Genomic DNA, 100210 nt, shown 5'->3' with positions numbered 1-100210 from the left:
GTGCCCCCGCCGCGTGACCTGCGGCGGGGGCACCGTCGTGCTGACGACCGGTCAGGGCTGTGCGGTGAGCGTGAAGCTCTGCGCGGACGAGCCGTCGCAGGTGCGCTGGGTGAGCTGCACGCTGTTCGTCGCGGCGCTCGCGGCGGTCAGGCACTTGCCGCTGTGCCGGGCGGTGAAGTGGTAGCGCCCGGTGCTCTCCTTGACGGGCAGCCACTGCTGGTTCTGCCCACCGCCGTAACTCCACAGTTGCAGCGGCGCGTTGTCGGCGGTCGAGACGTTGGTGACGTCGATGACCTGTTGCGGGTTGCCGCGGATCCCGGCCTGCCGGTAGCCGCTGTCGGTCGAGCGGAACTGGAACTGCTGTGCCTGTGTGCCGTTGCAGGCGTACTGCTGGATCGCGGTCCCGTTCGCCGTCGCGGCCGAACGCGCGTCCACACAGGTGCCGTTGCCGGCGTTGGTCAGCGAGTACCAGGCGGTCTCGGAGATCGAGTCCGTCGGCGGGGTCGTGTTGTCCGCCCCGCCCAGCCACTTCAGCCCGTCCAGCAGGAATCGGTTCTGGGTCTCACTCGCGAACGTCGACGACAGCCGCGTGTTCGTCGTGTAGTTCATCGCGTTGTGGCCGAAGTTCGCGTACAGCATCTTGTACTTCGTGTTGGTCCACAGGATCGGGTAGTAGCCGCTGTACCAGGTCTGGTTGGGATCCGTGCCCAGCGGGAAACTGCTGGGGTCGACGGAGGCCAGGATCTTGATGTCGGGGTTCTGCCGCAGGTCGTTGGACCAGCTGTACCACTCGCTGACCGCCGAGGTGAACGTGGCCGGCAGGTTCTTGGTGGCGGGTTGCGTACGGTCCTCGACCTTCAGGACCGCGGTCGTCGGACCCCAGGTGTTCGACCGGAAGTTGCCGCTGCCGAGGAACTGGTTGTGATACCAGGGCCACTCCGCCGCATCGGTCGTGAAGGCCGACACATGGAAACCCATCCAGGCCCCGCCGCCCCGCATGTAGGCCTCGAAGCCGCTCCGCTGGGCCGACGTCTGCGGCAGGTCGTCCAGGAACAGGACGACCTGGTAGGCGTTGACGCCGCCGTTGCTGAGCAGGTCCCAGTTGGTGCTGGCCGTGTAGGTGAAGCCGTTCGCCGCGGCCTGCCGCGGGAACCAGTCGTTGGCCTCCTTGTCGAAGTCGATGTGCGCCGCGTCCCAGGTGCCGCTGTAGAGCGCCAGCACCTTGAACGGCGCCGCCGCCGAGCTCGCCCGGGCGGCGGGCGGTGCGGCCAGGGTGAGCAGCGTGGCCAGCAGCAGGAAGACCCGCAGGGCCGCGCGCGCCGTACCGGATCGGTTCGTGTACATCGGCTGATCCATCCTCTCCGCGCGGATCACGGGTAGCTGACGAGGTTGGCGACGTTGGTGGCGGAGTTGGACGGGCCGCCCCGGTCGTTGACGACGTGCCGGATCGTGCCCGTGCCGCCGAGCGAGACCGTCACCATGTCCCTGAACTTCACGTTCGCGGTGTTCGGTGCCTCGATGGCGTGCTCGGCGGCGACACCGGGGTTGACGTTGAAGTAGCAGTAGCTGCCGAAGCCGTACACCTGATGGCTGGTCACGGAGTTCGCCACCTTGTAGGCCGCGTAGCCCTGTGTCGAACCGTTCATCCAGGCAGCCTGGTTGGGCGGGTCGTAGGGCATCTCGTTCTGGTAGAAGTACGTGCGGCCGCCGTTGCCGTTCCAGAGGGTCTGGTACTTCTGGTAGTGCTCGACGAACAGGCCGTACATCGTCACGTCGTCACCGTTGACGACGAGTCCGGTGTCGGCGGTGTTGCTGGTCCAGCCCACACCGTTGCCATGGTCGGCGCGCCACAGCCACAGATGGTCGCCGATGACGTCGTCGCTGTTGATCGTCAGGCTGGTGGTGGCCCTGCCGACGCCCGCGCCGCCGATGCGGAAGAACACGTCGTGCAGCGAGCTGGGGTCGGCGCTGTGGTCGGCGGCCGAACCGCTCGGCCCCATCTCCATGAGCTGCGCGGAGTTGGTGGTCCCGGCGTCGATGAGCAGGCCGGCGAGCTGGACGCCGTCCACGTCGGCGACGGTCATCGCGGTGATCCCGTTGTCGGGGATGAGCGTGGCGAGACCCAGGCCCAGGACGACGGTGTCGGCCCTGGTGACCTTCAGTGTCTGGTCGAGGTGGTAGACCCCGGGCGTCACCAGGAGGTTCTTGCCCTGGGCGAGCGCGTCGTTCATCTGCGCCGCCGTCGCACCGGGCTTGACGACGAAGAAGTCCGAGAGGGGCAGGGAAGCGCCCGCGGGAGTGCCGGCGCTCCACGTGGTGCCGCTGGTGTTGGTCCGCACGGCGGGTACGAACACCTTCCAGGCGCCCGCCGAGTCGACGTAGAGGAAGGGCTTCTCACGGGTGACCGGCGCCTGGGCCACCGTGGTGTACGGCGGGCTCGGGAAGCTGTTCGCCGGAGCGTTCTTGGAGCCCACGAAGACCATGTTCCAGTTGGAACCGGTCCAGCTGCCCCACTCGGTGTTGCGCGACAGCCACTGCTGCTGCGAACCCGAGTTGACCTGACCGTCGATCTTCGTGTCGGCCATGTAGCCGCCGCTGGACCAACCACCGTCGTCCAGGGCGAGGTTGCCGCGCAGGTGCATGCGCCGGTACGGAGCCGCCTGCGACACGGCCCAGCGGTCCGAACCGTTGGTCGGGGTCACGGACAGGTTCTCCGCCGACCGCCAGAAGTTCTGGGTGGCGTTGCCCTGGAACCAGTCGGCCTCGGCGTGCACCGAGCCGCGGATGGTGACGTCGTCGGGGGAGAGGCCGAGGCCCGCGACCTGCGTGTAGAAGCCGACGTTGGCGTTGGCGTCGTAGGTGCCCGGCTTGAACAGGAAGGCCTTGCGGGCGGTGCCGAACTGGTTGGTCTCCTGCTGGGAGAAGGCCGCGTTGAGACTGCTCTGGATCGTCGCGGCGGGCGTCGACGGATCGAAGACGGTGACGTTCGGGCCGAGGTCCGGGGTCCCGGGCGGCGGCGTCGCGTCGACGGGGTTGACGCGGAAGGACTGGGCGGCCGTGCCGTTGCACGTGTACTGCTGGAGCTGCACGCTGTCCGCGGTCGAGGCGCTCGGCACGTCGAGGCACTTGCCGCTGTTGCGGTTGACGAAGTGGTACGCGCCGTCGGCCTGCGCCACGGCCTGCCACTGCTGGTTGGTGCCGCCGCTGTACGTCCACAGCTGCACCAGGGCGCTGTCCGCCGTCGACACGTCGGTGACGTCCCAGGCCTTGGTGGCGTCGGCCCGGTTGTCGACCTGCGCGTATCCGCCGGACGTGGCCGCGAACTGCCACTGCTGGGCCTGGCTGCTGTTGCACGCGTACTGCTGGACCGCGGTGCCGTTCGCCGTCGCGGCGGCTCGGGCGTCGACGCACTTGCCGCTGCCCGCGTTGACGACGGTGGCCCAGCCGGTGGGCAGCGCGGCGGCCTGGGCGGCCGCCCAGGCCTGCGGAACCGCGTCGGCCTGCGCGGCGAACGCCACGCCGGACGCCGTGCTCGCCACGAGGGCGAACGCGGTCAGTGCTTTGGGTATCCGATGTCTGCCGGACTGTCCTGGGAATCGGGACATGGGGATTCTCCTGCGCTGGTGGGGGGTTGGGGGAAGGTCAGCCGGTGTACTGCGCGAAGACGCGCGTGAAGTCCCAGTTCTGCTGGCCCACTCCGGAGCAGGAGTCGGCCACGCCTCCCGTGCAGGGGCGGTCACGGTTGACCGACCAGAACGTCAGCCGTGCCAGGTGGTGCTGTTGCGCGTAACCGAGGATGGTCCGGAAGTCGGCCACGGTGACCGTCTCGTTCTGGTCGGTGATGCCGTTCATGGAGGAGATGCCCATGCCCCGGTACGCCTGGTCGTCGCTGTAGCCGTAGGCGTTCTTCAGCGCCGTCTTGAGGCCCTCCGCGGCCCGCAGGGTGAGCGTGCCCATGTTCTGGCCCGCGCCGCCGAAGTCGAACGGCATGATCGTCCAGCTGTCCACGCTCAGGCCGGACGCCGCGGCGCGGTTGATCAGGCTCGTGTCGGGGCCGTTCGTCCCGGTGCCTATGGTGACGTACACCTTGATGCCCGGGTTGTTGGCCTTGACCGTCTTGAGCGCGTCCACGGTGCGCTGCTGCACCGTCGGGTTGCTGTACGCGTCGGCCTCGATGTCGATGTCGATCGCCTTGAGCGCGTAGGCGTTGATGACCTTCTGGTACGCGGTCGCCAGCTCCCCGGCGCTCGAACAGGAACTCTCCAGCTTGTTGCCGCTGTAGCCGCCGAACGACGGGATGATGTCACCGCCGTTCGCCCGCACGGTGTTGACCGTCTGCTGGTCGACACCGCCGGTCAGCGGACGGCCGCCGTCCCACTGCGGGTTGCAGTAGCCGTTGCTGAGCACGAAGGCGAGCGTGAACCATTTGACGCCGGTGGCGTTCATGACGGTGGTGGGGCTCGGCGGGGCGCCCCAGCCGTTGTAGAGGTACGGGGCGACGGCCATCGGCCCGGTCGGTGTCGGGTTGCCGCCGGTGGGGGCGGTCCACTTCTGGTTGGCGGCGCCGGTGCAGGTCCAGATCTGGATGGGGGTGGCGTTCGCCGAGGTGTTGCCGGTGACGTCGGCGCACTTGTCGGCCTGTGGGTTGACGAGGTCGCGGGCGGCGGAGACCGTCCACTTCTGGTTGGCGCCGCCGGAGCAGTCCCACAGCTGGAGCTTGGCCCCGTTCGCGGTCGAATTGCCGGTGACGTCGAGGCACTTGCCGAGGGCCCGGATCGTGCCGTCGGTACCGACCGTCCACTGTTGGGCGGCGGTGCCGTTGCAGTCGTAGAGCTGTACGGCCGTGCCGTTGGCGGAGCTCGCGCCGGCCACGTCGAGGCACTTGCCGGCGAGGCCGGTGATCGTGCCCGTGGCGGCGGAGGCGGGGACGGCGCTCAGGGCACCCGCCGAGAGGGCGAGCAGTGCGGTCGTGAGGGTTCCGCGCAACACGGCGGAACGCGCGAGGGAAGGTCTGGTCATCAGGGGGATCACAGCCTTTCGTCCGAGGCTGATGGTGGGGGAGTGTTCACGTACATGAACGGTGAGTGCATTCATGGAACCGTGGCGATCGGGAACCTAAAGGTCTGCACCAAAGTCGTCAAGAGATGAAGCAAAGGAGGCCGTGAATTGGGTTGCTTTCACGAGGAGTTGAAGGCGCGAAGGGTGGCGAAGGGGTGGCGTCCCTGTTCAGCGTCTTGCCGTGGCCTCCGCCACCTGCTCTACTCCCGGTGATCCGGAACATGCGTTCGTCACTCGACCGCACACGCGATCCGCACGGCACGGCACAGCACAAGAGCGAGGATGGGAACGGCGTGGAAGCAGTGGCTGGGCAGGAGGACGTACGGGGTGCTCTGCCCCAGGGGCTCGGTACGGCCATTCGTGAAACCGCCGACGAGATCGCCGCGCTGTTGCGCCGGGGCGCCGACATGGAGCGTGCGGTACCCGGCTCGGAGTGGAACGTCGGGGAAGCGGCGGCGCATCTGGCGCAGGCCAACGAACTGATGGCCGAGATCGCCGCCGGACGCCCGCGCGGTCACGGGGACGGCACGCCGGGGAGCCTCGCCGCGGCCAACGAGCGCGCGCTCGCCGAGTTCGACGAGCGCGCGGCCGGTCCGCTCGCCGCGATGATCGTGGCCCAGGCCGACGCCTACCTGAAGGCGCTGGAAGAAGGTGCCACGGACGAGACCGTCGTCACCCCGCTGGGCACGATGAGCCGGGGCGTTCTCGGGTCCTACCTCCTCACCCACATGCTCGGCCACGGTTACGACCTCGCCCGCGCGCTGGGGCGCCCCCACATGATCGACCGCGCCCGGGTCGAGCTGACGCTGCCGTTCATGACCATGGTCATGCCCCGGGTGACCGACCCCGTCCGCACGTCCGGACTGACGGCCCGCTATGCCGTCCGGCTGTGGGGCGGTGCCCGGTTCGGCGTGACGTTGTCCGGCGGCGAGGTGTCCGTCACCTCGCAGCTGCCGCCCCGCCCGGACTGCACCATCTTCATCGAGCCGGTCACCTTCCTGCTGATGGCACTCGGTCGCTGTGACCAGGTGAGCGCCATCGCCCGGGGCCGGATCCTCGTCTGGGGCCGCAAGCCGTGGCTGGCGCCGCGCTTTCCGGGGCTGTTCACGGCGCCCTGAGCGGACGAGGCCGCGTGGAACCGGGGCCCTGCCGTGCCGCGGCCGGCCGGGCAATGGAACAGCGGTCCGTTGTTCCCTTTCACCGGTGCGCCACAGGATTCGGGCCTGGCCGTCCTGCAAGGAAGGCGCGACGACGGTCAGTGAGTGAGGGCCGCCCCCCGTCGGCCGCGGACGGCCGGGGAGCCCTGTCGACCGCGGTGTCGTCGACGTGCATGCGTGCGTATACGTGTCGACAACCGGGTCACGAGCGTGATCACGCGTTCAGTCAGGAACAGGGGCAGGGCATGCTCATACCCATACCCATAGCCACACCCAGACCCAGCACCCTCCCGCCGGCCGGAACCACCTGCAGCCCGGACACGCCCCCCTTCGCCGTCCCGAGCCGAGCGGGCGGCGTCGCCACCGGGGGCGGAGCGACGGCCGGCAACACCGACTCGACCTGAGGGGCCCGACGTCGGCGCCGTGCGAGCCGCCGGCCGCCCGACGGATGCCGTGCGAGCCGCCGGCCGCCCGACGGACGCCGTGCGGCAGGATGGGGCCATGAGCGTCGTGAAGATCAACGTACTGACCGTTCCGGGCGAGCAGCGGGAAACGCTGGAGAAGCGCTTCGCCTCCCGCGCGCACACCGTGGAGAGCTCCGACGGGTTCGAGTGGTTCGAACTCCTGCGCCCCGTCGAGGGCACCGACAGCTACCTCGTCTACACGCGGTGGCGGGACGAGGAGTCCTTCCAGGCCTGGATGGAGGGGCCGATGAAGGCGGCCCACCAGGGTGGTGCCGCGGAGAGCGGCGAGCGCCCCAAGCCGGCCGCGAGCGGGTCCACGCTGTGGTCCTTCGAGGTCGTACAGCAGGCCGCGCCGAAGACGGACTAGAACAGGCCGCGCTCGCCGCGGGCCGCGCTTCCCGCGGCGGCGCGGTTGTCAGTGGTGATCGATAGGGTCGGCGCACCTGATCAGCTGAGGAGCGCCGACCATGAGACCTCCGGCCGAACTGGACAGCGTCCAGTGGCACGCCCTGACGCATGCCTACGGTCCCGCCGAGGACGTACCCGATCTGATCAGGGCGCTGTACGACGAGGACGAGGAGACGGTCTGCGGGGCCGTCTACGAGCTCTACGGCAACATCCACCACCAGGGCACGATCTACCCGGCCTCGGCGCCCGCCGTCCCCTTCCTCGCGCACGCCGTCCGGCATGCCCCGGGCAAGCGCGACGAGTTGCTGATGCTGCTCGCCGTCCTCGCCGACCACGACCCCGACGACGTCGACTCGCCGCACTGGCCGGGTAGTTCGGTCGCCGCGGTGTGCGCCGAGCTCTGCCGGGTGCTCCCGGAGCTGCTGCCGTGCCTCGATGACGACGAGCGCGTGGTGCGCCGGGCGGCCCTCCGGGTGGTCGCGGCCGTGGCCGAGTTCCTCCCGGCCGAGCTCCGGACCCTCGCCCTGGCCCGGGTCGACGAGGTCTACGCCACCGATCCGGTCGCGGCGGTGCGGGCGGACGCCGTGGTCGTCCTGGCCCGGTTCGGCCAAGAGCCCCTGCCACTGGACAGTCCGCTGGCCGAAGTCAGACTGGCGGCCGCCGTGCTCGCCGCCGAGGCGTCCGGGCCGCCGTACCCGGCCGAGCTGGTGGAGATCCTCGCCGACGACGGCGCCGACCCCGACCCCGGAGACGACAACTTCCCCTGGGCGGGCACCGCCACCCCCGACGTCCACCTCACCCACCTGCTCACCCAGGATCCGGACGCCGCTCTCACGGTGGCCGCCCGCTGGATCGCGGCGGGCGACCTGGGCTCGCGCGGATCCTGGCTGGCCCAGGAGATCGCCGAGACCTGGCGCGACCGGGAGCCCGAGGTCCTGGATCTCCTGTTCGCCGCACTGCCCGAGCAGAGGGGCGCCCGCGGCGTCGCCCACATCCTCCGCACCATCGGCACCTGGATCGAACACCTGCCGGAGCCGGGCGCCGATCTGCGGGACACGCTGTACCGCTACGCCGTCACCGACGGGGAGAGCGCCGAGCCCGCGCTCCTCGCCCTGGTGCGCTCCCGCGACCCTCGCTCCCTGGAGCTGGCGTCGCGCCGCCCCGATGCCCGGACGCTCAGAGCGGCGGCCTGGTCCTTCCCGGAAGCGGCCGACCGGCTGATACCCGTGATCCGCCGTGAGTTGGCGGCGGGCGCGACCGGGAACGACGGCATCGCCCTGGTCGAGGCCCTGGCACCGTTCGGTACAGCCGCCCGCCAGGCCGAGGCCGAACTGGTCGACTGCCTGCGGACCCGCAGCGCGGCCGTCGTCGCCGCCCGCCGGCTCGGGCTCAACGGCGTACTGACACCGCAGATCGCCGCCCTGCTGGAGGAGTCGGTGGGCAGTACCGACCCCGCCCTCCGCGGCGCGGCGGCGGTGGCCCACTATCGGCTGACCGGCGACGCCGGCCCGGCGCTGCGTATCTTCGAGGACCTGCTCTCGGCCAAGGGCCCGACACACTGGCACCTGAGCGGTCTCCAGCCGCTCGGCGGCGCCGCCGCTCCGCTGCTGCCGCGCATCGAGCCCCTGCTGACGGCCCGCTACGACTGGACTCGGCTGGCGGCCGCCGAGGCGCACCACAGCATCACCGGATCGCCGGACCGCGCCGTGCCCGTCCTCGTCGAGCTGGTCGGTCCCAGCCCGGTCGGCCTCGGGGCACTGAAGGCGCTGGCCGCCATCGGCCAGGTCCCCGAGGAACTCCGTCCCGCCCTGCGTTCCTTCGCCTTCTCCCCGCTGCGCCTGCTCGCCGAACGGATCCTCCAGGAACCCGGCCGACACCCGGACGAGGAACTCCGCGCGCTGGCCTGGCGGTTGCTCGGCGCGCGGCAGTGAGCCCGTCAAGTCGTACAGGGAGCCCCGATCGCCCAGGTGGTGTCCTGTTCGGGCAGGTCACCGGTCTGTGCGTCGCCGGGCGCCGGGTCGGCCGCGCGGGTGGGGTTCCGGCCCGTGGTGGGCACGGAACCCCATGGTGCGATCGCGCAGGTCAGTAGGTGTGCAGGGTCAGCCCGTAGCGGTTGAGGATCTCGTTGATCGGCTGGAACCACGTCTCGCCGCCGCTGGAGCAGTTGCCCCATCCGCCGGAAGTGACCCCCTGTGCCTGGTCGCCGCTGATGAACGAGCCGCCGGAGTCGCCGGGTTCGGCGCAGACGCTCGTCTTCGTCATCTGGTGCACCGCGCCCTGGCTGTAGTTGACGGTCTCGTTCTTGGCCAGCACCGTGCCGCAGTGCCAGTGCGAGGTCGACCCCGAACGGCAGATGGAGGCGCCCACAGGGGCTTCGGCCGAGCCGCGCACCAGTTGGTCGGGCACCGTGCCCCAGCCGAGCACGACGGGCACCGTCCACCAGCCGCTGCCCACGCTGACCCAGGCGTAGTCGTTGTCGGGGAACGAGGAACCCTGGAACGAGCCGATGTAGGACCCGTCCCAGCCGCTGACGCCCGCGCCGGGCCGACCGCAGTGGCCGGCGGTGACGAAGCCGCCGTAGACCGAGAAGCCGATGGAACAGCGGACGTTGCCCGTGTAGTAGGGGTCGCCGCCGACCGTGCCCGCGGCGAAGGTACCGGGGGCTGTGGCGGAGGACTCGACAGTGACCGGACCGGCGTTGCGGGCCTGCGACAGGAAGCGCTGGACATCGTTGTCAGCGCGCTTGTCGCGGACCACGGTCACCACGACCGTGTTCGCCACCGGATCGACATGCCAACTGCTCACGCCCGAAGGGGCGGGGAGCCGGTCGATTCGGGCCTTCGCGGCGTCCAACTGCCGAGCGCTGCGCTCGACGGTACGGACGCGGGCCCCCGCGGCGAGGATCTCCTTGCGAGCGGCCCGCGATGCGTCCGAGGTGACGGCCACGGTCAGCCGACCGCTGGCGGCGTCGAACCAGGAGCCTCCGTACGCGTCACCCGCCGTGCGGCGCACCTCGGACTGGAGCCCGGCGGCGGTCCGCTCGGCCGTCAGCCGCGCCTGCGCCTGGTCCTCGGACAGCCCGAACTGCTGCTGCATGGCGTCGAGCAGCCCGGCGGAGGCGTAAGGGGAGGTGGCCCGGGAGTCCGCCGTGGGGGTGGCGGCCGAGGCGGGGAGCGTGCCGGCTCCGCCGAGACCCGCCAGCGTCAGGAGTGCGGCCAGCCCGATGTGCTTGAACCTCGTGCGTCTCATGGGAGTTGCCCTTCGTCGTTCCAGTGAGTGGGGGTGGAACAGCCGATGCTTGAGAGCGCTCTCATCTGTGGCGCGGCAGAGCCTAGTCCGCTCTGCAAGTCAGGTCCATGCCAATGCGGGGCGGATTTCTCCGGTGTGCTGAGGGCCGCGGACCGCGCTGCGGGTCCGGGCTGCGAGCCGCGCCACGGATCCGCGCTGCGGACCGCGCTACGGATCTCTACTGCGGGGCGGACTGTGGACCCGTCCCGCGGGCCGGGCCGGGCCGGGCCGGGCCGGGCCGGGCCGCGCTCGGCTCGGCGGCCGCTCGGGCTCACCCGCCGGGTGTGTCGCCGACGCGTCGTGCGCCGTCACTCCAGAACGGACGCGCCAAGGCGGTGCGGTTCACCGCCCTGGGCGCCATCTCCCGCACCCTCGACGGGCGGCCCGGGGACGTACTGCGCCGAGTGCCGGACGCCCCGGAGGGCGCGAGCGCCTGCACACCGCCGCTCGCGGTCGACGCTGCCAGGGAGCTGATCGGTTCCGTCTCCTCGCCGGAGGGAGGGGGTGTAGGCCGGCGCCAGATGTCCGGTGACCCCGAGGGCCGGCAGGTCGCGGTGTTGGTGGCGGTGGCGGCGGTGGCGGTGGCGGCGGCCGTGGCCGCGGCGGTGGCGGTGGTGGTGGTGGCGGCGGTGGTGGTGGTGATGATGGGTGCCGACCCACCGGAAGGCCGAGGAGCTGAAGATCGCCTCGCGTTCGACCATCGCGAGCAGCGTCCACTCTGGATGCCGCCGCCTCGGAGCGCGGCGACGAAGAGACAGGATGGCTCTCGACTATCGATTGAATTCGATTGATAGTCGATATATCCACCCACTGCGTGGAGGCGCTCGGGGGAGGGCTCGCCGTGGCCGGGGGCCCGGGGACGACTCGTAAAGCGAAGGTCGGCGATGACTCGTAAATTGGAGGAGTGGACATCCCGGCACCGGAGAACACGGAGGGGGTCACGGAAGAGGTCGATTACCGCGCCCTGTTCACCGCCACGCCGAGCCCGTACCTGGTGCTCACGCCGGAACTGGTGATCGTCGGCGTCAACGAGGCGTACTGCCGGGCGACCCTGCGCACCCGCGACGACCTGATCGGCCAGTACCTGTTCGACGCCTTCCCGGCCAACCCGGACGACCCGGAGGCGGACGGCGTGCGGAACCTGTCGGTCTCGCTGGAGCGCGTGCTGGCCACGAGGCAGCCGGACGCGATGGCGGCGCAACGCTACGACATCCCCCTCGTGTCCCGGCCCGGGCAGTTCGAGGAACGTTGGTGGTCACCGGTCAACACGCCCGTGTTCGGACCGGACGAGAGCCTGTCGTGGATCATCCACCGGGTGGAGGACGTGACCGACTTCGTGCGGGCCCGACGCCGGCGCGGCCGACAGACGACCGGCTTCTCCAGCGAGCGGGAGGCCATGGAGGCCGAACTGTACGTCCGCGCCAAGGAGCTGCAACGGCTCAACGAGGAGCTGCGCCGCGCCCATGCCCGTGAGCGGCAGGTGGCCATCACCTTGCAGGAGGCGATGCTCCACTCCCCGGACCTGACCCGGCACCGGGACGTCGCGGTGCGCTACCTGCCCGCCATCGGCTCGCTGAACGTGTGCGGGGACTGGTACGACACCGTCGATCTGGCCAACGGCCGGTTCACCGTCGCGGTCGGTGACGTGGTCGGTCACGGCCTGGAGGCCGCCACCGTCATGGGCATGCTCCGCAGCGCACTCTCCGCGGCCAGCCGCGCGGTCGCCGGGCCCGCACAGGCCCTGGAGGTGCTCGGGCTGTACGCCCGCTCCGTGGAGGGAGCACTGGCCGCCACGGCGGTGACGGCGCTGGTCGACACCCGGTCCCGCCTGATCATCTACTCCAGCGCCGGGCATCCCCCGCCGGTGCTCATGCAGCCGGACGGCTCCTGCGGGCTGCTCGACCAGGCCACCGACCCGCCGCTCGGCGCCCGCCCCGAACACGTTCCGCGCCCCCAGGCGGGCACCGCCTACCGCCCCGGGGCCACCCTCGTCATGTATACGGACGGTCTCATCGAGCGCCATGACGAGGACATCGACACCGGTCTGACCCGCCTGACCGACACGCTCACCCAGCACTGCGCGGGGCTGGACCCGGAACAGCTCGCGGACACCCTGCTGGCCCACCTGGGGGTCAGCCACGGGGCGCGCGACGACATCGCCCTTGTGGTCGTAGGCCTTTGACCGGTGGGAGCAGGTCCGGGCGCAGGGCGGACGGCAGGCCCGGGCGTAAGGGGTACGGCAGGCCCGGGCGCAAGGCGGACGGCAAGTCCGGGCGTAAGGGGGACGGCAACTCCGGGCGCAAGGCGGACGGCAACTTCGGTGCGCACGTCCGACGGAACCGGTACGACAGGTAGGTGAGTCCGTGTGGGCGGGTCGGACGGGCAAGTCCTCCCGGGTGAGGCTGAATTCGCCTGCCCGAAAGGATGAATGACCCGGATGGCACGGCGTGTCGCGGATGTCGGCCCAGCACCCTTCGACTCCAGGGACCGTGAGGCGGACCGGACGGCAGGGGGCGGATGTGGCAGGGCGGCAGCGGCTGACGTCGTGGGGGGACCGGGCACGCTACCTGTTCGACAGCACACTGGCCCGCAGCACAGGCGCGCTGCTGGGCTGGCTGACCGTGTGCTGTCTGGCGATCGTCGTGCCCGTCAGCGCCCTGCTGGTGTGGACGGACCCCGACGCCCCGCGGTCCTTGTCGGGCCGGCTCACCGTCGTGTGGCGCACCAGCGCGGAGACTCTGCGGCTGGGCGGGGTGACGGGCGCGCCGCTGCGCATGTTGTTGTCCGTACTGCTCGGCGCGATCGCACTGTTGTGCGTGTCGACCCTGGTGGGTGTGATCACCACCGGCCTCGGGGACCGGCTCACGGAGCTGCGGCGGGGGCGTTCGACGGTGCTGGAGCGGGACCACGCCGTCGTGCTCGGCTGGTCGGACCAGGTGTTCACGGTGGTCTGTGAACTGATCGCCGCCCGGGCCGGCCGGGGGCGGGGCGTGGTCGCCGTGCTCGCCGACCGCGACACGGCCGAGATGGAAGAGGCGCTCAGGGCCTCGCTGAGCGTCACCGGCAGGGCCCGGCTGGTCTGCCGTACGGGAGCCCCGACGGACCCCCGGGCCCTCGCGCTGGTCGCGCCGACGACGGCCGGCTCGGTGCTGGTGCTGCCCACCGACGACGCCGACGCGGACCTCCAGGTCCTGCGGGTGCTGCTGGCGCTGCGGACGCTGGTCGCCCCCCACGCGGCGCCGACGGTGGTGGCCGCGGTGCGCGACGCGCGCTATCTGCCCACCGCGCGGCTGGCGGCCGGGCCCCGGGGCACGGTCCTGGAGACCGATCTGACCACGGCGCGACTGCTCGTGCAGGCGGCTCGGCGACCCGGGCTGCCTGCGGCGCTGCGCGACCTCCTGGACTTCGCCGGGGCCGAGTTCCATGTGCGCGACGCGGCGGACCTGGCCGGGCTGACCTTCAAGGAGGTCGTGCTGCGCTTCGAGGAGTCCTGCGTCGTCGGTCTGCTGTCGGCCGACGGCCTGCCCCTGCTCACTCCGGGGGCGGAGACCGTCCTCGGCCCCACGGACCGGCTGGTCGTCGTGGCCCACGACGACACGGTCCCCCCGCCCGTCGACTGCCGCAAGCACGTCGACCCCGCGGTCGTCACCGCCCCCGGACCACGGCCCGACCGCCCGTCACGGATGCTGCTGCTGGGCTGGAACCGCCGTGCGCCGATGGTCGTCGAGACCCTGCGCAGGAGCGTCCGGCCCGGATCCGTCCTCGACGTGCTGCCCGGTGCCGGTGCCGGTGCCGGTGCCGGTTGCGCGCCGACGCCGTCCGTCGGCCTCCCGGACCCCGGGCCGCTCGACGTCGTGTGGCACGCCGGCGACCCGGTGCGCCCCGAGGCGCTGCGCGCCCTCGACCTGTTCGGGTACGACAGCGTCATCGTGCTGGGGCCGGACGCGGGCGCCGGTCCCGAGCTGCCCGACGACCGGGCCCTGCTCACCCTGTTGGTGCTGCGGTCGCTGGAGGAGGAGGCGGGCCGCCCGCTGCCGGTGCTGGCCGAACTGTGCGACCACCGCAGCCGGGCTCTGGCCCCCTTGGGTCCGGCGGCCGACGCGGTGGTACGGGGAGAGCTCACCGGTCTGCTGATGGCGCAGATCTCCCACCATCCCGCGTTGGCCGCGGTGTTCGAAGAGATCTTCGTCGCCCGGGGCGGAGCGCTCGCCCTGCGTCCGGCCGCCGACTACGTGCTGCCCGGCAGTGAGACGTCCTTCGCGACGGTCGTGGCGGCGGCGCTGGAGCGTGGCCAGTGCGCGATCGGCTACCGCGCGCACGGTCCGGACACCGCGCGCCGTGGCGACGGCTTCCGGCTCTGTCCCCGTAAGGCCGAACGGCGCGTGTGGAGCGCCGAGGACGAGGTACTCGTCCTGACCCCGACCCCCGACGGGCGTGACGTCCCGGGCGGACAGGACAGCGGGCTGCCCGGGATGCGCCGGGAGCACGAGGGCGGCGGCTCGCCGACCGGTGTGCCGCTGGGCTGACCCGGGCGCGATCGCCCCCGGGCACACGGCGTGGCGGCCGACGGACGGGAGGATTGCCACCGCGGGCGGCTCCCTCCGGCCGGAGGGGACGGCGGGACTGCCCCCTTGGACCCTTCGCCCGGCTGGTACGCTGCGCGACGGCGTTCGGGGCCCTTGCTGATCACCGTCTTCACTGGTCGTCGCCTACGGGGCCACCTACCGGCACCGGCACCGATTCCGCCGCACGGCGACCCATGAGAGCGTGGTGACATGGACGCCAAGTCCGAGAAGCGCGGCCTCGGCACCCGGCCCGGACCGGTCCCGTTCGCCCCGGGCTCCATCCTCTGGGACACGGTCGGCGACGTGAGGACCCTGCTCTCCCTGCCCGCCGCGCTGGTCCTCCAGGTCGCCCATCCCGCGGTCGGAGCCGGCGTGGACGACCACTCGGTGTTCCGTACCGACCCCTGGGGCCGGGCCCGGCGCTCCCTGGAGTCCCTGCAACTGTGGGTCTACGGCGGTGAGGGCGCGGTCGAGGAGGGCCGCAGACTTCGCCGGCTGCACAGCACCATCAGCGGTACCGACACCCGCGGCCGCGCCTACCACGCGCTGACGCCCACCCACTACGCCTGGGTGCACGCCACCGCCTATCCGATCATGCTGCGGGCCGCGCGGTATCTGTCCGGTCCGCTCGACGAGCGCGACGAGCGCCGCCTCTACGACGAGTTGCTCCAGCTCGGCGACATCCTCGGCATCAACCGCCGGGACATGCCGCGAACCCCTGAGGCCTACTGGCCCTACTTCGAGACCGTGGTCCGTGAGGAGCTGGAGAAGACGGTCGTCGTGACGGAGCTTCTCGATCCGCGCCGGCCGATCCCGCTCCCGTCCGGCGCGCCCGCGCTGCTGCGCGGGCTCTGGCCGGTGCTCCGCCCGGCCCTGGCACGGCTGAATGTCTTCGTGACGATCGGCTTGCTCCCGCCCGCCGTCCGCGAACAGCTCGGCCTGGCCTGGACGTCCCGGAACGAACGCGTGCTGCGGCGATTCTGCGCCGTCGTACGTACCGTCGTCCCGCTGCTGCCGGAGCGTCTGCGTTATCTGCCCGTCGCACGCGCGGCCCGCCGCGCCGCGGCCCGTTGACCGAGCGACGCCCACGAGAACGCCGGACAGCAGCGCCGGCGGGACGTGAGGTCTGCCGGAATCCGCCGGCCGGCCTTGCCCGGCCACCGCTCACGGCGTGGCCGGTGGGTGCTCCCGGCCGAAGATCGCGCGGTGCCCGCGCGCCGTGTCCCACGTACTCACGGACCCGGTGGACCAGGCCGTCGACGGTCCGGCTCCGCGAAGACATGCCGCGAACCTGGGCGAGGCCGTGGTGGCGCGCCGCACCCCCCGTCGTCGTCGCCCCGTTCGTCGAGAAGGCGCGCGACCGCTCAGGCCCAGGTGGGCCGGCGCCCGGCGACGGCCCGCCCCGGACGTCGAGTCCGGGGCGGGCCCTGGCGGCACGGCCGGGTGCGTCGGCCGGGATCCGAACCTCGGGCCGGCGATCAGGCTTCGGCGCCGTCCTCCGGAGCCAGCAGGACGGCCGCGCGGCTCGCGTGCGCGACGGCGTCGCTGATCCGCGGGTTGAACAACGCCTCGACGGATCCGCGGTGATGAGGGCTCAGGACGATCAGGTCGGCGCCGAACTCCACCGCCGCCTCCGAGATGGTCGCGGCGATCTGGGTGGTCAGTCCGTTGGCGAGAGCCGCCTCGGCCTTGACTCCCTTGTCGCGCAGGACGGCCAGGGCCTCGTCGATGATGGCCTTCGCCTCGGCGTCGTCCTCGAGCGGGACGACGGCGGCAAGAGTCGCGGCGGAGGCCACGACGTGCAGGACCCGGACCTCGGCGTCCGTCAGCCGGGCCAGGTCGCCGGCCAGGCGTACCGCGGAGAGCCGGGCGGGGCTGGGATCGACGGCGACCAGGATGCGCTGGAACATGGACTCTTCTTTCCCGTTCTGGAGAAACACGCAGGAGCTTCACGGTGATCAGTGACGCCGGAGAACCGGTGTCGCGGAGATCAACGTCCGGCGCGGCCCCGGCCTTCCCGATATCCGCCCTTGATCGTCGCGTCCGCCCACACCTCGCTCGTCCCGTCCCGAGATCATCCGGTGGGCGTCGGGGCCTACGGTGCTGCCATGGAGATGAGGCCGGTCAGCCGGCCGGGCCGCGCAGCCAGGCGCCGACAATGCTGAGCGTGCCCGCCCCGGAGTCGGACTCCACGTCCCGCGCCAGGTCGGCCACGGTGACCGCCCTGAGGGCCTCGCGGCGCGCGGTCTCGGCGGTGGCCATGGCGCGCGAGATCGCGCAAGGCGTGGTGCACGCCCCGGCCGGAGTGGCCAGCGGACCGCGTTGGCGTATCTCCGTGCACACGAAGGCGGGGCTCGGGCCGTCCACGGCGTCCACCACGTCCAGGACGGTGATCCGGTCGGGTGAACGGGTGAGCGCGTAGCCGCCCGACTTGCCCTGCGTCGAATGGATCAGTCCGGCGCGGGAGAGGGCCTGGAGCTGCTTGGCGAGGTAGGTGGGGGAGACGTCGTGCAGTTCGGCCAGCCGGGCGGCCGGTACCGGCTCACGCACCGACGTCAGGACGACACAGCAGTGCAGCGCCCACTCGACTCCGCCCGACATCTTCACGCCCCTCACCTTACCCAGCCGCTTGACTCGGACACTTTCTATCCGAGTATTATTCCGGATAGAAAGTGTCCGAGTTTGAGCTCGGCGCGCGCCAGCCGGGCAGGTTGGGCGAACATACGGTGTAAACGGGATGAAAGGAACAGTTATGAAGATCGCGGTTGTCGGCGGTACGGGACTGATCGGCTCGCAGGTGGTCGGCCGTCTGAAGGAGCAGGGGCACGAGACGACGGCGCTCTCGCTGTCGACGGGGGTGGACCTCCTCACCGGCGCGGGGCTGGACGAGGCGCTCGCCGGTGCGGAGGTCGTCGTCAACCTGACGAACTCGCCCACGTTCGACGCGGCTTCGCTCGCGTTCTTCCAGACCTCGATGGACAACCTGCTGGCGGCGAGCCGCGCGGCGAACGTCGGGCACGTGGTCATCCTGTCCATCGTCGGCGTGGACGAGGTGCCCGAGCTGGACTACTACCGGGCGAAGACCCTCCAGGAGGACCTGCTCAAGGCCAGTGGCCTGCCGTACTCCGTCGTACGGGCCACCCAGTTCATGGAGTTCATGGACGCGACCATGTCCTGGACCACCGAAGGGAACACCGTCCGGCTGCCGCGCACTCTCCTGCAGCCGATCGCCGCCGCCGACGTCGCGGCCGCCGTCGCGGACGTCGCCGCGGGCGCCCCCCTCAACGGGACCCTGAACGTGGGCGGCCCCGACGTCTTCCCCCTCGAAGAGCTGGGGCGTATCACCATCGAGGCCAAGGGCGACGAGCGCCAGGTCGTCGTCGACGACGCCGCCGGGATGTTCGCCGTGCCCAAGGGCGATGTCCTGACCACGCCCGAGGGCGCCCGCATCGCTTCCACGCACTACCGTGACTGGCTCGCCTCCTGAGCCGACCGGACACCGGACCGGTAGGCGGACCTCGCAGGTCGGCGGGCCACCGGCTCCTGTCCGGTGGCCCGCCGCCCCTGTCGGAGCCTCGCTCCACGGGCACCCTGGCCCCTCTGCCCGTCGTCATACGTACGGGCCGGGGCCGGGGCGGAGCCACGAGGACCTGGGCGCCGCCCGGCGTCAGACGGTGCTCGCGTACAGCTCCCGCAACGGCTGCGCCGAGTCCGTGCCGGAGTGGCCGAACGGCGCGTCGAAGCTCCAGACCATGAAGAGCAGGAAGACCACCAGGGCGCTGAACGCGGTGGCCAGCATCAGCTCGCGGGCGGAGCGCCGGATCTGGAGGGCGTAGAGCAGTCCGAGCGTGACGATCGCACCGGCGATCAGGCCGAACCAGACCACGCCGGGCAGGGTGGTGCCGGCGCTGTCGAGGCGCTGGTGGCGCGCGTCGTCTGCGGTGGCGACCTGGTCGAGCAGCGGCTGGTAGGCCTGGGCCTGTAGTTCGTCGGAGGGCGTGTGATGGGCGATGTCGCTGCGGATCTTGGCCAGCAGCTCGCCACCGGTGCCGTCGAGCGCCTCGTCGTCCTCCATGGCCGGCCACTCGGTGGTGACGGCATGCCGGGCGTAGGCGTCGATGTGCTCCTGGACCTGGGTGTGGAAGGCGGCCGGGTAGACGTCCAGGCGCTGGTCGATCTCGTACAGCGCCTGGGCCTCGCGCTGGACGGTCCCCTCCGCGGCGCCGCGCGCCTCCCAGACGCCCGCGATCGCCAGGCCCAGGACGATGGCGTAGACGACGCCGACCATCATCACCATGTACTCCAGGACGTCCGGAGTCTGTGAGGTGTCCTCGTCGTCGGCGACGCGGCGATGGCGCATCACGGTGGCGGCGATGACGAAGGCGCAGACCAGCGCGCAGGCCAGGGTGTAGATCAGCCATTCCGGCACAGCAGGACTCCAGGACGAACGGACGAACGGACGAACGAGCGGACGGACGAGATGCGAGGCGACCCGGGGACGGGTCAGCGGCTGCTGCGGCGCCGGGAGCCCGGGCGCAGCGCGGCGGCGGCCAGGATGGCCGGGGTGGTGACCACGAGCGTGGTCATCGTGGTGGACAGGTCGGCTGCGGCCGGACGTGCGGAGCGGCCGCCGTAGTGGAAGCGGGGCACCCAGCTGAAGGCGGCGGTCCGCGGTACGGCGCGTGGTGCGCGGGAGGGGGGTGCGCCGGCCTCCCGCTCCGGTCCGGACGCGGGTACCGGTTGTTCGGTGGGCGTGGGGAACGGGGCCGCCGACGGACCTGGAGCCGGTCTGCCCCGCACACCGGAAGGTGCCGTCGGAGGCGGAGCGTGCCTGGCCGGGGCGGGAGGCGCCGGGGACACGGCGGGCGGCTGCCGCGCTGGGGGTGTCTCCGGCGCGGAGGCGTCGGGCTCGGCCCAGTCGTCGGCCGCGCACACCACCAGGTGTGCCGTGGCGGGGCCGGCCTCGACGGCGACGGCCGCTCCGGCCGGACACGGCAGGGGGCAGAACGCGGCAGCGGCGCCCAGGCCGACTGTGATCCAGCCGCTCACCAGTGGTGTTCCTCTCTGCAGGCGGTCCGCTGACGGTTTCGCTGACGGTCCGCGCGCCTCGGTCTGAGGCACGGCCGGGCGGACGCCGGCGCAGGCCTTGCGGCAGTGCGCGGCGCCGGGAGTAACGATCATGCTCGCCTCGGGGTCACGGCCGCGTGTGATCTTCCGCGGGACAGCCGGTGAACGCGTCGTCCGGAGGGGGGCGAAGGGGCAGGGGCGAAGGGCAGCGGTGAAGAGCAGCGGTGAAGGAGCAGAGGAGGTGAAGGAGCAGGCGCGTTGCGACCTCCCGGCATAGGTTGGCCCCCGTGTATGCCACGCGAATCTCACGCCTCGTCGGGGCCGCTCCGCTGACCGTCTACCGCGCACTGGTCGATCCCGGCTCCTTCGCGGCCTGGCGGGTGCCCGACGGCATGACGGCGCACCTGCACGAGTTCGACGCGTGCGAAGGGGGCGCGTTCCGTGTGTCGCTCACCTACGACGGAGCGCAGGGCGCGGGCAAGTCGGGCGCGCACACGGACACCTATCACGGTCGTTTCGTACGGCTGGTCCCCGGCGAACTGGTCGTGGAGGTGATGGAGTTCGAGACCGCCGAGGACGCGCTGCGCGGCGAGATGACCATGACGACGACGCTCACCGCCACGGACGGCGGAACCGAGGTGACGATCCTGCACGAGGGAATCCCGGACGCCGTGCCGCGCGTGGACAACGAGACGGGGACGCGTATGGCCCTGGACCACCTCGCCCGGCTGGTCGAGGGCGCGCAGGGTGACGGCCGTGACGGGCGGCACTGAGACACGGCGGCACCGTTCACGCACGCACGCACGCACGGACGCGGCCGGGTGCAACCGTCACCGGCTCCTGGAACGGGACGGTCCCACGAGGAGGACGCGTTCGATGGACTCGTAGCGCTCGCGTTCCCGTGCGGCCGCGGCTCTGCCGGACAGGAGGGTACCGAGCAGACCGCAGAGGAAGCCCACGGGCACGGACACCAGAGCCGTGGTCGTGAAGGGGAACCAGTTGAAGTCGACCTCCGGGAAGGCCGATCGGGGCGATCCCGAGACGAGGTTGGTGCCGGTCATGAGGACGAGGACGCTGAGGGTGCCGCCGATGAGTGTGCACATCAGGCCGGCGCGCGTGTAGCGCCGCCAGAAGAGGCTGTAGACGAGCGCGGGGGCGATGGCCGAGGCGCCCAGGCAGAAGGAGAGGGTGGCGAGCGGCTGAAGGCTGCGGTGCTGCGCGGTCACGGCGAGCAGGATCACCGGTATGCCCACGGCCAGGGCGGCCAGGCGGGCCAGGGCCGTCTCGCGCAGGGGCGACATGCCCGGGCGGGCGGCGACGTCGTGGGCCAGGGAGTTGGCGCAGGCCAGCGTCATGCTGGCCACGGAGGCCAGCAGCGTCAGGAAGATCGCCGTGGTGACGGTGGCGAACAACAGGCTCTCCGCGCGGGAGAGGTCCAACCCGAACGCGGCTCGCGAGCCGAGCAGGTAGGCGGTGTTCCCGCGAGGATCCGCGGTGACGATGCCGGTCCGGCCGATGAGGGCCGTGGCGCCGACGCCGATGACGGTGATGACGGCGATGAAGAGGGCGACCGTCGAGACCGCCCAGGACATCGCCCGGCGTACCTGGCGCGCGTTGCCCGCGGTGTACATCCGCATGGTCACGTGCGGCAGACAGGCGCCGCCCAGCACGATGGCGCACTGGGTGCTGACCATGTCGAGACCGCGGTGCGGGCCGTCCGCGAACTGCAGGCCGTAGCGCAGGAAGCCGTCGCCGGTCCCGCTGCGCCGGGCGGCGGCCCGGAACAGGTTCTGGGGACTCCAGCCGAAGGTGTGCAGGATCAGCCCGGAGATGATCAGTCCGGACCCGAGGAGGATGACCGTCTTGAGGATCTGGATCAGGGCCGTGCCCCGCATCCCCCCGATGGCGGCGTAACCGATCATCAGGGTTCCCGCCCCGACGATGCAGCCCGTCCGCATCGCGCCGTCGGAGAAGCCGAGGACGAACGCCAGCAACTGGCCCACGCCGGCGAGCTGTACGACCATCATCGGCACCAGCGCGGCGAGGGTGACCGCGCACGCGGTGATGCGTACCGCGCGGCCGGGCAGCCGGCGGCCGAGCACGTCGCCCATCGTGAACCGGCCGGTGTGATGCAGGGGTTCGGCCAGCAGGAACATCAGGAGCAGCAGGGACAGCAGGGTGCTCAGGGCCAGTACGACACCGTCGTAGCCGCACAGGGCGATGACCCCGCCGATGGTGAGTACGGTGGCGGCGGAGATGTAGTCACCGGCGATGGCCAGGCCGTTGCGCAGCGGGGACAGGTACCGGTATCCGGTGTAGAACTCGTCGAGGTCGTCGCGGTCGGGGCCGGTGAGCACGCACAGCAGGAGCGTGAGGCTCACGACACTGCAGAACGCCACGAGGGACCAGGACTGCGCGGAGCCGTCGAAGTCCGTCACGGCTGCGGCTCCCCGTCGGCGCGGTAGGTCTGCCGGTGCACCCGGCGGGCCAGGGGGTCCACGTACCGGCGTGCGGTGTACTCGTAGAGGATCACGGCCAGCCAGGTGACGGGGAGTTGCACCAGGGCCAGCAGAAGACCGACGGGAAGACCGCCGGGGGCGGGGCGGGTCATGATCGAGGGGGCTTCGACGGTGAGGGTGAGGAAGGCGGCGAAGTAGCCGAGCGCGGCGAACGTGGCGACGCGCCGCTGCCAGCGGCACGCGCGGCGCAGGAGCCGGAAGTCGCGGTGCCGGCTGGTCCACGAGCGGGGCCGGACCGCCGACGGGTCGCCGTCCTGCGCGCCGTGCGAGTCCGGGGCCGAGGCCGGCACGGCGTGTCGTCCGGGCCGGTGCTGAGCCGGGTGTAACTCCGAGCTGTCGAAGGACATCCGAAGGTCTCCTGGTGGGTCGTGGGCCCCACGAGACGCGGACCGCGAGAACGTGGGGGAGCGGTTCGGGTCTCCGCACGCTATGCGGGTGTCGGACCGTGCGCGCGGACTTCCGTCGAACTCCCTGGTGGGGACCGCTCAGGCGTTCTGACCTCGGATGTTGTGCGTGTGATGGGTGTGGCGGGGGCGTACGACAGAGCTCTGCGGGCCCCGGAGGAGTCGAACGGGTTCGCGCGGGCGGCGCGGCACCGGAGTGTGCCGCGCCGCGCCGTGCCGTCGGCCTCAGGGTGCCGGGACCTCGTCCACGAAGGCCGTTCCCGCCCCGCGGTAGGCGTTCACCTTGGCCGTCACCTGGGCCGGGCTGAGCACCTGGTCCTTGACGTGGAGGACGTAGTCGACCTGCTCGTCGTAGGCACGCGGTGTCGTCGAGGTCTGGCCGGCGAGGTCGATCAGCCACTGGTTGAAGTTGATCGACATGGGGCGCTCGGGCAGGTACTGGGCGTCGTGGGTGCCGAACAGCTGTCCGTCGATGTAGTACTTGATGGCGGTGCCGTCGATGGTGAGGACCAGGTCGTGCCACCCGGCATAGCTCTGGCGGCTCTCGGTGTGCTGGTTGACCGCCTGCCAGGGGTCGGGGTTGTACGTCTCCCAGGAGGTGGTGTAGAGGATGTCGCCGGCCTCGCCCCAGCCGCCGTTGGGCAGGTACTCGAAGTCGTACTCGGCGTAGTCGTCCGCCATCGGGGCCTTGAGATCGTTGATGGTGAAGAAGGTCTGCACGAGGTGGTCGCCGTCGGGTCCGGACCGGGGAGCGTCGGCGAACTTCACCCGGGCCGCGTAGGTGCCGTTCTTGAACTTGGTGCTCCTGGAGACGACTTCGGTCTGGACGGTGGATCCGGCGGTGCCCGCGGTGGAGGTCTGCAGGGTCATCACCGAGTTGCCGGCGGCGCTGGAGAAGGTGACCTTGGACGGGTCCCAGGTGGCACCGGGCACCCCCGGACCGCCGGAGTTGGAACGGACGTTCCAGCCGTGGGAGGAGAGTGCGGGGTCGGTGTACGAGCTGTAGTCGAAGTCGTCGAACAGGGTCGCGCCGCCACCGGGCGGGTCGGTCGGGTCCGTCGGGTCGGTCGGATCCGTGGGGTCGTTGCCCTCCGGGGCAGTGCCCCAGACCGTGGCTCCGGCGAGCTGCGCGGTGACCTTCGTCCAGTCGGCGTACGCGGTGGTGGACGCGTTGAAGGAGTAGTCGTCCGCCTGATTCAGGGGCTGCCAGTTCGCCTGGTAGAAGCGCAGTTGCAGGTCGCCCGTGTCGGTGCCCGGGGCCAGGGTTCCGGCCGACGAGGTGAAACCGATCTCCAGGTAGCGGTCCGCGGTCCCGGTGGGACGGCTCAGGGTGCCGAACGTGCCGGTGACGTTGGCGCATCCCTTGACCGCCCAGGAACAGGCGAAGCGGTACGAGGTGCTCGGCGAGTCGGCCTTGAAGTAGTAGCGGATCCTGACCTGGCTCAACTGGACGGTGGTCGAACCGGTGTTGCGGACCTTGAACCAAGGTTCGCTCTGGTCCGCGGTGGCTCCGGTGGCGCTGGTGCGGTACTGGACCGCGACGGCGTCACCGGCGGCGGACGCGGTCACCGGGACGGCGGCCAGGGCGGAACCGGCCAGGAGCGCCGACAGAGCCAGGGCCGCACGGCGGCGGCCGACGAGAGGACGGGTGCTCATCAGGATTCCTTTCGGGTGGGGGGCTCCCGATCGGCATGGGAGGAGTGGGCGAGTGCGCTGCGCGACAGATCCTCGGCGGCGGTGGGCGGACTGCACGGACGGCGTGTTCATGTCCGGGAGGCTGGGGGCGGACACGCTTTACCAGTCGACCCACTGCCGGTTTACCAGTTGGTGTTGGACGAAGGTGGCATAGACCAATCGAGACGTCAAGGCCCGCTGCATGCAAGGGAATTGCCCGATCACGCCGCGACCTGACCGCTGTCAGGACCGTCGCCCGACCGGTTAAATGTGCTTTACCAGCAGACCAGTTAGGGTCAGGCGCGTACCAGCGTCTCGTCCCGCCGACGAACGAGAGCCCGCATGGAGATCGACTCCGCCGCCACACGCGCGGTACTCAAACGCGAGAGGGTTCGTGAGGCGATCCTCGAACTCATCGAAGAGCGCAGCCCCGGCGACGCCATCCCCTCCGAGCGGGCCCTCTGCGCCCGACTCGGCGTGTCCCGCCCCACCCTGCGGGCCGGGATCGACCAACTCGTCGTGGCCGGACTTCTCGTACGGGAGCACGGCCGGGGCATGTTCGTCGCCGCCGAGAAGATCACCCAGGAACTGGTGTCGGACCGGCGCAGCTTCAGCCTCCCGCCGGCCGCCGGCACCTGGACCAGCCGGCTCCTCGAACTGAGCACGCTGCCCGCCGGCGCCCGCGTCGGCCGCAAGCTGTGCCTCTCACCGGCTGCCCCGATCCGCTACGTGGCCCGGCTGCGCCTCGTCGACGGCGCCCCCATGGCCATCGAGTACCTGCACGTGCCCGCGGACCTGGTGACGGATCTGACCAGCGCCGAACTGGAGAACGGTGATCTGTACGAGCACCTGCGCGAGCGGCACTCCGTCCAGGTCAGTGAGGCCGTCCAGTCGATCGAGCCCACCGTGGTGACCCGTGCCGAGGCGGACCTCCTGGCAGTGCCCGAGCTGTCACCGGCTCTCCTCTTCGAGCGGCTCACCTACGACACCGCGAACCGGCCGGTGGAGTATGTCCACTCGCTCTATCGCGGTGACCGCTATCGCATCATGTCCCGGCTGACGCTCGGCCCGCGCACCGGACCCCGCCCGGCACCGCAGGACGGCCACCACCCCGGTATCCCGCCAGGTGATCTGATGCCGGGTGAACCAGTAACGTTCTCCACCCGGGGCGTGGTGCAGGGCGACGCCTGACGCGCCGACCGGCCGCTCGTGACGCGACGAAGAGGGCGATCCCGTCCGGGACGGGGCGCTCGTGGCGCGACGAAGAGAGCGCCCTCGCCCGATGGTGGCCGAGCGGTTCGTGGAGAATCCGGCCCCCGCCGCATCCGAACGCGTAGTTCGCGCGGAAGTCCCCCCGTGATGACGGTTACTTCACCGGACGGGCTCGACGCCTGCCTTCGGTGTCCTCACGGAAGGCGAGTGATGGGAGAGGAAGAGGGGCTCTCGACGCTGGTCGGCTCCGGTGCGGTCGTACACACACGGGCCGAGCGGGAGTTGGCCGTCTCGCACTGGCTCGCGTGTGCCGCGGACGATCTGCGGACGGCCCAGGAGCAGTGGGAGGACCAGGGCCTCGCCCTGTTGCGCTGCGGAGGACTCTTCGCCGCCGTGCGCATCCCGGCGGCGATCGTCCTCGCGGCCGCCGGCACGGACGACCGTGACGGCGTCGACGCGTTCCTGGCCGACGCGCTGCACGGCGGTCCCGTCTTCGTCGACACCGTCAGCGGCTGCTACTACTGCCTGGTGCCGGCGAGCGCCCGACACGGTTGGACGAGCGTCGACGCGGCCTGCCTCGGCCGCGAGTCCTACCTCGGCGTGCCGAACCCCCGCCTCGACGGCTCCAGCCCCGGCGCCCGCTCCTATTGGTGCGTGCCCATGGACGGCCCCGGCGACCTGTGCGTGGTGTCCTCCGTACAGAAGCTCGTGCTCCTCGGGCGGCATCGAAGGATTCGGGGAGACCGGATGATCCAGGGTGAGGCGGGGCACGGGTCACCCGTGGCGAGTGAGGCCGCCGACGCCGACGACGGCTAGAGAACCGACGAGCGCTCGACCGCTCAGCCTTCACGACTCATGCTCAACGGTTCAGGCTCGACGGACGGCGGTGAGGCGGGAGTGGAGCGGGGTGAGGCGGCGACGCGACATCTGACGGTGCGACGGACGGGAGGAGCCGCGGGTCAGCCGTTCCCGGGGCATTCGGTCGCCGCGTGGCCGACGCGGCCCGTGTGCCCGAAGCGGGGCACGCTCGCCTGCGTACCCTGTCCCCGTGTCAGCCTCCCGCCTGCGGCGCGTCGCCGTTCTCGTGCTCGAAGGGGCGAAGCCGCTCGATGTGGGCATCCCCGCGCAGGTGTTCACCACGCGCGCGAGCATGCCGTACGAGGTGCGGCTGTGCGGCGCGGAACCCGGCCTCGTGACCGGCGGCGACGGCCTCTCGTACCACGTCGCCCACGGCCTCGACACGCTCGCCTGGGCCGACCTCGTCTTCCTCCCCGGCTACCGGTTCCCGGACCGCGACGATCCGCCGCGGACCGTCATCGACGCGCTGATCGCCGCCCACGACCGGGGCGCACGGCTCGCCGCCATCTCGACGGGCGCCTTCGCGCTGGCCGCGACGGGCCTGCTCGACGGAAGGCGCGCCACGACGCACTGGCACTACACCCGGGCGCTGGCGGCGAAGCATCCGCTCGTCCGGGTCGACGAGAACGTGCTGTTCGTCGACGAGGGCAGCGTGCTGACGTCGGCGGGCGCCGCCTCAGGCATCGACCTGTGCCTGCACATCCTGCGCGGCGACCTCGGGGTGGCCGCGTCGAACCACGCGGCCAGGCGCCTGGTCGCGGCCCCCTACCGCAGCGGCGGTCAGGCGCAGTACGTGCCGCGCAGCGTGCCCGAACCGCTCGGCGAGCGGTTCGCCGCCACCCGTGAGTGGGCGCTGCACCGGCTCGACGAACCCCTCACCCTCGACGTCCTGGCCCGGCAGGCGGCGGTCTCGCCCCGCACGTTCTCGCGGCGCTTCGTCGAGGAGACGGGGTACACGCCGATGCAGTGGGTCATGCGCGCCCGCATCGACATGGCACGCGAACTGCTCGAACGTTCGGAGCGCGGTGTGGAGCAGATCGCCGCGGACGTCGGTCTCGGCACCGGCGCGAATCTGCGGCTGCACTTCCACCGCATCCTCGGCACCACACCGAGCGAGTACCGGCGCACCTTCGCCCAGGGCGAGTAGCCCCGCCCACCCCCTGACGCGCGCGCCTTCCGGGCCTGGCGCCCTGGCGCGATCCTTTTGAACCATGGCGATCTCGCCACTGTCCCCGACCAGTGCCGCGAGCGAGCCTGGTGGCGAACGGAAGGGACACCATTCATGACTCGCATCGCCATCAACGGATTCGGCCGCATCGGACGCAACGTGCTGCGCGCGCTGCTCGAACGCGACAGCTCTCTGGAGATCGTCGCCGTCAACGACCTCACGGAACCCGCCACCCTCGCGCGGCTGCTCGCCTACGACTCCACGGCCGGCCGGCTCGGCCGCCCGGTGACCGCCGACGGGGACGCCCTGGTCGTGGACGGCCGTCGTATCAGGGTGCTCGCCGAGCGTGAACCCGCCCAGCTGCCGTGGGCCGAACTCGGTGTCGACCTCGTCCTCGAGGCGACCGGCCGCTTCACGTCGGCGAAGGCGGCCCGCGCCCACCTCGACGCGGGCGCCAAGAGGGTCCTCGTCAGCGCCCCGTCGGACGGCGCCGACGTCACACTGGCCTTCGGGGTCAACACCGACACCTACGACCCGGCCCTGCACACGATCGTCTCGAACGCCTCGTGCACGACCAACGCGCTCGCGCCGCTGGCCGCGGTGCTCGACGAGCTCGCCGGGATCGAGCACGGCTTCATGACCACGGTGCACGCCTACACGCAGGAGCAGAACCTCCAGGACGGCCCGCACCGCGACCCCCGCCGCGCCCGGGCCGCCGCCGTCAACATCGTGCCGACCACGACGGGCGCCGCCAAGGCCATCGGCCTGGTGCTGCCGAACCTGGAGGGCAAGCTGTCGGGCGACTCGATCCGGGTTCCGGTTCCGGTGGGCTCGATCGTCGAGCTGAACACCACCGTCGCCCGGGACGTGACGCGCGAGGACGTCCTGGCGGCCTACCGGGCCGCGGCGGAGGGGCCGCTGGCCGGCATCCTGGAGTACTCCGATTTCCCGCTCGTGTCCTCCGACATCACGGGCAACCCGGCCTCGTCGATCTTCGATTCGGCCCTCACCCGGGTCGACGGCCGGCACGTGAAGGTGGTCGCCTGGTACGACAACGAGTGGGGCTTCTCGAACCGCGTGATCGACACGCTCGAACTCCTCGCCGCCGGCTGACCTGTCGACCTGCTCCGTCCCGCGGCCGCCCGGCCGCCACACCTCGGGAACGACGCGTCGGCTTCTCCTGGGATGTCGTCGGCCGGTCGGGGGATCGGGTGCCAGGCACGGGCAGGAGGGGGTGGACGCCCCGGACGACCAGTCGCGTGACCACCACCTGGGCACAGGCGATCCGGCAGGCCCCGGACCCCCGCGACGGCTGACTTCCGCCGCCGATGATCCCTGGGGCGTGTTTCGAAAGTCCCGTCCGGCCCGCGACGCCTGGCACGGCGCCTCGCCGCGTTGTCGGGTCGTCCACGTACGCCCGGTACGCGGACGACCCTCCGCCTTGTGATGCACCGCACCGAACGCCGCGGGCCACCGCCCTTCGGGCGGACGACGCCACGTTCGAAACACGCCCTAGTCGCACCGCGCGACCGTGAAGGTGTGTGTCCCCGCGCCCAGACCGAAGACCGTCACCTTGTCCTCCTCGGCACGCACCGTACGCTCCAGCGCATGCCGTCCGTTCCACAGCGGACGCCCGCCGCCGCGGACGGTCATCCGGCGACTGTCCCCGGCGAGCACGAGGCTGCCCCGTGTGCCCCGAGGCGCCGTGACGGTGACCTCGAACGTCGTCCGGGTCTGCTCCCAGGCGACCCGCAAGGGCCCGTGCGGGGTGGGCAGTTGTCCCTGCGCCCAGGCGACGTTCCCGGTGTGGGGCCGGACTTCCCACGTGGTGTAGCCCGGCGCCGTCGGTCTGGCGCCGAGGAGCTGGTGCGTCAGCGCGGGCAGCACGCCGGTGGACCAGCCGTGGGCCATGCTCGTGTAGGCGCCCTCGTAGAGTGATCCGTCGGGGCCTATGCCTTCCCAGTGGGTGATGCCGGGGTCGTGGCTGTCCATCCACCCGTAGGTGCGGCGGATCTGGTCGAGGGCCGAGTCGGCCCGGCCGGTCTCGAACCGGGCCACGATCTCCGGGTACGAGGTGAAGGCGTACACGCGCTGTGCGGCACCGCCGAAGAGGGTGTCGTTGTCCATGAACGCGTTGCCGTACGGCCTTCGTGTGGTGGCGTCGAGGTGGGCCAGCGCCGAGGCGGCGCGTTCGGCGTCGGCGACTTTCGCGGTGATGGCGAGGGAGTTGCCGTCCTGCGCGTGCCGCACCGGCCCGGTGCCCGAGTCGAGATAGGCGCCGGCGTCCGCGTCCCACAGGTGGGTGTTGATCGCGTCACCGACCTCGGCGGCCCGCCGCGTCCAGCGTTCGGCGTCGGCGTCGTGCCCCAGCCAACGGGCCAGGCGCGCCCCGTCGTTGAGGGCCTGTACGTAGTTCGCGTTGTAGTAGGTGATCCGACCGGTACGGTTCAGGAAGGCGTAGTCCCCGTATCCGCCCGTGCCGTTGAGTCCCTTGCTGAGCAGGCCGGCCTCGTCCGTGACGCTCGGGTACCAGACGTCCAGGACCTTCTGCAGGTTCGGGTGGTAGCGCTCGGCGTAGCCGCGGTCCCCGGTGTACAGGACGTAGTCCCAGCTGCACGTCACCCACCACAGCGGATAGTCGAACAGAGGCAGGGTGTAGTCGCCGATGGAGGCCGGGGGGATCCAGCCGTCGGCCCGCTGGTGCTCGGCCAGGTCGGCGAGGACGTTGCGCGCGGCGACGGCGGCCTCGTCGTGGGTCAGGTACAGGGTTCGTGCGGACACCGCCAGGTCACCGACGTAGGGATCGCGGTCGCGCTTGGGTCCGTCGTGCAGGACCAGCTTGCCCTCGAGAGAGCCGCTCCACGCGTTGCGCGGATCCACGTCGTCCTGGCGGAACGTGTCGGTGACCAGTTCGTTGGTGTACGACGCGCCGTACCAATAGCGGTTGAGGTCGTCGTCGGAGCACAGGAACCAGCCGCGATAGGTGGCGGGCGTGCCCAGATAGGCGCTGAAGTCCAGGCTGACGGAGTCGATCTCGACCGTTCCCCAGGGCTGTGCCGCCGGGGCGTCCGATGCCAGGGCGTCAAGGGTGATCTTGAGGTAGCGGAAGCCGTGCAGCCCGTCCGCGTAGACCTTGGTCCCGGTCTGGAAGCCCTTGTGGTCGCTCCAGTCCGCGCCGTCGGCGGGCACGGCGAACTGATCGGTTCCCTGAGCCGGTACCCCGGACTGGTCGGAACGCGTGAAGTCGCTGCGGTCGGTGAGGAACTCCTTCGTCTCGGAGAAGGCGATCCGCACCCCGGGGGAGTCGTCGGACGCGGAGGTGAACCGGATGCGCGGCCACCCCACGACGACCTTGCCGAAGTCCACCGTGACACTGGGCACTTCGGCCGTCGTGACGGCTTCCGGCCACACCTCGTTGATGCGGCTGAAGGCCCCTCGCGGGGTGTCCTGCACCCCTGTCACGGTGATGCGGACCCTGGTGGTCGACACCGGGGTCGGGAATGGGACGGCCCGCTGGATGACATCGTTGCCAGAGATGGTGGCGGCCGACTGCCAACCGCCGTCGCGCCAGACGTCGACGGTGAAGTCGGTCGGTACGCCGTCGCTGTTCGAGACGAGGGTGATGCCGGAGAGTTCTCGGGCGGCGGGCAACGTGATGGTGAGCGTGTCGGGAAACGCGCCCAGCGTGTCGTCGTTCCAGAAGGTGTCCGGGTCGCCGTCGACGGCGTTGGCGGCGTCGTAGGTGCGTGGCTGTCCGTCGTTGCCGTTGTTGCCCGCGTGCGCCGACGAGGCTTCGGCCACCGTCCCCTCGGGCCAGCGGGGCGCCGGTACCGGCTGCGGACGACGCAGGACGGTCCGGGCTCCGCCGGGCTCGAGCAGCGCCTCCGGCCGGCTCACGTCACCACGGGAGGCGAGCACGCGCAGCGGCCGCACGGTGCGGGAGGCGGGGGCCTGCACGTAGTGCTGCCAGCCGGTCCCGGGGCGAGGCGCGACGCCCCCGCCGCCGGGTCCGCCGCCCGTCGACGCCGCGTCCGCCTGCGGAAGCCCGGTCGCGGACAGGACCGCGGCACCGGCCGCGGCGGCGAGGACCGTACGCCGGCGGGGGCCCGGCCGCGAGACGTTCTCGGGTGTGCCGCTGATCGTCATGATGCCCCTCACTTCTCAGTGATCAATTGATTGAAACGATTCAAGCCGAGTGAGCGAGGTGACGCTATCTCACGACACGCTTTCCGTACAGGCTTTGCGCGGTGACGGGTGATCGGGGAGTGACCCGCCGCCGTGCGGCCGACGGCGGGTCGATGCCCCACGAAGACGGTGCGTGGTCACACGGTGGAGGTCGACACCTGCCACCCGTCCCCGGTCGCACGGCCCGACGTGGTCGCCGATCTGATCCTCCAGGCCGCCACGGCCACCGCCCGGCGGCCACCATCACGGCCGGCTCCGACCGCCCGGCACTGGCCGGCACCGGTCCCGCGCGGCGCATCGCCGAGGTGGTGGCCGGCCTCGCCGGAGCCGCCCAGGCCACCGGCTCCGGCGACCCTCGTCCTCGGCCGCCGGCTGTGTCGCCGCCCGCAGCGGCCCCGCTGAGCTGTCGCGGGGCGCGGACGGGGGCGGGGCCGCCGCCACCGCGGCGAGTCCGCAGGATGGGCGAGTCCGCAGGATGATGGAGGGCGGGGGACGACACCGTCCCGGCCCGGGGCTCCGTCACGCCCGACGGTACGGAGCCCTCCCGGTTCGGAGTCCTCCCGGTTCGGCAGTCCGCCCGCCCGTCGGTGCGGAGCCGTCCCGGTTCGGGAGCCGGACCGCCCCCACGGCAGGAGCTGTCCCGGCTCGGTAGTCCGCCCGCCGGAGCTGTGTCCGAGGCAGGAGGTCGCGCCCATGCTGTTCCGGCAGCTGGAGTACTTCGTGGCGGTGGCTCGGGAGAAGCACTTCGCTCGAGCGGCGGAGGCCTGCTACGTGTCCCAGCCGGCCCTGTCGGCGGCCATCGCCAAGCTGGAGCGGGAGCTGAACGTGACCCTGATCAACCGCGGCCACACCTACCAGAGCCTGACCCCTGAGGGCGAGCGGCTGGTGGTGTGGGCCAAGCGGATCCTGGCCGAGCACGACGCCTTCAAGGCCGAGGCGGCCGCGGTCCAGTCGGGCGTCACCGGCACGCTGCGGCTCGGGGCCGGGCCCACCGCGTCGACCACCGCGGCCCTGCCCGTGGCCGCCTTCTGCGCGCTGCACCCGCTGGCCAGAGTGCAGATCTGCTCCCGGCTGCCGACGGTGGAGCTGGCCCGGCAGCTGCGGGAATTCGAACTGGACGCCGCGATCGCCCCTTTCCCGCCAGGGGAGCGGGAGGGACTGGAGACAGTGCCGCTGTACGAGGAGCGCTACCTGCTGCTCGCCACAGCCGACCGGCTGACTTCCGACGCCGACACGATGACGTGGGCGGAGGCGGCACAGCTGCCGCTCGCGCTGCTGCCGCAGGGTATGCAGATCCGGCAGGTCATCGACGGCGCGTTCGCCGCCGGCGGTGTGGTGCCGCACGCCCAGGTGGAAGCGGACTCCGTCGCCTCCCTCTACGCGCACGTGGGCGCCGGAGGGTGGGCGAGCATCGTGCCGCACACCTGGCTGCGCGCGATGCCGGTGATCGGCAGGATGAGAGCGGTACGGCTGGTCGAGCCGGAGGCGAGCGCGCAGATGCTGGTGGGGATCAGTGCGGTGGCTCCCGGATCGCCCGTCGCCCGGGCGTTCGTGGAGGTGGCGACGGGCCTGTCGCTGGACGAGTTCTTCGACCAGCCGCTGACCACCGAGCACCGCATCGGCTGACGACGCCCGCGCCGAAGGACGTGTCTCACGTGTCAGCCGTGTCTGACGTATCAGCCAGGTCTGACGTATCGGACGTGCACGACGCGTGTCGGACGTGCTCGACGTCTTCCGGCGCCGCGAGAAGGGCGGCGTGCCGCGTCGCGCGTGCACGACGCGTGTCGGACGGGCTCGACGTGCTCGACGTGCTCGACGTCTTCCGGCGCCGCGAGAAGGCCGGCGTGCCGCGTCGCGTCCCTTGATAGCCGCCGTTTATCGGCTGGTCGCCGACAAGCCTTGGACAGGGTGACGGCAGCTGCTCAACAGTGGGCGAGAAGGGTTTAAAACAGAACAAACATCCCAAAAGGAATCCGTCGTGACCACTGTTTCCCCACCGCGCAACCCGATCACCGCCCTGTCCCGCCGTGCCCGTCCGGCGGCTGCCCGGACCGAACGCCCGGACCGCGGCCGTGCCGGTGGTCCGCGAGGTGCGGCAGTCGGCGCGAGCGGCATAGGGCGAGCCGTCGTCGCGGTGCTCGTCGGCTGTATCGCGCTGATCTCGGCCCGGGAACTCGAGACCGCGGGCAGCGGACTCGTCCGGTGGTCCGACTACGCGGTTCTCACGCCTTCGGACGCCGCCTCCCTGCTGCGGATGTGGCACGCCCCGCTCGTGGCCGCCCTCGCCGTGCCGGCGGTGGGGTTCTCCTGCTGTGCCGGCTATGTGGTGTGCCGGGTTCGTACGCACCGGGACAGGCATCTGAGGCGACTGGGGATCGCCCGGGACCGGCTGGCACTGCTGACCACGGCGGGCGAACAGGTGGGCAGCACCCCGGACGTGACGCGGACCGCCGAGGAACTGGCGGAGGCCGCCGTTCCGCGGTTCGCCGACTTCGTCACGGTCGACCTCTTCGACGCCGTTCTGGGCGGCGAGGAACCACCCGCCGGGCCGTTCGCGGATGTGGTCACGCTGCGACGCGCCGCCCAGCGGCCCGTAGCGCCGGGTCCGGCTCCCGAGGAGGCTCGGCAGACGCGGGACGGTGAAGCCGAAGAAGCCTCGGAGTGGCGCGACCGCGATGCCGAAGAGGCCTCGCATGCGCGCGATCGCGACGCCGACGGGGCATCGACGCCCCGTGATCGGGACGCTGAAGGGGCTTCGGCGCCCCGTGATCGCGACGCTGGAGGGGCTTCGGCGCCCCGTGATCGCGACGTTGAAGGGGCTTCGGGGACTCGCGGTCGCGACGACCGGCCTCGGGTGACACTGCCGGCTCGGTGGCTGGAGACGACCCGGCCCGGCGGGACCCGGTACCTGGACGACGCCGACACGCGGGCCCGGCTGACACGGGACCGGAGCGGCCCCGTGCCGTCGGACCGGTCCCGCACCGGCGCGTCGTACGCTCACGGCGGCCGGGCGGCGATCCTGGCACCGCTGCGCGCCCACGGGGCCACACTCGGAGTGGTGACCTTCCTGCGGGACCAGCGCCGCGCGCCGTACGACGGCGACGATCTCGTGGTCGCCGGCGCGTTCGCGAAGCGGGCCGCGGTCTCCCTCGACAACGCCCGGCGCCACAAGCGGGAGCACGAAGCCGCGCTGCGGCTGCGCGGCGACCTGCGCCCCGGACGGCTGCCCGAACTGTCGGCCGTGGAGGTGGCGAGCCGCCGTCGCCACGGGGGCTCCCGGGCAGACGCCGGCGGTGACTGGGTCGACGTGATCCCGCTCTCCGGGGCCCGGGTGGCGCTGGTCGCCGGCGAGGTGGTCGGCAACGGCCTGCACATCTCCGCGGCCATGACCCGGCTGCGCACCGCCGTCCGCACCCTGTCCCACATCGACCTGCCCCCCGACGAACTCCTCACCCACCTCGACGACGTGGTCGTCGCGACGCTCTCCACCGAGAGCGAAAGCGGGGCGCCGACCGAAGCCGGCGGCACCGCGGGCGAGGCGAGCGCCACCTGCCTGTACGCCGTCTACGATCCGGCCGCCGGCCGCCTGACGCTGGCCAGCGCCGGTCACCAGCCGCCCGTCATGGTGCTGCCCGACGGCAGCGCGCAGGTCGTCGAGCTGCCCGTCGGGCCTGCACTGGGCGGGGGACACCTCCCCTTCGAGGCCACGGAGACGGATGTTCCGCAGGGGAGCCTGCTGGCCCTCTGCACCGACGGTCTCGTCCGGTCCCGGCCGCGCGGTCTCGACATCGGACGGCAGGAGCTGCTGACGGCCCTGGCCGGTCCGGCCGGCGAGGAGCTGACCGTCGACGAGTACTGCGAATCCGTCCTGGACACCCTGAGCGACGGCCGGCCCGAGGCCGACGCGGCCCTGCTCGTCGCCCGTACCCACGTCCTGGACACGGATCACGTGGCCGTATGGGATCTCCCCCTGGAGTCCGCGGCCGTGGCCGACGCCCGTGCGAGCGTGTCGGGCCGACTGGCCGCCTGGGGACTGAAGGAGGCGATCTTCACCACCGAGCTGGTCGTCAGCGAACTGGTGACCAACGCGATCCGCTACGCGACTCCGCCTGTCCGGCTTCAGCTCATCCGGGAGCGCGACAGCCTGATCTGCGAGGTCTCGGACGGCAGTTCCACCTCCCCCCACGCGCGACGCGCGAGGATCATGGACGAAGGCGGCCGAGGCCTGCTGATCGTCGCCCAGCTCGTCGAGCGCTGGGGCACCCGCCACGGCCGCGGCGGCAAGACGATCTGGGCGCAGCAGGCAGTGGAGAGCGACCCGGGACCCGCCGTGGCCGCGTGACGCCCCCTCAGCCGGAACGCGGCCCGCCGGTACGCCCCGCCGCCCCGACCCCGTCAGCCGAGGGCGAGCGGCAGCCGGGCGGCCGGCTCGCCGAGTGCGGCCCGCTCCCCGCCGGTCGGTGCTCGGCGGCCGGTGCCGACCAGCAGCGCGTCCTCGCCGGAGAACGACAGGGGGAAGCCGGACCCGACGATCTCCTCCAGCATCGCCCGGGAACGGGACAGGCCTTCGGTGGGCGGTCCCGCGACCCCCCGGGAGGTGGGCGACCAGGTCGAGATGGTGCAGCGTCCACTCCAGGACGTACGCGCAGAGGTAGTCGGCGGTGGTGAGCACCTGGTCCTGGGTGCCGACCCGAACGCCGGGGTCGGCGAGTCCGGCGGCGCGCCCGGCGGCGGAGCCGACGTCGTCGAGAGGGAACCGGAGCGGCCACGGCTCCTCGTAGGCGGCGGCGAGGCGGACGATCAGCGCGTCCAGCGGGTCGTCGCCGGTAGGGGTCTCGACGATGTCCCAGTAGGTCACCGCGTCCCGGGTCGGCTGCGCGCGTCGACGGGTGTGACGAGGGTGATCAGGACGTCCTGCGGGTCGATGACCAGGTGGCAGACGAGGTCCCGGACGAGCCAGCCGGTGCAGCCGGACGGCCGCTCGAAGGCGCTGTCCGGGAGTTCGGCGACCGCCGTGCGCAAGGCCGTCCAGGAGCGGGAGAACAGATCCACCGCGGCGAACCAACAGTGCGCCGCGCCGCGAGGGTTCGGCTTCGCCGTCTGCGCCGACGGGGGCCGGTGCCGAGGGAGGCGCCTTTTCGACCGTGTCCCACGGTCGGGAGCTGTCAAAGACCGTGTCCGATGGTCGGGAGCTGTCAAAGCCCAACCGTGGAGTGCGGGTTGGCGGCCGGACCCTCGGTGCTCAGCAGTACGACCACCGAGGCCGGGCCGAGCCCCAGTTCCGCCCGCCGCGCCTCGGCGGCTGGGCCCGTGAGTGCCGCGTGCAGACCTGCGAGTGCGGCGGCACCGCAGGGACCCGCGGAGACACCCAGAGCGGCCAGGCGGGCGGCCGCGCGGGAGCCGTCGGCGTCGGAGACGGCGATCGCGGCGTCCAGCCCGGCGTGCAGGTAGGGCCAGGCGATGCTGGACGGAGTGCCGCAGTTCAGCCCGGCCATGACGGTGTCCCCGGTGGTCACGCTGACGGGTTCGCCGAGGAGGAAGCTCTCGAGGACGCAGGCCGCGGCGTCCGGTTCCACCGACAGCAGTGCCGGAGCCCGGCCGGACGGTCTGCTGCGGTAGTGGGTGACCACGGCCTGGGCCAGCGACCCCACACCCACCGGTATGGAGACGAGGTCCGGCCCCTCGGCGATTCCCGCGTCCGCCAGTTGCTCGTCGATCTCGGCGCAGAGGGTGGAGTAGCCCTCGACGATCCACCCCGGGATCCGCTCGTAGCCCGCCCAGGCGGTGTCCTGGATCAGGACCGCGTCCGGCCCGGCGGCCGCCTCGGCCGCACGGCGTACGGCCTCGTCGTAGGGCCCCGCGACCTCGGTGACCTCGGTCTGCTCGGCGACGATGGCCGCCACGGCCTGCGGATGCACACCCCGCGGTACGAACACGTGGGCGCGCTGCCCCGCCAGCCGTGCCATGCGGGCCACCGCGCGACCGTGGTTGCCGTCGGTGGCGGTCACCAGGGTGACGGGGCCCGGCACTTCGCCGTTCACGGCCCGTTCGGCCAGGGCGCGGCGCACCGCCCAGGACGCGCCCAGCGCCTTGAACGCGGGCAGTCCCAGACGGTACGACTCGTCCTTGACGAAGACTCGGCCGACCTCCAACTCCGCTGCCAGCGACGGAAGTTCTGTCAACGGGGTGGGAGAGTAGTCGGTCAGCGAGCAGTGGAAGGCACGTACTTCGACAGGTGCGGATTCACACCGCCATGTACGGGCGTGCGGCCGGACGGACCATGGCGGCGCGAGGGGCGGGGAGTTGGTCTCGAACACACGACCAGGGTCCGACGCTCTCCTGCGATCGGTCCAGCGGACGATTCCAGTCCGTACTCATCCAAAGCGCCCTGCCCGACCGCCTCTCGTCGTCCGTACCGTCACAGCTGGACCGGAAGGTGGCGGGGGCCGCGCAGCATGGCGTTCTGCCGGTAGGGGGGCGGGTCCTGGACCAGCTGTGCCGTGCCGAGGTGGGGGATCAGCGCGCCGAGCGCGGCCTCGGCTTCGATGCGGGCGAGTGGCGCGCCGAAGCACAGGTGGATACCGCTGCCGAAGCCGACGTGCTGGTTGTCCGGGCGGGTGGGGTCGAACCGGTCGGGTTCGCTGAACCGCATGGGGTCGCGGCTGCCCGAGGCCAGCGCCAGGATGACGGACGTGCCGCCGGGGATCGTGGTGCCGGCGACGTCGATGTCGACGAGGGGAACCCGCTCGCGCATGTGGACCGGGGGCTCGTAGCGCAGCAGTTCCTCCACCGCTCGCGGCAGCAGGCCTGGGTCTTCGCGCAGACGGCCCAGCTGGTCGGGCTGGCGCAGCAGGGTGAGGACGCCGTTGGTGATCAGATTGACCGTGGTCTCGTGTCCGGCGATGAACAGCAGGATGGTGTTCGCCGCCAGGTCCTCCTCGCTGAGCCGTACGTCCGGGTCCGGTTCGTTGACGAGGTCGGAGAGCATGTCGCCGGTGGGTCGGCCGCGGCGCTCTTCGGCGAGTTGGAGCAGGTACTGGCCCATCTCCTGCCGCGCCTGGCCGGCCGCCTGGTCCCGTTCGGTGGTGTCGCCTTCGGGCCCGATGTCGGCGGACGCGACGAGGGTGTCGGTCCAGTCCTGGAAGAGCTGCTCGTCCTCGTGCGGGATGCCGAGCACGCGGCAGATCACCGTCACGGGCAGTGGGTAGGCGAAGTCGTCGACGACGTCGATCTGCCTGCCCTCCTGGAACACTTCCGCCAGTTCCTTGGTCAGCTGGATGATCTCGCCGCGCATGGAGTCGACCCGGTCCGGACTGTGCGGCGGGCCGAACGGCCGCATGGTCGAGGTGCGCAGCCGGTGGTGCTCGGGGTCGTCGAGCCGCAGGAACGGCGGTTGTTGTGTCACCTCGTACGGGGCGGGAGCGGTGCGCGAACGCGGATCGGCACTCATCCGGGGGTCGTGCAGCAACGCGACGATCTCGTGGTACGTGCCGATCAGGTAGCTGCCGTCCGCCTGCCTCACCGCGGGCCCCGCCTCGCGGAGTTCGGCGTACAGCGGATAGGGGTCGGGGCGGTTGGCGTAGTCGGTGATCCGGGCCAGCAGGGTGTCGGAGGCCATGGTGGCTCCTCGTGGTGGGGCGGGACGTGGGTCAGCCGGGCTGCACCAGCGTCAGCCGGCGATCCGGCAGGTAACCGGTGAGCGCCACGGTGGGGCCGTGCGACAGCCCCTTCGGATCCGGTACGTCGGACGGAATCGGGATGACGGCCGCGAGAGCGCGGTCCGCCGCGCCGGGCGGGGGCGGGAACGGCGCAGCCGTCTCGATCAGGTGCGTGTAGTACTCGAGCGACTTGGCCATGTCGACGGTGACCGCGGCGGTGACCCGCCCCTGGTAGCCGTAGACCATCGCCAGACGGCGTTCCTCGAGCGATCCCTGGGCGATGACCACGTGGTCGGAGTAGGTCGGCACGCCCACCGACTTGATGTTGAACCCGAACTGGCTCGACCAGAACGTCGGAAGGGTGAGGTGCGGGCGCCGAAGGGGTCCCGGATTGACCATGTTGTGCGCCGCCACCTCCGCCTGCGTGACCGCGTTGCCCCAGTGCTCCAGCGACAGCATCTGGTACCCGAACAGCGGGTGCGGGAACCGGGAGACGTCACCGGCCACGAAGACGTCGTCGGTGACGATCCCGTACATGTTGAAGGCCCGGCACCCGGCGTCACAGGCGATTCCGCGCGGGTCGGCCGCCAGCCCGGACTTCGCCAGCCACTCGACGTTGCGCACCGCCCCCAACGCCACGACGCACACGTCCGCGTCGACACGGCTGCCGTCGGACAGGTCAGCACCGATGAACCGGCCGTTCCCGTCGCCGCGCAGCGCGACGACCGTCACCCCGCAGCGCAGGTCCACGCCGTGGTTGCGCTGCATGGCGGCGGCGAGTTTCGACAGGGTTCCGCCGAGCGCGCCCACCAGGGGCGCGGGGCCGCGTTCGGCGACCGTGACGTCAAGTCCCCGTTCCCGGCAGGCCGAGGCGATCTCCGAGCCGGTGAAGCCGCCGCCGATCACGAGCACCCGGCTCGGTCCGGCGGCCAGTCGCTCGGCCAGCCCCGCGGCCTCGTCGCGGGTACGCAGGGTGAACACCCCGTCCAGGGCGGCTTCCTCCGAGTGGGGCCAGGGCCGCGCCCGGGTCCCGGTGGCGATCAGCAGCCGGTCGAACGGCAGCGCGTCACCGTCGTCCAGCAGCACCCGCTTCTCGAGCGTGTCCAGGCCGACGGCGCGTACCCCCAGCCGCCAGTCGGCGTCCGGGTCCCGGCGCATGGGCAGCGCGGTCGAGTCCGCCGGTACCTTGCCGAGCAGCACCTGCTTGGACAGCGGCGGCCGGTCGTAGGGCGGATGGGGCTCGTCGCCCACGACGGTCAGTGAGCCGCGGAAACCCTCCTCGCGGAGCGTCTCCGCGGCCCGCAGCCCGGCCAGCGAGGCGCCGACGACGACGATGCGGCCGTCCAGCAGATCAGCGGGCACGCGCGGTCACCCCCTCGCCGACCAGGATGGCCTGGACCGGGCACGCGGCCACGGCCTGATGTACGCGCTCGGTCTGGTCGTCCGGGACGGCCGGGGCATACAGCAACCCCTCTTGGCCGTGCAGCTCGAACACCTCTGGCGCGAGGAAGACGCACTGCGCATAGCCCTGGCAGCGCGTGAGATCCACAACGACCTGCATGGCCAGTCACTCCCTGAGTCGTACCGGCGTTCCCCTTTCCTTTCTACGCCGGTGCGGCACCTGCCGCTCGTTCACGCCCGTGGCGCGACGGGCTGTGACCGCGTGCACGGTCGCACGCGGTACAGCTGATCAGCGCGGAGCGCACCACCGGGTCGGAGCACGGCGGTGAAGAACCCGGTCAGCGTCGTGCCGAGATCGCCCCTGGTGAGGCGGGGATGCCGGTGGCCGGGCAGCGCCGGGCTGCGCCGGGTGGCCGGGCTGCGCCGCGAGGAGGTGGCGTACCCCGCCGTGATCAGCACGGACTACCACCCGCGCCTGGAGCAGGGCCGGGTCCCGGCCTCGGACGCGGTGCTGAGCGCGGTCCCGGATACGCGCCATGTACGCCAACTGGGAGACCGTGGCGCGCAATTGCGTGGCCGCCCCGCGGATGGACGCGGCCGAGTCTCCCGACGACCGCCGGCTGATGGCGCTGGTCGGAGAACTCCGGGCCCAGGACGCGGAGTTCCGTGGCTGGTGAGCCTCGCGCCAGGTCGCCGCCTTCAGGGTCGGCACGAAGACCTTCCGCCGTCCGGTGGCCGGTGAACCGACTCGGGACCGGCAGATGCCGATCTGCGCGGACGACCCTCACCAGACCTTGATGCCCATGACCGCCGAACCGGGCAGCCCGTCCCACCAGGCGCTCCGGTTCCTGGCCGGTCGGCCTGGGGGCGACCACGCCGGCGCCGAGCACCGACCGCGGCGTGCCGCAGAGGCCTCGCGGCAGCGTCCCGGCCGGTAGGCCGCCTCGGGCGCGGGTGGTCGGGCGGCCGGCAGGTGCTCGCCGAAGAAGTCCGCGAGCCTGGTCACCGCGGGGGCCACGTACTCCTCCTGCCCGGTCGGGATCGACCTCCTCGCGGATCGACAGATATTCGATTCTCCGCAGTTGCCCGGACTGCTGTCAGGCCACCGGTACCGCCGGGGCGAGCACGAGATCGGCGTCGCCGCCCCTGACGGTGTCGCGGACACCGGCGGTCGCCTCGTGCGGCACGCCGAGGGAGACCGCGCTGACCTCGGACAGGCGCGCGAACTGCGCAGGGGTGAGCCGGACGTCCAGGGCGCCCAGATAGTCGTCGAGCTGGGTGAGACTGCGCGGGCCGATGATCGGGGTGACGGAGGTCGACGTCTGAGCCCCACGCTCACGGAGCCAGGCGACCGACACCTGGGCGGGCGTCGCGCCGGTCTCCTCGGCGATCGCCAGGACGGCGTCCACGACGGTGGTCTTCTGGTCGGTGCTCTCCGTGTGCACGAGCGTCTTCAGATCGGACAGCCGTCCGTCGGTGCCGCGGCGGTACTTGCCGGTCAGCAGGCCGCCGCCGAGCGGTGACCACAGCGTGGCGCCGAGCCCGAGGCTCTCGGCCATCGGCAGCAGCTCGCGGTCGCCGGTCCTCTCGACGAGGCTGTACTCGATCTGGATCCCGGCGACGGGTGCCCAGTTCTTGAGGTCCGCGAGGGTCGCGGCCCGTGAGACACGCCAGGCGGGGAAGTTCGACAGGCCGACGTGGAGGACCTTGCCGGACCGCACCAGATCGTCGAGCCCGCGCAGGATCTCCTCCATCGGCGTGAGGTCGTCGGGGAAGTGGACCCAGTACAGGTCGACGTAGTTGGTGCCGAGGCGCTTCAGGCTCGCCTCCAGCGAGGCGACCATGTTCTTTCGGCTGTTGCCGGTGCTGGAGATGCCGGGCTGCGGGCCGGCCCCGTTGGTGAACTTGGTGGCAAGCACGAAGTGGTCCCGGTCGGCGGCGACGAACTTGCCCACCAGCTCCTCGGACTCGCCGAACTGGTAGCCGTCGGCGGTGTCGAGGAAGTTTCCGCCGGCCTCGGCGAACCTGTCGAACATCCGGCGTGACTCGTCCGGATCGGCGCCGGCGCCCCAGCCGGTGCCGAAGTTCCCGGCGCCGAGCGCGTACTCGGAGACGCGCAGTCCTGTCCGTCGTCCGAAGGTGGTGTAGCGCATGGGATCTCCTTGGTGCTGATCATGCATCGATGGTGGCGGGGAGGGCGGTGGGGGTCGGCGCGTCCCGACGGGGCGGGTGAACCGCATGCGGCCGGGTGGCGCGACGCCTGGAGCACATAAGTAAGACGTTCGGTCTACTTAGGGTTCCACGGTAGCGGGCGTTCCGCCTTATGTAAAACGATCGGTATCCTAAAGCTGTGACCGAACCCAACCCCGTACGTCGACGTCGTGGGCGTGGTGCCCGGGAGCGGATCCTCGCGGCGGCGACCGAGCTGTTCACGGCGCAGGGGATCAACGCGACCGGCATGGACCAGCTCTCGACTGTCGCCGGCGTGTCGAAACGCACCCTCTACGTGCACTTCCCCAGCAAGGACGAGCTGGTCCAGGCCTACCTCCAGTCACTGGAGGACGACCTCCTGCCCGCGCCCGCGTCCCCTGACCGACCGGCGCCGGGCCCTCGCGAGCAACTCCTCGCGATCTTCGACGGGCAGCCGCCGGACCCCAGCGCTCCGCTTCGGGGATGCCCGTTCCTGAACGTCAGTGTCGAAATGCCCGACCCCGGCCACCCCGCCCACCGGCTGGCCGCGGAGCACAAGAGGGAGTTCGCCCGCCGCCTCACGGCCATCGCACGGCAGGCCGGGATCCCCGACCCGGAAACCCTCGGTGAGCAGCTCGCGCTGCTCTTCGACGGCGCGGCGGCGCGAGCTACGGCACTCAACAGCACGCACACCGGCCCGTGCGCACGCTCCATCGCGGAGACGCTGATCGACGCAGCCTTCGCCCGAGGCGGGCCCGTCGCTTCCCCATGAGTCCGACGCCCCGGACAGCGCACCTGGCGACCGGACAGCTTCGGCTCGAGGTTGGATCAGCCCGGTGTCGCGGGGTGCGGCACGCGCGTCCGCGGCGTTGTCGTCGGTGCCGACGCTCCACGTCGACGCCCGCCTCCGTCCTGCGGCCACCCCGCGCCACACCCCGCTCGGGCCGGCCCATCAGCTCCGTCGGCCACGACCGACCTGATCCGAACCAAAGGCCCTAGGTCAGTGGGTGGGCCGACGCGAAGGATCCGTTGTGGTGGACGAGTGCCGTGGCCTCTTCCACGAGGGCGCCCGAGTCGACCTCGCCGACGACCAGGAGGTGGTCGCCGACGGTCTGACGGAGTGTGACGCGGGCCGAGAGCCAGGCCGTCACGCCGTCGAGTACCGGCAGACCGTCCTGCTGCGGCCGCCACGCGACACCGGCGAAACGGTCGACCCCGCTGCGGGCGAACCGGCCGGCCAGTCCGGCGTTGGGAGTGCCGAGGACATGGACGGCGAAGCGGTTCGAGCGGCGTGCGGCGGGGGTGCTGGACGCTTCGAGGCCGATGCAGAACGACACCAGAGCCGGCCGCAGGGAGACGGAGGTGAAGGAGGTCGCGGTGAAGCCGACGGGGCCCGGAAAGGTGATCACCGTGACCCCCGCCGCGTGACGGCGCAGGGTGTCGCGGATGATGCCCGCACCGTCGGGGGACGGGCGAGACGGTGCCGGATTCCGCTGGAGGGGCGCGGTCATACCCTTTCCTTTCCATAGCTTCTCGACAGCTGCGAGCGGTGGAACCGGCTCACCAGGCACTCGACTCCACCGCCACGGCGGGTACCAGCGCGGTGCGCAGCGCTTCCAGGAACGTCACGACCTCGGCCGCCACCGAGCGGTGTTGCAGGTCGTTGAGGACGTCGTGGTGCGCGTCGCGGACCACCGCCAGCCGGGAGCGGGAGAGTGACTTCGCGGTGCGGGCCAGAGCGTCGTGGTCCGCGAGCGGGTCCGCCTCGCCGACCAGGATCAGGGTCGGGACGGTGATGTCGCCGTGGTGGGCCAGGTCGAGCAGCTCACCCGGCACCGCGACGTCGAGCGAACCGCGCTCGGCCCGGGAGTCGTCGGTCAGGACACCGCGGTGGGCCGGGCAGGAGGTGCGGATGTCGAGCTCGTCGTCCCACGAGCCGCCGGTGCCGGCGGACCGCCCCGGAAGCCCCGCGAGCACGACCGCCTCCGGCTGCCGGACACTCGACGACCGTCCGACAAGCGCCGCGACGGCTGCGGCGCCGGTGTCGGCGCCGATGAACACCACGGGTCCCACGGTTCCGTCCCCGGTCGCGGTGCCCTCCACGGCGGCGGTGAGCCGGTCCCCGAACCCGGCCAACGAGCCGGTCACGTCGTCGGCGTCGATCCGCGGCCCGTCGACGACCCGGACCCGGTAGGCGTCGGCGGCCAACCGCTTCCCGAATCGGGCATAGGTGGCCTGGCTCTCTCCCCGTCCCGGTACCACGACGACCGTGCCTCGGGTACGGAGCCCCACGGGGCCGAAGTGGTCGGTGTACTCGGTCATGTCACGCTCCTGCGGGTTCGAGTTCGGGTTCGGGTTCGGGTCCGGGCTCGGTGGCGGGCTGCCAGCCCAGGGCGGGCGCCACCTCGGTCGCGATGAGCTCCAGGGCCCGGATCGCGGCGTCGTGGTCGGGGACGGCGGGATTGAACTGCGTGATGAGATCGGTCGCCACGGGCAGGACCTTCTCCCGGCCGAGCGCCGCGACCACGTCGTCGGGATGGCCGTGGAACGAGTGGAAGCGGCGCAGCGCCTCGTCCACGTCCAGGCCCTTCGGGAAGGCGCCGTTCTTCGCCATCCGGTGCGCCGCCGCGAGGACGTCGTCGCCGATCTGCCGGAGCGCCGTGCGCGTGTCCTTGGCCGGGAACACGAACCGGGACAGCCCGATCCGTGGGCGGCGCGGCGCGTCCCAGGAGGCGAGGAACGCGTCCGCCCAAGGGCGTTGGACCTCGTCGGTCGCGGCGTCGTAACCGTACGCCGCACGGTTGAGCAGCAGGTTCGAGCCGCGGGCGGCGGCGTGCTGTGCGCCGGCCGCGCTGAAGACACCCTGCCAGATCCGGTCGGTGAAGTCGCCGGCCGTCGGCTGGATGCGGAACCCCGGCGCCCGTACCTCTTCGTCGGCCAGGGCCTGGCGCAGCATCGCGAGATGCTCGCTGGTCAGCTCGCGTTTACGGGAGACGTCCTGGCCGAACGCCGCGTACTCCACCTCGCTCGCGCCGCTGCCCACCCCGATCTCGACGCGGCCGCCGCTGAGGGTGTCGACGACGGCGATGTCCTCGGCGAGGCGGACCGGGTCCTCCAGCGGGAGGATCGTGATGGCGGTGCCGAGCCGGATCCGGGTGGTCCGCGCGGCGGCATGGGCGAGGAACGTCCACGGGGAGGAGAGGCCGCCCCCGCCGAGGGAGACATGGTGCTGGGCCACCCAGCCGGTGTCGAAGCCGAGTTCGTCGGCGACGACGAAGAGTTCCTGGGCATTGCGGTACGTCCGGGCCAGGTCGGGGCCCCGGCCCTGGACGTGGGTGAGGAAGCCGAGTCGGAAGCCTGGGGTCGGTGCAGTGGTCATGAGGTGACTGCCTTTCAGGGCCTTTCAGGGGTTCTCACAGTCCGTCCGTGCCCGCCGCGACGAGGGCGTCCCGTCCAAGCGACCGGCGCCGCCGTGGGGATCGACGTGTCCGTCGGGCCCGGCCCTCAGTCGCTCACGAGCTGGGGCCGGCGGGTGTGACGGTTGGCCGGGACCGGCAGACCGAGGTTGCCGCGCAGGGTGTCGGCCTCGTACTCGGTGCGGAACAGCCCCCGCCGCTGGAGGATCGGCACGACACCGTCGACGAAGAGCTCCAGGTCGTCGTTGTTGCGGAAGGCGAGATTGATGCCGTCGAAGGTGCCGGCGTCGAACCACTCCTCGATGGTGTCGGCGACGGTCTTCGGCGACCCGACGAAGGGTGAACGGCGGAACTCACTTACAGATTCAGCTACTTGACGCAAGGTCAGTCCTTCGGCCTTGGCGCGCTCGATGAGCTTGGCCGCGCCGGTCCGGCCGCCCTTCTCGGCCAGGTGCGCGACATCCGGGAACGGGGCGTCCAGGTCATGCGCGCTGAAGTCGTACGCGCCGAAGGAACGGCCGAGGAGCGCGAGGTTGCGGTCGAAGTCGTTGTCCTCCTCGAAGATCTCCCGCTCGCGCCGCCCGGCCGCCTCGTCGGTGGCCGCGACGACCGGGCCGCCGTGGATGAAGATCTTGATGTGCTCGGGGTCGCGACCGTAGGCCGCGGTGCGCTTCTTGATGTCGGTGTAGTACTCCCGCGCTTGCTGAAGTGAGCCGCCCGGCGCGTAGATGCCCTCGGCGACCTGCGCGGCGAGGTCACGGCCCTCCTCGGAGACCCCCGCCTGGAAGATCACCGGCTGGCCCTGCGCCGAGCGGGAGAGGTTGAGCGGACCGGCGACCTTGAAGTGTGGCCCCTCGTGGTGGAGTTCGTGCAGTTTGGCCGGGTCGAGGAACACATCCCGCGCCACGTCCGCCGGGAACGCGTCGTCCTCGTAGGAGTCCCACAGCCCGCGGGCGACCTGGACGAACTCCAGCGCGCGGCCGTAGCGCGTGGTGTAGTCGAGATGTTCGTCGAGCCCGAAGTTCCTGGACGTGCCGGTGTCGAAGCTCGTGACCACGTTCCAGCCGGCGCGGCCGGCGCTGATGTGGTCCAGGGAGGCGAAGCGCCGGGCGAGGTTGAACGGCGAGTTGTACGTCGAACTCGCCGTGCCGACCAGGCCGATGTGCCGCGTGTGGGTGGCGACGGCCGACAGCAGCGTGAGCGGCTCCAGCCGGTTGAGATAGTGCGCGGGGTAGGTTGCGTTGATGAACTGGCTGTCGACGATGAACAGGGCGTCGAAGAGCGCGTGTTCGGCGGCCTGGGCCTGCGCGATGTAGTAGTTGATGTCGATGCTGGCGTTCTTCGCGACGCGCGGGTCCTTCCACAGGCCGTGCTGGCCGGGGCCGCCGACACCGTAGGGGTGCAGCGCGAGGTGGATCCTGCGGGACATGGGCGTTCCTTTCGAGGGGCTCGAGGGGCTCGAGGGGCTAGGGGCTTGAGGGTTTCGGGGGGGCGGAGTGTCTCGGGATGTCTCGGAGGGGTGTGGTGTGCTCAGGCGTCCAACAGCGCGCGCAGCGCCTCGCGTTCGGACCGGTGGACCGAAGCGCCGCGCAAGGTGGGTGCGGAGCTGACGAGCAGTCGGGTGTAGGCGTGCCGGGGCCGGGTGATGACGTCGCGGGCGGCGCCGACCTCGACGAGTTCGCCCTGGTGGAGCACCGCGATGCGATCGGCGATCCCGGCGACGGAACCGAGGTCGTGCGAGATGAAGACGAGGGCCACACCGGCGGCGCGGAGTTCCTTGAGGATCTGGAGGATCTGGACCCGGTTGGCCGAGTCCAGGGCGCTGACCGGCTCGTCGAGGATGACCAGTCGCGGCTCGGTGACCAGCGCCCGGGCCACCGCGACCCGCTGCCGCTGACCGCCGGACAGCTCCCCGGGCAGCCGGTCGAACAGTTCCTCGGCGAGGTGCACGCGGGTGAGGAACGCGCGGGCCCGCTCGGCGGCCTCCTCGCGCGGGACGTCCTGGACGAGCAACGGCTCGGTCAGGGACTCCGTCACGGTGAGGTCCGGGTCGAGGCTGCGCAGCGGGTCCTGGAAGACGTACTGCACCACGCCGCGGCGGCGCAGGGCGCGCCACTGCCGCCGGCCGTGGTCGCTGACATCCTCGTCGCCGATGACGATCCGGCCCGCCGAGGCCCGCACCAGGCCCAGCACGGTACGGGCGAAGGTGGACTTGCCCGACCCGGTCTCGCCGATGATCCCGACCGTCTCGCCGGGCGCGACGCTCAGCGAGACGCCGTGCAGGGCGCGGCGGCGCCGCCGGCGAGGGCCGTAGTGCACATCCAGTCCGGTGACGTCCAGGACGTTGCTCGCGGGAGTGGTGGCGTCCTGGGAGAACTCGGTGGTCACGATGCGTCCTCCTCCGGCGTGCGGAATTTCTCCAGGCCGTACTGCTCGTGCTCGGCGATGAGCAGCCGGGTGTACTCGTGCCGCGGGTGATGGAGCACCTGCCGCGTCGGACCGTGCTCCACGACCTCGCCCCGGCGCATGACGAGGACCTCGTCGCAGAGCTGGGCGACGACGGCCAGGTCGTGGGAGACGACCACGAGGGCCAGTCCGGCCCGCTCGCGCAGTTCGGCGAGCAGGTCGAGGATCTCGGCCTGGACGGTCACGTCGAGCGCCGTCGTCGCCTCGTCGGCGATGAGGATCTTCGGATCGGCGGCGATCGCCGCCGCGATCAGCACGCGCTGGAGCATGCCGCCCGACAGTTCATGGGTGTACTGGCGGTAGACCAGTTCCGGGTCGCGCAGTTGCACGGCCTGGAGCAACTCGACGGCGCGGTGGCGGGCCGCGCGCCGCTTCAGCCCCTTCTTGACCCGGATGACTTCGGCGAGTTGCGGGCCCACGCGGATCGAGGGGTTGAGGTAGGAGGCCGGGTCCTGGAAGACCGCGCTGATCGTGGCGCCCCGCAGAGCCGTCCACTGCTGGGGTGTCAGGGTCGCGATGTCGGTGCCCATGATCTCGATCGATCCGCCGGTGACCTCGAAGTGCGACGGCAGGATGCCCAGGGCGGCCCGGCAGGTGAGGGTCTTGCCGCTGCCGGACTCACCGACGATGCCGACCGTCCTGCCGGGGGTGAGTTCGAAGCTGACGCCATGGACGATCTCCCGGCCGCCGGCCTGATCGCTGACGCGTACCCCGCGTAGGGACAGCACCGGTGAGGCGGTCGGGGAGGCCGCAGGGGGTGCGCCGGTGGTCGCGGGCGTGGGTGCCGCGGCGGTCGTGTCGGTGGCGGTCCCGGCGGCGGTCGTGTCGGTGGTGTCGCGGGTCGTGTCGGGCGCGGCGTTCTTGGACAGCGTCGTCATCACGCACCTCCGGCGGTCACGGTGTCGGACTGGTCGAGGCGGTTGGCACGGGCCTTGCGGTTGTTGACGAAGGCTCGGCCCGCTTCACCGGAGACATCGCGGATCGCGTCGGCGAGCAGGTTGGCGGCCCAGACGGTGATCATGATCAGTAGCGCGGGGGCGAGTGGCGCCCACGGCTGGTAGCCGAGGTAACCCAGGTCGGACGCCAGCAGGCCGCCCCAGGTGGGAGCGGGCGGCTGGACCCCGATGCCGAGGAACGTCAGGCTCGAGACGATGATGAAGCCGGTGCCGATGGTCTGGGCGAGAGCCACCGCGATCGGCGGGAGCACCTTGACCCAGACGTGACGGCGTACGACCCGGCCGACGGAGGCTCCGGAGATCAGCGCGGCCTCGACGTAGGGCGAGCGGGCGACCGCCAACGTGGCGGCGCGGGCCACCCGGTAGAAGAGCGGGGAGACCAACGCGCCGGTGACGAGCATGGCTTGGGTGATGCCGTTGCCGAGCAGCGCGATCACGGCGACGGCGAACAGCAGGAAAGGCAGGGCGACCAGGGTGTCGGCCAGACGCAGGGTGACCCACTCGAAGGTCCGGCCAAGGTAGACCGACAGGATGCCGGGGATCGCGCCGACGACCAGCGCCGTCAGGGCCACTTCGAGCGAGCCGAGCACGCTGACGCGCGATCCGTCGAGCAGTCGGCTCAGGACGTCCCGGCCGAGGTAGTCCGTGCCCAGCCAGTGCGCGCTCGATGCCGCCGCGAGCGTGTTGTCGCTGGTGGCCAAGGGGTTGTGCGGGGCGAGCAAGGGACCGAACAGCGCCAGTACGGCGATCACGGCGAGGACCGTGACGGCGACCCGGCCGGACACAAGGGTGAGAACGCGACGCACCATGGTCATACCCCCCGCTGTGATGCCGGCGTCACCCGGGCCAGCACCAGGTTGACGATCAGGTTGAAGAGGACGACCAGGACGATCGACACCACGAGCACTCCCTGCACGGCCGGAACGTCACCGGCCTGCGCGGACTCGTTGGCGAATCTGCCGAAGCCCTGGAGGCCGAAGACCCACTCCGTCACGACGGAGGCGCCGACCAGTGCGGGGAACTTCAGGCCGAGGGTGGCGAGCGCCGGCCCGAGGCCGTTGCGCAGGACGTGCACGAGGAACACCCGACGAGGGCTCAGCCCACGTACCACGGCGCCCGTCACGTAGTTCTCGCGGTAGGCCGCGACCAGACTGCTGCGCAGCTGGCGGGCGACATCGGCGACGACGTCGAAGCTCAGCGCGATCGCCGGCAGTGTGATGTGCGCGAGCCACGGCCCGAACCCCTGCCCCGCCGGGAGGTAACCGGCAGAGGGGAACAGATGGAGTCCGACGGCGAGGACGGCGACCAGCAGGATGCCGACGACGAAGGCCGGCATCACCGAGATCACGGTGACGAAGCCGGTGATCGCCCGGTCGATCCAGGTGGTGCGCCGCACCGCCGCCACCGTGCCCAGGACGAAGCCGAGGAGTACGCCGATGAGCAGCGCGAACGTGGCGACGGACAGGCTCACGCCGAGGCCGAGGCCGATGAGGGTGGAGATGTCGGCGCCGTTGGTCCAGCTGGCTCCGAGCTGACCGTGCAGGACGTCGGTGAACCAGTCCCCGTACTGGACCAGGAAGGGCCTGTCGAGCCCCCATTGGGCCTCGACCCGGTGGACCGCTTCGGGAGTCGCCTCCTCGCCCAGCTGGATCCGCGCCGGACTCAGTCCGCTCAGCGACCGCAGCGCGAACGTCACGAACGTCGCGACCAGGAAGACCGGCACGAAGATCGTGATCGACCGGGCGAGGGTGACCAGCACGCGACTCAGCGTGTGCCGCGCCCTGGTCACGGCGACCCCGCGACGGCGGGCGGGCATGGCCCGTACCGCGGTTGTCGTCATGGGATTGCCCCCTCTCTGTGTGGTGGGCGGATGTCAGTTGCCGCCGGAGATGGTCACGCCGGTCCAGTCGATGTGGGCCGGGTTCTTCGGCAGGCCGGAGATCGTCCTGCTCTTGGCGATCAGGTTGGGCTGGGAGTACGTGAAGATCAGCGCCTTGCTCTCCAGGCCGGCCCGGGTCGCGGCCTGGAGCACCTGCGGGTAGTCGGGCGCGTCCAGCGGGGTCCGGCGGACCTTGGCGATGGCCGCCTCGAAACCGGCCGGCTCGTAGGGGGAGCCGAGGTTCAGCGGGCCGTGCGGACCGAAATGGGCGGTGAGGGTCTGTGCCGCGGAGTCACGGCCCGTGGTCCCGTAGAGAGAGAACGTCAGGTCCTTCGCGAAGAACGGTGTGGCCCAGTTCTTGTCGATCTTGATGGTGACCGTGATGCCGACCGCGGCCAGCTGCGACTGGACGATCTCGGCCTGTGGGTCCTCCGCCGGGATGACCAGGTCGAGCTTGATGGCTCCGGCCCGGTAGCCCGCCTCGGCGAGGAGCCTCTTCGACTTCGCCGGGTCGTAGGCGTAGGCGTTCTCCGACTTCGGGTCGAAGGCCACGTACCCCTTGGGGAAGGGCTGGTCGGTCACCTCGCCGTAGCCGAAGGTCAGTTTGTCGACGAATTCCTGACGGTTGATCGCGTGGCGGACGGCGTCGACGACCTTGTCGTCGTCGAACGGTGCCTTGTTGACGTTGAGGCTGATGTTGGAGGCGTTGAAGCCCGGCTGCACGAAGACGTCCAGACGGGCCTTCTTGGCGGCGGCGGCCTGACTCGGTTCGAGGTCGGCGAAGTTGTAGACGCCGGTCTGGAGTCCGGAGACGACCGTGGAGGCGTCGGGGGCGGAGGTCAGCTCGACGTTGTCGATGTGGATGTTCTTCGCGTCCCAGTAATCCGGGTTCTTCCTCAGGACCGCCTTGGTGCCCGGGATCAGCTGCGTGACGATGAACGGGCCGGCTCCGACCGGGTTCTGATCCAGCTTCTCGGGGTTCTTCGCCGCCTTGGGGCTGGCGATCTGCAGCACTCGCTCACCAAGCAACTGGGGTATCTGATAGTCGACTTGGGTGAGGTGCAGGACCGCGTCCAAGCCGTTGGCGTCCACCGACCCGATGGAGGTCAGGTCTCCGAAGAGCGCGGAGTTCTTCTGCTTCTGGGCCCGCTCGATGGCCGCCTTGACGGCGGCCGCGTCGACCGGCTCGCCGTCGCTGAACTTCAGGCCGGGGCGCAGGTGGAAGGTGATCTCGTCGCCCTTCGCGTTGTACTTCCAGCTCTCGGCGAGATCGGGGACGGCCTTTCCGCTCTCGTCGGTCCGGGTCAACGATGCGTATGCCAGCGCGAGTTCACGGAACTGGGCGCCGCTTCCGCCGACCACCGGATCCCAGTGGGTCGGGAAGTACGAAGAGGTCCACTTCAGCGTGGCGTTGCCACTGGTGGCGGCGGTGTCACCGCCGCAGGCGCTGAGGGCCGGGGTGAGGAGGGCGGCGCAGACGGCTGCGAGGGCTGTGGCCCGACGGCCGCCGGCGCGCCGCGATGACAGCAGGTCCGGTCCGGGGCGACGGGCGCTGGTGCTGAGTTGAGAGGGCATCTCGATCTTCCTGTGGTGAGCTCCGCCCCGAGCCGGCGCAGCGGCGCAAGGCGAGGGAGCGCGACGTGGACACGAGGCGAGGGAGTGCGGCGGTGGCGCGAGAAAGGGGGCAGAGGTGAGGCGCGAGAAGGGGGGCAGGGCTGAGGTGTCGGGTGGCGGAGCCGTGGGTACCGACGCTTCTCCGGCAGGCCTGTCCGGGTCCGAGTCGAGGGTGTGCGTGAGTGGGCAGCCGACCCCGGCCCCTGCTGCCCGGCCCCTCCAGGGGTGCGCGGCGCTCAGGGCAAGGAGAGTCGGCGGGTTCGCCGGGGAGGACCGGGGAGGTGAGGACGAGTACGACGGGGCACCAGGAGAAGCGCTGGGGACCGGACGCGGCTCGGGCCGGGCGGCGCGTGCTGCGGAGCAGCGGTCAGGCGCCTGCGGGCCGGGAGCGGCGGGAGGTCAGCGACAGAGTGCGCTGCTGGTGCGCCGCAGGTCCACGTAGCGGCACACCACGCCGGGGTGCGTCGTGAGCATGCTGCACATCCTGGGCGCTGTCGTCACCGGCTGTCAATGGACACCTAATGGTGTCTCATTCGGCGGGACGGTGTCTGACCGCAGATCAGAGGCCTTACGGGGTGCGGGAGGCGGCTCAGCGGGCGACTGCGGGGTGTGTGGCGGCCTCGTCGGGATGCAGCCAGAGAGGGCCGTTGCCGGTGTCCAGCCGCACGGCTTGCGGGGGCGGCCACGTGCCGTCCGTCAGCAGCCGCCGCTCCGGATCGGTCAGGCTCCGGTAGCGCTCCAGTGCCTCTGCCGGGTGGAGCGGCGCGGGGGGTGGCAGCGGCCCGGGGCAGAGCTCCTCGACCGCGGCGACGTACTCCTGGAAGGGGCGCCAGCCGGGCACCGCGCGATGCCCCGAAGCGGTGCGGACGAGCAGGGTCGGCAGCGCGTACCGGTGCCCGCCGTCGGCGGTCTCCTTGGCGGTGCCGGGGTGCGGCGACCCACCGCTCGCACGGAACACCTCGGCGACCGGTCGGCGGGCCTCGTCACGATCGGCGCGCACCTGCTCCAGCACGGCCCGGGACGCGGCGTCGGAGGCCAGCCGTCCCGGGTCGAGGCCCGGCGTTCCCCGTACCGCGGACAGCGCCAGCGCGATGGTGTCCGCCGGTTCACCGACGACGAACACGGTCTCCCGCAGCCTCCGCAACACCCGCTCGGTCACGTCACCGCCCTGGAGTTCGGCGGCCTTGGCGACCAGCGAGGAGGGCCAGGAACCGGCCGGCATACGGCTGAGCCGCGCTGCCCGAGGGGCCCGGCTGTGCGAGCTGATCTCCTCGACGTAGCGCGCGTACCAGGCGGTCTCCGCCGCCGGGTCGGGCGCCGGGTCGTCGTCGTGGTCGAAGAGGATGGCGTAGGCCCGGCGCCAGCGGACCCGGCCCGACAGCGCGGCGCGCAGTGCGCGGAAGACGGGCTCCGACCCCCAGGCCCAGGGGCACAACGGGTCGGTGTACTCCACCACTTCGACCACCGGCCGCGGTCGCGGCACACCGGTCACGCGGCGTCCGTCCGGGCCGGCCCTTCGACGGTCACCCCGGGGAGCAGCGCTGCCAGGGTCACCCCGCCCAGAACCGCCGCCGCACCCGCCTCGACCTCGCGCCACACGCCCGGCAGTCCCGCCGCGGGACCGGGATAGTCCAGTCCGGCCAGTGACTCGCCGCGCAGCGTGATCAACTCACCGTCGACGGCGCGCGCGACGTCCAACAGGGTGATCTCCCCGGCGGGTCTGCCGAGCCAGTATCCGCCCTCGCAGCCGCGCTGACTGCGTACCAGGCCCGCTCTGCGCAACTCGCCGACCACGGACTTCAGGAAACGGAACGGGATCTCCTGCGAGGAGGCGATCGCCTCACACGTGAGTGGGCGGGCAGGCTCCCGGGCGAGCTCCAGCAGTGCCCGCATGGCGTAGTCCGCCTTCGCGGAAATATGCATGAGCACATCATGCCCGAGAACTCCGCCGCGACCAGGTTCCGAGCGGCCGGCAGCCTACATTGCGGGAACATTGCCGCAGGTGAAGGCCAAAGGACACCGCTTGACATCCTTTTCGCCCCGGCTCTAGCGTCCCCGCCATGAGCGAGCCGTTGACGACCGCCGGTGAAGGCTTCCACCCCCATCTCCCCGACGCCCCGGGCCACCTGGCTGCCCCTCTGCGCAGCCGACTGCACCATGTTCGCGCCGACGCCCTGGACGGCGACACCGCCCAGACCGGCGGCATGCGCAGGTTCGCGGCCATCAGCGGAAAGAACGTCGGTTCCGAGAAACTGTGGATGGGCCAGACCCACGTGGCCCCGTCGACCGCTTCCTCCGACCATCACCACGGCGAGTCCGAGACGGCCATCTACGTGGTGAGCGGCCACCCCGAGTTCGTCTTCCTGGACGACACGGGGGCGGAGCCGGAGGAAGTACGCCTGCGTACGTCCCCCGGCGACTACATCTTCGTACCGCCCTTCGTGCCGCATCGGGAGGAGAACCCCGACCCCGACGCCGAGGCCGTGGTCGTCATCGCCCGCAGCACGCAGGAGGCGATCGTGGTCAACCTTCCCCAGCTGTACGCCCTTTCGGCCGACGAGGCCTGAGAGCCCGGACCGGACGGCAGCCGACGGGTCAGATGGTGTGGTGCAGCCAGCGCTGAAGGGTGGCGTTGATGCTGCCGGGCAGCGCGCTGAGTTGGTCGATGGCCTCCCGGTCGTCCGGCAGGGGCGGGATGCCGGCCGTGGTCAGGGCCGCCTGGAGTTCAAGCCGCCGTAGGTCGCGCGGATCGAGGGTGATGGCGAGGCGCTGGGCCGGGTCGGGTGCGGGCAGGAGATAGTCCGCTTCTCCCTCCCGCCGACCGGCCCGGTCCCACTTCGGGAGCGCGGTGTCGTCGACGGCGTAGGGGTCGACGTAGGCGCGGGACGATCCGTGTTCGTAAGCAGTGGCGGTCACGCAGATCTCCTTCTCGTGGGTGCCGGTTCTGCTGGACAGGAGTCGCCGGGCGCCCGGTCCGGTTGCGGTGGGCGCGGTACATCACGCCAATGGCGTCATCGGCACTTCATCGGCTGGTGTGCTCAGCAGTCAGGCGACCGGTGAGTACGGACGCCGGCAGACTAGAAGCCGAAGTCGCTCAGCCCGGGGTGGTCCTCCGGGCGGGGGCCGAGCGGCCAGTGGTACTTGCGGTCGGAATCCTTGATCGGGACATCGTTGATGCTGGCGTGGCGTACGGCCATCAGACCGTCGTCCCTGAACTCCCAGTTCTCGTTGCCGTACGACCGGTACCAGTGGCCGCCGTCGTCGTGCCATTCATAGGCGAAGCGCACCGCGATGCGGTTGCCCTCGAACGCCCACAACTCCTTGATGAGCCGGTAGTCCAGTTCCCGATTCCACTTACGGGTCAGGAAGGCGACGATCTCGTCGCGGCCGGTGGCCCACTCGCTTCGGTTCCGCCAGCGTGAGTCCTCGGTGTAGGCGAGGGACACCTTGTGCGGATCGCGGGAGTTCCAGCCGTCCTCGGCTCGGCGGACCTTCTCGACAGCGGACTCGCGAGTGAAGGGCGGCAGGGGAGGGTTGGTCATGGCTGCTCCTGACGACTGGGCCGTGGTGCTGCGCCGCGCGTACGCCGAGTGAAAGGACACGAGAGCGTCACACCTCGGCCGACGGACCTGGCCCCGCTGAGATGAAACCGGTGTTATTCCAGGGTATGACCGACCACCGACGACCGCCCATCCGTTCGGCGGGGCGGGTGTACCCGTCGATACGCAAGGGCCCGACCATTCCATGGAACCTCTCCCACCCGGTGCGGGCCGGTCGGTGGGCCCGCACCGCGCCGGCGCCCGGGTGGTCAGCCCTGGTGGAGGGTGTTTCTGCCGGGGCCGCCGGAAAGCTTGTCCCTGCCGGGGCCGCCGTAAAGGGTGTCGTTGCCGCTGTTGCCGTAGAGCGTGTCGTTCCCGCTGTTGCCGTACAGGACGTCGTTGCCCTTGCCGCCGTAAAGCGAGTCGTCTGCGGGGCCGCCGTAAAGGGTGTCGTTGCCGTCGTCTCCGGTCAGGTCCTGGTGGTCCGAGCCGCCGTGGATGACGTCGTTGCCCTTGCCGCCCTGCGCGATGATGTAGTCGCCGTTGGCGTAGACGGTGTCGTTGCCGTCGCCACCGACGACGAGTGCCAACTTGCCCACGGAGATGGTGTCGTCGCCCGGGCCGCCGTTGATGTCGTTGCCGTCGAGCCCGAGGTTGTCGGTCACCTTGTCGTTGCCGGTGCCCAGGTCGATCCTGTTGTAGCTGTAGACCTGGCGGGTGGTGTTCTTGGAGATGACGGTGTCGTTGCCGTTGCCGAGGTCCATCTGGAGCGCGGCGTACGGGTCCTGGCTGTCCACCAGGGCGACCGTGCAGGAGACCTTGGTGCGGTCGGTGTCGACCGGGTGGACGCAGCCGCTTCCCGCGCTGACCGGGAGGACGTCGTCGATCACATAGACGATCCCGGTCCTGTCACTGGTGTACGACTCGGTGATGGCCACCTTGTTGGTCTGGCCGACGGCGGCCGTGTAAGTCAGCTGCCAGCCGTATTCATTGACAGCGGCGGTGGCCGGCAGCGCCGCGGCGCCGGCCGTGCCTGCCAGGGCGATCGGGACGGTCAGTCCTGTACCGAGGACCAGTGCCAGGGCCGAAGCGGCGCGTAAGCCGCGGCGGTTGATGAACTGAGAGGGCATTGCAGGGCCTCCATGAGGCGGGTCGCGGTTCGTTTGACGACACACAGGTGACCCGCGGTGCTTGGATTTGGTTGCCCTGTCGGTGAGCACGGGTGTCGGGATCAGCGATGCCTGGAGCCGCCGCGTGCCGTCCCGAGTTCGACCCCGCGAGGCCTGCGCGCGGCCCCGCCCGGCCCCGCGCGCCCTCCTCGGCAGGCGCGCCCTGGTCGGACAGAGGCGCAGCACTCAGGCAAGCGGCAGGTGCATGATCCTCAGGTCCAGCCGGCGACCGAACTTCACTCCGACTTCCGGCACCGTGCCGGCGTGCTGGAATCCGAACCGCTCGTGCAGGCGGATGGACGCGGTGTTGCCGGCCTCGATGCCCGCGATCATGACGTGATGACCGGCCTCGCGCGCCGAGGCGACAAGTGCGGTCATCAATGCCGTGCCGACACCGAGCCCGTGCCGCCCCTCGCGGGTGTAGACCGAGTTCTCCACGGTGTGGCGGTACCCGTCCAGTTCCCGCCACGGGCCGTAGACGGCGAAACCGGCGACCTCGCCCGCCACGTCGGCCACGAACGCCGATCCGCGCGCCAGGTGAGGGGCGAACCAGGCGGCCCCCTCGGTGAGGGTCTGCTGGGTCTGCGTCCACAGGGCCGTCGAGTGTTCGATCGCGTGGTTGCGAATGGAGAGGACGGCCTCCAGGTCGCCGGAACACGCCGGCCGTACCGTCACCGTCCTGTTCTCGTATATTGGATTCATGCCCAACATAGTAGATCCCCTGGTGGGGCAGATCGCCGCCCGCGTCCGCACCGAGCGGGAACGCCGTCGCTGGACCCTGGCGCAGCTCGCGGACGCCTCCGGCGTCTCCCCGGCCATGATCAGCCGGATCGAGCGCGGAGAGAGCAGCCCCACCGCCGTCGTGCTGGGCAAGCTGTCCGCGGCTTTCCAGCTCAGCGTCTCCTCGCTGCTGGCCCTCGCCGAGGGGGCGCACGACGGCACCGGGGACGAGACCGGTGCCGAGGGCGGCCTTCGTGCCGAGGGCGATGCCCTTGCCGAGGGCGACATCCTTGCCGCGCACGGAACCGCGGTCGTGCGCCGCCTCGCCGACGCGGCCGAGTGGCGCGATCCGGCCACCGGCTATCGACGCCGCCAGATCACCGGGCCGCGCTTTCCCGTGGAGATCGCCGAGGTCCGCCTGCCCGCCGGCGCCCGGGTGCCGTATCCGGCCGCGGCCTTCGCGTTCCTCCGGCAGGTCGTCTGGGTGCTCGACGGGCACCTGACCTTCCACGAGGGGGAGACGGTGCACGAACTCGCCGCGGGCGACACGATCGAGCTGGGCCGGCCCGCCCCCTGCACCTTCGCCAACGACAGCGACGCCGAGTGCCGTTACGCCGTCGTCCTGACCCGGGCGCCGCGGCCGTGACCCGTGCGACGCACCGGGGCGGTACCTTCCTCCTCGCCGCTGTCGCGGGTACGGCGATAGCGAACAACTACGCCCTCCAGCCCGCGCTCACCGACGTCGCCGCGCAGCTCGACGTGCCGCTCTCCGTGATCGGCCTCGTGCCGACCGCCGCTCTCATCGGCTGCATGAGCGGCTTCGCCCTGCTGCTTCCGCTGGCGGACCGTCTGGCCCCCCATCGCCTCATCGCCGGCCAGCTCACCGCTCTGGCCGCCGCCCTCGTCCTGGCCGCGTCGGCCCGCAGCGCGGGCGTGCTGCTCGTCGCCTATCTGTTCATCGGGGCGACGGCCAGTGTCGCGGCGCAGGCCGGCAACATCGCCGGCCGCGACGCCCCGCCCGAACGCCGCGCCACCGCCGTGGCCACCGTGGCCGCCGGGATGTCGGCCGGCATCCTGCTGAGCCGGCTGGCCGGAGGCACTCTCGCCGACGCTCTCGGGTGGCGGCGGATGCTGCTCGTCTTCGCCGCCCTCGTCCTGATCGACGCGCTCGCGGTCGCGCTGCTGCTGCCCGTGCGACGGCGACCGTCACGCCCCGGCGGCTATCTCGCCGTACTCGGCTCGCTCCCGCGCCTGCTTCGGCAGCACCCGAGTCTGGGCCGCGCGGTGGTCGTCGGTGGGCTGTGGTATTTCGCCTTCAACCTCGTCTGGGTCGCCCTCACCCTCGCCCTGGGCCGGCCTCCCCACCTGCTCAGCCCCACCGCCATCGGCCTGTACGGCCTGGCGGGACTCCTCGGCTTCGCCGCTCTGCCGGTCACCGGCAGGCTCAGCGACCGTTACACCCCCGGCACCGTGATCACTGCCGGCATGCTGGCCGCCGCGGCCGGAACCGCGCTGCTCGCCACGGGCCTTGACGCCCCGCCGGTCACGGCGCTCGGACTGGCCCTCTTCGACGCCGGCTGCTTCGCCGCCCAGGCCGCCAACCAGAGCCGGGTCATCGCCATCGCCCCCGACCGCAGCGGCAGCCTCAGCAGCGTGTACCTGGTGCTGTACTTCGTCGTCGGCGCCATCGGCACCGCGCTCGCCGCACCCCTGCTCGAAGCCGTCGGCTGGCGGGGCGCGTCCCTCACTGCCCTCGCGGCGCTACTCGCGGCCGCTCTCATCGGACGCGCCGGCACCCTTGCCGATGGATTCGGCGGATTCGGCGGATTCGGCGGTCCAGGTGATGGCCGGGGGCACGACCCGCGCGCACAGGGGGTTGCCGCACGCGTCCGTCAGGCCGAGGCGTCCGAGCAGTAGACCGCTGCGCGCCGCGGCGTCGAGCACCTCGGCGGGGACGGCGTCGAGCAGGAGCTTGGCGCGGCGGAACATCGCGAAGGCACCCTGTTCGTCGACGGTGCCCCAGGACAGGTAGATGAACCGACCGCCCGGGCGACCCTGCACGTAGGGGCCCTTCACATCGGTACCGGTCGGCGCGGCGGCCGTCGTGCACTCCAGGGTCCAGGTCGCGGACGCGGCGTCGCCGGGATGCGGGTCGAGGAGTCCGTCCCGGCGGTCCCGGCGTTGCACGGCGACGTGGACGTTCCGGTAGCGGTCGGTGCCGTCGGTGGGCGCGTCGGGCGGGCAGGTGAGACCTGGGAGGTCGACGGCGTCGATGCGGATACGCATGACGGCCATCATCCCTGCCCACCGCACCGCCGCACCGCCGTACACCTGAGCGTCGTACGAGCCGCCCCCAAGCCCCCACAGGGCCCCCGGCCCCCCCACCCCTCTTCCGGGAAGCCGCGCGCCATCCATTTACACGACTGTCATGCACCTGTAGTTTCCGCTGCAACAAATTTCAGGAACTTGCCGGTTCTTCTTGCAGCGTCAGGGGAAGCCATGAGACCCGCACCCACGAGCCCCGGAAGAGCGAAACCGCCACGTCCACTGCGCCGACTCCTCGCGGTCTGCGTGGCGGTGGCCGGACTGGCGGCACTGCTGACGGGCGGCCCCGTCCCCGACCCCGTCGCGCTGAGGACCGCGGCCGACACGGCGGCGAACACGGCCACTGTCTTCTACTACACGAAGACCAAGAACTGGTCCGCCACCTACCTTCACTACGCCCCCGACGGCGGCTCCTGGACCACGGTTCCCGGCATGGCGATGGACGCCGCGTGCACGGACTGGGTGAGGAAGACCGTCGACCTCGGTACGGCCACCGGCCTCCAGGCCACCTTCAACAACGGCTCCGGCACCTGGGACAACAACGCCGGCGGCAACTACGCGCTCGGCACGGGAACGATCACCGTCAAGGACGGCGTCGTCGCCCACAGCGACCCGTGCGCCGACCCGGGCACGGGCGACGGAAACCGGGCCACCGTCTACTACTCGACCGCGACCACCGGCTGGACCACGGCGAACATCCACTACGCGCCCGCCGGAGGAGCCTGGACGGCGGTCCCCGGCGTCGGCATGGAAGCCGCCTGCGCCGGCTGGTGGAAGAAGACCCTGGACATCGGCACGGCCACCTCCCTGAAGGCGGCGTTCAACAACGGCAACGGCGTGTGGGACAACAACAACAGCGCCGACTACACCATCCCGGCCGGCACTGCCACGGTCGAGGACAGGACCGTCACCACGGACGCGGTCGACCCGTGCTCCGCCGAGGAGCCGGACACCGAGGCCCCCGGCGCGCCCACCCGGGTCACGGCGACGGCCACCGGCACGTCCGTGGTGGTGACCTGGGACGCGGCGAGCGACAACAAGGGTGTGGTCAAGTACCAGGTCACGCGCACCGGAGGCACCAGGGGCACGATCGTCAGCGACGTCGGCGCCACGGTCTTCTCCGACACCGGACTCGACGAGAAGACCGCCTACACGTACACGGTGAAGGCGGTCGACGCGGCCGGCAACACCTCCCCGGCGTCGGCCCCGGCCACCGCCACCACGGGGGAGCGGGCGCCCGAACCGGCACCGGGGACCCCGCTCGGCACCGATCCGCGCAAGGACCCCATCTACTTCGTCCTCACCGCGCGGTTCTACGACGGAGACAGCGCGAACGACAGAGGCGGCAGCCAGCATGTGAAGTCCGGCAACGCCGCCGACAACGACCCCATGTTCCGGGGGGATTTCAAAGGCCTGGTCGACAAGCTCGACTACATCAAGGCCCTCGGCTTCTCGGCGGTCTGGATCACCCCGGTGGTCCTGAACCGGTCGGACTACGACTACCACGGCTACCACGGCTACGACTTCTACAAGGTCGATCCGCGTCTGGAGTCCGCGGGCGCCTCTTACCAGGACCTCATCAACGCGGCCCACGCCAAGGGGATGAAGATCTATCAGGACGTGGTCTACAACCACAGCTCCCGCTGGGGCGCCAAGGGTCTGTTCACCCCGACCGTGTACGGCGTCCGTGACAGCCAGTGGAGCTGGTACTACGACGAGAAGAGCGAGGGGTTCGAGTACGACGGTCTGACCGTCGAACCGAAGTCCGGGAAGGCGTACTACAACGGCGACCTGTGGTCCACCGCCGAACCGGCAGGCAACACCTGCCTCAACTGGGGCAAGCCCACCGGTGGCCGCAGCGCCGAGGGCTACACGCTCTACAACTGCCAGTGGCCCAGCCCCACTTCGGGCATGTTCCCGAAGGCGTACTACCACCGGTGCTGGATCGGCAACTGGGAGGGCGAGGACTCCCGCTCCTGTTGGCTGCACGAGGACCTGGCCGACTTCGACACCGAGTCGACGCCGGTGCAGAACTATCTGATCGGCGCCTACGACAAGTACATCGACATGGGAGTCGACGGCTTCCGCGTCGACACGGCCGTCCACATTCCGCGCGTCACCTGGAACCGGCGGTTCCTGCCGGCCGTCCAGGAGCGGGTCACGCAGAAGTTCGGCGCGGACGCCGCCCGCAACTTCCTCGTCTTCGGCGAGGTGGGCGCCTTCGTCAACGACAAGTGGAACCGCGGGTCGGTGAACCACTCGGCGCAGTTCTACACCTGGAAGGAACGCAAGGAGTACAGCGCCGACGACGAGGCGGCGGCTCTGGAGCAGTACACGTACGAGGAGCAACTGGGCACCGGCAGCCAGCCGACCTCGACCAACGCCTTCCTCGACGGCAACGCGTACCACACGCCGGACCACAGCAGGTTCTCCGGCATGAACATCATCGACATGCGTATGCACATGAACTTCGGTGACGCGCAGAACGCCTACAACAACGGCAAGGACTCCGACGACAGCGTCAACGACGCCACGTACAACGTCGTCTACGTCGACAGCCACGACTACGGCCCGAACAAGTCGAGCACCCGCTACAGCGGCGGCACCGACGCCTGGGCCGAGAACATGGCACTGATGTGGACCTTCCGCGGTATCCCGACCCTCTACTACGGCTCGGAGATCGAGTTTCAGAAGGGCAGGCAGATCGACTGCGGCCCGACCTGCCCGCTGGCCTCCACCGGACGTGCCTACTACGGCGACCATCTGACCGGGAGTGTCACGGTCTCGGACTTCGGCAAGGTCGACTCCGCGAGCGGCGTAGTCGCCACCACCCTCTCCCAGCCGCTGGTCAAGCACCTTCAGCGGCTCAACCAGATACGCCGGGCGGTGCCGGCCCTCCAGGCGGGCCAGTACTCCACCGACGGCATCAGCGGGGCCATGGCCTTCAAGCGCCGCTACACCAGCGGCAGTACGGACAGCTTCGCCCTCGTCACCGTGACCGGTGGCGCGACGTACACAGGCATTCCCAACGGCACCTACCGTGACGCCGTCACCGGCGACGTCAGGACCGTCACCGGCGGCTCCCTGTCCGTGGCTGCCCCGGGGCAGGGCAACCTGCGTGTGTACGTGCTGAACGGCCCCGGCAAGATCGGGACGGACGGCCCCTACCTGAAGTGACACCGGGGAAGGGTCCGGTTCTGTCACCCGGCCGTCCTGCGGATCACCCGGCGGTGATCCGCAGGAAGGCCGGCACCGCCTCCAGGAGGCAGGAGGCAGGAGACCGGAGGTAGGAGACCGGAGCGAGGAGGTGTCCGGGGCGCCGCCGGCCCGCGGTGGTGCGGCGTCTGTGACGCGGTGGAGCGGCTGAATCGGTGCATTGCCCGTGTGGTGGTCGTCGCCCAGGCTGCTCCCGAGGGCGACCACGGTCGTTTCACGGGAGGGGCTGGGTTTCGTGCTGCGTGTCCACTTCACCCCCGAAGACCTCGCCCGGGTCCGGGTGGCGAGCGCGCCCGACCCGCTCTGGGAGATCACCTGTAGCCTGCACCGGCTGCAGACCACGCGGGGGCGCTGGGCGTTCGCCGAGTGGTATCGCGAGACGCGGGCCACCCTCACCGGCACACCCCTCGGGGACGCGGTGCGCCGGCTGCTCGTCCCCGTCCTGCCCCGGGCCCCCTACCTCCCGGACTTCCTGACGCCGTTCGAAGCCGCCGACGGGCTGGAGCGGGGCTTCGCGGCGATCATCGACACCCCGCCCACCCGGGTGGCCCACGAGATGAGGATGCTGGACGAACTCAGCGGCGCCCCCGCCTGGGCGCCCCGGCTGGTGGAACGCACGACCCGTGAGGAACTCGTCAAACTCCTGCGCGCCTACCACGAGGCGGTCGTCGCACCTCACCACGACCGCATCTGTGCCGCGATCGCCGGAGAGCGCGCCCTGTGCGCCCGCGAGAACCTCGACGCCGGCGTCGACGGTCTGCTCGCCGGACTGTCCCCCGCCATGCGCTGGCAGCCGCCCGTTCTCAACGTCGACTACGTCGTGGACCGTGACCTGTATCTGAACGGACGTGGGCTGCGTCTGGTGCCGTCCTACTTCTGCTGGCACCAGCCGATCTCCCTCGCGGACGACACCCTGCAACCGGTGCTGATCTATCCCGTGCACGGCACCCGGCTCCCGAGCTCGGCGGATCCCTCCGACCGTCCCCTCGCCGCCCTGCTGGGCCGCACCCGCGCCGCCGCGCTGCGTTCGCTCGCCCTCGGCGCGACCAGCTCGGAACTGGCCCGCTCCCTGGGCGTGTCGCCCGCCACCGTCGCCCACCACACCGCCGTGCTGCGCGAGGCGGGTCTGATCATCAGCAACCGCCGTCACAACACCGTGCTCCACACACTGACCCCGCTCGGAGCGGCGATGCTCCGGCGGAGGCCGGCGATCGAGCGCGCCGAGCCGGTGGGCCGCGTCGAGTTCTAGTCAGGTGTCACGGGGTCGCAGCCGCCAACAAGAGGCCTGCTACGTCTCATGTGTCCCGCCTGTCCTCCGAGCACCAGCGGAGTAACCGCCTCCGGCCCTCGACCCGCGCCTTTCGAGACCCGTCGAAGGTCGTGGTTCGGCTCCGCCGGCTCTGCGAGCGTGTGCGGCGAACGCACCGCCGGGTGGGGCAGTCCGCCTCAGCCGTGACGACCGAAGCAGGGGGAACCATGAAGAGTGCCATCGCCGCGGGCATGCTCGCGCTCGTCTCCGCCGCGACCTGTCTCGTGCTCGCGCCCGCCGCCTCCGCGGCGCCGGCCGCCTGTGTGACGAGCACGCTCACCACCGGATCCAACGAGGGTGTGGGCACCCAGGTCAGGAAGTCGTCCACCAGCAGCTGCGGCGACCTCAACCTGACCTACAGCGACGACAAGACGCAGTACGGCAACGACGGCTACGCCGGCCGCCTCTACCACACCTCCAGCAGCAGCTGGGTCACCTGCACCGCGGGCTATGTCTGGGCCTTCGACGGCAGCCACAGCGTCAACGACTCGAAGTACTGGCTGTGCACCGACGTCTCCGACAACACCCTGTTCACGGTGGCGAGCGCCGCGAACGGCGGCGACACCGTCCGCATCACGCACTGACCCCGAACCCGGCCCGCGGGGGTGCCGTGCCGACCTGCGGCGGCACCCCCGCCGGTCATCGCGAGAGAGGAACGATCCGGATGAGCCGGACCCGGTTCCTGGTACGCGCGGCGGTCGTGGCCGCCGTCCTGCTCGTCACCGCGTGCTCGGCCGACCCCGGCCGCGCGCCCGGCACCTCGGCCAGGGCCGTGGCCCCCGCCCGCCTCGGCCACGCCCTGCCGGACGATCCCGTGCGCATGGTCCTGCCGGCCACGGGTGCCGAGACCCGGTGGACGCAGGGCCTGGACGTGTTCGGTCAGCAGGTGACGCGGGCTGCGGCAGCCACCTGCGCCGACAAGAGCGGGATCGGGCTCCCCCAGGAGCGGGTGCCGGTCGCGTTCATCCGGTTCTTCGAACTCCCCGACCTGGACTTCATCGCCCGGCACGGGATGAGCACCAGTGCCGAAGTCCCGACCCTCGCGAGTCCCTCGGGCGCCGTCCGAGCCGGTAGCGCGACGGAGGTGAGCCGCTGCCGTGCCGCAGGCACGACGGCCTCGGCCGCCCTGCGCGACCTCTATGTCCCCCTCCAGCAGCAGTGGTTCGCAGAAGTCGTCTCCCTGCGCGGCGATCCCGCCGTGCTCCACGTCCTGCGCGGCCTGCCGGACTGCCTGGCCGAGCAGGGTGTCCCGGCTCGCGACGAGCAGGGTTTCATGGCCGTGGCCGACGGCCGCCAGCAGCGTGCGGCACCTGCCGATCTCCCTGCCACCGAGGCCGAGTTGGGGGACACGTACGCGACCTGCATGCGGCCCGTCGAAGCCGTCCGCGAACCCGCCCGGCTGCGCCTGCGCGCCCGGTTCCTCGCCGACCACGCCGATGAGATCCACGAGTTGCGCAAGGCCCTCGTCCCGGCCCTGCGCACCGCCGAGCGGCGCTACGGCGTGCCCCTGGTGTTCCCCGAACCCTGACGAAGCCGGCCGCGCACGGTCCGCCGCGCATGGTCCGCCGTGCGAAGGCCGTCCGTGCGAAGGCCGTCCGTGCGACGGCGTCCGCACGAAGGCCGCCCTGCGCAGCCCGCCTCGTGCCGGCCGTCCGACGGCCCCTCGACATGGGGAGCCCTGAACTGCCCCGTCATGTGAGTCGTGTCCAAACCATTGACGCGCAGGCGCTTCGATTCTACGGTCCCGTTCGAAGTTACGAGCGCAATCCGAAATCTCGAACCACGTTCCTCTGGGGCAAGTTCTTTGGAACGTCTCGAACAGTTGGGGCAGGGCATGGGACGACCTGACCTGAATCGCAGGCAACTCCTCGGCGGACTCGGCGGATTGTTCGTCGCGGGCGGCTTCGGCTTCGGCTTCGCCGCGCTGGGCACCGGCGCCGACGCGCTCGCCGCCGGCTCACGGACCCGCGTGCGGTACTGGAACCTTTTCAGCGGCGGCGACGGCTACAACATGACAAGGCGTACGCCATGCCCGCCGTAGTCATCTGCACCCTGTGGTGGACCGTCGGCTTCAGTTTCCTGCTCTACCTGGCCGCTCTCCAGGCCATCCCGGGCCACCTCTACGAGGCGGCCGAACGGGACGGCGCGAACGCCTGGCACTCCCGCTCTCCCGCCCCTCCCTCGCGGCGGTCGGCGTCTTCACCTTCATCGCGTCCTGGAACAACTTCCTGTGGCCGTACATGGTGACCAACAACCCCGACCTGACGACCATGCCCAACGGCATCGCGACCGTGATGAACTCCTACGGCATCCAGCGGGCCCAGCTGATGGCCGGCGGCCTCATGGCGGGCCTGCCGCTGATCGTCGTCTTCGTCTTCTTCCAGCGCCAGATCGTGGCGGGTGTCGCGCACCGGCCCCGCCGGTCAGTAACTCCACCTGAGGAGCTACACAGTTGAAGCGTCTCAGACTCGCGACGGTACTCGCCGCGGCCCTCCTCGCCCTCCTTCCCGCGACCGCGCGGGCCGCCGACCATCCCGACCCGCAGCCGATCACCGGCCGGCAGATCATCCACGACCCCACCGTCAGCCGCCCGAACTCCGTTCAGAACGTGGCCTATTCGACCGGCGGGATCATCGGCGCCCGCCTGTCGAGGGACAGGAAGCACTGGGACGACTCACGCAACGCCTTCGCCGCACCGCCCGACTGGTGGTACGAGTACGACGGCACAGGCGACCCCTGGGCCCCCGACATCTCCCACCGGGCCGGCCTCTACTGGCTCTATTACGCCGTCTCCTCCTGGGGCACCAACCACTCCGCGATCGGCGTGGCCACCTCCCGCTCCGGCCTGCCCGGCACCTGGAAGGACCACGGCAAGGCCTTCACCTCGGAGACGACCGACCCCTGGAACGCCATCGACCCGGCGGTCGTCCGGGCCGACGGCAGGCTCTGGATGGTGTTCGGCTCGTACTGGACCGGCATCCGCATGGTCGAACTGGACCCGGCCACGGGCAAGTCCGCGCCCGGCGCGGCCGTCCACCACCTGGCGACCCGCCCGGACGCCCCCTACGCGGTCGAAGGCCCGTACCTCCTGCGGCACGGCGACCACTGCTACCTCTTCGCCTCGTACGACGCGTGCTGCGCCGGCGTGAACTCCACGTACAGGATCAGGGTCGGCAGGTCCACGAACGTCACCGGCCCGTACGCCGACAGCGCGGGCACCCCGCTGCTGGCGGGTCACGGACGCTACGTCGGTACCGGAGGCGAGTCGGTCTTCAGGGACGAGGGCCGGGACGTCCTCGCCTACCACTACTACGACGCGGAGGACTCGGGCACCCCGAAGCTGGGCCTGAACACCCTGCACTGGACGACGGACGGCTGGCCGATCGTCCGCTAGCGGCGCCGGGCCGCGCCGGCGGCCGTCGCCCCGCGCAACCGCCAACGAAGCCGAACCACCCCATGAAAGGCGACCATGCACACCGCCCGCTTCACCCTCGACCCCGCCTTCACCGTCGGTGAGGTCAACCCCCGGCTCTTCGGATCCTTCGTCGAACACCTCGGCCGCTGTGTCTACACCGGCATCTTCGAACCGGACCACCCCACCGCCGACGACGCCGGAATCCGCACCGACGTCCTGGACCTGGTCCGTGAACTCGGCGTCACCGCCGTCCGCTATCCCGGCGGCAACTTCGTCTCCGGCTACAAGTGGGAGGACTCCGTCGGCCCCGCCGAGGACCGCCCCCGCCGCCTCGATCTGGCCTGGCACTCCACCGAGACCAACCGGTTCGGCCTCTCCGAGTACATCGCCTTCCTGCGGAAGATCGGTCCGCAGGCGGAGCCCATGATGGCCGTCAACCTCGGCACCCGCGGTGTCGCCGAGGCCCTCGAACTCCTGGAGTACGCCAACCACCCCACCGGTACCGCCCTTTCGGATCTGCGGGCCGCGCACGGTGACAAGGACCCCTTCGGCATCCGGCTGTGGTGCCTCGGCAACGAGATGGACGGCCCCTGGCAGACCGGCCACAAGACCGCCGAGGAGTACGGCCGTGTCGCCGCCGAGACCGCCCGCGCCATGCGCCAGATCGACCCGGGCGTCGAACTCGTCGCCTGTGGCTCCTCGGGGCAGTCCATGCCCACCTTCGCGGACTGGGAGGCGAAGGTGCTGGCGGAGACGTACGACCTCGTCGACCACGTCTCCCTGCACGCCTACTACGAGCCGGTCGACGGTGACGTGGACTCCTTCCTCGCCTCCGCCGTCGACATGGAGTCCTTCATCGAGAACGTGGTGGCGACCTGTGACCACGTCGGAGCGAAGCTCAAGTCCAAGAAGAGGATCAACCTTTCCTTCGACGAGTGGAACGTCTGGTACCTCTCCCGCTGGCAGGAGCGGGCCACGACGTTCGCGCAGGACGACTGGCCCGAGGCGCCGAGGCTGCTGGAGGACAACTACAGCGTCACCGACGCCGTCGTCTTCGGCTCACTGCTCATCGCCCTGCTCCGGCACGCCGACCGCGTCACCGTCGCCTGCCTCGCCCAGCTCGTCAACGTCATCGCCCCGATCCTGACCGAGCCGGGCGGCCCGGCCTGGCGCCAGACGACGTTCTTCCCCTTCGCGCAGGCCTCGCGGCACGGCCGCGGACGGGTCCTCGACGTCCGCGTCGACTCACCGACGTACGAGACGAAGAAGTACGGCGAGGCCGACCTGCTGCACGCCACGGCGGTCCGCGCCGACGACGGCGCGGTCACCGTCTTCGCCGTCAACCGCAGCAGTACCGACGCGCTTGCGCTCGAAGTCGTCCTGAGCGGCATCGACCTGAGCACGGTGGAGGAGCACAGCGCCCTCGCGGACGCCGACCCCGACGCCCGCAACACCCTCGGCGATCCGGAGCGGGTCACCCCGCACCCGGTCCGGGGCACGGCTCTCACGGACGGCACCCTGACCGCCGTACTGGAGCCGCTGTCCTGGAACGTGATCCGGCTGACCTGACCTGACCTGACCTGACCTGACCTGACCTGACCTGACCTGACCTGATCTCGCTCCGTGAACGCCCCCGTGGCCGAGTCGTCGGTACGCCGCGGCGGGGGGGGGAGGGGGAGGTGCCGGTCCCGTGGCGGGACCGGCACCGGCCGGTCAGCCCAGCGTGAACCAGGTGCTGCGGGACTTCTGCCACTCGGCGTGGTCGAGGTCCTTCGCCTCGGACCCGTCGCCGTACAGGTCGGCGTCACCGTCGTCGGTGATCAGCTGCACCCGGGCGCCGGACTGGGTGAGGTCGGGGACCGACACGATCGACTCCCAGCCGCCCGCGTCCGTGGTCGGCAGGTCCAGGACCTTCACTGGCTGGTGCGCGGTGTTGCCGTCCCAGGAGTACAGCGCGTACGGATCGGTGTTGTCGTCGGCCGCCCACGAACCGGCCAGGATCAGGAACTGACCCAGGGAGTTGGCGCGGATGTCGCGCACCGACAGGCCGCCGAGGTTCCACTGGACCGGGGTGCCGAACGTGGCGTGGGTGCCGCCGGCGACCTTGTTCATGTTGGTCACCGGCACGACGAGCGCCTGGCCGCCGCTCTGCGGCGGCACCAGCGGGGCACGGAAGCCGACGTAGGCGGTGGTGGTGCTGCCGGGGGCGAACTCCAGACCCTCGACGTTGAATCCGTCGACCGCCTTGGGGATCGAGCCGTCCTCGGCCCCGTCCGCGAAGCCGAAGCGGCCGCCGTTGTCCTCGTCCCACTTCACGAAGTCGTCGCGCAGGGTGTGACCGGCGGTGCCGAAGGCCAGCGCGGTGGAGGCGCCGGAGCCGGTCAGCTTGGTGGTGAAGACCGTGTTGCGGTCCTTCTTGTACTCGCCGTCCTTGTTGTTGCCGAGGGAACCGGTCCAGTACACGGTGCTGCCGACGAGGGTGCCTCCTTCGATGTCCACCTCCTTGTCCGCGTCGAGCGCGTCGTCGAGGTCCCAGGTCTTCACGGGAGCCCCGGAGACGCTGCCGTTGTACAGCCGCAGGGTGTTGTCCTCGTCGTTGGCGACGAGGAGGTAGCCGCCACCCACGGAGACCGCGGCGGAGGCGTCGCTGGCGCCGGTCAGGTAGCGGGCGTCGGCGGAGTGCTGCACGGTCGGCGACGCGGCGTAGTGCAGGGTGGTGGTCGCGGTCTTGCCGCCCAGACCGGTGACCTTCAGCGTGAGATCGGTGTAGCCCTGGCCCCGGGCCGCCACGGTCAGCGTGCGGGTGCCCGCGGTGCCGGTGACCGTGACGTCGGTGGCCGCGGCGACGGTGGACTTGCTGGTCTTCGACACGGCCACGGTGAGGGCGGAGGCGTCGGCGCCGCTCTGGGCGACGGTCACGGTGACGATCGGGTCGGCGGTCGCGCCGACGGCGCCGGAGAGGTAGGACGTGGACAGCTTGATCGTCGGCGTGCCGTAGCTCGCTGCGTGCACGGGCGCGGCGGTTGCCGCTGCGGACATCAGCACGGTTGCGGTGGCGAGCGCCACCCTGCGCACGGACAGCGGAGAAGCAGGGGGTATCGAGCGCACGGTCGGTTCCTTTCGGCGACACGTCCTGACGCATCCGGCCACAGACGGCGTCGGATGCCGTCGAGCAGAGTTCAACGCGCCGCTCAACAAAGGGCCGCGGTCATGGGTCGGGCAGGCGAACAGCAGCCGTCAGATGATCTTCGAGGTGCGGCCGTGACGGTGAACATCGCACGGATGAAGGGGAGTTATCGAAGGCCGAGAGGACGGATGCCGCCTTGACGCGTGTCACGTGAGACATGGCTGGAATCGTTTGTCGGTTTGGAGGGTGACGGCGCAACGCCGGGTGAACCGCGGTGGTCCAGGTGCCGGAATGACTTCCGAATCCGGTGGAACTCCCGAAGCGCACCCAAGGGGAAGAGGGGGTGCTTCGGGAGCCGCGTGGCCGTCGCCGCGCTCCTTGCCGGTCCGTGGTCCGTGAGGTTGGAGTGACACCGTGAGCAAGGTAGGGGTGTGGAGGGGACAGCTCTCTTCAACACGCCGCTCGGTGCGCTGATCGCCTGGACCGCGTCCGCCTTCTTCGAGCGGCGCCGCCGGCTGAGGGGCAGCATGCAGCGAGCGAGGGAGGACCGTCGGTCCGCCTACCCAGCGTTCCTCGTCGCCACGGCGGCGGGCGAGACGTCGATGGACGTAGCCCGGGGCCATGACAACGACGCGACCGCGTCCGCCCGATCCGGCACCGTACTGCGGGACAGCAGTGTGCTCTTCCGCAGGCGGGAACCCTCCCTGGTCGCCGACGAGTCGGTGCTGGACGAGGTCACTCGTACGGTCGCTCTGCTGCGAACGTACCGTGATGTCGTCGCCCAGGGCCTGCTCTTCGAGGCCGAGGAGGTCCAGCAGGCCCGCGCCGCCTTCGATGAGCGGCGGGACCGGTTGACACGGGTGATGCGAGAGTCGCTGTAAAGGGCACTTGCTGCCCGCCATGCGCGGGCAGGCCCAACAGGACGGCAGCCACCCCACTCTGCCCAAGTGCCGGTCGGCGGAGCTGCCGTCAGGCGGACTGTTCCTTGTCCTGGTCGGCCTCCGCGGTCGGCTTCGGGGCTTCGGGTGCGGTGTAGAAGACGGACGTGCCCTGCTTGCTGCGGTGGGCCTGGTTCTTGGCCACGAGTCCCTCGAGCGTGGTACGCACGACCGTCGCCTTGATGGTGCGCTCGGGGTGTGCCTGCCCCAGGGCGTTGGTGATCTCGGCCGCGGAGCGCGGTTCGGCCTGCGCGTTGAGGTACTCGCGGACGATGTCGACGAGTGTGGGCCGCGAGGTCGGCGTGACCGCGGCCGCGGCCTCGGTCTCGCTCTTCTTGGCGCTCGACTTGCTGCCGGCGGCGGTGGACTTCTTGGTCCGCGGTGTCTTGGCCGCGGCCGCCTTGGTCGTGCTCGCCTTGGCCGTGCCGGCCTTGGCGGCGGTCTTCGTGCGGGGAGCGGGCACCGCGGCGGCGGGCTCGGACACCGGCTCGGCCGGCGCCGCCGAGACGCCGAGGGCCTGCCGGACGTTCTCCAGGACGGAGTGATCCTGCTGGAGAACGGCCAACTGCTCCTGCAGCGCGGCGATTTCGCTGCCGATGCGCTCCTGCTCCTTGAGGTTGCGCTCAAGGTCACCTGCCACCTGAGTGGCGTACTGCGATGTCAATCCGGTGGTCCCGGCGGTGGTTTCGGACATGATGCTAATGATGCTCACAACCCTTCGTGTGCCTGGAGGCCGCGTGAGGCAGGCTCGCAGGCGTATGCGGAACCAAATGCGTGTGCCATCTCGGCTGGTTCGGTAAAGGCGGCAGCAATTACTGAAGCACAGCCGTGTTGTAGCGATACTACGGAAGACAGCTGTGTGTTGTTCGCTTTCGGCATGGCCGAGAATCAACTCGCCTCGTCGATGACGATTCCGGACCACGGCAGCGTCCCGCCGAAACACCACTTCGTGAAGAGCCGACCTGTGTCGTCAAAGACGCGAAGGTGGTCTGGACCATCGCGCTGCCGAGCTCTGTTCATGGCGAGCGCCGGTCATGTGGTGTGTTCCGTCGGCACACATGTTTGTGGCATTCCTGGTTGTCGGCCATGAAGGCCGACAGGAGTGAAGATGGAAGAACACAGTTGCCCTGTCGGGGTGCCCTCGAGGCGCCCAGGAGACCGGGTGACCAGCGGCTCTGCGGCCTCCTGGGCGGGTCAACCGCCCCCGGACCTGGAGCAGAGGAGAGCCCTTATGAATGACTTCGTTCAGCGACTGCGCGCGTCACCCGACGCGGCGGCCCACGCTCCGGCACGGTCCACCGCCTTTGCCGCCGACTTCGGTCTGCTTCTCATCCGACTCACTTTCGGTCTGCTGATGGCAGGGCACGGCGCCCAGAAAGTCTTCGGTCTGTTCGGCGGCGACGGCCTCACCGCCACCGGCAAGGGCTTCGCCGCGCTGGGGTACCGGCCTGGCAAGGTCTATGCCGCCATCGGCGGGGCGTCCGAACTCCTGGGAGGTCTCGGCCTGGCTCTCGGACTGTTCACGCCGCTGGCGGCGGCCGCCTTGATCGGCGTGATGATCAACGCCATGGCGACCGTCACCGGGGCCCACGGTTTGTGGGAAACCGAGGGAGGCATCGAGTACAACCTGTGCATCGCCGTCGTCGCCTTGGCCATCGCCGCCATCGGCCCCGGAAAGCTGGCCCTGGACCGCCCCTTCCGCTGGGGCAAGGGGGGCTGGCTCGAAGCCGCTCTCGCCTTGTTCCTCGGTGGCATCGGCGCCGCCATCGTGCTGATCCTCTGACCGGGATCACCCGCTCGACAACCAGTGACTGGTTACTTGACGCACCACGGGTCGTGGCTGGTCTCAGGTGGGGGGCAGGCGGGTGCCGATGACCACGCTGAGGTCTGCTGCCAGGCGGATTTCGGTTGCTCGGAGTCCGGGGTGTTCGAACCAGTGCAGTCGCGGCGCGTCGGGGGCGCCGTCGAAGTGGGGCGGCCATGACGTGGCCGGAGTGAAGTCGTCGATCACCACCGTGCCGCCGGCGGTGAGCAGGCGAGCGGGGTCCGCGGCGCCGTCGCCCTTGGCCTGACCACCGCCGTCGAGCACGAGCAGGTCGTACGGGCCGTGCTCTTCGATGCGTCGCCAGTCGCCGTGGAGCACCTCGACGTGGTCGTGGTCCCGGAAGACCTCGGCGGCGATGCGGGCTCGTTCGGGGTCACGTTCGACGCTGGTCAGTCGCGTTCCCGGGACCGCGCCGGAAGCCAGCCAGGCCAGGCCCACACCACAGCCTGTTCCGGTCTCCGCGATGTTGTGGGGCGCGCCCGCCGCCAGCACCTGGAGCAGACGTCCCTGTTCCGGTCGGCAGGAGAAGGCGAATCCGTGCCTGCGCGCCGCCTCGACGGCCCGCTGGACGAGCGCGGGCAGTGTGTCGTCGTTCTGGTGGGCGTCGGTTCCCTGAAGCGACATGGCGAGCATTATGCAGCCGTGCAGCCGTGCAGCCGTGCAGCCGTGCAGCCGTGCAGCCGTGCAGCCGTGAGCCGGCGTCGGCGGTGGTGGGTGAGGGGCCGGCTAGCCTTGCGGCAGGTCGGGGTCCTGGTCCTGCTCCTGGTAGGAGTACCGCTGCCCCCGCCAGGGGTCGGCGACGTTGTGATAGCCGCGTTCCTCCCAGAAGCCGCGCCGGTCAGCGGTCATGTACTCGATGCCGCGCAGCCACTTGGGGCCCTTGTAGCCGAAGAGGTGGGGGACCACCAGGCGAAGCGGAAAGCCGTGTTCGGCGGTGAGGGGCTCGCCGTTGTGGTGGGTGGCCATGAGGGTCCGGGAAGAGGTGAAGTCGCTCAGCCGGAGGTTGGCGGAGTAGCCGTACTCCGCCCAGGCCATGACGTGTGTGACGTCCGGCGCCGGTGGGACCAGGGCCGGTATCGCGGTGGCGGGGATGCCGTACCACTCGTGGTCGGTGGAGGTGGGGCCGCTCGCGCAGTGGAGGTCCGCGACGACCGTCGCGCGGGGCAGTGAGGTCAGCTCGTCGAAGGTCCACTCGTGCACGTCGCCGGAGGCGGTGGCGCCGAAGACGCGCAGGTTCCAGCGTTCGGGGCGGAAACGCGGCACGGGGCCGTAGTGGGAGACCGGCCAGCCGTGCACATGACGCTGGCCGGGTGGAATGCGAAGGGCGGCGCTCGACGTGCCGGGCCCGCTGGAAGGGTCGCTCGCCACTGTGCGCTCCCTCTTCGTCGGCCGCCGGTCTGCTCCCCGGTCTTCCCGAGCAGCGTAAAGGTTCATGTCGTGTGATGCCGCGGGCGGGGTTCCGGATGGTCCACGGCATCGGGTGCGTCGCGTCGCGGGCCGGCCGTCCCCCTTCGCGTGGCGGGCTCACACCGTCGCGAGGGAGACCTCGGTCGACTTCAGCAGGGCGACGACCGAGGATCCGGCCCGGAGCCCGAGATCGGTGACGGCCTCCTCGGTGATCGCGGCGGTCAGCTCACCGCCGTCGACCGTGACCTTCACGGACGCCATGGCGCCGCCGGTGGTGACGTCGGTGACCGTGCCGGGCAGCTGATTGCGGATGGACAGGCCCTGCACCGGGCCGGTGGCGAGGGCGACCTCGGTGGCCTTGACCAGGGCACGTACGGCGGAGCCCTCGACGAGGCCCAGCTCCCTCACGGACTCCAGCGTGACGGCCGCGGTGAGGTCCTGACCGCCGTCGAGGCGTACTTTGACCGTCGCCATGACCGCGCCGGGGTTGATCGCGGTGACGGTGCCGGGGATCTGGTTGCGGATGCTCAAGCTCATGGCGGCACACCTCATGGCTGTCGGGGGCGGGCGGCGGCCGGCCGGGTGCCTGCCGTCAGCTCAAACTAACCGGACCGGGAGTGAACGGCGGGCAGCCCTTCCCATCCGCCAGGTACGTGTCCGACGGACGCTCGCACATGAGAGGTGAGAGGTGTCCGTGCGTTCCGACTCCACCGGACACGCACCGAAACCCGACGCGCGCCGAAACCCGACGCGCACCGAAACCCGACGCGCACCGAATCCGGACACCTGCCGCACCGGGCACGGCGCACCCGGACACCCCGCCCCACCCGGACATGCACCGGACCCGGACACCCCGCCCACCCGGACACGCGCCGCCCACGGACCACGCGCCCCGCCGACGCCGCGGAACCGCGTCCACATCGACATCGGGCCGTCACCGCTCCCGGTCGACGCCTTCGCCCGCGAAGGTTAGTATCCGCCCCCAAGTACTGCTGAAGTGACGGCTGTTGCTTCATGGACTGACGGGCGCCGTCCGCGGACGGCCGTGCCGGACCGCCCCGCGGGAGACCGCCGAGCGGCGCCGCGCACCGCACCGACCGCCGGCCGCGCCACCCCCCACCCGCGCACCACCGCTCGCACGCAGAGGACCCATGCCGAACAACAGAATTGTCCAGTACCTGACAGGAGTGGCGTCGGCCGTGCTCCTGCTGGCCACGGCTCCGGGGGCGGTCGCCGCCGCCCCGGGAGCCGAGGGCCCCACCGCACGGACCGCCGCCGCGGCGGCAGCCGCCTGGCAGCCGCCCCTTTCGACGCGGGGCCGGTACATCGTCGACGCGGCCGGAAACCGCTTCCGGCTGAAGTCGGCCAACTGGGACGGCGCGCAGGGATCCTGGACGGGCAGTGGCGACATCACCGATCCCGCCGGCCATCACGCCGGCCAGAACTCCTACGGCATACCCCTCGGCCTGGACCGAGTTCCCCTGACCGGACTGCTCGCCGATTTCCACGCACTCGGCATCAACAGCATCCGGCTGCCCTTCTCCAACGAGATGATCCACACCACCGCCGCCGTGCCGGACGCCGCGGTCGTGGCCAATCCGCAGTTGCGCGGCAGGACGCCGTTGCAGATCTTCGACTCCGTGGTGGCCGCTCTCACCCAGGACGGTTTCGCGGTCGTCCTCAACAACCACACCAACACTTCCCGCTGGTGCTGCGGCATCGACGGCAACGAGCGGTGGAACAGCGGCCAGGACACTCGACGCTGGGCCGACGACTGGGTCTTCATGGCCCGCCGCTACGCCTCCGACCCCCGCGTGGTGGGCGCCGACCTCTACAACGAGGTACGCCGGGACATCCTGGACGATCCCAACTGGGGCGCGGGCGACGCCCACGACTGGTACGCGGCCGCCCAACTCGCCGCCGACCGTATCCTCACCGAGGCCAACCCCGACCTGCTCATCGTCATCGAGGGGATCAACTGGACCGGTCTGCCCGTCGACGGCCTCCCGCACGGCCGACCCGCACTCACCCCGGCACGTACGCTCTCGCACACCCTCGTGGCCTCCGACAAGCTGGTGTATTCGGCACACTTCTACGGTTACACGGGACCACGGCACAGCGGTGCGACCGGCATCGGCGAGACCCACGACGCCCGCTACCAGGACCTCACCCTCGACGAACTCCACCAAGCCCTCTACGACGAGGCCTTCTTCGTCTCCGAGGAGGCCGGCCGGCACTTCACCGCACCCCTGTGGATCAGCGAGTTCGGCATCGGAGCCAACGAGACCGGCGGCGCGGCCCGCACCTGGTTCGGCAACGTGACCGACTACTTCGCAGACCACGACGTGGACTTCGCGTACTGGCCACTGGTCGGATGGGAGGGCCACGACGACTGGGCCCTGCTGCGCTATGACACCGACGGCCACAGGCACGGTCTCCTCGACCAGACCGACTGGCGCAACGCCGGATGGACCCGCCTCATGACCTACCCGACCCGCACCGGGTCCGTCGCCGCGGTGCCCACCTGGCACATGCTCGCCACCGACCACGGCGACTACGTCCAGTCGCTGCGGGTACGGGCCGGCGGAGACTGGGACCAGGGCGCCTCCAAGGCCGCCTGCCCCGACGGGTCCCGGCTGATCGGCCTCGGCCACACGGCGGGCCGGGGACTGTGCACCGACGTCACCGCGGGTGACCTCCGCGCCGCGACCAGCACCCAGACGGTCGTCACCGACGAACGCAACGTCCCGCAGGGCGGCGACTGGGCCTCGGGCTACACCAAGTTCCAGTGCCCCTCCGGCTCCTTCCTGATCGGCTACAGCCGCCGCGCCGGCCGTGTGTCGGCGGCCCTGTGCGCCCCGGCCCGCACCTCCCTGGGTGTCACGGGCCGGACCGTGTGGTTCGACCGGTCCGACAACCGGCCCGCCGGTGCCTCCGGTGGGGACTTCGCCCACGGGGACTACAAGGGCCAGTGCGCGGACGACGAGTACGCCGCCGGGATCGCGTTCACCACACGGGTGGGCAGCACCGCGGGACCCGCGGCGCTGCTCTGCCGCCGCCTGTCCTGACGGGCGTGCCTCGGCCGGGTGGCGGTGCCGGATCGGCTTCCCCTGGCCGAGGCTGAGCCCCGCCCCGACAATGGCCGAATGGCACGTGAATCAGGCTCACGGATCCCTCAGGGGTCCGTGAGCCCCGGACATTACGGTGAGCACCTGTTCCGCCCGCAGGACGAGGGCGAGGCGGAACGGATCGACCTCGGCGCGCTCGTGTACGACGCCACGACGATCGCGCGGCTGCGGCAGCTGGGGGCCGGCCCCGGCTGGCGCTGCCTCGACGTGGGCGCCGGAACCGGCACGGTGGCGCGCTCACTGCTGCGGGAAGCGCGCGTCACCGAGGTCGTGGCGGTGGACCGGGACATCCGCTTCCTCACGGGCGAGCCCGTCGCGGGGCTGACCGCGGTCGAGGCGAATGTGACCTCCGACCGCATCGAGCAGGGTCTCTTCGATCTCGTGCACGCCAGGTTCGTGCTGATGCACCTGCCGTCCCCCGCCGCGATGGTCGAGCGGCTCGCCGGGCTGCTCAAGCCGGGGGGCGTCCTCGTGCTGAGCGACACGGTCGACCTGACCGGCGACGATGCTCCCGACTCGCCGTACACCCTGGCCATGCGGGCGATGTGGCGGGGGCTGCGTGCGTCGATCGGCACCGACGTCTCGTGGGTACCGCGTCTTCCCGAGCTCATGCTGGCCGCCGGGCTGGACTCCGTGGCCGCCGAGATCCATGTGCCGCCCCTGACGCCGGGCAGTCCCATCAGCCGGTTCTGGGCCCGGACCTGGGACAGGTCACGTGCCGCGATGGTGGCGACGGGCCTGGTGGACGACGCCGCGATCGACGAGGCCGTGCGCCGGCTGGATTCTCCGACGTACGCCGGACTGTCTCCCGGGATGCTGACCGGGTGGGGCTGGAAGCCCGTGGTGTAGCCCGTACCGGATCTCCTGCCGCCCTCGGGCGACGTGAACCGGCCCGGCGCCCCGACCTGGTGACATGTGTTCACTATGGTGACCTTCTGCGTGGATCCTCCGTGGATGGGATGGAGCTGGTCGTGGCGTTCGCCGAGTCGGCCGGAGACGGGAAGGCGCCCCCTCCTGAGCCGACGGCGGACTCCGGGCGGCGACGGTCCCTGGCGCCGCTGCTGGCGGTGTGCGCCGGGTATTTCATGGTGATCCTGGACGTGACGGTCATCAACGTCGCCGTGCCGGTGATGGGCCGCGAACTGTCCGCCTCGCTCACGGGCATCCAGTGGATCACGGACGGCTACACCATGGTCTTCGCGGGCTTGCTGATGACCGGGGGAGTGCTGGGCGACCGGCTGGGCAACCGCCGGGTCTTCTGCTGGGGCGTACTGGTGTTCACCGTGTCATCGGCCGCGTGCGCGTTCGCCCCGAGTACCGCGTTCCTGGTGGTGGCCCGTTTGGTGGAAGGGCTCGGGGCGGCGCTGATCGTGCCCGGCTCCCTGGCCCTGCTCCAGCAGACCTACCCGACGCCGGCCGAACGGTCGCGGGCATTCGGGCTGTGGGGCTCGATGGCGGGGGTCGCGGCTTCCGCCGGGCCGTTGCTGGGCGGAGTGCTGGTCTCCACGGTGGGCTGGCGATGGGTCTTCCTCGTCAACCTTCCGGTCGGGGCGCTCTGCCTGCTGCTGACCCTGCGCCATGTGACGCCCTCGCCCCGGCGCGGCGCCCGGACGCTGGACTGGCCGGCGCAGTGCGCGATCGTGGCGGCGGTGGCCCTGCTGACCAGCGCGCTGAACGAGGCCGGGCGGCGCGGCTGGTCGGATCCGGCCGTTCTCGCCGGACTGGGCCTGGCCGCGCTGGCAGCCGCCGGGTTCGCGGTGCGCGAGCGGCTGGCGCGCTCCCCGGTCCTTCCGCTGCGCCTGCTGCGCTCTCGCGCGATGAGCGGCACAGCCCTCATCGGTTTGCTGTTCAACTTCGGCTTCTACGGCATGGTGTTCACCGCCAGTCTCGACTTCCAGCACCAGCGTGGCTTCAGCGCGCTGAAGACCGGGGTGGCGCTGTTCCCGGCGGTGGCGATGACCATGTTCGCCTCGGTGCTGTCGGGGCGGCTGACCCGCCGCACCGGCGACCGTCCGCTGGTGGTCCTGGGCATGCTGGTGGCCGCGCTGGGGCTGGCGGGCTGGGCCGCGGCGGGAGCAGAGCCCGACTACTGGCTGCTGGTGGTTCCGATGATGGCCGCGGGGTTCGGCACCTCCTTCGCCCTGACCGGTGCGACCGCCACCGTGATGGGCGCGGCGCCGCCGGAGTACTCGGGAGCCGCCTCCGCCCTGTTCAACACCGCCCGCCAGATCGGCAGCGCCACCGGCGTGGCACTGGGAGGCAGCCTGCTCGCCACCGGAACCGACTACGGCACCGGTTTGCGTACCAGCATGGCCGTCGGCGCGCTCGCCTACCTGATCTCCGCAGGGTGCGCGGGGCTCTGCGTGCCGACGAGGCGCGAGGAGGCGTAGGGCGGTCGATCCGGCCGCCGGACGTCGCGCGCTCGCGGCGTCACACCGGGGGAGGTCACCGTAGCCGCCGACGAGAGCCGAGTCCCCTGCCGGCCGATCTGCGCGGCCCGCTCAGCCCGCTCAGCCCGCTCAGCCCGCTCAGCCCGCTCCGCCCGCTCCGTCCGCCCGCTCCGCCCGCCCGCCCGGGGCGGCCGTCCGGTCCGCTGCCGCCACGGCACCGCCGCACGGCTGCCGGGAGGGACGCATGGCGGAAGGCAACTCCGTTGCGAAAGTGGCCAGTTCATCACCGTCCGGCGCGGAGGACCCCGCGCGCGGAGCCGCGGCGGACCGTGTGCAGCGGCGGCGGACCGTGCGTACGACAGGTCGAGCCGCGGTCGGCGAGATGCTCCGGATGCCGCCGCCCGGTGCGCTCACGGACCCTCTGACGTGCGCTTTTATACCATTTTGTCGCCCAAGGTGACGAGTGGCGGGTGCGGGATTAGGCTTTTCGTGTGAAAGCCGCGACGCGCGGTACGCCGGTCGACTAGGTTCCACGACCACGCGGAACCCGGTCAGCGTCCATCCGCGAGACCTTGCGCCTGGGCCTGAGGAAATTCGGCCGTCAGGGGCGTACGTCCGAGCGCGTCGTGGGTGAGCCAAGACGCCGCTGTATGCCTTTCCGTTTGCGGTGGCGCCGTCCGCCTCGCGCATCCGTTTGGTGCCGCGAGAGACGATGAGAGGTACTTTCCCATGCGATCACAACGCGCGAGGCGCGTCTTCGCGATGTCCGCCGCCGGCCTGCTGATGGCTGGTGGTGCCGCGATCGGCGCAGCGGGCACCGCTTCTGCGAGTCCGTCTCACGACTACAGCTACAGCAGCTACAACCACGACCGTGGAGGATCCAACTGGGACGATGACGATTACGGCTACGGCGGGGGCGGCAACCACGGCGGCGGCGGCTACGGCGGCGGCGACCACGGTGGCGGCGGCCACGGCGGCGGCGGCCATGGCGGCGGCGGTGGCGGTCACGGCGGCGGCGGTGGCGGTCACGGCGGCGGCGGTGGCGGCGGTCACGGCGGCGGCGGCGGTGGCGGCGGTCGGTGACCGTAGCGCCTGATCCCCGACAGGGGTGACGGAATTCAGGCGACTCCGTCAGTGAGTCGCACCTGGGGTCGGTTTGGGGCCCAGAGCCCCGAACCGACCCTCTTATGTCGTCCGTCGGGGGTGGTGAGGTTCGTCCTCACTGCCTGAGGTCGGCCATCAGAGCACGCATGTCCTTGATCATGGCCTGCTCGTACGGGGTCACGTCGGGGACGTCCTGCCCGTCACCGGCCTCGGCGGCGGAGTCTTCGCTGTCGTAGTAGCGGTAGGCGGAGAGGCTCAGTGACAGCACCACTCCACCGTCCAGGACTCGCAGCTCCACGTTCCCGAGGTCCCGGGTGATCAGGTACGCCTTGTCGCCGAGGCGCGGAAGGGCTTCGACGTTTTCTTCCGGTACGACGCCGAGGTCGCTCACCCGTAGCCGCGCCTCGAACTCGGCCCCGGGGTCGGTCTCCTTGTGGAGTGCCACCGTGATGCCCACCGTGTAGTCGAGGAACGACCCGTTCCCGGACCGCTCGGTCCCGGGCCGCGACCGAAGGGGTATGAAGCACTGGACCTGGTCGAGGGCAGGGTGTCTCACCAGCCCCGAATCGTTCATGCCGGCGGAATCCCTCGGCGAGATCGCCGCCCCTATCGATGCCAGTTGCACGGACGGACAGAGATCCTGCGCGAGCCGGTACCCGCGGGCGTCCGGCGTCTGTTCGCCCAGTCCGTAGACGAAGACCGCGGCCGCCCAGAGGGCCGATGCGGTCACCACCCCGCTGAGCGCCCACAGCCACGGCCTTCCAGGTCGGTGCCGGTAGAGCGGTTCCCGATCGAGGTCGCCCACCACCTCGCGGACTTCCATCGCGCCGAACTCCCCCACCATCTCAGGCTCGGAAATCATGACGCTCTCCTTCGACCGTGCCCGTGTGTGTCCGGGTGATCGTAGAGCCGGGCACCACCCCGTCGAGCAGGCGGGCGGCGGGTGCCCCACGGCTGCCCGGGGCGACGGGGGGATCGACCACTGACCAGGGCCACATGTGGGGAAGGGCGTCCCGCACACCCGTTCGCAAGGAGGAGGATCATGGACATCAGGGGTTCGACTGCCTTGGTCACCGGTGCCAACCGCGGCATCGGGCTGGCCTTCGCGCAGGCGCTGCTCGATCACGGCGCCGTCAAGGTGTACGCCGGTGTCCGGGATCCGGAGACCGTCCGGGACCCGGGGCTCGTCGCGCTGCGCCTGGACGTCACCGACGAGGAGCAGGTCGCGGCGGCCGCGGCCGCCGCCGGTGATGTCAGCATCGTCATCAACAACGCCGGGGTCGTCGGCGGTCCGTCCCTCCTCGAAGGGTCGTTCGACGGTGCCAGGCGCGAGATGGAGGTGAACTATTTCGGCACCTGGGCCGTCTCGCGGGCGTTCGCGCCCGTACTGGCCGCCAACGGTGGCGGAGCGCTCGTCACCATGCTCTCCGTGGCCTCGTGGGTGGCCAACAGGGCGCTCCCGAGCTACGCGGCCTCCAAGTCCGCCCAGTGGTCACTGACGAACGCCTTTCGGCTGGCGCTGCGCGAGCAGGGCACGTTGGTGGTCGGTGTGCACGCCGGCTACGTCGACACCGATCTGACGGCGGGCATCGACTCGCCCAAGATCCTCGCGGCCGACGTGGCCGAGATGACCATGGCGGCGCTGCTCGCCGACGAACCCGAGGTGCTGGTCGACGAGCGCACCCGCCAGGTGCGCGCCGCGCTCTCGGGTGACCTGGAGACCCTGTACGCCGATCGGTGACCACCTCGGTCGGCCACTGTCCCGTCGTTCGAACCACCTCGGTCGGCCACTGTCCCGTCGTTCGAACCACCCCGGTCGGCCACTGTCCCGTCGATCGGACCACCCCGGTCGGCCACTGTCCCGACCGGTGAGACGACCTTCCGTGCTCGACCCGCTCGGGGGGGCCGGTGCACGCGGTGCTCAGCGGGCCGGGCTGTCCAGCCGGGCCCGCTCCTTCGCCGCGTGCACGGCGGACGTGAGGCTCTCGATGTCGTACGCACCATGGTGGCGGCGCCCGTTGACGAAGAAGGTCGGCGTCCCCGAGACCCCGCTCAGATCGGCGGACTCGACGTCCTCGGAGACCCGTGCGGCGGCCGCGTGCGTGCGCATCGTCTTGTGGAAGCGGTCCGTGTCGAGGCCGAGCCGCTGGGCGTAACGAACCAGGTCGGGTGCTCGGAGCTCGCCCTGATGCTCGAGCAGCAGATCGTGCATCTCCCAGAAGGCGCCCTGTTCGGCGGCCGCCTCGGCCGCCTCGGCGGCGAGGCGGGCGTGCGGGTGCACGTCGTCGAGCGGGAGATGGCGCCAGACGTAGCGGACGTCGCCGAAGTCGGCGAGCAGCTCACGGATGATGGGTTCCGCCTGACCGCAGAAGGGGCATTCGAAGTCGGCGAACTCCACGACCGTGACCGGCGCGTCCTGCGGGCCTCGGACATGGTCGCGGTGGGTGTCGACCGGTGGGACCAGGTCGACGATGCTCTCCCCGGTGCCGAGCAGGGCGCGGGTGCGCGCCTGCCCCGGGAGGTGCCCGACGACCCAGGTGACCAGCCAGGTCATGGCGAAGGCGCAGACGACCGCGCTCAGCACGCCGACCTTGGCCTGGGTGAGCTGTTCTCCGGAGAAGGCGAGGGTCGCGATCAGCAGGGAGACGGTGAAGCCGACCCCCGCGATGGCCCCTCCGGCGGTGATCGCGCCCCAGCCCACCGGCGGCCGCAGGCGCCCGCGGCTGAGCCGTGTGACCAGCCACGAGGCACTGAAGATGCCGACGGGCTTGCCCAGTACGTAGCCGAGCAGGATGCCCAGGGTGATCGGGGAGGTGAACGCGTCGGCCAACTGACCGCCCTTGATGGTGATCCCGGCGTTGGCGAGGGCGAACAGCGGCACGATCACATAGCTGGTCCACGGGTGCAACATCCGCTGGAGCCGCTCGTTCGGCGAGAGCGCCGAGGCGAGACCGAGTCGCACGGACCGTTCCAGCTCGGGCGTCGGCTGCTCGCGGAACAGCCGGAACAGCCCGCTGGCCCGCTCCAGGTCGCTGCGGCTGGCCGGGTACGCGTAGGTCAGCAGACCCATGGCCAGTCCGACGACGACGGGGTCGACGCCGGACACCTGTACGGCCACCCAGGTCGCGAGGCCCATCACTGTGTACACCAAGCCCCGCCGGACACCCGCGGCCCGCAGCACGAAGATGACGGCGAACAGGGCGAGAGCCGTGCCCAGGAAGGGCCAGTCGATGGGGCCGCTGTAGGCGACGGCGATGACGACCAGGGCCACGAAGTCGTCGACCACGGAGACGGTGAGGATGAAGACCCGCAGCCCCGCGGGCAGTCGTCCGCCGAGCAGCGCCAGCATCCCGAGCGCGAAGGCCGTGTCGGTCGACATGGCCACGCCCCAGCCGTGCGCGGCGGGGCTCCCCGCGGTGAGCGCCAGGTAGATGAGGACCGGAACGAGCATGCCGGCCAGTCCGGCGATCACCGGCAGGGTGACCCTTCTGCGCTCGCGCAGTTCCCCCATGTCGAATTCGCGTCGTGCCTCCAGCCCCACGACGAGAAAGAACAGGGTCATCAGGCCGCTGTTCACCCACTCGCGCAGACCCAGCGACAACCCGCTCGTGCCCAGGTGGACGGAGAGCTCCGTCTCCCAGAACGCCTCGTAGGCGCCGGGAGCGATGTTCGCCCAGGCCAGCGCGAGGAGCGCGGCCGTGAGCAGGACGGAGGCGCTGCCGGTCTCCGTCCGGAGGAAGTCGCGCAGGGGGGTGTGCAGGGACGGGCCGCACTCGGTCTGCCCGTTCATCCGGGGCGCCGGCGGCGGCATGCTCATCTTCTGTTCCTCCCACTCGCGTGCCTGCGGCCGGATCGACGCGGTCGGGACCCGGCGTGGATGCGAAGGGGACGCATCGCGACATCCTTGATCGTCTCGAAACCGGTGATTCACCGATCAAGGTAGCCGCCCGGGAGGGGGGAGGCCATTCGAAGTCGAATACGCGTTCGCCTTACGTCACCACAAGTACGTACGGCCGCTCCCGCAGGCATGAACGCCAGCCCTCACAGGCATGTACGCCCGCTCCCACAGGCACGTACGCCCGCTTCCACAGGCACGCACGCACGCTCCCACAGGGACGCAAGGCCGCTCCCATGACATGTACGTCAGCGCAGGAACCTACGTCACCACAGGAGCGCCAGGACCAGGATCAGCGCGGCGGGCGGAGCCATCGTGGCCAGATGGGTGAACAGGGCCCGCACCATGCCCAGCAGGGAGAACAGCATCAGCCCGCCCGCGAGCCGGCAGCCGAAGATCTGGCCAGCGAGACGCCGGGCCGCGAACTCCTCCGCCGGAGTGGTGGCCTGGAAGGCGAGTATCCCGCCGATCATCATCAGGAAGAGCACGCCGCACAGCAGCAGGTTGCCCTCCCCGACGATGACGGCGGCCGGTCTGTCCGCCCGACGTGCTTGTCTCCAGAGACCTATGGCGCTCATGGGCAGGGGAGCATGTCCAGGTTCAGGACAGGTCGATCGGTCCGGCGCGGTCGATGAAGCGGCCCGAGCCGGAGCCGGGCCCCTCGGTCGCCAGCGCGACGATCGCGTCGGTGCCCTCGGTGACGGACTGGGGGCCGCTGTGGCCGTTGAGGTCCGTTGCCGTGTAGCCGGGGTCGGCGGCGTTGACGCGAATGTCCGTCAGCCCCTTGGCGTACTGGGTCGTCAGCATGGTGAGGGCCGCCTTCGAGGCGGTGTAGAGCGGTGCGACGACGGTGGACTCGACCCGCGACGGATCGTGGGTGAGGGTGAGCGACCCCATGCCGCTGCTGACGTTGACGATGACGGGGTCCGGTGAGCGGCGCAGCAGCGGGAGGAACGCGGTGGTCGTCCGGACCACGCCGAACAGGTTGACGTCGAAGACCCCGAGGGCGTCCGCGCCGGTCAGCTCGGCGGGATCGCCGTGCGGACCGGACACGCCGGCGTTGTTGACCAGGACGTCGATCACGCCTTCGTGTGCGGCGACGTCCGCGGCCGCGGCGGCGACGGACGCGTCGTCGGTGACGTCGATACGGACGAAGCGCGCGCCCAGCGCGGCGGCGGCCGCGGCACCCAGCCGGGGATCGCGGGCTCCCATGATCACGGTGTGACCGAGTCCGATGAGGCGGCGGGCGGCCTCGTGGCCGAGACCCTTGTTGGCTCCGGTGATGAACGTGGTGGTCATGCGTCGATGGTCCCCACCGCACCGGTCCTCTGCCAGGGACGCTCCGACCGTAGGAACGGCGATACCACCCTCTGGAGCGATGCGGCAGGATGGACGACATGGTGACGCTGGAGGGGGCCGGACTGGGCGCGACGATCCGGGCCTGGCGGGAGCGGCTGTCCCCGTCGACGGTGGGACTGTCGTCCGGCCGCCCGCGCCGCGCCGTCGGGCTGCGCCGCGAGGAACTCGCCGAACGCGCCGGTGTGTCGGTGGACTACGTCGTGCGCCTGGAGCAAGGACGGGCCACGGCTCCGTCGGCCCAGGTCGTCGCCTCCCTCGCGCGCGCCCTGGGCCTGAGCGCCGCCGAACGCGACCACCTCCACCGCCTGGCCGGACTGGTCGCCCCGGATGACACCCCGATCCCCGATCGCATCCCGCCGGGCGTGCACCGCGTGCTGAACCGGCTCGGGGATGTCGCGGTCGCCGTGTTCGCCGCGGACTGGCAGCTGATCTGGTGGAACCACGGCTGGGCCGCGCTGGTCGGCGACCCGTCCACCTCGCCCCCGGAACTGCGCAACTTCGCGCGAGAGAGATTCCCGGTCGGTTCCGACCAGGCGCGCATCGCCTCGTGGCCGGTGCACGTGCACAACAGCGAGGAGTCCGACCGTGCCATCGTGTCCGACCTGCGCCGCGCCTCCGGTCGCCATCCCCACGACACGCGTCTGGCGGAGCTGATCCGGGTGCTCACCGAAGGCAGTCCGACCTTCGCCCGGCTGTGGGCGAGCGGCACGGTGGCCGCACACCGCGAGGACCGCAAGACGATCGAGCATCCCGGGGTCGGGCTCGTGGAAGTGGACTGCGATGTCCTGACGGACGGTGATTCCGACCTGAAGATCGTGGTCCTGACCGCGGCGCCCGGCAGCGTGGACGAGGCCAGGCTGAAGCTCGCCATGGCGTCGTCGGAGGCGCCGGACGGCCGAGTGGGCCGGAGTTGAGTCACCCGAAGGGCTCGTCGGGGAAGTCGCAGCGGCTGGGCCACTGAGGGTGGCCACCGAGGCGGCCTACTGAGGGCGACCCACCGAGAGGGATGGTCTATACCTATTGACGCGGCGGGAGTCCAGCCGGTCCCATAGGGAAGGTCCGTCACATCTCGCGGGAGGGACCGCTAGTGAGACAGCGTCACAGAACGACCCGGCTGTTCGGTTCGCTGTTGCTGGTCGCCGCTGCCGGCATATCCGTCAGCGGGGCCGCGCCGGCAGGCGGGGCGGCTCCGTCAGCGGCGGTGAACAGTCCGACCCCGCTCGGCCGGGTGGTCCCGGCTCCGGCCTCGGTGGCCCCGGACGGCTCCCCGTTCCGGATCACCTCCGGGACGCGTATCCAGGTGGATCGCGGCTCCGAGCGGATCGGTGCGTACCTGGCCGGGATCCTGCGACCGTCGACCGGGTACCGGCTGCCGGTCAGCTCGCGCGCCGGGGGCGAGACCATCCGGCTGCGGCTCGGCTCCCGCGACAAGAGCCTCGGCGACGAGGGGTACCGCCTCGACAGCGGCCGACACGGCGTCACCATCACGGCCAGGGCGTCCGCCGGGCTCTTCCACGGTGTGCAGACCCTGCGCCAGCTCCTGCCGGCCGCCGTCGAGAAGCAGACCGTGCAGCCCGGGCCCTGGCTGGTCGCGGGCGGCACCGTCAAGGACGCACCGCGCTATGCCTATCGCGGCGCCATGCTCGACGTCTCCCGCCACTTCTTCACCGTGGACCAGGTCAAGCGCTACATCGACAACCTGGCGCTGTACAAGGTCAACAAACTGCACCTGCACCTCTCCGACGACCAGGGCTGGCGCATCGCCGTCGACTCGTGGCCGCGTCTGACGACCTACGGCGGCTCGACGTCGGTCGGCGGCGGAGCGGGCGGTTACTACAGCAAGGCGCAGTACAAGGAGATCGTCCGGTACGCGGCCTCGCGCTACCTGGAGGTCGTCCCGGAGATCGACATGCCGGGCCACACCAACGCGGCGCTCGCCTCGTACGCCGAACTGAACTGCGACGGAGTCGCGCCCCCGCTGTACACCGGCACCGATGTCGGCTTCAGCTCGCTGTGCGTCGGGAAGGAAGCCACCTACGGCTTCGTGGACGACGTGATCCGCGAGCTCGCCGCGATCACCCCGGGCAGGTATCTCCACATCGGCGGCGACGAGGCGCACTCCACGAGTCACGAGGACTACGTGAAGTTCGTGGACCGGGTGCAGCCGATCGTCGCCAAGTACGGCAAGACGGTGATCGGTTGGCACCAGCTGACGGGGGCGACGCCCGTGAAGGGCGCCGTGGCCCAGTACTGGGGGCTCGACGACACCGACGCCGCCGAGAAGGCACAGGTCGCCCGGGCCGCGCAGAACGGGACCGGCCTGATCCTCTCGCCCGCCGACCGGATCTACCTCGACATGAAGTACACCGCCGACACCCCGCTCGGGCAGGACTGGGCCGGTCTGGTTGAGGTCCGGCGGGCCTACGACTGGGATCCCGCCCACTACCTCGCCGGGGCACCGGCCTCGGCCGTCAGAGGTGTCGAAGCGCCTCTGTGGACCGAGACCATCGTCAGCGACGCCGACATCGACGTGATGGCCTTCCCGCGCCTGCCGGGCGTCGCCGAACTGGGCTGGTCCTCGGCCGCGACCCACGACTGGGACACGTACAAGGTCCGACTCGCGGCACAGGCACCCCGGTGGGACGCGCTGGGAATCACCTACTACCGCTCACCACAGGTCCCCTGGCCCTCCGCGTAGCCGAGGGAGCAGGGGAACCCGCGCTGCCGAGGAGCCCCGGCAGTCGAGGGAGAGAGGGGCGTCCGTCGCGACTGCACGGGGGCTGTGGAAAGCTGCGTTCCACAGCCCCCGTGGCCGGTCGGCCTCCGGCCGCGAAGCGGGGGCATGGCCCACCGGACGGCCGGTCAGCTCGTGGACGGATCTCGCCGCACGCTCCGGGCGCTGGTCACCTGTGAGGAGTTGACCGTCCGATGCGCTCACCCGACGGACCGACGGACGAGGAACTCGCCGGGATCGAGGAGCTCGCCGCGGCCGCGACGCCCGGTCCCTGGTACGTCCGGCAGCTCGACGACGACTTCGCCATGAGCCTCGTCGCCATCAGCACCGTCCCCGACACCGGACACGGCGAACGATGGCCGGACTTCGACCACCGCCAGATCGTGGCCGCCACCCTCGTCCAGCAGCCTCGCTACGCCGACGTCGCGGACGAACGCTGGGACGAGAACGCCCGGTTCATCGCCGGCGCCCGTGAGGACATCCCTCGCCTGGTCGCCGAGATCCGCCGCCTGCGCGGTCTGCTCGCGTCCGCGATCCCGCCGACCTGACGGCGGATCCACGGGCGCCGCCCCGATGTCCGCGAGGCCGGTGCGTCACGTTCGCCGCCAGGGCGCCGACTACGCGAAACCGAAGGTCACTCGGGCGACGAGGGACAGCCACAGTCGGCGCGGGGCTCCGTGGGCCGGCGCGTACGCCCGCCAGCCGGCGAAGAGCGTGCGTGCGACGCCGTCGAACGGCCCGTGCGCGGCAGCGGCGAGTGTGTCGCTCCAGCCCCGTCAACGCTTTGACGGCGGCGACCCGGTCCTCGACAGTGTGCCCGTCCGGCGTCGTCGGACCACTGGCGCAGGCACTTGAGGGGATACTCGATGATCGTCGTGACCGCCGCTTCCGGTGCCTTCGGGCGCGAGGTCCTGGCCGGGCTGCGGCGCCGTCTGCCCGGTGAGCACATCGTGGCGCCGGTGCGCCGTCCCGACGGGGCCGGGGATCTCGCGGCCGGCGGGTTCGACCTCCGGCTGGGTGACTACGACCGTGCGGAGACGATGTGCCGTGCCTTCGAGGGCGCCGACCGTGTCCTTCTCGTCTCGTCCCCGGAACTGGATGTCGAGCGGCGCGTGCGGCAGCACCGTACGGCTCTCGACGCGGCCCGTGACGCGGGCGTCGGTCGGGTCGTCTGCACGAGCTTCCTCGGAGCGGACGTCCGAAGCGACGGCGCGCCCGCGGCCCATCGCCTGACCGAAGGGGCACTGTGGGACGCCGGCCTGCCGCACACCGTGCTGCGCCATCCCTTCTACACCGAGGCGTTCGGCCACCCGGGTCTGCGAGTCGCAGCGGCCGACGGCCGGACGGGACTGGGGGCCGCGGCATCGACACGGCACTGCGCCGCGATCTGGCGGTGGCCGCCGTCGCCGTGCTCACTGGCGCCGAACACATCGGCCGCGCCTACGACTTCACCGGAGACCGGTGGACCTTCGCCGACCTGGCCGACGCCGTGAGCCGGATCTCCGGCCGTCGCGTCGACGTCGCCGAGCGACGCGAACGGGTGGCGGGCGCGCAGGGCCGGCTGGAGGAGCAGGTGCGCGCGGGCGCACTGGAACGGCAGACCGACGACCTGCGCAAGGTCCTCGGTCGGCCGCCCACGTCGCCGGCCGAGGTTGTCGCCGACGTCCTGGGATCCAGGGGCGCGGTCTGACGGGTACGGCCACGTGGTCGTCCTTGCCCGGGTTCGGGCCGAGGACGTGGCTCTCCTTCGCGCGGCCCGAGCGCACCTCCCTGCCGAGGCGACATAGACGCGATCCGGCGAGCAATATCGCAAAAGAGGGTAAAAAGGGTGAATGGTGCGATTGCCTCGCCGACCGCGGGCCCCGGTCGGCGCTCAGCACTCGGATGAGGCCACCGGCGGTCAGCAGCGCGACCGGCGCGGCCTGCGGTCGCTCCTGAGCGTACGCAGCGTGGTCGGCCAGATGTTCGTGCTCCAGGTGGCGATGGTGCTGCTGCTGGCCGTCGTGGCCGTGGTCCTGCTGGTACTGACGGTCCAGCGTGAGGCCACCCGCTCCGCGACCGACCGCTCCTTCGCCGTCGCGGAGGGGATCGTCCGCGCCCCGGGCATCGTGGCGGGCCTGAAGTCGCCCGATCCGGCGGCGGTGCTGCAGCCGCAGGCCGAAGCGGTCAGGAAGGCCGCGGATCTCGACTTCGTCGTCATGGTCGGCAAGGACGGGATCAGGTACTCACACCCGGATCCGAGCCTGATCGGCCTGCGCATCCCCTACAAGGAGGACCTGGAGGCGTTGCGCACCGGGCGCACGATCACGGGGTGGCAGGAGGGCGGTTCCTCCACCGCGATCCGCACCTTCATCCCCGTCAAGGACACCGACGGTTCCGTGATCGGTGGAGTCGCCGTCGGCGTGCGGGTGACGAGCATCAGCGCCGACGCCGTGCGACAGCTGCCGGTCCTGCTGGGCGTCACGGCCGCCGCCGTGGCCGTCAGCACGATCGGCGCGGTGCTGGTCGGCAGACGTCTGCTGCGCCAGACCCATGGCCTCGGGCCGACCGAGATCACCCGACTCTACAAACATCACGACGCGGTCCTGCGGGCCGCCAGGGAGGGCGTCGTCATCCTCGACGCCGACCGCCGGCTGCTGCTGGTCAACGAGGAGGCGCGGCGGCTGCTCGAGCTGACGACGGACACGCAGGGCCGCCGGGTGGACGAGCTGGACCTCGCGCCGTCGATCGCCGAGCTGCTGGCCTCGGGACGCGAGGCGACCGACGAGGTGCATCTGGCCGGGGACCGGGTCCTGGCGGTGAACCAGCGGCCCCTGGACCGGTACGGCGGCGCCTCCGGCAGCGTCGTGACCCTGCGCGACTCGACGGAGCTGAGGGTGCTGTCCGGCCGCGCGGAGGAGGCGCGCGAACGCCTGAGAGTGCTCTACGACGCGGGTATCGGCATCGGCACTACCCTGGACGTGACCCGGACGGCCGAGGAACTGGCCGAAGCGGCGGTGCCGCAGTTCTCCGACTACGCGACCGTAGACCTCGCCGAGGCAGTGCTGCGCGGCGACGAACCGAACGGTACGGAGCGCCAGCTCCGCCGCGTCGCCGCCGCCGGGGTCCGCGAGGACGCTCCGCTCATCCGGGTGGGTGAACGCGTCGCGTTCGCGCCACCGGCGTCCCGGACGGCGCACCTGACAGCGGGGCGCGGGGTGATCGATCCCGACCTGCGCGTCGCCCCCATGCCCGGGTACATCCCCGGCTTCGGACCCCGGGACCCCGAGCGTATGCGCAGGGTCGTCGAACACGGCATCCACTCACTCATCACGGTCCCGTTGCGCGCCCGGGGCGCGATCCTGGGCGTGGCGAGCTTCTGGCGTTCCGAGAAGCCCGAACCCTTCGAGGACGACGATCTCGACCTGGCCGAGGAGATGGCCACACGGGCCGCGGTGGCCATCGACAACGCCCGCCGCTACACCCGCGAGCACGCGATGGCCGTGACGTTGCAGCGCAGCCTGCTGCCCACGTCCCTGCCCACCCCCAGTGCCGTGGAGGTCGCCCACCGGTATCTGCCCGCCGAGTCCGACGACGTGGGCGGCGACTGGTTCGACGTCATCCCGCTGCCCGGCGCGCGCGTGGCGCTGGTGGTCGGGGACGTCGTCGGACACGGTCTGCACGCCGCGGCCACCATGGGCAGGCTGCGTACCGCCGTGCACAACTTCTCGGCCCTCGACCTGGCTCCCGACGACCTCATGGCCCACCTGGACGAACTCGTCACCCGCATCGACACCGAGGAGGCGGGCGGGGACGACGGCCGTAGTGTCACCGGAACCACCTGCCTGTACGCCGTCTACGACCCCACCTCCGGACGGGTCACCGCGGCCCGGGCCGGGCATCCGGGGCTGGTCCTGGTCCGCCCCGACGGCACGGTGCACTTCCCCGAGGTGCCCGCCTCCCCGCCGCTGGGCCTGGGCGGCGCGGAGCCCTTCGAGACGGCCGAGCTGCGACTGGCCGAGGGCAGCCGGCTGGTCCTGTACACCGACGGGCTGATCGAGGAGCGCGGCCGGGACATCGACGTCGGCCTCGCCCTCCTGCGCGACGCGCTGGCCGGTCATCCGGAGCGGGATCCGGAGCAGACCTGCCGAGCCGTCTGTGACGCCGTCCTGCCCGCCGTACCCCGGGACGATGTCGCCGTGCTGGTGGCCCGTACCCGACTGATGGAGCCGGACCGGATCGCCCGCTGGCAGCTCGCCCCCGACCCGGCGGCGGTGGCACCGGTCCGCGCCGCCTGCGGGCGGCGGCTGCGGGACTGGGGCCTGGACGACATCGCCTTCGCCACCGAGCTGATCCTCTCCGAGCTGGCCACCAACGCCGTCCGCTACGGCGCCGCGCCGATCACCGTCCGACTGCTGTACGACCGGACCCTGATCTGCGAGGTCTCCGACGCCAGCAGCACATCGCCCCATCTGCGGCGCGCCGCGGCCACCGACGAGGGAGGGCGCGGGCTGTACCTCGTGGCCCGGTTCGCGCAGCGCTGGGGGACCCGTTACACCCCCCGCGGCAAGGTCATCTGGACCGAGCAGGCCCTTCACGACGAGACCGCCACGGAACCCGGCGATGACACGACCGACGCCCTGCTGGATCAGTGGAGCGACGACGACACCCTGTGACCGGGGCCGGCCGGGTGCGGTTCCCGCCGCGCCGCCCCGCGGTCGCCACCCGCCCGAGGTCACTCGCGGGCGAGCCACAGACGGCCCAGGGCCCGGCCGGCGCGGAGGGCCAGGACACTTGTGCCGAGGTACGCGGCGATGATCGCGGCGAAGACCAGGTGCCAGGCGAACCCCTCCCCGGCCGAGTAGGTCCCCGTCGCCAGCCAGGCGAAGCATCCCAGGATGATCTCGAACACCGTGAGCACGGCGATCGAGAAGCCCCAGGGCATCGTCGGAATGCCGATCAGGAAGGCCAGGAAGCGCACGTTCGGAGCCCCACGGCTGACGACGGCGATCAGCAGCACGGCCAGCGCCGCGATGAGGTAGGCCTTGGTGAACGTGTTCCACTGCAACCAGTCGACGAGCGAGGCCGCGTCTCGCGTCTGCAGCTCCAGGAAGTCGTGTCCGGACTGCCGGTAGGCGAAGGAGATCAGGTTGCCGATGACGAGCACGCCGACGAGCCAGCCGCACAGCACGAGTGCCAACAGAGCCGACAGGCCCAGCGCCGCGGTGATCTGCGTCGCGGACATCTCCACCAGCCGGACGCGCGCGTCACGTGCCACGCCGCCCAGCCAGCGCGCGAGCGCGACAGTGGACCTGATGGTGCCCAACCACGCGGTCACGAGCACGTAGAGGAGGTAGGCGGCGAGTGCGATGCCCGGACCGAAGAGGGCGTTGAGGACGAACTTCCACAAGTCATCGGGCTGGGGGACGCCTTGCAGGAATTCGTCCATGAGTCCCCCCACCCCCGCCCCCACCCGAGGCGCACTGCGTAAACCCTGGCACGAACGGGGCGCGAAAGAGAGGGGAATGGGCCGGAAAGCGCGCATCGCCCGGCGGACTGCGCCGTGTTGTCTAGGCTGTCCGCCATGCACGCGACCATCACAGGGGCACTTCGGGTCTCGGGCGTTCTCGCCGCGCTGGCCGTTCTGGCGACCGGATGTGGCGAGGACTCGCACCCCGACTCCGCCGACAAGCCGTCGACCGGGTCGCGGTCCCCGTCGTCGGCGCACCGCGGCCTGGGTGACATCCTCGTCGGCGGGAAGGCCGTCACGGGATCGAAGGCCACGGGCGACACCAGGATTCCGTACCGGCGCACCTATTCCGCCGGAAGCCTCTACGCGCCGGTCACCGGATACCGGTCGATGCTGTACGGCCGTACCGGACTGGAGGCCCTGTACGACGACGTCCTGGCCGCCGGCGGCGCATCGGGTGACGTCGTGACGACGATCGACCCGGCCGCCCAGAAGGCCGCGTTCGACGCGCTGGGCGATCGGCAGGGCGCGGCCGTGGCCCTGGACGCGGAGTCGGGGAAACTCCTCGCGGTGGTCAGCACGCCCTCGTACGACCCGGCGGCGTTCAGTGGACGGGGGCCCGAGGACGTGCGGGCGTGGAAGACGGCCAACGGCGACGCGGATGCGCCCCTGCTCGACCGGGCGCTGCGGCAGGCCGACGCCCCGGGCGCCACCTTCGCTGTCGTCGTCGCGGCTGCCGCCCTGGAGCAGGGGCTCTACCCGACCGTGGACGAGGCCACGAGCAGCCCACTCACCTACGTGCTTCCCCTCACCCGGACGCGGGTGACGGGCGCGTCCCCGCAGTGCGCGAACGCATCGATCAGGGTGGCCCTGCGCCGCTCCTGCGACAACGTGTTCACCAAGATGGCCGCCGACCTCGGCGCGGACCAAGTCCGCACCATGGCAGAGGAGTTCGGCTTCAACGACGACGCGTTGACGGTGCCCCTGCGGGTCTCAGAGAGCACCTACCCCGCGGCCGGCTCGACGGCCTCCCAGACGGCTCTGACGGGGATCGGCGCGGGAGAGGTCGCGGCAACCCCCCTGGAGATGGCGCGGGTTGCGGCGTCGGTCGTCAACGGGGGGCGGCTGGTGAACCCGTCGTTGGTGTCACGCGTGACGAAGTCCGACGGCGGTACCCGGCAGCCCGGGGCCGCTGCCGGCCCTGCGGGGCAGGTGATCTCCCGCCGCACCGCGGACGCGCTGCGGTCGGTCCTCGATTCCGCGACGGACACCGGGATCAGCGGACAGGCGGGGGAGACCACGGACGGTCGGGGCGGCTCGGCCGGCGCGTGGTTCATCGGGTACACGGATCGCGGCGCCGGACGACGGATCGCCGTGGCCGTCCGCGTCGGGGCTCTCGCCTCACCCGCGGGAGAAGGTGACGAGGCGGCCCGGGTCGCCGAACGGATCCTCGCGACCGTGTCCTGACAGCCGCGCGCCGTCGGCGCTCGCCACAGCGCTCGTCACGGCGGCCGACCCGGCGCGCCAGGGCGCGGCCCCAGGTCCGGCCCGGCATGCGATCACCCCCTGCGCTACCACGTCCACGGCACCGGACCGGTGTGCGTGGCGCACCCGGGCGGACCCGGCATCGCGTGGGAGTACCTGCGCGCACCGGCGCTGGAGAGGTTCCTGACCATGATGTACCTGGAGCCGGTCGGAACCGGCGGCTCGGACCGGCTCGCCACCCATCCCCACGGGTACACCAGGGCGCGCTACAGCCGGCATCTGGCCGCGCTGATCGACCACCTCCCGGTGTCCCGGGTGCATGTGCTGGGCCACTCGCACGGCGGCTTCGTCGCCCAGTACCACGCGCTGCACCGTCCCGACCGACTCGCGGGGATGGTCCTGTACGACAGCGCGCCGGTCACCGGGCCCGAGCACGCGGCGGAGGCGATGCGGGCGGTGCGGGAGTTCGCCGCCCGGCACGCCGGTCATCCGGAACTGCCCGCCGTGCTGCAGGCGTTCGGCGCGATCCCGGCCATCTCGGACGACGAGGCCATGATGGCGGTGGCCCGAGCGATCGTGCCGGCGTATGTCGCAGACTACTGGTCCGACGCGCGGCGCTGGGCCCTGCTCCAGGACTCCCTGCGGGCGACCTGCATCTCGGAGCCCCAATCCCCCCGACGCCGTCGACCCGCGCCCGCCGACCCTCGTCTGGCTCATGTTCCGGGAGAACAGAAGGGTCCGAAGGCTCCGGCTGCTCTTCCCCGAGCCGCCGCTCACCGGCCGACGGGGCTCAGGCGCTGACGGCCACCCGGTCCCAGAGCCAGTAGAGGCTGACGAGGACGATGGGCAGCGTCAGCGCCGGCAGCACCCACCGGTGCACCGGTGACCGACGCAGCACGAGCAGCAGCGGGAACACCACGGCGATGATTCCCAACTGCACCGCTTCGATACCGACGTTGAAGCTGAGCAGCGACAGCAGCAGTTCCCCGGACCAGCTTTCGTGGATGCCCAGTGATCCCGCGAAGCCCAGGCCGTGGACGAGCCCGAACACGAAGACGGTGGGCAGTCGCCAGCGCGCGTTGTCCTCGCGGTCGCGCAGCAGGAAGCCCGCGACCGCGACGACGGCGATGGACGCGGCGATCACCGGTTCGACGACCGCACCGGGCACCTCGACGACACCGCACGCGGCCAGCAGGAACGTGATGCTGTGCGCCGCGGTGAACGTGGTCGCGGTGAGCACGATGTCGCGCAGGCCTCGTGCGCCGATCAGCAACGACAGCAGGAAGAGGATGTGGTCCAGGCCGAACAGCAGGTGTTCGGTGCCCAGCAGGAAGAACTCCCGGACCTGGTGGGTCTCCTGGCCGGTCGCCGCGACGGCGGTCACGGAGGGGTCGGCGGGGGTGAGGATCTGGGAGCCCCGCTGACCGTCGATGTCGTAGTGCACGATCGTCTTCGTGTCGTGGACGAAGTTCTCCACACCGGGGAACAGCGCACTGCTGACGGTGACCGGTCCGCCGGCGCCGGCCGGGCAGGTGTAGGCGAGGGTGATCACGGCGTAGGGGCGCTTGCCTCGGGTGCGGACGTCCGCGTCGCCCTCGGTGCGGGCGGCGCAGGCCGTGTCGTCGCGCACGACGGCGAAGTGCCGGGTGGTGTACTCGGACACCGCGTCCGCGTTGAGCCGGAGCTGTCGCAGCTGCTCGGCGCGGCCCTTCGCGTCGTACGCCTCGGCGTACAGCCAGGCCGACTTCATCAAAAGGTCGTACTCGAGGTCGAGGGTGGCCACGGGGCGGGCCGAGCTGCCGGTGACCTCGACGTAGGCGTTGGACGTGGCGTCGTGCGCGGCGGCCGGGGCCGCCTCGGACAGGGCGGCGCCGAACACCGCGGCCAGGGCGGCGAGGACGGTGAGCAGGGCGCCACGCAGCCGGCCGGGCCGGAACGGGGGAGTGGGCGCGGGGGCGGAGTGACGCATGGCGGGCTCGGTTCTCCTGTCTGACGATCACCACCGTGACAGGTGCCGTGATCAGGGCGGGGACGGAGGGCACGGCCCGCCGCCCGGGACCGGTCGGGTC

The 100210-nt window shown here is 71.2% G+C and carries 82 protein-coding genes and 6 pseudogenes; 43 read left to right on the top strand and 45 right to left on the bottom strand.

All coding sequences use genetic code 11. The annotated features are described in order from the left end of the window. Window positions 1–51: 51 nt before the first annotated feature. From ACFV0T_RS27215 to ACFV0T_RS27205, 3 genes are read right to left on the bottom strand one after another with little or no spacing between them, the layout of a single operon-like run. Window positions 52–1344, bottom strand: a complete 1293-nt coding sequence (locus ACFV0T_RS27215; protein WP_385784299.1) for a ThuA domain-containing protein — start codon at window positions 1342–1344, stop codon at window positions 52–54. Between the two features lie 26 nt (window positions 1345–1370). After that, entirely contained in the window at window positions 1371–3605 is a 2235-nt protein-coding gene (locus ACFV0T_RS27210; protein WP_385784296.1) for an RICIN domain-containing protein, read from the bottom strand. A 37-nt stretch (window positions 3606–3642) separates the two neighbouring features. Then, the gene (locus tag ACFV0T_RS27205) at window positions 3643–5019 is read right to left on the bottom strand and encodes a ricin-type beta-trefoil lectin domain protein (RefSeq protein ID WP_385784294.1); all 1377 of its coding nucleotides are present in this window, start codon (window positions 5017–5019) and stop codon (window positions 3643–3645) included. A 341-nt stretch (window positions 5020–5360) separates the two neighbouring features. On the opposite strand from ACFV0T_RS27205, the gene ACFV0T_RS27200 reads away from it, so the two are divergent. From ACFV0T_RS27200 to ACFV0T_RS27190, 3 genes are all read left to right on the top strand, one after another. Further along, on the top strand, window positions 5361–6176 hold the full coding sequence (locus ACFV0T_RS27200) for a maleylpyruvate isomerase family mycothiol-dependent enzyme (RefSeq protein WP_385784312.1): 816 nt from the start codon (window positions 5361–5363) through the stop codon (window positions 6174–6176). 540 nt (window positions 6177–6716) lie between these two features. Further along, complete coding sequence (locus tag ACFV0T_RS27195) at window positions 6717–7046, top strand: antibiotic biosynthesis monooxygenase family protein (protein ID WP_385784291.1); 330 nt, start codon at window positions 6717–6719, stop codon at window positions 7044–7046. Window positions 7047–7146: 100 nt separating this feature from the next. Next, on the top strand, window positions 7147–9018 hold the full coding sequence (locus ACFV0T_RS27190) for a hypothetical protein (RefSeq protein ID WP_385784288.1): 1872 nt from the start codon (window positions 7147–7149) through the stop codon (window positions 9016–9018). Between the two features lie 151 nt (window positions 9019–9169). Here the strand turns inward: ACFV0T_RS27190 and ACFV0T_RS27185 are convergent, their stop codons facing one another. Beyond that, on the bottom strand, window positions 9170–10336 hold the full coding sequence (locus tag ACFV0T_RS27185; RefSeq protein ID WP_385784285.1) for an alpha-lytic protease prodomain-containing protein: 1167 nt from the start codon (window positions 10334–10336) through the stop codon (window positions 9170–9172). A gap of 374 nt (window positions 10337–10710) precedes the next feature. Between ACFV0T_RS27185 and ACFV0T_RS27180 the strand changes: the two genes are divergently transcribed. The 4 genes from ACFV0T_RS27180 to ACFV0T_RS27165 all read left to right on the top strand — a co-directional run bounded on the left by ACFV0T_RS27180 (window position 10711) and on the right by ACFV0T_RS27165 (window position 16014). Beyond that, entirely contained in the window at window positions 10711–11166 is a 456-nt protein-coding gene (locus tag ACFV0T_RS27180) for a hypothetical protein (RefSeq protein ID WP_385784282.1), read from the top strand. A 113-nt stretch (window positions 11167–11279) separates the two neighbouring features. Next, complete coding sequence (locus ACFV0T_RS27175) at window positions 11280–12557, top strand: PP2C family protein-serine/threonine phosphatase (protein WP_385784279.1); 1278 nt, start codon at window positions 11280–11282, stop codon at window positions 12555–12557. A 337-nt stretch (window positions 12558–12894) separates the two neighbouring features. Next, window positions 12895–14901, top strand: coding sequence for an NAD-binding lipoprotein (locus tag ACFV0T_RS27170; protein WP_385784276.1), 2007 nt, complete (start codon window positions 12895–12897; stop codon window positions 14899–14901). Between the two features lie 249 nt (window positions 14902–15150). Continuing rightward, window positions 15151–16014, top strand: a complete 864-nt coding sequence (locus ACFV0T_RS27165) for an oxygenase MpaB family protein (protein ID WP_385784273.1) — start codon at window positions 15151–15153, stop codon at window positions 16012–16014. A 404-nt stretch (window positions 16015–16418) separates the two neighbouring features. On the opposite strand, the gene ACFV0T_RS27160 is transcribed toward ACFV0T_RS27165, so the two are convergent. Together ACFV0T_RS27160 and ACFV0T_RS27155 are read right to left on the bottom strand one after the other, a co-directional pair. Further along, on the bottom strand, window positions 16419–16850 hold the full coding sequence (locus ACFV0T_RS27160) for a universal stress protein (protein WP_385784270.1): 432 nt from the start codon (window positions 16848–16850) through the stop codon (window positions 16419–16421). A 214-nt stretch (window positions 16851–17064) separates the two neighbouring features. Then, window positions 17065–17541: an RrF2 family transcriptional regulator gene (locus ACFV0T_RS27155; RefSeq protein ID WP_385784309.1), complete on the bottom strand. Its 477-nt coding sequence runs from the start codon at window positions 17539–17541 to the stop codon at window positions 17065–17067. A 151-nt stretch (window positions 17542–17692) separates the two neighbouring features. Between ACFV0T_RS27155 and ACFV0T_RS27150 the strand changes: the two genes are divergently transcribed. Continuing rightward, window positions 17693–18427: an SDR family oxidoreductase gene (locus tag ACFV0T_RS27150; protein WP_385784268.1), complete on the top strand. Its 735-nt coding sequence runs from the start codon at window positions 17693–17695 to the stop codon at window positions 18425–18427. A gap of 180 nt (window positions 18428–18607) precedes the next feature. On the opposite strand, the gene ACFV0T_RS27145 is transcribed toward ACFV0T_RS27150, so the two are convergent. Continuing rightward, window positions 18608–19369 carry a hypothetical protein gene (locus ACFV0T_RS27145; protein ID WP_385784265.1) on the bottom strand — a complete coding sequence of 254 codons (762 nt, stop codon included), beginning with the start codon at window positions 19367–19369 and terminating at the stop codon, window positions 18608–18610. A gap of 74 nt (window positions 19370–19443) precedes the next feature. Next, on the bottom strand, window positions 19444–19989 hold the full coding sequence (locus ACFV0T_RS27140) for a hypothetical protein (protein ID WP_385784262.1): 546 nt from the start codon (window positions 19987–19989) through the stop codon (window positions 19444–19446). 305 nt (window positions 19990–20294) lie between these two features. Here ACFV0T_RS27140 and ACFV0T_RS27135 point away from each other — a divergent pair, with 305 nt between their 5' ends. Continuing rightward, the gene (locus ACFV0T_RS27135; protein ID WP_385784259.1) at window positions 20295–20780 is read left to right on the top strand and encodes an SRPBCC domain-containing protein; all 486 of its coding nucleotides are present in this window, start codon (window positions 20295–20297) and stop codon (window positions 20778–20780) included. A 57-nt stretch (window positions 20781–20837) separates the two neighbouring features. Here ACFV0T_RS27135 and ACFV0T_RS27130 read toward each other — a convergent pair whose 3' ends face one another. The 3 genes from ACFV0T_RS27130 to ACFV0T_RS27120 all read right to left on the bottom strand — a co-directional run bounded on the left by ACFV0T_RS27130 (window position 20838) and on the right by ACFV0T_RS27120 (window position 24586). Continuing rightward, window positions 20838–22445, bottom strand: a complete 1608-nt coding sequence (locus ACFV0T_RS27130) for a cation acetate symporter (protein ID WP_385784256.1) — start codon at window positions 22443–22445, stop codon at window positions 20838–20840. After that, window positions 22442–22873, bottom strand: a complete 432-nt coding sequence (locus tag ACFV0T_RS27125) for a DUF485 domain-containing protein (RefSeq protein WP_385784253.1) — start codon at window positions 22871–22873, stop codon at window positions 22442–22444. The genes ACFV0T_RS27130 and ACFV0T_RS27125 overlap by 4 nt, the downstream gene beginning before the upstream one ends. 282 nt (window positions 22874–23155) lie before the next feature. Next, the gene (locus ACFV0T_RS27120; protein ID WP_385784250.1) at window positions 23156–24586 is read right to left on the bottom strand and encodes a cellulose binding domain-containing protein; all 1431 of its coding nucleotides are present in this window, start codon (window positions 24584–24586) and stop codon (window positions 23156–23158) included. Window positions 24587–24946: 360 nt separating this feature from the next. Between ACFV0T_RS27120 and ACFV0T_RS27115 the strand changes: the two genes are divergently transcribed. The 4 genes from ACFV0T_RS27115 (at window position 24947) to gap (ending at window position 28955) form a co-directional block, all read left to right on the top strand. Continuing rightward, complete coding sequence (locus tag ACFV0T_RS27115) at window positions 24947–25795, top strand: GntR family transcriptional regulator (RefSeq protein WP_385784247.1); 849 nt, start codon at window positions 24947–24949, stop codon at window positions 25793–25795. A 231-nt stretch (window positions 25796–26026) separates the two neighbouring features. Then, on the top strand, window positions 26027–26632 hold the full coding sequence (locus ACFV0T_RS27110; protein ID WP_385784246.1) for a hypothetical protein: 606 nt from the start codon (window positions 26027–26029) through the stop codon (window positions 26630–26632). A 232-nt stretch (window positions 26633–26864) separates the two neighbouring features. After that, complete coding sequence (locus tag ACFV0T_RS27105) at window positions 26865–27821, top strand: GlxA family transcriptional regulator (protein ID WP_385784243.1); 957 nt, start codon at window positions 26865–26867, stop codon at window positions 27819–27821. 135 nt (window positions 27822–27956) lie between these two features. Further along, the gene (gene gap, locus ACFV0T_RS27100) at window positions 27957–28955 is read left to right on the top strand and encodes a type I glyceraldehyde-3-phosphate dehydrogenase (RefSeq protein WP_385784240.1); all 999 of its coding nucleotides are present in this window, start codon (window positions 27957–27959) and stop codon (window positions 28953–28955) included. A gap of 399 nt (window positions 28956–29354) precedes the next feature. On the opposite strand, the gene ACFV0T_RS27095 is transcribed toward gap, so the two are convergent. Continuing rightward, complete coding sequence (locus ACFV0T_RS27095; protein WP_385784238.1) at window positions 29355–31988, bottom strand: alpha-L-rhamnosidase C-terminal domain-containing protein; 2634 nt, start codon at window positions 31986–31988, stop codon at window positions 29355–29357. Window positions 31989–32720: 732 nt separating this feature from the next. On the opposite strand from ACFV0T_RS27095, the gene ACFV0T_RS27090 reads away from it, so the two are divergent. Both ACFV0T_RS27090 and ACFV0T_RS27085 read left to right on the top strand, forming a co-directional pair. After that, window positions 32721–33653 (top strand): LysR family transcriptional regulator, encoded by a 933-nt coding sequence (locus tag ACFV0T_RS27090; RefSeq protein ID WP_385784235.1) that lies wholly within the window; start codon window positions 32721–32723, stop codon window positions 33651–33653. A gap of 352 nt (window positions 33654–34005) precedes the next feature. Beyond that, window positions 34006–36369, top strand: coding sequence for a SpoIIE family protein phosphatase (locus ACFV0T_RS27085; RefSeq protein WP_385784233.1), 2364 nt, complete (start codon window positions 34006–34008; stop codon window positions 36367–36369). Between the two features lie 53 nt (window positions 36370–36422). Here ACFV0T_RS27085 and ACFV0T_RS27080 read toward each other — a convergent pair. The 5 genes and pseudogenes from ACFV0T_RS27080 to ACFV0T_RS27060 form a co-directional block, all read right to left on the bottom strand. Further along, a pseudogene (locus ACFV0T_RS27080) lies at window positions 36423–37079 on the bottom strand (maleylpyruvate isomerase N-terminal domain-containing protein). Window positions 37080–37222: 143 nt separating this feature from the next. Continuing rightward, window positions 37223–38209, bottom strand: coding sequence for a diaminopropionate ammonia-lyase (locus ACFV0T_RS27075; protein WP_385784231.1), 987 nt, complete (start codon window positions 38207–38209; stop codon window positions 37223–37225). Between the two features lie 236 nt (window positions 38210–38445). Continuing rightward, window positions 38446–39645: a cytochrome P450 gene (locus ACFV0T_RS27070; protein ID WP_385784229.1), complete on the bottom strand. Its 1200-nt coding sequence runs from the start codon at window positions 39643–39645 to the stop codon at window positions 38446–38448. 31 nt (window positions 39646–39676) lie between these two features. Further along, window positions 39677–41047, bottom strand: coding sequence for an NAD(P)/FAD-dependent oxidoreductase (locus tag ACFV0T_RS27065; RefSeq protein ID WP_385784227.1), 1371 nt, complete (start codon window positions 41045–41047; stop codon window positions 39677–39679). After that, window positions 41037–41246, bottom strand: coding sequence for a ferredoxin (locus tag ACFV0T_RS27060; protein ID WP_385784224.1), 210 nt, complete (start codon window positions 41244–41246; stop codon window positions 41037–41039). Before ACFV0T_RS27060 ends, ACFV0T_RS27065 begins: the two co-directional genes overlap by 11 nt. 376 nt (window positions 41247–41622) lie before the next feature. On the opposite strand from ACFV0T_RS27060, the pseudogene ACFV0T_RS27055 reads away from it, so the two are divergent. Beyond that, window positions 41623–42024: pseudogene (locus ACFV0T_RS27055) on the top strand (hypothetical protein). Between the two features lie 159 nt (window positions 42025–42183). On the opposite strand, the gene ACFV0T_RS27050 reads toward ACFV0T_RS27055, so the two are convergent. Beyond that, entirely contained in the window at window positions 42184–43239 is a 1056-nt protein-coding gene (locus tag ACFV0T_RS27050) for an aldo/keto reductase (protein WP_385784222.1), read from the bottom strand. Window positions 43240–43436: 197 nt separating this feature from the next. Here ACFV0T_RS27050 and ACFV0T_RS27045 point away from each other — a divergent pair, with 197 nt between their 5' ends. Then, window positions 43437–44048 carry a TetR/AcrR family transcriptional regulator gene (locus tag ACFV0T_RS27045; protein WP_385784219.1) on the top strand — a complete coding sequence of 204 codons (612 nt, stop codon included), beginning with the start codon at window positions 43437–43439 and terminating at the stop codon, window positions 44046–44048. Window positions 44049–44271: 223 nt separating this feature from the next. Here the strand turns inward: ACFV0T_RS27045 and ACFV0T_RS27040 are convergent, their stop codons facing one another. From ACFV0T_RS27040 to ACFV0T_RS26990, 11 genes and pseudogenes are all read right to left on the bottom strand, one after another. Further along, window positions 44272–44787: a flavin reductase family protein gene (locus ACFV0T_RS27040; protein ID WP_385784216.1), complete on the bottom strand. Its 516-nt coding sequence runs from the start codon at window positions 44785–44787 to the stop codon at window positions 44272–44274. Window positions 44788–44836: 49 nt separating this feature from the next. Next, window positions 44837–45598, bottom strand: a complete 762-nt coding sequence (locus ACFV0T_RS27035; protein WP_385784213.1) for an alpha/beta hydrolase — start codon at window positions 45596–45598, stop codon at window positions 44837–44839. A gap of 1 nt (window position 45599) precedes the next feature. Continuing rightward, window positions 45600–46655, bottom strand: coding sequence for an LLM class flavin-dependent oxidoreductase (locus ACFV0T_RS27030; protein WP_385784210.1), 1056 nt, complete (start codon window positions 46653–46655; stop codon window positions 45600–45602). 125 nt (window positions 46656–46780) lie between these two features. Then, window positions 46781–48121, bottom strand: coding sequence for an LLM class flavin-dependent oxidoreductase (locus ACFV0T_RS27025; protein WP_385784207.1), 1341 nt, complete (start codon window positions 48119–48121; stop codon window positions 46781–46783). Between the two features lie 101 nt (window positions 48122–48222). Further along, window positions 48223–49080, bottom strand: a complete 858-nt coding sequence (locus tag ACFV0T_RS27020; RefSeq protein ID WP_385784203.1) for an ABC transporter ATP-binding protein — start codon at window positions 49078–49080, stop codon at window positions 48223–48225. Further along, complete coding sequence (locus tag ACFV0T_RS27015) at window positions 49077–50036, bottom strand: ABC transporter ATP-binding protein (RefSeq protein ID WP_385784200.1); 960 nt, start codon at window positions 50034–50036, stop codon at window positions 49077–49079. The genes ACFV0T_RS27020 and ACFV0T_RS27015 overlap by 4 nt, the downstream gene beginning before the upstream one ends. Then, window positions 50036–50923, bottom strand: coding sequence for an ABC transporter permease (locus tag ACFV0T_RS27010; RefSeq protein ID WP_385784306.1), 888 nt, complete (start codon window positions 50921–50923; stop codon window positions 50036–50038). Before ACFV0T_RS27010 ends, ACFV0T_RS27015 begins: the two co-directional genes overlap by 1 nt. 2 nt (window positions 50924–50925) lie before the next feature. Then, window positions 50926–51954: an ABC transporter permease gene (locus ACFV0T_RS27005; RefSeq protein WP_385784196.1), complete on the bottom strand. Its 1029-nt coding sequence runs from the start codon at window positions 51952–51954 to the stop codon at window positions 50926–50928. A 33-nt stretch (window positions 51955–51987) separates the two neighbouring features. Further along, window positions 51988–53568, bottom strand: a complete 1581-nt coding sequence (locus ACFV0T_RS27000; RefSeq protein WP_385784192.1) for an ABC transporter substrate-binding protein — start codon at window positions 53566–53568, stop codon at window positions 51988–51990. Window positions 53569–54199: 631 nt separating this feature from the next. After that, window positions 54200–55099, bottom strand: a pseudogene (locus ACFV0T_RS26995) (DsbA family protein); the annotation flags it as partial. Beyond that, entirely contained in the window at window positions 55096–55530 is a 435-nt protein-coding gene (locus ACFV0T_RS26990; protein ID WP_385784189.1) for an RrF2 family transcriptional regulator, read from the bottom strand. The pseudogene ACFV0T_RS26995 and the gene ACFV0T_RS26990, both read right to left, overlap by 4 nt. A 137-nt stretch (window positions 55531–55667) precedes the next feature. Between ACFV0T_RS26990 and ACFV0T_RS26985 the strand changes: the two genes are divergently transcribed. Further along, window positions 55668–56174, top strand: coding sequence for a cupin domain-containing protein (locus ACFV0T_RS26985; protein WP_385784186.1), 507 nt, complete (start codon window positions 55668–55670; stop codon window positions 56172–56174). Between the two features lie 28 nt (window positions 56175–56202). Here ACFV0T_RS26985 and ACFV0T_RS26980 read toward each other — a convergent pair whose 3' ends face one another. The 4 genes from ACFV0T_RS26980 to ACFV0T_RS26965 form a co-directional block, all read right to left on the bottom strand. Next, window positions 56203–56523: a hypothetical protein gene (locus tag ACFV0T_RS26980; protein ID WP_385784184.1), complete on the bottom strand. Its 321-nt coding sequence runs from the start codon at window positions 56521–56523 to the stop codon at window positions 56203–56205. Between the two features lie 161 nt (window positions 56524–56684). Next, window positions 56685–57149 carry a DUF1348 family protein gene (locus tag ACFV0T_RS26975; protein WP_385784181.1) on the bottom strand — a complete coding sequence of 155 codons (465 nt, stop codon included), beginning with the start codon at window positions 57147–57149 and terminating at the stop codon, window positions 56685–56687. A gap of 266 nt (window positions 57150–57415) precedes the next feature. Continuing rightward, window positions 57416–58276, bottom strand: coding sequence for a calcium-binding protein (locus tag ACFV0T_RS26970; RefSeq protein ID WP_385784178.1), 861 nt, complete (start codon window positions 58274–58276; stop codon window positions 57416–57418). Window positions 58277–58501: 225 nt separating this feature from the next. Beyond that, a complete protein-coding gene (locus tag ACFV0T_RS26965; protein ID WP_385784175.1) occupies window positions 58502–59017 on the bottom strand; it encodes a GNAT family N-acetyltransferase in 516 nt (171 codons plus the stop codon). Here ACFV0T_RS26965 and ACFV0T_RS26960 point away from each other — a divergent pair. Together ACFV0T_RS26960 and ACFV0T_RS26955 are read left to right on the top strand one after the other, a co-directional pair. Then, window positions 59016–59681 (top strand): helix-turn-helix domain-containing protein, encoded by a 666-nt coding sequence (locus ACFV0T_RS26960; RefSeq protein WP_385784173.1) that lies wholly within the window; start codon window positions 59016–59018, stop codon window positions 59679–59681. The two genes, ACFV0T_RS26965 and ACFV0T_RS26960, sit on opposite strands and share 2 nt — an antisense overlap. Next, window positions 59639–60718: pseudogene (locus ACFV0T_RS26955) on the top strand (MFS transporter); the annotation flags it as partial. The gene ACFV0T_RS26960 and the pseudogene ACFV0T_RS26955, both read left to right, overlap by 43 nt. Window positions 60719–60796: 78 nt before the next feature. Here the strand turns inward: ACFV0T_RS26955 and ACFV0T_RS26950 are convergent. Continuing rightward, window positions 60797–61321 (bottom strand): DUF5990 family protein, encoded by a 525-nt coding sequence (locus ACFV0T_RS26950; RefSeq protein WP_385784171.1) that lies wholly within the window; start codon window positions 61319–61321, stop codon window positions 60797–60799. 213 nt (window positions 61322–61534) lie between these two features. On the opposite strand from ACFV0T_RS26950, the gene ACFV0T_RS26945 reads away from it, so the two are divergent. The 8 genes and pseudogenes from ACFV0T_RS26945 (at window position 61535) to ACFV0T_RS26910 (ending at window position 70869) form a co-directional block, all read left to right on the top strand. Next, entirely contained in the window at window positions 61535–64537 is a 3003-nt protein-coding gene (locus ACFV0T_RS26945; protein WP_385784168.1) for a carbohydrate binding domain-containing protein, read from the top strand. 274 nt (window positions 64538–64811) lie between these two features. Next, on the top strand, window positions 64812–65825 hold the full coding sequence (locus tag ACFV0T_RS26940; RefSeq protein ID WP_385784165.1) for an ArsR/SmtB family transcription factor: 1014 nt from the start codon (window positions 64812–64814) through the stop codon (window positions 65823–65825). Between the two features lie 227 nt (window positions 65826–66052). Further along, a complete protein-coding gene (locus ACFV0T_RS26935; RefSeq protein WP_385784162.1) occupies window positions 66053–66469 on the top strand; it encodes a hypothetical protein in 417 nt (138 codons plus the stop codon). An 80-nt stretch (window positions 66470–66549) separates the two neighbouring features. Next, window positions 66550–67413: a hypothetical protein gene (locus ACFV0T_RS26930; protein ID WP_385784159.1), complete on the top strand. Its 864-nt coding sequence runs from the start codon at window positions 66550–66552 to the stop codon at window positions 67411–67413. A gap of 306 nt (window positions 67414–67719) precedes the next feature. After that, window positions 67720–67899: pseudogene (locus ACFV0T_RS26925) on the top strand (sugar transporter); the annotation flags it as partial. A gap of 86 nt (window positions 67900–67985) precedes the next feature. Beyond that, window positions 67986–68341, top strand: a pseudogene (locus ACFV0T_RS26920) (carbohydrate ABC transporter permease); the annotation flags it as partial. Then, window positions 68338–69279 (top strand): arabinan endo-1,5-alpha-L-arabinosidase, encoded by a 942-nt coding sequence (locus ACFV0T_RS26915; protein WP_385784156.1) that lies wholly within the window; start codon window positions 68338–68340, stop codon window positions 69277–69279. The pseudogene ACFV0T_RS26920 and the gene ACFV0T_RS26915, both read left to right, overlap by 4 nt. Before the next feature lie 75 nt (window positions 69280–69354). After that, entirely contained in the window at window positions 69355–70869 is a 1515-nt protein-coding gene (locus ACFV0T_RS26910) for an alpha-N-arabinofuranosidase (protein ID WP_385784153.1), read from the top strand. A 144-nt stretch (window positions 70870–71013) separates the two neighbouring features. Here ACFV0T_RS26910 and ACFV0T_RS26905 read toward each other — a convergent pair whose 3' ends face one another. Further along, window positions 71014–72339 (bottom strand): hypothetical protein, encoded by a 1326-nt coding sequence (locus ACFV0T_RS26905; RefSeq protein WP_385784303.1) that lies wholly within the window; start codon window positions 72337–72339, stop codon window positions 71014–71016. Window positions 72340–72858: 519 nt separating this feature from the next. On the opposite strand from ACFV0T_RS26905, the gene ACFV0T_RS26900 reads away from it, so the two are divergent. After that, the gene (locus ACFV0T_RS26900) at window positions 72859–73308 is read left to right on the top strand and encodes a hypothetical protein (protein ID WP_385784150.1); all 450 of its coding nucleotides are present in this window, start codon (window positions 72859–72861) and stop codon (window positions 73306–73308) included. Between the two features lie 88 nt (window positions 73309–73396). Here ACFV0T_RS26900 and ACFV0T_RS26895 read toward each other — a convergent pair whose 3' ends face one another. Continuing rightward, window positions 73397–74059 (bottom strand): hypothetical protein, encoded by a 663-nt coding sequence (locus ACFV0T_RS26895; protein WP_385784147.1) that lies wholly within the window; start codon window positions 74057–74059, stop codon window positions 73397–73399. A 537-nt stretch (window positions 74060–74596) separates the two neighbouring features. Here ACFV0T_RS26895 and ACFV0T_RS26890 point away from each other — a divergent pair. Next, entirely contained in the window at window positions 74597–75148 is a 552-nt protein-coding gene (locus ACFV0T_RS26890) for a DoxX family protein (protein WP_385784144.1), read from the top strand. A 63-nt stretch (window positions 75149–75211) separates the two neighbouring features. Here the strand turns inward: ACFV0T_RS26890 and ACFV0T_RS26885 are convergent, their stop codons facing one another. The 3 genes from ACFV0T_RS26885 to ACFV0T_RS26875 all read right to left on the bottom strand — a co-directional run bounded on the left by ACFV0T_RS26885 (window position 75212) and on the right by ACFV0T_RS26875 (window position 77134). Further along, window positions 75212–75814, bottom strand: coding sequence for an O-methyltransferase (locus ACFV0T_RS26885; protein ID WP_385784142.1), 603 nt, complete (start codon window positions 75812–75814; stop codon window positions 75212–75214). 102 nt (window positions 75815–75916) lie between these two features. After that, a complete protein-coding gene (locus ACFV0T_RS26880; protein ID WP_385784139.1) occupies window positions 75917–76558 on the bottom strand; it encodes a molybdopterin-dependent oxidoreductase in 642 nt (213 codons plus the stop codon). A 156-nt stretch (window positions 76559–76714) separates the two neighbouring features. Next, complete coding sequence (locus ACFV0T_RS26875) at window positions 76715–77134, bottom strand: molybdopterin-binding protein (protein WP_385784137.1); 420 nt, start codon at window positions 77132–77134, stop codon at window positions 76715–76717. A 614-nt stretch (window positions 77135–77748) separates the two neighbouring features. On the opposite strand from ACFV0T_RS26875, the gene ACFV0T_RS26870 reads away from it, so the two are divergent. The 4 genes from ACFV0T_RS26870 (at window position 77749) to ACFV0T_RS26855 (ending at window position 83198) form a co-directional block, all read left to right on the top strand. After that, complete coding sequence (locus ACFV0T_RS26870) at window positions 77749–79665, top strand: glycoside hydrolase family 5 protein (protein WP_385784134.1); 1917 nt, start codon at window positions 77749–77751, stop codon at window positions 79663–79665. 78 nt (window positions 79666–79743) lie between these two features. After that, on the top strand, window positions 79744–80574 hold the full coding sequence (locus ACFV0T_RS26865; protein ID WP_385784131.1) for a class I SAM-dependent methyltransferase: 831 nt from the start codon (window positions 79744–79746) through the stop codon (window positions 80572–80574). Window positions 80575–80684: 110 nt separating this feature from the next. Beyond that, entirely contained in the window at window positions 80685–82115 is a 1431-nt protein-coding gene (locus tag ACFV0T_RS26860) for an MFS transporter (RefSeq protein ID WP_385784301.1), read from the top strand. Window positions 82116–82844: 729 nt separating this feature from the next. Then, window positions 82845–83198 carry a hypothetical protein gene (locus tag ACFV0T_RS26855; RefSeq protein WP_385784128.1) on the top strand — a complete coding sequence of 118 codons (354 nt, stop codon included), beginning with the start codon at window positions 82845–82847 and terminating at the stop codon, window positions 83196–83198. A 136-nt stretch (window positions 83199–83334) separates the two neighbouring features. Here the strand turns inward: ACFV0T_RS26855 and ACFV0T_RS26850 are convergent, their stop codons facing one another. Continuing rightward, window positions 83335–84081, bottom strand: a complete 747-nt coding sequence (locus ACFV0T_RS26850) for a hypothetical protein (protein WP_385784126.1) — start codon at window positions 84079–84081, stop codon at window positions 83335–83337. Window positions 84082–84261: 180 nt separating this feature from the next. Here ACFV0T_RS26850 and ACFV0T_RS26845 point away from each other — a divergent pair, with 180 nt between their 5' ends. Beyond that, on the top strand, window positions 84262–84960 hold the full coding sequence (locus ACFV0T_RS26845) for an SDR family oxidoreductase (protein WP_385784123.1): 699 nt from the start codon (window positions 84262–84264) through the stop codon (window positions 84958–84960). 180 nt (window positions 84961–85140) lie between these two features. Here the strand turns inward: ACFV0T_RS26845 and nhaA are convergent, their stop codons facing one another. The 3 genes from nhaA to ACFV0T_RS26830 all read right to left on the bottom strand — a co-directional run bounded on the left by nhaA (window position 85141) and on the right by ACFV0T_RS26830 (window position 88413). Next, entirely contained in the window at window positions 85141–87036 is a 1896-nt protein-coding gene (gene nhaA / locus ACFV0T_RS26840) for a Na+/H+ antiporter NhaA (protein WP_385784121.1), read from the bottom strand. Between the two features lie 344 nt (window positions 87037–87380). Next, window positions 87381–87692 carry a hypothetical protein gene (locus ACFV0T_RS26835; protein ID WP_385784118.1) on the bottom strand — a complete coding sequence of 104 codons (312 nt, stop codon included), beginning with the start codon at window positions 87690–87692 and terminating at the stop codon, window positions 87381–87383. Window positions 87693–87714: 22 nt separating this feature from the next. Further along, on the bottom strand, window positions 87715–88413 hold the full coding sequence (locus tag ACFV0T_RS26830; protein WP_385784115.1) for an SDR family NAD(P)-dependent oxidoreductase: 699 nt from the start codon (window positions 88411–88413) through the stop codon (window positions 87715–87717). A gap of 89 nt (window positions 88414–88502) precedes the next feature. On the opposite strand from ACFV0T_RS26830, the gene ACFV0T_RS26825 reads away from it, so the two are divergent. From ACFV0T_RS26825 to ACFV0T_RS26800, 6 genes are all read left to right on the top strand, one after another. Then, complete coding sequence (locus ACFV0T_RS26825) at window positions 88503–89387, top strand: helix-turn-helix transcriptional regulator (RefSeq protein WP_385784112.1); 885 nt, start codon at window positions 88503–88505, stop codon at window positions 89385–89387. A 173-nt stretch (window positions 89388–89560) separates the two neighbouring features. Then, window positions 89561–91171 (top strand): beta-N-acetylhexosaminidase, encoded by a 1611-nt coding sequence (locus tag ACFV0T_RS26820; protein WP_385784109.1) that lies wholly within the window; start codon window positions 89561–89563, stop codon window positions 91169–91171. A 230-nt stretch (window positions 91172–91401) separates the two neighbouring features. Further along, window positions 91402–91755 (top strand): hypothetical protein, encoded by a 354-nt coding sequence (locus ACFV0T_RS26815; protein ID WP_385784107.1) that lies wholly within the window; start codon window positions 91402–91404, stop codon window positions 91753–91755. A gap of 318 nt (window positions 91756–92073) precedes the next feature. Next, window positions 92074–92700, top strand: coding sequence for an NAD(P)H-binding protein (locus ACFV0T_RS26810; protein WP_385784104.1), 627 nt, complete (start codon window positions 92074–92076; stop codon window positions 92698–92700). Then, window positions 92697–92897 (top strand): hypothetical protein, encoded by a 201-nt coding sequence (locus ACFV0T_RS26805; RefSeq protein WP_385784101.1) that lies wholly within the window; start codon window positions 92697–92699, stop codon window positions 92895–92897. The genes ACFV0T_RS26810 and ACFV0T_RS26805 overlap by 4 nt, the downstream gene beginning before the upstream one ends. 142 nt (window positions 92898–93039) lie before the next feature. Then, on the top strand, window positions 93040–95862 hold the full coding sequence (locus ACFV0T_RS26800; protein WP_385784099.1) for a SpoIIE family protein phosphatase: 2823 nt from the start codon (window positions 93040–93042) through the stop codon (window positions 95860–95862). Window positions 95863–95921: 59 nt separating this feature from the next. Here ACFV0T_RS26800 and ACFV0T_RS26795 read toward each other — a convergent pair whose 3' ends face one another. Continuing rightward, window positions 95922–96635 (bottom strand): hypothetical protein, encoded by a 714-nt coding sequence (locus ACFV0T_RS26795; protein WP_385784096.1) that lies wholly within the window; start codon window positions 96633–96635, stop codon window positions 95922–95924. 135 nt (window positions 96636–96770) lie between these two features. On the opposite strand from ACFV0T_RS26795, the gene ACFV0T_RS26790 reads away from it, so the two are divergent. Together ACFV0T_RS26790 and ACFV0T_RS26785 are read left to right on the top strand one after the other, a co-directional pair. After that, entirely contained in the window at window positions 96771–98123 is a 1353-nt protein-coding gene (locus ACFV0T_RS26790) for a penicillin-binding transpeptidase domain-containing protein (RefSeq protein WP_385784093.1), read from the top strand. A 135-nt stretch (window positions 98124–98258) separates the two neighbouring features. Further along, window positions 98259–98942, top strand: coding sequence for an alpha/beta fold hydrolase (locus tag ACFV0T_RS26785; protein WP_385784090.1), 684 nt, complete (start codon window positions 98259–98261; stop codon window positions 98940–98942). Here ACFV0T_RS26785 and ACFV0T_RS26780 read toward each other — a convergent pair. Then, window positions 98932–100110, bottom strand: a complete 1179-nt coding sequence (locus tag ACFV0T_RS26780) for a HupE/UreJ family protein (protein ID WP_385784087.1) — start codon at window positions 100108–100110, stop codon at window positions 98932–98934. The genes ACFV0T_RS26785 and ACFV0T_RS26780 overlap by 11 nt on opposite strands. Between the last annotated feature and the right edge of the window lie 100 nt (window positions 100111–100210).

Source organism: Streptomyces sp. NPDC059582 (genome assembly GCF_042735715.1).
Classification (GTDB): domain Bacteria; phylum Actinomycetota; class Actinomycetes; order Streptomycetales; family Streptomycetaceae; genus Streptomyces.
This window is presented reverse-complemented; position numbering and strand designations above follow the sequence as displayed.

Coding starts and splice junctions, on each gene's coding strand:
- ACFV0T_RS27215 (WP_385784299.1), bottom strand. CDS start 1,344: ATGTACACGAACCGATCCGGTACGGCGCGCGCGGCCCTGCGGGTCTTC.
- ACFV0T_RS27210 (WP_385784296.1), bottom strand. CDS start 3,605: ATGTCCCGATTCCCAGGACAGTCCGGCAGACATCGGATACCCAAAGCA.
- ACFV0T_RS27205 (WP_385784294.1), bottom strand. CDS start 5,019: ATGACCAGACCTTCCCTCGCGCGTTCCGCCGTGTTGCGCGGAACCCTC.
- ACFV0T_RS27195 (WP_385784291.1), top strand. CDS start 6,717: ATGAGCGTCGTGAAGATCAACGTACTGACCGTTCCGGGCGAGCAGCGG.
- ACFV0T_RS27190 (WP_385784288.1), top strand. CDS start 7,147: ATGAGACCTCCGGCCGAACTGGACAGCGTCCAGTGGCACGCCCTGACG.
- ACFV0T_RS27185 (WP_385784285.1), bottom strand. CDS start 10,336: ATGAGACGCACGAGGTTCAAGCACATCGGGCTGGCCGCACTCCTGACG.
- ACFV0T_RS27165 (WP_385784273.1), top strand. CDS start 15,151: ATGGACGCCAAGTCCGAGAAGCGCGGCCTCGGCACCCGGCCCGGACCG.
- ACFV0T_RS27160 (WP_385784270.1), bottom strand. CDS start 16,850: ATGTTCCAGCGCATCCTGGTCGCCGTCGATCCCAGCCCCGCCCGGCTC.
- ACFV0T_RS27155 (WP_385784309.1), bottom strand. CDS start 17,541: ATGTCGGGCGGAGTCGAGTGGGCGCTGCACTGCTGTGTCGTCCTGACG.
- ACFV0T_RS27150 (WP_385784268.1), top strand. CDS start 17,693: ATGAAGATCGCGGTTGTCGGCGGTACGGGACTGATCGGCTCGCAGGTG.
- ACFV0T_RS27125 (WP_385784253.1), bottom strand. CDS start 22,873: ATGTCCTTCGACAGCTCGGAGTTACACCCGGCTCAGCACCGGCCCGGA.
- ACFV0T_RS27120 (WP_385784250.1), bottom strand. CDS start 24,586: ATGAGCACCCGTCCTCTCGTCGGCCGCCGCCGTGCGGCCCTGGCTCTG.
- ACFV0T_RS27115 (WP_385784247.1), top strand. CDS start 24,947: ATGGAGATCGACTCCGCCGCCACACGCGCGGTACTCAAACGCGAGAGG.
- ACFV0T_RS27110 (WP_385784246.1), top strand. CDS start 26,027: ATGGGAGAGGAAGAGGGGCTCTCGACGCTGGTCGGCTCCGGTGCGGTC.
- gap (WP_385784240.1), top strand. CDS start 27,957: ATGACTCGCATCGCCATCAACGGATTCGGCCGCATCGGACGCAACGTG.
- ACFV0T_RS27095 (WP_385784238.1), bottom strand. CDS start 31,988: ATGACGATCAGCGGCACACCCGAGAACGTCTCGCGGCCGGGCCCCCGC.
- ACFV0T_RS27090 (WP_385784235.1), top strand. CDS start 32,721: ATGCTGTTCCGGCAGCTGGAGTACTTCGTGGCGGTGGCTCGGGAGAAG.
- ACFV0T_RS27070 (WP_385784229.1), bottom strand. CDS start 39,645: ATGGCCTCCGACACCCTGCTGGCCCGGATCACCGACTACGCCAACCGC.
- ACFV0T_RS27060 (WP_385784224.1), bottom strand. CDS start 41,246: ATGCAGGTCGTTGTGGATCTCACGCGCTGCCAGGGCTATGCGCAGTGC.
- ACFV0T_RS27050 (WP_385784222.1), bottom strand. CDS start 43,239: ATGCGCTACACCACCTTCGGACGACGGACAGGACTGCGCGTCTCCGAG.
- ACFV0T_RS27040 (WP_385784216.1), bottom strand. CDS start 44,787: ATGACCGCGCCCCTCCAGCGGAATCCGGCACCGTCTCGCCCGTCCCCC.
- ACFV0T_RS27035 (WP_385784213.1), bottom strand. CDS start 45,598: ATGACCGAGTACACCGACCACTTCGGCCCCGTGGGGCTCCGTACCCGA.
- ACFV0T_RS27030 (WP_385784210.1), bottom strand. CDS start 46,655: ATGACCACTGCACCGACCCCAGGCTTCCGACTCGGCTTCCTCACCCAC.
- ACFV0T_RS27025 (WP_385784207.1), bottom strand. CDS start 48,121: ATGTCCCGCAGGATCCACCTCGCGCTGCACCCCTACGGTGTCGGCGGC.
- ACFV0T_RS27015 (WP_385784200.1), bottom strand. CDS start 50,036: ATGACGACGCTGTCCAAGAACGCCGCGCCCGACACGACCCGCGACACC.
- ACFV0T_RS27010 (WP_385784306.1), bottom strand. CDS start 50,923: ATGGTGCGTCGCGTTCTCACCCTTGTGTCCGGCCGGGTCGCCGTCACG.
- ACFV0T_RS27005 (WP_385784196.1), bottom strand. CDS start 51,954: ATGACGACAACCGCGGTACGGGCCATGCCCGCCCGCCGTCGCGGGGTC.
- ACFV0T_RS27000 (WP_385784192.1), bottom strand. CDS start 53,568: ATGCCCTCTCAACTCAGCACCAGCGCCCGTCGCCCCGGACCGGACCTG.
- ACFV0T_RS26990 (WP_385784189.1), bottom strand. CDS start 55,530: ATGCATATTTCCGCGAAGGCGGACTACGCCATGCGGGCACTGCTGGAG.
- ACFV0T_RS26985 (WP_385784186.1), top strand. CDS start 55,668: ATGAGCGAGCCGTTGACGACCGCCGGTGAAGGCTTCCACCCCCATCTC.
- ACFV0T_RS26975 (WP_385784181.1), bottom strand. CDS start 57,149: ATGACCAACCCTCCCCTGCCGCCCTTCACTCGCGAGTCCGCTGTCGAG.
- ACFV0T_RS26970 (WP_385784178.1), bottom strand. CDS start 58,276: ATGCCCTCTCAGTTCATCAACCGCCGCGGCTTACGCGCCGCTTCGGCC.
- ACFV0T_RS26960 (WP_385784173.1), top strand. CDS start 59,016: ATGCCCAACATAGTAGATCCCCTGGTGGGGCAGATCGCCGCCCGCGTC.
- ACFV0T_RS26965 (WP_385784175.1), bottom strand. CDS start 59,017: ATGAATCCAATATACGAGAACAGGACGGTGACGGTACGGCCGGCGTGT.
- ACFV0T_RS26950 (WP_385784171.1), bottom strand. CDS start 61,321: ATGCGTATCCGCATCGACGCCGTCGACCTCCCAGGTCTCACCTGCCCG.
- ACFV0T_RS26945 (WP_385784168.1), top strand. CDS start 61,535: ATGAGACCCGCACCCACGAGCCCCGGAAGAGCGAAACCGCCACGTCCA.
- ACFV0T_RS26935 (WP_385784162.1), top strand. CDS start 66,053: ATGAAGAGTGCCATCGCCGCGGGCATGCTCGCGCTCGTCTCCGCCGCG.
- ACFV0T_RS26930 (WP_385784159.1), top strand. CDS start 66,550: ATGAGCCGGACCCGGTTCCTGGTACGCGCGGCGGTCGTGGCCGCCGTC.
- ACFV0T_RS26910 (WP_385784153.1), top strand. CDS start 69,355: ATGCACACCGCCCGCTTCACCCTCGACCCCGCCTTCACCGTCGGTGAG.
- ACFV0T_RS26905 (WP_385784303.1), bottom strand. CDS start 72,339: ATGTCCGCAGCGGCAACCGCCGCGCCCGTGCACGCAGCGAGCTACGGC.
- ACFV0T_RS26895 (WP_385784147.1), bottom strand. CDS start 74,059: ATGTCCGAAACCACCGCCGGGACCACCGGATTGACATCGCAGTACGCC.
- ACFV0T_RS26890 (WP_385784144.1), top strand. CDS start 74,597: ATGAATGACTTCGTTCAGCGACTGCGCGCGTCACCCGACGCGGCGGCC.
- ACFV0T_RS26885 (WP_385784142.1), bottom strand. CDS start 75,814: ATGTCGCTTCAGGGAACCGACGCCCACCAGAACGACGACACACTGCCC.
- ACFV0T_RS26875 (WP_385784137.1), bottom strand. CDS start 77,134: ATGAGCTTGAGCATCCGCAACCAGATCCCCGGCACCGTCACCGCGATC.
- ACFV0T_RS26870 (WP_385784134.1), top strand. CDS start 77,749: ATGCCGAACAACAGAATTGTCCAGTACCTGACAGGAGTGGCGTCGGCC.
- ACFV0T_RS26865 (WP_385784131.1), top strand. CDS start 79,744: ATGGCACGTGAATCAGGCTCACGGATCCCTCAGGGGTCCGTGAGCCCC.
- ACFV0T_RS26860 (WP_385784301.1), top strand. CDS start 80,685: ATGGAGCTGGTCGTGGCGTTCGCCGAGTCGGCCGGAGACGGGAAGGCG.
- ACFV0T_RS26855 (WP_385784128.1), top strand. CDS start 82,845: ATGCGATCACAACGCGCGAGGCGCGTCTTCGCGATGTCCGCCGCCGGC.
- ACFV0T_RS26850 (WP_385784126.1), bottom strand. CDS start 84,081: ATGATTTCCGAGCCTGAGATGGTGGGGGAGTTCGGCGCGATGGAAGTC.
- ACFV0T_RS26845 (WP_385784123.1), top strand. CDS start 84,262: ATGGACATCAGGGGTTCGACTGCCTTGGTCACCGGTGCCAACCGCGGC.
- nhaA (WP_385784121.1), bottom strand. CDS start 87,036: ATGAGCATGCCGCCGCCGGCGCCCCGGATGAACGGGCAGACCGAGTGC.
- ACFV0T_RS26835 (WP_385784118.1), bottom strand. CDS start 87,692: ATGAGCGCCATAGGTCTCTGGAGACAAGCACGTCGGGCGGACAGACCG.
- ACFV0T_RS26830 (WP_385784115.1), bottom strand. CDS start 88,413: ATGACCACCACGTTCATCACCGGAGCCAACAAGGGTCTCGGCCACGAG.
- ACFV0T_RS26825 (WP_385784112.1), top strand. CDS start 88,503: ATGGACGACATGGTGACGCTGGAGGGGGCCGGACTGGGCGCGACGATC.
- ACFV0T_RS26815 (WP_385784107.1), top strand. CDS start 91,402: ATGCGCTCACCCGACGGACCGACGGACGAGGAACTCGCCGGGATCGAG.
- ACFV0T_RS26810 (WP_385784104.1), top strand. CDS start 92,074: ATGATCGTCGTGACCGCCGCTTCCGGTGCCTTCGGGCGCGAGGTCCTG.
- ACFV0T_RS26800 (WP_385784099.1), top strand. CDS start 93,040: ATGGTGCGATTGCCTCGCCGACCGCGGGCCCCGGTCGGCGCTCAGCAC.
- ACFV0T_RS26795 (WP_385784096.1), bottom strand. CDS start 96,635: ATGGACGAATTCCTGCAAGGCGTCCCCCAGCCCGATGACTTGTGGAAG.
- ACFV0T_RS26790 (WP_385784093.1), top strand. CDS start 96,771: ATGCACGCGACCATCACAGGGGCACTTCGGGTCTCGGGCGTTCTCGCC.
- ACFV0T_RS26780 (WP_385784087.1), bottom strand. CDS start 100,110: ATGCGTCACTCCGCCCCCGCGCCCACTCCCCCGTTCCGGCCCGGCCGG.